The sequence below is a fragment of the Pedobacter sp. UYP1 genome (genome assembly GCF_040547305.1).
Taxonomy (GTDB): Bacteria; Bacteroidota; Bacteroidia; order Sphingobacteriales; family Sphingobacteriaceae; genus Pedobacter.
Map to the genome: position 1 here is coordinate 57672 of NZ_JBEPPL010000004.1, position 115343 is coordinate 173014.

Below are 115343 nucleotides of genomic sequence, written 5' to 3' on the forward strand. Positions count from 1 at the left end.
TTAATTGCTAATCTGGCGATCAGAGGTACTGAAATTCAGAAAGCAAAAGCTACTGGAACCGGTTTTGATTATCCTGGGAGGGACATTAAATTACTATGGGATAAGCAAAATCTCAGAGTGACGAATTTTGATGAGGTCAATCAATACATCAAAAGAGAATATCGTCAAGGATGGAGTTTAGGCGCTTAATGGAATAAAATATAATGACTTTAAATAAAAAGAACCTGCGGGTACTTGTAGTAGGTTGCGGTAACATGGGGGCTTCCCATGCTACCGCTTACCATACTTTAGAAGGATTTGAAATCTGCGGACTGGTTTCGACAGGAAATAGCAAAATAGTTTTAAATGAACAGTTAGGGGGTAGCTATCCGCTTTTCAGTGATTATGAAGAGGCTTTGAAGGCTACCAGTCCAGATGCAGTCTGTATTTCTACTTATCCGGATACCCATGAGACATTTGCAGTTCAGGCAATGGAAAACGGATGCCATGTTTTTATAGAAAAGCCTCTGGCTGATTCTCTGGAAGGGGCACAGCGTGTAGTTGATGCGGCTCAAAAATTTGGTAAGAAATTATTGGTAGGGTATATTTTACGCTATCATCCTTCGTGGCAGAAGTTTATCGAGCTATCTTCAGAATTAGGAAAACCACTAGTTATGCGGATGAATTTAAATCAGCAGAGCCAGGGAGCAAAATGGCTGGTACACCGTAACCTGATGAAGAGTTTAAGCCCTATAGTAGATTGCGGAGTGCATTATATTGATGTAATGTGCCAGATGACACGATCTAAACCTGTTCAGGTGAATGCTATTGGGGCCAGGCTTACCACTGATATCAGTGAGGATACTTATAACTATGGACAGTTGCAGATTCGTTTCGAGGATGGTTCAGTAGGCTGGTATGAGTCTGGATGGGGGCCTATGATGAGTGAAACTGCGTTTTTCATTAAGGATGTGATCGGGCCGAATGGAGCAGTGTCAATTGTAGCGAAGGATGCAGCAGGAACAGGTAAATCAGCATCTATAGCCGCGCATACAAAAACGGAATCCATAAAAGTACATTATGCAGCGCTGGACGACCAGGATCGTTTTATAAAGCAGGATACCTGGATTGATCTAGCTGATGAACCAGATCACCAGGAGCTTTGTAACCGGGAACAACAATATTTTCTAAAATCAATTTTGGAAGATATAGATTTGACTAGTTCTTCAAACGATGCGATAAATAGTTTAAGAATTGCGTTTGCTTGCGATGAATCAGTTAAAACAGGGCAAACAATCATACTTTCTTAGCTTATGCGGTTAATAAATTACTCTTTTCAGGAATAAAACCTGTAAGTCTGAGGAAATAATGCAATTATTCAGGTGTTTTGGATTTCAGATAGACAATTATTAGTTTAGCTTAAATAAAAACGCTTTATTTGTATGGTTAATTTTGTTTTAGCTATAAATTTTGTCGTGATAACTAATCACATTAATCTATTCGTCCTATGCTAGTCTTCGGTACAGAAATGGAGCTGATAACCTTCATTTTTGTGTTATTCGAATGTCTTATATTCTTTTTCCAGTTTATCTATTACTTGTTCAGACCGCAGGATAAAAAAAGGTTGTTCTATCTGATCTTACTTTTTTTATTGCTGATTTATAATTTCGGTGCAAATCTCTTTCCTGATGAACGCATTCCATTGCCTGTTATTCTTCAGAATATTATAGCCTATAGCAGCGGATTTTTGATGGCTGCTTATATACCTTATTATTTTTATAAGGTATATGAGTTGAAAAAACTTCGTTTTCTGGCCTATTATGGAACATTGCTGTTTATCGTTGCTCCCTTTGTCTTATTTTTTATTATTGGTTATTCTCTGGATGGAGATCTGGACAATGCCAGTCAGCGGGGGCTTTTTATACCCATGTTATATGGTGGATATTTTGTCTATGCGATTTTTAAAGAGGTTTATAAAAAATTAAAAGAGAATGTAAACAGTGAAAATATTATCAATGCTGTAATTGTCTGCTGTGCTGTTTTACCGTGGTCAATTTTACCAGTTATTGTTTATATGGATTGTAGTCAGACAGTAGAGGTATTGGTTTGTAATAGTGGTTTTTGCATTATGACCATTATTTTCATCAGACAATCCATTAAAGAGTCGAAGGCTGAGTATAAATTATTACAGGAGATGAATAAGGGGCAGGTCAAGCAGGAAGAAAGATATGAGCTGAACTGTAAACTTTACAATTTAACGGCCAGGGAAACGGGAATTGTAAAACTGATTGATAAGGGATTAAAGTATAAATCTATTGCTGAAGAATTGTTCATTTCTGAGAGAACGGTATCAAAACATGTACAGAATATTTTCATAAAAGTGGGTGTCTCCAATAAAGTGGAGCTGATCAAAAAACTTAATGAATGATCCTGTAATTCTATTTAAATGAGGCTTTGTTCACAAAATACGCTGTTTTACGTACTCGATTTACTTGTTTTTACGTATTTGGTTTTCCATAGGATGTGACGAGTTTTGTGAGTAGGTATTAACCTCTTGGGGGTGTTTTGAAAATACAGGATTGAAGTGTAGTACCTACAGGGACTACATTTCAAACACCTGTATTTATAATTAATCAATTGACTATTTATACGATGACAAAGAGTTTAATTTTGGATTTGACGGATACCTATCCGGATTTTGAGTACGCCGCACATTTATTGCACAAGTTCATATGTGCCGTAGACATTTTTACAATTTTGCTTAAGGATGGCAAAATCGTTCATTATAGAGCTACGGATACTGAACTGTTCAAAGGCTGGCTACTTGCAAATCGTATAGAAAATATTAAGCCCGATCAAATTCAATTCTGATTACTTTACAGGTTGCCGCAATATGGTTTTTAGTTTTTCAGGAACCGTGTTTCTAAAATCACTCAGATAAACTTCATGATGCAACCCGGTTTTCTGCAGACCTTTTTTTGCGATAAAAGCATGGAGTTGCTGTATAGCATCAGGTTCTGTACTAAAAGGCCCTGTATGAAGTACTTGTACCACGTTGCTCTCCCGCATCGTATAAAGTTCTATTTCTTTAGCTAAAAGTAGCTGTTTTCTTGAAGTGACTTGTTCAATAGCAGTACACAACGATTCTTGCTGAATATAAGCAGGCATCCGGATCAGTAATTTGTATTTCCATTTTGCACGGGGAGTTTGTGCATCAAGGTCCCATAAGCCTTCCAGTTTTGATATCATAAAATCCTGATTAATTGCTCTATGCATAAACTTTATGGCATAAGCGGTTGCGTATAAAGCTTGAACCTTAGCTGCGAAAGGGTGGTCGTTTGGGTCTCCAATACCTGAAATGGCTATATAGTTAGCTTGATCCAGGTCTAATAAAGCGGGAGCTTTACCTGCGGAGTAATAAGTTTTAAAAAGTTTTGTCAAGTCTAATTTTCTCATTTTTTGTTTTATTGAACTGCTAAGGAACGGCCGGGTGGTGACAGCCCTATGTCAGCAGTTCTGAGAATTATTTAATAGCCTAAAGGATTAAATTTTTGTTGTCTTTAGTTATTGAATGAGGAGGGAAATTCCAGTACATGTACTACTCATTAATCAATTGTTAACCGGAGTTATATATGCCTGTGCAGGTCTTTTTATGAACAGCTGGTTTTGTATTATTTTCAGGAGGAATAAAAATTTCAGGGGAATTATTCAATAAAAAAAACAGATAAATCATATGTTTATGAACCAAATAACAAACAATTATGATAGGACGGTTCCTTTTAAGATTAAGCTGCTTTTTTTTGATGACCACGATGCTTGTTACCGCTGTAACAGCACAATCAAAGATTAATCCTGACGCTATCAGGACTAAAATGCAATGGTTTGCCGATGCAAAACTAGGGATATTCATTCACTGGGGTATTTACTCGGTGAACGGAATCGATGAAAGCTGGAGTTTTTATAATAAAAAGATTAGCCACGCCGATTATATGAAACAGCTAAACGGCTTTACCGCTGCTCAATATGATCCTGAAGCTTGGGCCGCATTAATTAAGGAGAGTGGCGCTAAATATGCAGTAATGACCACTAAACATCATGATGGTGTTGCGCTTTGGAACACCAAACAAAAACATTATAGCGTTGTCAAAAATACACCTGCAAAAAGAGATCTGCTGACGCCATTTTATGCAGCTCTTGATAAACAGGGGATCAAACGCGGTGCTTATTATTCTTTGATAGACTGGAGTTCGCCAGATTATCCAGCATTTACAAAAGATAGTACGCGTTATAAAATAAGTGATGATCCGGCGCGCTGGCAGCGTTTTCTGACTTTCAACCAGGCTCAGATTGATGAGGTAAATAAAACATTTAAACCTGATTTGTGGTGGTTTGATGGAGATTGGGAACATTCTGCTGCCGAATGGAAAGCACCGTTGATCCGTCAGAATATTTTAAAAATCAAGCCGGATGCTATCCTTAACGGACGTTTGCAAGGTTATGGCGATTACGATACGCCTGAACAGAATTTCCCGGTTAGCAGGCCTCATTTTAACTGGTGGGAGCTTTGTATGACGATTAATAATAACTGGGGTTATCAGCCGCAGGATACCGCATGGAAAACACCCGCTGAAGTGATTTCCATTTTTGCAGATGCCATCAGCAATGGTGGAAATATGCTGCTGGATATTGGCCCGAAAGAAGACGGTACGCTACCAGAACAGGAGGTTCATATTCTGAAAGAACTGGGCAAATGGAATAAGAAAAATGGAGAAGCCATTTTTAATACATTAGGTGGTTTACCACAAGGCCATTTCTATGGACCTACTACTTTATCAAAAGATTCTACTACGTTGTACCTATTTCTTCCGGGAAAGGTTTCCGGAAATGTAGTGGTAAAAGGATTGAAGAATACCATCAAAAAGATTCGTGTAGTTGGTACTTCCAGAACAATTGAACCCAAAATAGTTGGTAAAATCTCCTGGAGTCCGGTTCCGGGATTAGTATTTATTGATGTTCCTGAAGATACACAGGATGAATACATGTCGGTGCTGGCGCTGGAGCTGGATAAACCTGTGAGCTTATATCAAGGCCAGGGAGGATTAAAATAACATTGCTTATCAAAGAATACTTATATAAAGATATATAGACCTCTATATATCTTTATATAAGTATTCTTTGATATGAAACGCTTGATACTTAATTATTGATGTTAATGTATAAAGATATCCTGCACCTCTTCCAAAGACTTTCCTTTAGTTTCGGGTACCATTTTATAAACTACTATAAAGGAAACCAGGCAGCAGGAAGCGAAAAACCAGAACGTGATTGCTGCGCCAGCAGAGCCGAGCAATAAAGGAGTTAACTGACCCACTATTGTATCTGCAATCCACATGACCATGATACTTAACCCCATGGCTCTTCCACGAATTCTCGTTGGAAAAATCTCTGAGGCAATTACAAATTTTAAAGGCCCTATAGAGAAGGCAAAACAAGCAAGAAATAAAATGATACTTATAACCAATGCAATATTGTTTGTCGCTCCGCTGTAAAAGCACCAGCCTGTAAAAAACAATGAAATAGTCGCACCAATTGAACCAATGATATAAAGTGGCCTGCGCCCCATCTGGTCGACTTTCCACACAGCGATCAGCGTGAAAAGGAAATTTGCCAAACCGAAAATAATCTGCCCTAACAAGGCATTACTAATATTTATTCCTGCATCGTTTAAAATACGGGGCCCATAATAGATGATCGCATTGATCCCGCTGAACTGGGAGAATAAAGGGAGTAACAAACCAATCAATAACGGCCTTCTCATCTCTTTTGCAAATAATTCTTTGTAAGAACCTGATTCCTTTTCTGGCGTTTTTTTGAGTAATATGACATCGGCAGCCGCATTTGCGGAACCATTGATCCTGGTCAATATACTTATACCTTCCTTTTCTCTTCCCTGATGAATCAACCATCTTGGACTCTCTGGTACAAAGCATAGTCCAACCAAGAATAACAGAGATGGAATGACCCCAAGACCCAGCATAGCTCTCCATACTTCCTTAATCAATATATAATCCAATAGTTCTCCCAGAGATTGCTGATGATAAGTTAATGATAGATTTAATAAACCCGCATTAGTTAAGTATGCAACAAGAATACCTGCTGTTATCGCCAGCTGATAAAAAGTAACCAGCCGGCCTCGGATAGCCGCCGGAGCTATTTCTGAAATATACAAGGGGGCGACGATGGACGCCACACCGACACCCATGCCGCCCATCATCCTTGCCAGAATTAATATGGTATAATCAGCAGAGCCAGCAGTACCGACTGCAGATAACAAGAATAGAATTGCTGATAACATCAGCATTTTCTTTCTGCCAAAACGATCACTTAGTGCCCCGGCAAAAGCGACACCAATAATACAGCCTACCAGTGCTGAAGAAACAAACCAGCCTTCTGCCGCTGGTGATAAACTAAATTGTTGTTTTACAAAAGGTAATACTCCCGAAATAACGGCCATATCAAAGCCGAATAGCAGGCCGCCCAATGTAGCTACTAAAGTAATTGCTATTAAAAAAACGGTTGATTTTGGAGAGGATACCTGTGGGTCATTCTTTTGGTTCATGGCTGTTCAAGATTGATTCAATTTTCAATATAAATTGTCATTATCCCTTTTGCTGAAAGGGTAAAGTGGTTCTTCAATGACTTTTTGCGTGTTTCTAAAAGATCGCTTTCCCAAATCGTGAGGGAGGAATTGTTTTTCGGACTGATATTAATCTGGCTATCCTGATCACCACAATTTACAAGTTGTAACAGAATCCCTTTTCCATCGTCAGATTTTTTGATAGCCTCAATATAAGTATGAGTTCCATTAACAGTAAAGGGCAGGCCTTTTTCTAAAGTTACAGCAGCGGGTGCAACAAGCAATGGCTGGTGGTTACTTAATCCTGTTTGGTTGGCCTGATAGCTATCATAACCACGCTCATGTGCTTGAATAAAATAGCGGAAAGTAACCATTCCCTGTTGATCGGCCCTGAAATTTGTATGCCATAAGTTATTCATTACCCACGAATAGATATGAGAAGACTGAGGCGTAAAAGACAACCATAGTGGTGCATGTGGCAGTCCTCCAAGTAAATTGGCTGTGGTAATTTTTCCAATTTCAAATAATGGTGCATCAGGGCTCGATAAAGTTACCCCATAAGCATTATTTGATAAGTCTATCCATCTTTGCATCGTATACCAGTTCCTGTTGGAATAAGGTAGTTGATCTGTTTCTGCTGTAATGCTTCCCCATGGAATGCTGTAACGCACTTTGGCATCTGGGATATGAAAAGGAAAGGCAAAATGAACACTTTCTTTTGTCCTGATTGCTTTCTTATCAATAGTATTGATTAATTCAATTTTATCAAGCCCGCTAATTAACCTTATTTCCCTGGTTATCCCATTGGTACCGGGAGCCGCAGAAGTAATTAATAAACTATTGACCAAAGGCCCCTTTTCTTTGATAGTTATCCTTGCATTTGAACTGGATTGAATTTTCTCAATAGAATCACCAGGCATATACAAGTATTGATTCAGGCCGGCAGAATCTGCAGATAGATAATTTCGGTTAGTACTTATTTTAACTAGTTTTTTGATATCACCCGTTTGCGGCGCCAGCTCAATTTTATAGACTCCATTACTGATTGTATTTGAAGAGATCTGATTCATTCCAGAACCTTTGCGGTAAGCTGCCCCAACGTTGATGCTAAAAGTGCTTTTCCCCATTTGAGGTACTTGTTCTGCTATAAAAGCCAGTTCACCAGTGTTCAAACGCTGAGAAAGTACAGGTTTTCCAGATGAGTTTTTAACGAGATCGCCACGCTTGCTTAATGATGCTGGTACGTAAACTATATCTGTACGCGGCCAGGAAACGGTATTGTAAACATCTAACTGATTAGCTTTACTCAGCTCGCTTTTTAAAGATAACATGCTTAAAGTATCAATGATATCACCAGCCTTCAAGACATAAGATTGTTTGACCGCCCATTCACTTTTTACTTTTTCATCATCTGGATGAGAGACGCTATTATAAGCGCCCCAGGTATGTTCATTAAATAATAATAAATTCTTCCAGCTTTCATCAAAGCTTTGAACAGGATAGGCTGATTTATTACGAATAGCCCAAACCGCATCAGCTTGCTTAAGTTGATCAGACAGCTGCCGGCTAAGCGCGGTTTCTCTAGCTGCAGAGGATACCCCATCTGTCCAGTACTCCGTATAATCTCCCGCAAAAGAAGGGATTTTATCTGCGTATTTTTGCTCGAAGTCAGTGAAAAACTGCTTAGTAGAAGTGATAATAAGCTGCGGCGATGCATATTTTTCATTCCATGCTTTAACGGCATCGGGTAATTCAGGATCAATTGGCGCATTATCACTCATTGCCCAGGTTAGGATTGACATGTCGTATGGAAAACCTTTTTGTGCTAATTCATCCAGATAGTCAAATAAATAAGGGTTCAGGAAGTTTTCTGAAGGATGGCCTGTGTAGAAGGGTTTTGGGTCTTTGATCGTAAAGAAGTTAGGTATTTTATCCCCTTTTAACTGATAACCCAATGAATAAGGTTGGCATTGCCAGAAAAGTAGTTTCTGCTTGCCAGAAGGAGAGAGCCAGTAAAAAGGTATATCCTGCCACTTGGCCAGGTTTCCTATCCGGTCTGAAGCATTTGGGCCGGACAGGAAATATTTAATCCCTGTTTGTTCCACCTGTGCCGCTAAACCCCAGGAAGCTCCTGGTACATCGCCCTGAAATAAAGTGTTAATTTCCAATCCTTGCGCTTTGGCCAGTTTCTGTGATTTAGCAAACATTTGCATTAATTGTCTGGAATCGGTAAGACTGGTATTGATATTTCCGTAAGCACCATCCAGGCTGATCCATCCTTTTTTTACTGCATTCCAGAACCTGCTCTTTTTTTCCTGATTAGCAAGCGCAAGGTAGTTATCTACCACCCACATAGCCTCGGTTGTCCATTTGAAGCGTGCTGCAACAGGGTAGTACTGTGTTTTCTCTGCAAGCGCTATTGATTCGTCTATATTATCCAGATGTAGTTTCAGCACTTTAGACTGTGTATTCGTATAACCGATATCTACATGTGAATGAGGTAGTACATAGATATTCCAGCTCCTTGACGGTTCAACAATGCAGCGCGCCGTATAAGTTTGATGGTTAACAGCAATTGAAACTGTTGCTTGTGTAGCCTTGGTAACTGGAATACCTGGCAGCGGAATTTCCAACGACTCAGCCCCTTGCTTATTTGCAGGAATATTTATCTTTTCTGTCAGGTTATTAAAAGATACATAGATTTCCGCCTGCTGATAGTTTTTACCATTTTTAAAAATCAACCTGACCATTCTTCTGCTTACTCCCTGATATTTTAGATAAGCTATAGTTGGCTGAATTTGTATGTCAGTAAAAATGGCTCCTGCTTTCTGAGCAAATATATTGAAGCTGTTTATCGTCAGAAAAACAATAAATAGTGTTTTAAATAGATGCCTTTTAGGTGTGGTTCCCATGATGGTGGTTTTTAAATTGATTAACAACATTCGTCTTTTACAAACGCAGTGAGGACTTTCGCTCTTCCCTTACTTTTATTTATGATTTGGTATTGTAATGCTTCTGCAGGAATAATGAAGGTTTCGGCATAATGAATTTCCAGTTCCATTTCGCCAGTTCTCACCAAAATAAGGTCTCCTTCTACTAAGCTCAGGATATGACACTGCCCTTCGGTACGACCTTCAATAACCGTGTCGAATTCATAACGGTTAATCGCATAAAAATGATCAGGATGAGTAATCAGGTTAACAAGTTGCCAGTCATCGCCCTGGTTAATGATACTTTGTTTCGCAATCAGCGTATCCTTAACTACCTCACCCTTTCTTTCAAAATTCAGGTTGGCGAAAGCGCGGTCAATATTCAGTGGCCGGGGTTTACCATTTAAATCAGGACGGAGCCAGTCGTACATTTTGAAAGTGAAAATATAAGGTGTTGCACTAATTTCTAAAACCAGGTTGTTTTTGCCTGAACTATGAACAGTACCATTTGGAATCAGAAATAACTCATGTTTTTTAGAATTAAATGTCTGTACATACTTTTCTACCGCTACGGGTGTGTGGTTGTTAAAGCTGTCTTCCAGCACCAGCTTAAATTCATCCTGATCAATGTTTTCCTGGAAACCTAGATACACTTTGGCCTGTTCCTGGTGGTCCAGTATGTAATAAGTCTCATCCTGGGTAAAATCCTCACCAAAGTGTTCTTTAGTATAAGCTACAGCAGGATGGCATTGTAAGGATAATTTATCGCCATCCATGGTATCGAGGAAGTCAAAACGTATAGGGAAATGATAACCGAAACGTTTGGCTGCTTTACCTAAAATTGCCTGATTATTATGAAAAAGAAGCAGATCAAAAGCTACTTCGAGTAACTGGCCTCCATTTTCCATTACAATTCCATTTTCAGGAGCAATCAGTTCAAATGACCAGGCATAGTTTATAACAGATTGATTCAGACCGGTTATATTATCCTTGATCCACTGTCCGCCCCATACTCCGGGCTCAAACCATGGTCTGGCTCTGAAAGCATGTCTGGACATTTTGGTTAATGCTTTGCGTAATGCTATACCTGTCATCCAGGATATCTCTGTGACCCGCTGTTCGTCAACTATGATATCAATATTGGCTAATAACTGCTGTTTATGCTTGTTTAAAACCGGCCAGTCTATAAAATAGAAACGTTTATACTGTGCTTTGGGATCCGTAACTGCTAATGAACCCAAGTTATGCAAATGATTTGCTCTGGAACGGAACTGTATCTCATTTTTGGGAACATCGATATAAATGATTTTTGCATCTACAGTAGCTAATGCTGCTCCGCAACCATAGATAATGGTGAATTCTTGGGGATCAGGTTGAATTAAACTGAGTTTTGCAGGATCAAAAAAGTCTTTCAGTTCTCCGTCATATCTTTTACCAAATACAGGATCAGCTGATTGAAGATGGTCTTCAATCAGCTGATCAATTACCAAGTTGGGTTTCAGTGCAGTATCTATTGTAATCCAATGAACGGTTTTGCCTTTTTGTGTTAAATGCTGATTAAGCTGTTTTACAAAAAGGTCCCAATAGACACCAGAGTAACCATCAATAATAATATTTTGAGACTGACTGATGATCCATTCAGACAAACTATTGAAATCAGTGTTTATCGTGTCTTCAATTTTAAAAGCAGGGTAGATATCGTATCCGTGCCTGGAAGTTTGAGCTTTTTTTGCTGGAATAATAAACTGCGTCGTATTTCGCAAGGAGCCGATATCGGTATTTATTCCGTCTTTGTAAGTATCAGTCATTGTTTGGTTTTATGTTGTAATGTCCAAACATATGACATTTCTCTTAAATATTCAAAGGCCTTTTTAAAATCAATTAAAATCTAGTGATTTCTCCGGCTTTCTACGGTATAAATAAAGCTCTCTGCATTGTAATAACCTAAATTATACTCTATTGCACGATCACCCTGATCATAGACAAATCTTTTTCTAAATAAAATAGGGCTTCCGGTCTCCACTTCTAATTTACCGGCAATGAATTTGTTTGCTGTTATAGCACTGATTTCTTCCTTAGATAAATTCGCGATTACTGAATGTTCTGTTTCAAGCATTTCATATAAAGGCTGCTTAAAATCTTCTTCTCCTGTAAGACCAATCCTGGGATGAAAATAAGAAATGAAATAAACGAAAGCACCATCAGATCCACCTCGTAGACGTTCTAATTTCAAGATTTTTTTATCTGTTTTAATATCAAATAAGTTGGCAATCTGTTCGTCTGGATAGACCCAGCTCAGGTGAAGTTCATAGTTTCTGACAGGTATTCCTCTGGCTTTCATTTCTTGAGAGAAACTAAGCCAATTCATTGATTTAGAGCTTATTTTTGATGGAGCTACTTTTGTTCCATACCCTTTTTTCCGGACTAATAATTCCTCATAAACCAATTTGTTCAAGGCTTGCCGAAGTGTAGTTCTGGAGATAGCCAGCTTCTTAGCAAGATCTACTTCGTTAGGTAATAGTTTACCTGCCTGGTAAGCTGGATCTTTGATCAGCTCTCTCAATAGGAGTTCGGCCTGGATGTGAAGTGGGATATGACTTTTATGGTCAATGGAAATATTCATGGTCAACTTAATAATGATTCGATTATCGGCTATAAAATTAAGCTTTTTAGTACATACATAGCAAATAGGAATGTAGGTATATGTATGCTGTGAATTCACACCTCGAAACTGATCATTTCAGCCTAAGTTTGATGAACAAAAATGTTACTCAGACGAGAAGTTAAATGTTATCAAAATTATTATCAATATTATCTGTAAATAATAAGTAAAATGGTAATCAAACCCGGATAAAGCTTAACCGTTTTATCAATATGAAAAAAGATCATCTAAAATTTGGAAATAGCTAGAATACTTCTATGTTTGTACATAACTATTGACAACCAAATATAGACTGCAAACATGTTTTTCTCTTAAAACCGGAATCATGTTCGCTTTTATTTATTGTATTTAAATAAAACTGAATGAAAAAATATTTACTCCTTTTTTCTGCTGTTTTTTGTTTACTACATCTGCAATCTACCGCACAGGTAGCAGATAGAGCAGCACTTGCCAGCTCCATACGCGCTGATACTCGTTTAGATACGATTCAGGCAAGAGCAATTCAACTACTTACCGGGTTTTCTGCAGGTACATCTTATGACGAGGTATGGATCAGGGATTTTAACACATTCATTAAAGGCTCTTTAAAAATACAGCCCAAAGAGAAAGTCAGAAATATGCTTCTGATGTTCTTTAAAATCCAGGGTGATGATGGAAATATTGTAGATGGTGTAGTGGATAGTGCTAAAGCAAATGGCGGATATCAATACCGTTATTCTGCTTTATTACCAGGATGGGCAGCGCATAAAAATACGGTAGAAACTGACCAGGAATCATCATTAGTACAAGCGGTCAGGAAATATGTTGACGTTACAGGAGATAGGAGTATTCTTTCTGAACGTATTGGAGCTAAAACCATTTTGCAGCGTATGGAAGAATCTTTCTCCTATATCTTAAAAGACAGGTGGTCAGATAAATACGGCCTGGTAAAAGGAGCTACTACCGTTGATTGGGGAGATGTACAACCAGAAAAGGGCTGGGGAGTAGCGATCAATGCGCATACCAAATGGGCAATTGATATTTATGATAATGCCATGTTTGTTATGGCCATCAATGATTTTCTGGCCATAAAACCAGAAAACTACAAGACACAACAGGACTGGGCAAAGCTGGCTGGTACAATCAAGGCAAATGTCCGCAAACACTTGTGGATGTCAGCAGCTCAAAAATACAGACCTCATTTATACTTGAATGGTAGTCCCTTCTCCAAAACATTTGACGAGGATAAGATCTTATATTCCGGCGGCTCAGTATGTGCAATTCTGGCTGGCTTTAATACCCTAAAAGAGATACAGCAAATCAACCTTCAAATCGTAGCTGCAGCATCAAAAGAGAAGTATGCAACTATAGGTTTTACAATTTACCCTCCTTATCCGGAAAATGAATTTCCAAACATGCTTCCTTATTCTTATCAAAATGGCGGTGACTGGACTTGGTTCGGTGGCCGGATGATTAATGGTTTAATCACACATAATCTGGTTAAGGAAGCTTATGAAGAATTAATGCCTATGGTAGATCGTGCAATTGCCCATAATGGATTTTATGAATGGTATAATGTACAAACCGGCGAAGCCAAAGGGTCGGGTGATTTCAGAGGCGAAGCAGGAGTTTTATTTGATGCTGTTGAATCTCTTAAACAATGGGCAGCCAAAAATTAACAGTCGAATAGCTTTAAACGATCATATAACCACACCAAAAACCAACCAACAACTAAAAACCAAATTATGAAAAAAGCATTTATTTACTCCATTTTGCTTTCGCTGCTTTCCCTGCAGGTGATGGCACAAATTAAAGTTACCGGGAAGGTCACCGGTTTAAAAGACAACCTGCCCATTCCCGGGGTTAGTATCAAAATAAAAGGGGCAGCGGGAGGTACAATAACTGATGCCACTGGTAATTATCAAATTCAGCTAGCAGATGATAAAGCTATCCTGGTTTTCTCTTCCACTGGCTTTACACCACAGGAGAGAAATGTGACCGGTAGAAGTGTCATCAATATCCAGTTAGATGAAAAGGCAGATAATCTGAGTGAAGTAGTTGTCATAGGCTACGGTACAGTAAAGAAATCAGATTTGACCGGGGCAGTTACTACGATCAAAGGGGAACAGCTGATGGATAAACCAGTGGCAAATATCTCTCAGGCGCTGCAGGGTAAAATAGCAGGTGTTGAGGTGAGTTTGAACAGTGCAGCTCCAGGAACTGCTGCTAAAGTAAGGGTAAGGGGTATCGGATCTATTAACTCCAATATTGACCCTTTATATGTAATTGACGGTGTCGCTGGTGTTGATCCCAATTCGATTAACCCAAATGACGTGGCTTCATTAGAAGTACTGAAAGATGCTTCTTCTACGGCTATTTATGGCTCCAGAGGTGCAAATGGTGTCATTATGATCACCACGAAAAGAGGGCGCAGAGAGGGAACACAAATTAGTTACGAGGCCAATGCAAACGTAAGTGAGTTATACAGACATGTGAAAACTTTAAATTCAGAAGAATTTCTGAAAGTGTATAATGAGGCTTATGCCAATGGTACGAAATTTGACCCGGCAGGTGGTGTATGGACTCCTCCAAAAGCATTGAATTATGCAAATTATCCACTGTTATTTGATACAAATAATAAACCTCTTTACGATACAAACTGGGAAAAGGAAACTTATAAACCTGCTTTCTCACAAAATCATCAGTTAAATGTACAAGGTGGTAATGAAAAATCACTGTATAGTTTATCATTAGGTTATCTGAATCAAAAAGGACTGGCTCCTACTTCAGGTTTTAAACGCTACTCTGTGAAGATGACCTTGGACAATGACGTGAAAAGCTGGCTGAAAATAGGGGGTAATGTGAACTTGATCAGAAGTATACAACGTTTAGTTACCGATGGTAATGGAAGTTTGAACGTGGCAAGAGCGGTAGCTGAAGAAGTACCGATTTTACCGATAAGATATCCTAATGGCATTTCTGCCGGAAATTTTGATATTGCCGGATTAGAAGGTGCGCCAAATCCAATTGATATTGCAAACAACAGATATACGATCAACAATACTTTGCAGATGCTCGGTAATGTGTACGCTTTATTCCATATCACCAGTGAACTTGACTTTAAAACCGATTTCGGATATAACCTGAGCTCAAACAAAAATAATTTCTTTTCTTCTCAAAATTTACCTCACTTATCACAAGATGAAGGCGGTGTAGCCAATATCAATGCTTACGATAATTATTACTGGCAGACTGAGAATTATTTAACATGGAACAAAAAGATCAATGACCGTCAAAAATTTACTGCCTTAATAGGAGCTTCTTTACAGCAAACTGGTTATGAAAGAGTTCGTGCAGAAACGCAGAACTTTGTCGATGATATTTTTCAATATCATTATCTTCAGGCTGGTTCAGTAAGATCGGCATCTGAATCTTATGATACTAAATCTGCTTTAAGTTCATTCTATGCAAGAGTAAACTATAGTCTGGATGATAAATATTTATTTACAGCTACAGGTCGTTATGATGGATCTTCGAGATTTGGAAAAAACAACAAATATGCGTTTTTCCCTTCTGTAGGTGCTGCATGGCGCGTTTCACAAGAAGATTTTCTTAAAAACAGTAAGACTGTTTCTAATTTAAAGATTCGTGCAAGTTATGGTACTTCAGGTAACCAGGAAATTGGACAAGCACGTTCTTTATCACAAATTCAGCCAAGCACAACTGTGTTAGGTGGTGCGGCTCAATCCACCCTATTGCCTAGTTATATTGGTAATCAGGATTTGAAATGGGAGAGATCGATTCAAGCAGATGCAGGAGTTGAATTAGGATTATTCAATGATAGAATTAACCTGACTTTTGATTATTATAACCGTGTCACTAAAGATTTACTGCTCCAAACTCCAATTCCATGGTCGGCAGGTTTTACCAATGCAAATGTTTACAAAAACGTAGGTTCAGTTAGAAATTCCGGAATAGAAATTAGTTTGAATACAGTCAATGTTAAAACTGACGACTTCACCTGGTCTACCAGCTTCCTGTTCTCAGCGAATAAGAATAAGGTAATTAAGTTAAATGATGGAAATGCAGATATTTTCCCTGGCCCCAACTTCCTTGGTCAGAACTATGTAGTTCGCGTAGGAGAACCTATCGGGTCATTTTATGGAATGACACGTCTGGGTACTTATGGCGAAAACGAAGCAGCTGATGCCGCTTCTCATGGATTAAAACCTGGAGATAGAAAATATCTTTACAATCCAGATGGTTCGGTGAACTATAGTATTATAGGTCGTGCTTATCCAAAATGGACAGGAACATTCAGCAGTAGCTTTAAATACAAAAACTGGGATTTATCATTTGATATCCGTTTTGTTCAAGGCGTAAATACGGCAGCTAACTTTAAACATTCGGCTGAAGACAGACAAACAATCTCGAACAGTTTGGCAACAGTTTTAAATGCATGGACACCACAAAATCAAAACACCTCTGTTTCTCAGGTACGTAACTATAAATTCGCTCAGGATTCACACTTTGACAGCTGGTGGGTAGAAGATGGTTCGTTTATCCGTGGTCAGAATTTTATTGTTGGTTATAGTTTACCAGCAGCGGTCAATCAGAAGTTGCACATCAATCGTTTAAGAATTTACGCAAACGTTCAAAACCTGTTTATCATTACCAAATATACAGGGTATGATCCGGAGGTAGACACATTTAACCAGACTTATGGTTCAAATGCATCCTTCTCTCAAAATATCGACTTTTTCGCTACGCCAAGACCTCGTATCTGGAATTTAGGCGTTCAACTTACCTTTTAAACTGAATCACATGAAAACTACAAAAAATATAATATTTGCGGTACTGGTCTTACTCACCTGTGCCTCTTGTAAAAAATTCCTGGAAGAAAAGCCAACTGATTTTATAACTCCGGATTCAGAGCTTTCCAGTGCTAAAGTAGCCAGAGCGCTTGCGAATTCAAGTTATCAATACCTGCAGGGGGTATTAAAAGGGCAACCCTCATCTTACGGAGGAAATACCTGGAATCTGATGGAATTTATGACTGGAAAAGCGAATAGTGACCTTGGGCAAACCGGTGCTGTTAACTTTCAGAACCTTTCTTACAATACAACTTCATTTTATATTGACACCTGGTGGCAGCAAATGTATCAAGGCGTTGGGGCTTGTAATCTGGCGATTGAAAAAATACCTGCTATTAATGCTCCGGGGCTTAGTGAGGCCGATAAAACAAACTTATTAGCTGAAGCACGTACACTGAGAGCCTTATATTATTTTTATTTAGTGAGGATGTATGGAGCCGTTCCAAAGGTTACTGAAGTGCCTAAAAATCTGAACCTGTCCATTCCAAGAACTGCAGCAAAAGATATTTATGATACAGTGATTATTCCAGATTTACTGGAAGCAGAGAAATCAACTTTACCATGGAAAGATATTACTGGAAAGGTATCTATGGGCGCTGTAAAATCGATTCTGGCAGATGTATATTTAACTTATGCAGGGGCAGCGATCAATGGCGGAAAGCAATATTATGCTGAATCAGCTAAGCGTTCACTAGCAGTAACACAAACTGGAGGTTTCTCTCTGTTCCCGGAATATACAGATATGTTGAAACCTGCTAATAAGAATAATGGAGAATTTATTTTTCAAGTTCAATATGCGGCTTCTGTTCCTTCAAATAATCCATTAACCGCACTGACTATTCCAAATTATTCTGGTATTTCTGGTTATTCGGATGAGTATGGATCTGTTTATCCAACACCGCAATTTATCAGTTCCTATGCAGCAGGTGATAAAAGGGTAGCTGAAAAACAATTTTTCTATACCAATTATAAAAATCTGAAAACAGGGCAATTGGTTACGTTTAAAGGAAATTACATTTATAAATGGTTTGACTCTACGGCAGTAGTCAGCACATTGAAGTCTGACCTTAACTTTACGCTATACCGTTTAGCAGATGTAGAACTGATGTACGCAGAAGCTTCAAATCAAGCAGAGGGTGCACCAAATGGTACAGCTATTCAGTTTGTAAACGATATTAGAAGAAGAGCTAAATTAGCTCCTGTAAGCGCTTTATCATCAGCTGCTTTTGAGCAGGAAGTATGGGCACAGCGTTACTATGAATTGTGCTTCGAGAATAAGATGTGGTTTGATATGATTCGTACCAGGAAGGTTCACAATGATGTGACCGGCAACTGGGACAATTTTGTAGGACATAAAACCGTATTCGGCGCAACATTCTCAGAGAAGCAATTGTTATTCCCTTTACCTAAACAGGAAACGGATGTGAATTCAAGCTTATTGCCAAATAATCCAGGATTCTAAGCAAATTTAATTACATAAAACGCCCTGTTAATTCCAATTGACAGGGCGTTTTTTTTGCGTTTTAACTCCGCTTAACCTTTTTTGTGAGTAACCTTTAAAATCGCAAATGTTCTCATGCCATCAGGCATTTCCCATTGCACTTTTGCACCTACCCGGTAGCCTAATAAAGCCGTTCCGATAGGGGCAAAGACTGACATCTTATTTTCTTTCATATTCGCTTCCGCAGGAAAGACAATTTGAAAAGTATACTTTCTTTCACTTAAAACTTCCTGGATCTCGACTTCTGATCCGATACATACTGCGTCATCAGGTAGTTCATCTTCTTTGACAACTTTTGCAGAGCCTAGTTCTGCAAGTAGTTGATTTTTATTGTATTCGGAAAGATTAGAATCTTTAAGATGTTTTTTTAACAGATCCAGTTCTTTTTTAACGATCATTAATTGTTCCGTTTGCATATGATTATTTATTAAATCTTATTAGATATTTGTGTTATTTATTAGTTCGCAGAATGCGATTTCTGGAGATTGAGCAGTCGGCTATGGATTTTGAATTTTCGCTGGTGTGGCTTTAGTTTACGGTGCAGTATTAATTGCAGCATAGATACCAGGACTGCCAGGACGTTTAGCCACAGGTGATCCAGTAATAACGCAGCAAGAACGAGTACCACATTTAAGCCGAAAAGACCTATCAAGCCTAAGCCAGTCCATGATATGGATTTAAATTTATTGATCATAAAACTTATTAATTCAGTAAAAAGAGAGAGAGGAGCTGTCTGACAAACAACTTCATGATTTTCCTGAAGGCCCCAGACCAAATTATGGTCGGGGCTTACTTAATAAAGTCCTTGCTGGTAGTTTGGGAGTGGAATCCAAAATGATAATGAATTGATACCATGCGGCAATACATAGCAAACGAAGCACACATTTCCCTGGTAAAAGAAATTTCGAGCATTGCATAAATATAGCGGGGTGTATGGATTGTTTTCATTAACAAAATAAATTAAGATATAAAAAAATGAAGCTTTATCGTTGGCCCGAATCCTGATGGCGGGCCGGGACTTACTGAATAAAGTCTTTACTGTTTTTACGGAAGAAGTATCCTAAGTTAGCATGATAAGAAACAGGTTGGCGTTGCAGCACACGGGCTGGTTGCATTTTTAGTGCAATCGCCATTCGAAGCGTGTAAAGTAAGTGCCTGATTAAACCCATTAAAACAAAGCTCTACTTTTAAATCACAAAAACAAATATTTCCTGAAATAATATATTATTATCTTAGGAATGTTACATAACTATGATTTAGGATATGAATTTTTCAATGCTCTTAATCCTTAAATTTGAAGCAATGAAGGCAGACATTAAAAATCTGAAAGATATTACCCTGTTCGTAGATGGATTTTACAGAAAAGTTCAGCATGATGAGCTGATCGGGCCGGTTTTTGCTGGTGCAATACAAGACTGGGCTCCTCATCTGGAACAAATGTACAGGTTCTGGAACGCTGCATTATTTGGTGTTCCTGGCTTTCGGGGCAATCCTTTTGCCAAACATGCTCCACTGCCTATTCAGGAAAAGCATTTTGAACGCTGGTTGAGCTTGTTCAGTGTGACTATAGATGAAAACTTCGAAGGAACAATTGCAACAGAGGCCAAAAACAGGGCTCAAGTGATGGCAGAAATGTTTATTCACCGTTTGCGTGGAATGAATGGTGATACTAGCAAAGTAATTGTCTGAAACCGTATTGATAATTCAAAACAAACGTTTGTGCTGAGATTTAACAGCCAATCCTTCGCATCGTATTTAAATCGTTAAATCGACCTTGATTAACTTGATTATACATTTATTTTGTATCACATCGGGCAAAAAACACCTCAATCTTCTTTTTAAATAAAAGGCATTATGCAAGCGTTTGCGTAGTTCTCATCCTTTTTAATGGAGCTGCTTGCCAGTATATTAGTTCCAGACCTTTAATCAGCTTAAACTAAAACCTTTAATCCTGAACAGACCCTTTTTTTCTATAGCTTTTTAGGATAGATGACAGGTGAACCTCTTGTGGCAGATGCGCTATGAAAATGAATAAAAGAGTTTTTTACCTAACCAAGACTAAACCTAAGAAAATGCTGCATTCATTGTTTACCACCAGGAATACAAAATCTTATGCTGCACTTTCAGATCATGAACTGGCAGGTCTGCTAACCATTGATGACCAGGCCGCATTCAATGAACTCTATAAAAGGTATTGGGAAAAATTATATGTGATAGCCCGTCAAAGAATAACAGATGCTTATGAAGCAGAAGAAATTGTGCAGGATATTTTCTGTAACCTATGGAGAAAGCGCAACACATTTGAATTGACAAAAGGATTTCAATACTATTTTTCGGTCGCAGTGAAGTTTGAGGTGATCAACCGGATGGCGAAAAAAAGCAGAGAGAACAGAGTTAAAAAAGAAGTATTGGTCTGGAGTTCTCCAATTGATGAATCTACCTCAGATCAGCTGGATTTTAATGAACTGCAAAGTCAGCTGGCTTTAACAATCAAAGTATTACCTGAAAAATGTCTGTTGGTTTTTAAGCTTAAACACGAACAAGGATATTCTCAGAAGCAAATTGCACATGAACTGGATATTGCGGAGAAAACTGTTGAGGCACACCTTGCAAAAGCCAGGAAGACGATCCGTATCAGATTCGGGCATCTTGCAGCAATGGCTAAGTCCGTTCTTTTTTTATAATAATTTCAAAATAGACTAAGGGATTTTCTGAGTTGGTTTGGCTATCTAATAAATGGCCATTATAATGAGTTCCAATCCGGATCAGGACAAACTATTAAAGCTCGCAGAAAAGTGGCGTAAAGGTACGATCACAGCAGAAGAGAAAATTCAGTTTAATAACTGGTATAATTCTTTTGATGATACGGTGTTCTCCGCAGAAGAGCAGGGCAGTCGTATTGATCTTGAAAAAAGTATAAATGAGAAGATAAAAGATAAACTTCAGCTACCAAAACGAAGAAACAGTATAAAGATTTATTCAATTTTAGCAGTAGCAGCAACCCTGGTCCTGACTTCAGGAATATTAGTCTATCTTTCTTTTAACCCATCCTTATCTCCCGAAAAAAAGCCCATCACACAGATCGCTTCTGTCATTAAGCCTGGAGGTAATAAAGCAACGTTAACACTTGCTAATGGTCAGAAAATCAGTTTAACAGATACTTCGAATGGCGAAATTGCGGAGCAATCTGGTATAGCGATTACCAAAACTGCTGACGGACAATTAGTTTATACGGTCAAAAAATCATTAGCTGTTTCCCCGGCAAACCAGACCACTCAATTTAATACCATAGAAACCCCTGTAGGCGGACAATATCAAATTAATCTGCCCGATGGAACAAAAGTTTGGCTTAATGCCGCTTCTTCCCTCAAATATCCGACACAATTTGCAGCTCATCAACGCCAGGTTGAATTAACGGGTGAAGGTTATTTTGAAGTATCAAAAGATAAGAAAAGACCATTTACGGTAATAACTGACAAGCAGCAGGTTCAGGTACTGGGCACTCATTTTAATGTCAATGCCTATAAAGAAGAACAGGCAACAAAAACGACGCTTTTAGAAGGCAGCGTTAAAGTCTCGAATGCGTCCCGGCAAAAGCAAGGCAATTCAAAACTGCTAAGTCCCGGAGAGCAATCCACCTTAACCCAGGCTTCATTTCAGGTAGAAAAAGTAGACATCGAAAGTGTAATAGCCTGGAAAAATGGCTATTTCACCTTTGCGGATGAAGACCTTGAAGTCTCTATGCGCAAACTCAGCAGGTGGTATAATGTAGACATTTCTTATCAGGGGAAATTTGACAATATATCTTTTGGCGGCGCAATCTCAAGATCAAAAAGCTTAGCAGAAGTTATCCAGATTCTGGAATTAACCAGGAAAGTGAAATTCAAAATAGAAGGAAGGAGGATTATACTGATGTCATAACTTTTACTTCCAATACTAAACACACCAACAACACACCAACAACACACCAACAACACTACCAAACACACTAAACACACCGAAAAAAAATCAACTTAACCAGATTACCTGGCCTCAACAAAGGTAATCGTCTAAACACAACCAAATCAATGTATGAAAATCTAGACCCTGATTCATACAGGAAGTCCTGTAAGAATAAGAAAATTCTTCGTGTTACGAAGTTTACGATTATTTTAGTGTTAACAGCCGTACTACAGCTTAATGCAATGGCCTTTGCGCAAGGCCGCATTACACTATCGCGGAAAAATGCACCGCTGGAAAAAATTCTCAATGAAATAAAAAATCAGAGCGGATATGATATCTTTTTTATCAGAAAAGATCTGAAGCTGGCTAAACCAGTGAATATAGAAGTTAAAGAAGCAAGTCTGGAAGATGCATTGCTGCAAGTTTTTGCCAACCAGTCTCTTGAATATACTATTGCAGCCAAAACAATAGTGGTACAGGAAAAAAAAGTAAATGCTCCTTCAGCCATTAAAGCAAACATCAATGTAACCGGTAAAGTGATAGATGAAAAAGGAATGGGTATTCCTGGAGCAACGGTTAAAGTTAAAGGCACTGTACAAGGAGGGATTACTGATAGTGAAGGCCAGTTCAAACTAGCTGACGTAGATGAAAAAGCCATTCTTGTAATATCTTATTTGGGTTATATCACTCAGGAAGTTAGCGCTGGATCAGGCAGCCCTTTAACCATTAAACTAGCAGTACAAGCAAGTAACCTCGACGAAGTGGTGGTGGTTGCCTATGGTACCCAGAAAAAAAGCAGTTTAACGGGTGCTATTGCTACAGTTAGTGCAAAAGAATTAAAAGATAGACCGGTGAGTTCATTACAAAATGCTTTACAGGGTGTTTCTCCAGGTCTAACTATTCTACAACGCCCTGGCGATGTTGGCCGTAATGCGAACGGTACTTCAAATGGTACAGGTACTATCTCTATCCGGGGAAGAGCCAGTTTGAGTTCAGCCAGTGAACCTATGTATGTAATCGATGGAATTCCGGCAACAGCCGCAGAACTAAGTGCCATCAATCCAAATGATATCTCTGGTATTTCCGTTTTAAAAGATGCATCATCGGCTTCATTATATGGTTCAAGAGCTGCAAACGGCGTAATTATGGTGACTACCAAACGAGGTGGTGGAGATAGAACCTTAGTAGAGCTAAATGCAGATTATGGCTGGCAAACTGCCACACGTTTACCAAAATACGTGGGATCGTTTGATTATGCTAATCTATATAATGAAGCTCTGACCAATGCCGGTGGAAAAGCAATTTTTACTCCTGCACAACTTCAAGCCTATCAGGATGGTTCTCAACCAGACCTCTATCCAAATACAAACTGGTATAAAGAGGTATTGCGTCAAAGTGCACCTCAAAGCAATATCAGTCTGAATGTCAACTCACCGGGTAAAGTGACCAGTAGTTATCTGGGATTAAACTATCTGACACAAGCATCCTTGATTCCTGGAAAAAAACAAAGCCGTGTTGGTGGTAAATTAAATACAGAAAGTACTATCGTTCCGGGTCTTTTAAAGATCGGAACAAATCTATCCTTTACTAGTCAGAATTTTGATCGTAAAGGGGACTTGAACTGGACAGAGTTAAACCGCTCTTTGCCAACTTCTGTCTTGCAACAAAGCAACGGAGATTGGGGATCTATGGACAATGGAGTTGTTAACTCACAAACTGCAAAACGTAACCAAATGCGTATGATCCAAGACGGTGGCAGTGCTTGGGATAAAGATAATTATCTGCAAACAGCAGGGAATATTGTTTTAACTCCCTTGCCCGGTCTGACCATCAGTGGACTGGCCTCATTTAAATTTACAGACGGAAATTCCTGGGCATTTATCAGCACACTCGATCCGATTAATAACTTTCTGACCGGAGCACCTATTTCTTCCACTGCATCGACAGTAAATAGTATGAAGGAATATTACCGTAAAAGAAGAGAAACCCTGGTACAAGGAACAGCAGATTACGAACGTACTTTTGGCAAACACTTTGGTAAATTAACATTAGGGGCAAGTCAGGAAAGTAACACTTATAGAACAGCCTTTTTAGGTAGGAAAAACTTTCCTAATAATGATTTAACTACAATAGGCAGCGGTTCATCGAATGCTGAAGACATCAACACAGACGACGACGGACAAGCAAACACCTCAGCTGAGCAGCAATGGGCCATCCGTTCTCTGTTCGGCCGCTTTAACTATACCTTTAATGATAGGTATTTATTAGAAGCCAATGCCCGTATAGATTACTCTTCCCGTTTCGAAAGTAGTGTCCGCAGAGCAGTATTCCCATCTTTTTCTGCAGGCTGGATTATCTCTAAGGAAGATTTTATGCAAAACGTGAGCTGGATAACTAACCTTAAATTACGTGGCTCTTATGGTTCATTAGGAAATGAAAATCCAGTAACCATTGGTAATTATTCTAACCTGTTAAACAATGGTTACGCCTATAGTTTTGAAGGAACACCACAGGGCGGCGTATGGCAAAATAGAATACCTAATTTACTAACTTCATGGGAAAGTGTATATATGACCAATTTCGGTTTAGACATGACCTTGTTTAAGGGTAAACTGGATATTACAGCTGATTACTATATCAAAAACACCAAAAACTTGTTGTTAAGAGTTTCGACACTTGAAACAATAGGAGTAAACACCAATACCACTAACGCTACCACCAGTGGGTTGCCTTTAGTCAATGCAGCTTCAACCCAGAATAAGGGATTTGAACTGGGACTAACACATCATGACAAAATAGGCAACGATTTCAGCTATAGCATCGGTGCAAACTTCTCTATCATCAAGAATAAAATTACAGGATTATCAGACAGCAGAGATAACTTTGATGGCAGATATATCCAAAGAGTAGGAGAGTCTATCGGGTCATTTTATGGCTATGAAGCAGATGGCCTTTTTACAGATGCCGCAGACGTAAAAAATCATGCATTCCAATCGGCAGCAACCGGTCCTGGTGATATCAAATATAAAGACCTGAATGGAGATGGTAAAATTGATGCCCTGGACCGTAAGGTATTGGGCACAGATGTTCCATGGTTCAATTATGGTTTTAATATCAGCGCAAGTTATAAAGGCTTTGATTTTAGCGTGCTCACTTATGGTGTTGCCAATGTGAAAACTTATTTATCAGAAGAAGCAGCTTATCCATTCTTTAACGGCGCAAGTGTAAAAGAGCAATGGAAGAACCGCTGGACAACGGATAACCCTGATCCAAACGCAGACTTCCCGCGTATTCTCACTACCGCAGCAGGCGGACAAAACTATACACCAACCTCTTCTTTCTGGCTATTCAGTGGTGCCTACTTCAGAGTTAGAGGAATTACTTTAGGCTACACCATCCCGCAACAGGTAAGTAAGAAATTCGGAATGTCCAGACTGAGATTCTACGGTACAAGCAGTAATCCATTTACGATTATGGCAGATAAACGTCTGGCTGATTATGATCCTGAATCAGGCTCCGGCCGTGGTGGCTATCCAGGAATTAAAACATGGTCACTAGGTTTAAATGCAAGTTTCTAATCCTCAAAAATAAAGCAATGAAAAGAGCATACAAATATATACTTACAGGTTTATTCGCAACTATTGCGCTTGCTTCCTGTAAAAAAGATTTTTTAGAAAGACCTCCGCAACAATTATCTGAACTTACGTTCTGGAAGAATGAAAATGATGTATACCAGGTAGTGATGGGTGTTTACGCTAAACTTCCCGGTGCTGATGGCGCTTTTGGGATGTTGTACGCAGACGGCGCCTCCGACAATGTGCATGCACAATATCCATGGGAAAGTATTGCAACTGATGTTTCATCAGGAGCGATTACTTCAACAATTGCACTGGATTTATCAGGCTGGGACTATACAGGTATCCGCAGAGCTAATTACTTTCTGGACAATGCAGATAAAGTGACTGCTATTGATAAAGCCTTATTGGAACGTTATAAAGCAGAGGTGCGCTTTATGCGGGCTTTCTCTTATTTCAATCTGCTCAGCAGATTTGGAGCTGTGCCTTTAATCAAGAACGTGGTAGCGATAGGAGATGAAAATATTGCACAAACTCCAAAAGCAGAAGTGCTGAAATTTGTATTAGATGAGCTGGATGCCGTTTCAAAAATCTTGCCCCAGTCGTATGCAGGTGGTAAACCCAATGAAAAAGGAAGAATTACAAAAGGTGCCGCATTAGCTTTAAAAGCAAGAGCTTATTTATATGATGGACAATGGCAGCAAGCCGCTGATGCAGCCAGCCAGGTTATGGGCTTGGGCTATAGTCTGTTTAAAATAACAGCTGCCGATCCCCTTCAGGCCAATGATAAATACGCAGACTGGGTAAGTTTTACGGATGCAGCAGATGAAAGTAAATTCCGTTTAGGGTTAAGCAGTTATGAAGCACTTTTCTATCAGAAAAATAATGGTAATGCAGAAGTTATTCTGGATCAGCAGCATATCAAGCAAATTGATGTGAACCCTTTGAACACTTTATTGCCTCCGGGCACCATAGGCGGCTGGAGTTCGGTAACGCCTACCCAATCTTTGGTAGACAGTTACGCTAGCTACAAAACAGGGGATGCGGTAACTCCAACAGATCCGGCAAAGCGTGCAGCTTTGTACCTGGCTAAAGATCCTGCTTTTGCGAATGAGTATAAAAATCGTGATCCACGCTTTTATGCCAGTATTTTATTCGAAAATGCACCTTGGTATGCGGTAGAAAATGATTATAAATTTAAATGGGTTGAAGGTGCTTCTAATATGTCCCAGACAGGTTATAACTTCCGTAAAATGGTAGACCCCTCAATTGTAAGAGAACAGGTTGACAATTACGCGAACGTAATTCTTATTCGCTACGCTGAAGTTTTATTAACTTATGCCGAAGCCAGGAATGAGCTGAGCGGACCCGATGGTTCAGTTTATAATGCGTTAGATGCAATTCGTACCCGTTCAGGAATGCCAGTTGTAGACCGTGCAAAATATGCAGATCAGAGCACTTTAAGAACCTTGATCCGTAACGAACGCAGAGTAGAACTCGCTTTAGAAGGGCAACGTTATATGGATATCCGCCGCTGGAAAATTGCCCCACAGGTGATGACTACGATTAATAATATAAAAAATAGCCAGGCGCAACAACGGGTCTGGAATGATAAATTATACCTGATGCCCATTCCTCAATCACAAATTGACCTTGCAAAAGGGGTGTTGAAACAAAATACCGGATACTAAAAGGTTGTTAACAACCCTGTAAATAGATTTTATCTGCTGACAAATCCTGCCTTTAGGGAGCGGGATTTGTCTGTAAAACGGATTTGAAATATGAAGAAATTAGCTACGCTTGTATGCCTGAGCCTCACGGTCCTTACTACCTTAAAGGCTCAGCAAAAACCTAATGTTGTTTTCATCCTGGCCGATGATATGGGTTATGGTGATTTGGGAGTTTACGGACAAAAGCTCATCCAGACACCTAACATTGATAAACTCGCAGAAAACGGTATGTTATTTACCCAGTTTTATGCCGGTACCTCAGTCTGTGCCCCTTCGCGTTCTTCCTTAATGACCGGGCAGCATACCGGGCACACTCCAATCAGGGGGAATTATGAAATTGAACCTGAAGGACAGCGGCCATTGCCAGATTCAACCTTTACACTGGCTAAAATCTTTAAGAGAGCCGGCTATGCTACAGGTGATTTCGGCAAATGGGGGTTGGGATTTGTGGGTTCATCCGGCGATCCGTTAAACCAGGGTTTCGATCAGTTCTTTGGTTACAATTGTCAGCGTCAGTCTCATAACTATTATCCAGAACATTTATGGAACAATGCAGTAAAAGTCAGTTTAGACAACGACTTTACCAGGCTTAAAGAATATGCCCCTGAACTCATTCAAAAACAAGCTTTAAACTTTATAGAAGCAAATAAATCCCAACCATTTTTCTTATACCTGTCCTACACCTTACCCCATGCCGGATTGCAGCTGCCTGCAGGAAATGAAGCATTTGAAAAATATAAGAAACTATTTAATGAACAGCCACGTGCGATAAAAAAAGAATGGGATGGAAATGGTTATCAGCCACAAGCCTATCCACATGCCACTTATGCAGCCATGGTAACTATACTCGATACTTATGTAGGACAAGTCGTAGCAAAATTAAAAATCCTTGGATTAGACAAAAATACCCTGATTGTTTTTACCAGTGACAATGGTCCGCATCGGGAAGGAGGAAATGACCCGGAATTTTTTAATAGCAGTGGTGGTTTCAAAGGAATCAAAAGATCACTTTACGAAGGTGGAATCCGCGAACCGATGATCGCTTACTGGCCGGAGAAAATCCAAAAAGGTAGACGCACCCAGCAAACGGGTGCATTCTGGGACTTCCTGCCTACTTTCGCTGAACTAATTAAACAACCCGTTCCTGCTTTTATAGACGGAGTTTCTATTTTACCAACGTTGCTTTCCAAAGGCAAACAAAAGCAACATCAATTCTTGTATTGGGAGTTTCATGAAGACGGTGGAAGGCAGGCCGTCAGAAAAGGAAAATGGAAAGGGGTAAGAAATAAAGCGGATACTGAGTCTTCAAAATGGGAACTCTACAACCTGGAAACAGACCCCCAGGAAAGCAAGGATCTTGCTACTATGCAACCTCTGATTATTCAACAACTGCAAGAAATAACCCGCCAATCACATCGCCCATCAGATGTGTCCACATGGAACTTTAAAAATAACTAAACACACAAATGAAATCTTCACTCCAATCAACGCTTTTAGGAATGATTGTTTTGCTTTCAGGTACGCTCACTGTTAAAGCGCAATTGATTCCAACCGAGCTCCAAACGCCCGATATCGTATCCGTTAACCGGATGTCAATGCGTGCTGAAGCCTATGCCTATGAAAATAGTGCACTGGCCGCTAAACGACAAAAAGAAAACTCTGCCTATTTCATATCCCTGAACGGAACATGGAAATTTAACTGGGTGCAAGACCCCGCAAAACGACCTTTAGACTTTTATAAAACAGATTACAACGATACAAACTGGAAGGACTTTAAAGTTCCTGCCAACTGGGAAACTAATGGATATGGTTTACCAATTTATGTCAATCAACCCTATGAATTTGCAGGTCAGACTAAAAGAGGCGCGCGCTTAAATCCTCCTTTTGACATTCCAGCTGATAACAACCCGGTAGGCTCGTACCGTAAAACAATTGAAGTGCCTGCCAACTGGGACGGACGTCAGATATTTATTCATTTAGGCGCAGTAAAATCCGCGTTTTATATCTGGGTAAACGGTAAAAAAGTAGGGTACAGTGAAGACAGTAAGCTGGCAGCCGAATTTGACCTGACCAAATATGTAAAGCCAGGCAAGAACCTGATCGCTTTAGAAGTATACAGATGGAGTGACGGAAGTTACCTGGAGTGCCAGGATATGTGGCGCATTTCTGGTATCGAACGTGAGGTCTACTTATATTCCACCCCAAAAATAGATATCCGTGATTTCAGGGTAAATGGTAATCTGACAAAGGATTATAAAGACGGTATATTGGACGTACAGTTGAATGTAGACAATTACAGGATGGATCAGCATACAAATCACAGCAGACCAGATACTTTCTCTGTCGCATTGGAATTAAGAGATGCAACTGGAAAATCAATCTGGAAAGCCAATTCCGATCCCCAAACCGTATTAGGAAATTACCATCAGCAGCTGGATTTCAAAAAAGAGATTCCGTCAGTTAAACAGTGGTCTGCCGAAATTCCTTATCTGTACACTTTGAATATCATCCTTAAAGATAGCAAAGGAGCAGTTTTGGAAGTAATTCCGCAACGTGTAGGATTCCGCAGCGTAGAAATTAAAGGAAGTGATTTTCTGGTGAATGGGAAGCGTGTCTTTATTAAAGGCGTGAACAGGCACGAACACAATGCCAGGCAAGGCCATACCTTAACTCATGCGGATATGCGTAAAGATATGGAGATGATGAAAAAACTCAATATAAATGCAGTCCGTCATTCCCATTACCCTCCTGATCCTTACTGGATGGAGCTTTGTGATGAATATGGTTTATACGTGGTCGATGAAGCGAATATTGAATCTCACGGCCGGGGATATGACCTGGCAATTACTTTTGCGAATGATAAAACCTGGCGTAATGCTCATTTTGAACGGATCCGCAGGATGTATGAAAGAGATAAAAACTATCCTTCGGTAGTTACCTGGTCACTGGGCAATGAAGCAGGGAACGGAACAAATATGTATGAAGGTTATTCCTGGCTTAAAAAAACTGATCCTACACGCCCGGTACAATATGAGCGTGCAGAAGAAGATTTTAATACAGATATGATTGTACCGCAATACCCAGATCCTGACTGGTTAATTGAGTACTCAAAAAGTAAAGAAACACGTCCATTAATCATGAGTGAGTTTGCTCATATTATGGGAAACAGCTTAGGCAATTATGATGAATACTGGGATGCAATTGAACATTATCCAAAGCTACAGGGAGGTTTTATCTGGGAGTGGATTGACCAGGGATTAGATACCATTAAAAATGGAAAACGTATTTTAGCTTACGGCGGTGACTTTCCTCTGGAAGGACCGGTGAATGAAAATTTCAGTGATAATAATTTTTGTGTTAAAGGGGTAGTTACCGCCCACAGACAATTAACGCCAATGGCTGTACAGGTGAAAAAGACGCATCAGTTTATCAAAACAACTTATTTGGGCAATAACCAGGTTAAAATTAATAATAGTTATTTTTTTAGGGATATAAACCACACTCAGTTAAACTGGGAGGTGATAGAAAATGGGAGAATTATTGATAAAGGAACGGTTGCAAACCTTGCAATTGGTCCGCGTGCAGAAATCACGATGACCTTGCCTGTTAAATTTAAACAGCAAGCTGGCAAAGAATACTTTCTGAATGTACATTACGTATTGAAAGAAGCAGAGCCCTTTTTAGAAAAAGGTTATGAAGTAGCCTATGCGCAGTTTGCCTTAAATAAATTGGAAGCTGCTGTACAACCTGCTATTGCTAAAGGTGACTTGAAAATCAATAAAACTGAAACCATTTATACGGTTTCAGGTAAAGATTTCAGCGTAGAATTTGATGTGAAAGCAGGCGTTTTGAAAAGCTATTTTCAGCACAATGAACAGGTCTTGGAAAATGGGCCCGTACCAGCCTACTGGAGAGCACCTACAGATAATGATATCGGTGCCGGATTCAATAAAAACCTGCGCAAATGGCGGAACGCTTATCAAATGGCAAAACTAATCGCTTTAGATTTAAAACAAAATGCGGATGGCAGTTATACGATGAACTTTACGAAAGACCTGTTAGCTGGAGAGGCCGTGCAAGAATCAGCTATAACTGTTTTCGCTGACGGTACTTTAAAGGTTGACAACCATTTAAAAGCAGTTAAAGGAAAGTATCCTTTATTACTTAGAGTAGGTACTGACCTGGAATTGAAGAAAGCCTATGACAACATTGAATTTTATGGAAGAGGCCCGTGGGAAAACTACTGGGATAGAAAAACGGCTTCCCTGGTTGGTCTGTATAAACAAAAAACGAAAGATCAGTATTTTGCTTATGCGCGTCCGCAGGAAAGCGGCAATAAAACAGATGTACGTTGGGTAAACTTCACGAATCAGAAGGGGAAGGGTTTACAGTTTGTTTATGAAAATAACCTGTTAAGCTTCTCTGCTTTGCCTTACAGCCTGGATGATCTGGATCCTGAACAGGATAAAAAACAATATCATTCCGGTAAATTAACAGTACGAAACAGCATTTATGTACATATGGATGCACAGCAATCTGGTGTACAGGGAATTGACAGCTGGGGTTCGAACCCGTTAAAGAAATACCGTGTTCCTTTTGCTGATCAGGCTAATAGTTATTGGATTAAGCCAATCAAGTAAGGGGGGATAGCTAATCGAGTAAGGACTTTTAACCAATTAATTGAGGGAGGGATTTCAGCGACATTGTCTGCTTAAATCTCTCCCTTTTTCACTTAAATAGATTTTTCGACATATTTTGTTTAAATGTCAAATTTTTTATATTTGTCGTGTAATTAAACACATTCCTATGTCTGCTAGTGAGCCTATAAAAGATGATGCCATCCAAAAACAGATATTGCAAGCTGCTCAACAGCTATTTCAGACGCATGGACTTCAAAAAGTAACTATGGATGACGTGGCTAAGGCCATCGGCAAAGGAAGAAGCTCTCTGTACTATTACTATAAGAATAAGGAGGAAATCCTGGATGCTGTAATGGACAATGAAATCAGAGAAAATCTGGAAGAAGTTGCCCGTGCAATCGCTCAGCAATCTTCTGCTGAACTAAAGATAAATGCCTTTTATTTAACCAGATTACAACTTTTAGAAAAGAGAAGAGCACTTTACAGTGCCTTGGATGTTGGTATGGATGCCAATGAAATGTCTAATTTCAATAAAGCCAAACATGCCATTCATAAACGCGTAGTAGAAAGAGAAAATAAAATGCTGGGCCAGATTCTTGACTACGGCGTGGAAACTGGAGAACTACGCAGTATACACGCTAAAGATCGTGACGATCTGATTTTTGTATTGTTAAGCGGGCTGCATGGATTAAAGAGAGAAATGGTACTTGATAATGATTTTAGCAGGATAGAAGCTGCGGTAAATGCGCTGTCCCGCTTGGTTATTCATGGATTAAAAAAGTAAAAAAATTTGCACTTGTTTCGACAAATAAACAAATAATGTCGAAATGCTTAAAGTAAGAAAAATGAAAACTGTTCAGTTGACGAATACATTCCGTGCGTTTAATAACCGTAATTACAGGTTGTTTTTTAGTGGCCAGTCCGTTTCCCAGATTGGTACCTGGATGCAGCGTACAGGAGTAAGCTGGGTAGTTTATACGATGACACATTCTGCTTTTATGCTTGGACTTACCGTGTTTGTCTCTCAGTTTCCGTCCTTCCTTTTCTCTCTGCTGGGCGGGATTGCATCAGACCGGTACAACCGGTATAAAGTATTACTGATTACTCAGATTGCATCGATGGTACAGGCTGTGTTACTGAGCATATTGATTTTTACAGCTCATTATACGGCCTGGGAAATACTCACCTTAAGTGGAGTGCTTGGTGTAATTAATGCTTTTGACGTACCCGCCAGACAGCCGTTAATTCATGAAATGGTAACTGATAAAGCAGATTTACCAAATGCGCTTGCACTTAATTCTTCGATGGTGAATCTGGCAAGGCTCATTGGTCCCGCTTTATCAGGTATTATACTAGTGAAGTTTGGTGCAGGAATGTGCTTCCTTTTAAATGCAGTAAGCTTTATTGCGGTCATCGCCTCCTTATTATTGATGAAGTTGCCGGCTTATGTTCCTGCGCTGGTCAAAAAGAAAATCAAGTCTGAGCTTAGTGAAGGTTTTACGTACTTGAAAAACACAGCTTCAATCCGTATTATGCTGTTGATTTTGGGTTTGACAAGCCTTTTAGTATTGCCTTATAATACACTGCTGCCAGTATTTGCCAAGGTAATATTTAAAGGAGACGCGGCTACTTATGGTTATATCAATAGTTTTATAGGAATAGGGGCAGTAGCTAACTCTATATTTCTCGCCTCGTTGAAGCCAGGCGCTAATCTGAAGATTATTTTGCTAATTAACACTGTGATTCTTGGGATTAGCCTGATGATTTTTTCTCAGCTCAGCTATTTTCCTCTGGCCATGCTGTTTGCTACTTTATCGGGATTTGCCATGATGTCTTTGACCACGGTCTGTCTGACGGTGATACAAGTTGATTCAGATCCTCAAATGAGAGGCAGGGTGATGAGTTATATCGCAATGGCTTATTTTGGGATGCTGCCTTTAGGAAGTTTAATCATTGGTGCTGTATCTCAGCGCATAGGCTCACCCGCCGCTCTGTTTTTTCAGGGGATAACAGCACTTATTATAGCTGCTTTATTCTATAAATATTTGAGGAGCGACTATCAGAAAAATTAATTTCGTAACTAAAATTTAACTATTTAATACAATGGAACAGAATCAACAAAACACCGCATTGCTGGTCATGGATATGCAATGTGGAATATCCGGTATGATGGCGCCTCCTGTAATCGCATTGCTGACTACAACCATAGCCAGTACAATCAAACATGCACGCAGTCATGGAATCCCTGTAATCTATGTAACTATAAGTTTCAGGGCAGGGTTGCCAGAAATAAGCAATAACAATAAAAGTTTTAGTGCAGGCAAAGAAAGATTCAAGACTTTAAATATGGAAGAATTTGCCAGGATTCTTCCGGAGCTTGCGCCACAAGGGGAGGAAGTGGTTGTGGTTAAACGCCGTTTCAGTGCCTTTACCGGAAGTGACCTGGAGGTGAATTTAAGAGCAGCCGGAATTCAGCATATCGTACTTACTGGTGTTTCTACCAGCGGCGTAGTACTTTCTACTTTACGTGAAGCAGCGGATAAAGATTACCAGATCACTGTGTTAGCAGACTGCTGTGCAGATGGTGATGAAGAAGTACACCGCGTACTGGTAGAAAAAGTTTTCCCTCGTCAGGCAGAGATCTTGACAGCAGAAGAATGGTGCGGGAAAAATGCTGACAGCTAATACCTGAATTATAATAGCAGCGGATTTTTAACTAAAATCCGCTGCTATTATTTTTTCTATATTTCTTTCAGCCAGCGCTGTAATTGTCACAAAAGGATTTACTCCGGTACTTCCCGGTAACAATGAGCCATCACAAGTATATAATTTATTATATCCCTTGAACCTGCCATATAAATCGGTCGCTTTGCCAATTACGCAGCCCCCTAAAGGATGATAACAGATTTCACCGTTTACACCGTTCTTGAATAATAAACGGGCGGGTGTGCCTCCATTTTCCTTGTTCAATTTATCCATCAGGTTTTTGACAGTTGCCAAAGCATCTGTACTAAAATCTTCAGGAACTTTTAACAGTACTTTATTCGTCAGACTGTTGTAAGTGAATTTTCCGCGGTTAGGATTTTTGGTAATTGCGAGGTATAAAGAAGTCCAGGTTTCCATTTTCATGGGCATAGGCGAAATCTCTGCGAAAACAGGATGCTCTTTATTATCCCAATCGTCAATGGCCATAGTTGGAATACAAGATTGTTTACTGCCTGTACCTTGTTTAATGAAATTTCTTCCTGCCATTACATTTCCATTATTTCCCCATCCTTTGCCTATTTCTTCATTCAGCTTAGGCAGCGTACCTGTTGCTTTTGCTTTTACCATCAGCCCGGAAGTTCCCATACTGCCTGCGCAAACGAAAAGATAATCACAGTTGAAATCCTGCGTAAATTCTGTGTGGCCTTCTGTAGTAATCTTATCGACCTCCAGTTTATATCCTGCCTCGGTTTGATGAATAGACCTTACACTATGCATTGGCCTGATTTCGACCTTATTTGTCTTTAAAGCTGCCGCAAGATAAGTTTTGTCCAAACTCTGTTTTCCTGCATTATTGCCATAAACCACCTCACCATTTAAAGCAGACTGGTAGACTTCTTTCCGGCTCTCTTTTTCCATATACCCAAAATCATATACATTGGGTACAAAAACAGTTTTATATCCAGCCTTGTGCGCCTGGTCTCTTGCTGTACGTGCAAATTTATAATAGGGAGTAGACTCGAAAAATTCCGGTGAAATAGAATTCACTTTCAGCATTTGATTAGCCAGAGGAAAATACTTAGCATACATCTCAGCCGCGTTTACCTCCGGAAGAATACTTTCAAAATATGCTCTTTTGGGAACGACCGCCATTCCTCCGTTAACCAATGAACCACCGCCAACCCCTCTGCCCACATAAACCTTCAGGTGATCGAAATCCATTCTATCCAGCACACCTGTATACTTTTTGAACGTAAAGACATTGGCAAAAGGAAGAATACTATGAGACTTTAACCAGGTAGAACGTTTATCCGGGAAAATCAATTTAGAGAAAGTCGTATGATCTTTAGTGGCAGGCCAGTCCATACCCATTTCCAGCATCAATACTTTTATACCTTTCTCTGCCAAACGTAAAGCCGCAACAGCGGCACCATACCCAGTACCGATAATAATGACACGATGATGTTCAGCTTCTTTCTTTGCAGGCAGGGGAAAGGCTGATCCTAATTTTGAGGCGGTCAGTCCAATACCTAAGACAATATTATTTTTGATAAACTGTTTACGATCCATCTTCTCTGTTAAATTGTTTGAGATAAACTATTAAACAAAATTGATGCCTCAAATGAAGAAGTATCCAGGATGTCCGTTCAGGAACGGACATCCCCGGCAGTTGGTGGACTATTGGTTAAGATGTCGTTAACTTTCCTGTAATTTCTTCCAGTTCAGGTTCCAGTTCAAGGTATCTTTCCAGTAAAGTGACCTGGTTTTTTGTCCGGTCCAGATTATGGCCTTCGTATTTTTCCCCATAATAAATATCATTTTGAAGATAATCGGCCAGGAACCGGATAGCCTGCATATAAATCAGGAATTTTCCTGCATAAGTGAAATAGCTTTTTTCCTTTGGAGTTAATACATCTCCCATCTCTTCCATGTAGCCATCATATATGGCCTTAAAGAAATCTTTTCTCACATTTATTTTAGTCAGATCCGTTTCTTCCTCATTCGCAGAAGACAAGTAAGTTCTCATCATATCCCCAACATCACTAATAAAATAACCAGGCATTACCGTATCCAGATCAATCACACAGATCCCTTTATTTTCCTGGTCAAAAAGAACATTGTTGATTTTGGTATCGTGGTGAATTACCCGCTGCGGAATCTCCTGATGTTCTACTATATTTTTATAAGTAGTTACAATATCTGCATGCTTCATGATGAAAGCAATTAAGTCCTTAGACTTTTCTTTGCGCTGGGCAGATGCCTGTGCTACTGCGACATTGAACTGATCGAAACGTAAAGTCAGGTTATGGAAACCGGGCAGGGTAATGTGCAATTTTTCAACCTCAAAATCATTCAGTAATCTTGAGAATCGTCCGAATTGCTTTGCTCCCTCATAAGCCTCTTCTTTTTTATTTAAAACATTCAGCGAATGTGAATTCTCTACAAAAGGAAATAATCTGAAATATCCCTCTGGTGTTTCCAATAACGAATCACCGGATAATCCTGGAAGCGCAGACACAAAAAGATAATCAGGATGTGTTTTACTTAAATAAGACTTTAGCGCAGCTATATTCTGATCGATATCGTGCGGCTTTTTAAAGACAGCTTGATTGACTTGCTGTAAAATATATCCGTTAGCTGGTGTGGTTATTTTCCAGGTACGATTGATCAGACCATCTCCAAATAATTGTACGTCATTTCCAGTAGTCTCCATTCCGTACAACGGTAAAATTTGATCAAGCATAAATTAAGCGGGTTTATTTTTTTATAAACTCAAACTTAATCAATTTCGCTATCAGATCGTTGTGCAAACGTTTGTGTAAACTTATTTCTCCTTGTTAATGATCAGCTCTGACTCCACAACTACGTTATAATAAGCCGGTTCCGCGTCAGAATCACTCTTGGGTTTGTTGATCAGGTCCAGTAAAATATCTGCAGCTTTTTTTCCTTGTTTATAAGGGAACTGCTCAACGGAAGCAATCGGGGTAAAGTCCATATAATTGATCAATGGCAGATTCGCATAACTCACAAAGTCGATATCTTTATTGATCTGTATATTTAAAGAGCGGGCATAACGAATGGCAAATAAAGCTACATAATCATTGAAAGTCACGATAGCTGTTGGCTTGCGTTTATGGTTCAGGAAGTTATCCATAGATTCAATGGTTCCTGATTCTGTCAGATCACAATTAACCATCAAAGAAGGATCAAATTTTAACCGGTGAGAGGTCATGGCCTTGATGTAACCATTTTTTCTTTCCGTACTGGCTACCAGGTTAGTCGGGCCGTTAATCATACCAATAGTACGGTGACCTTTCTTCAACAAGAAATTAACGGCTTCAAAAGTACCAGATTCCAGGTTTGAAGCTACAAAATGTATATTCTTTACCGGAGGAATACGATCGAAAAATACGATGGGGATATTTGATTTTTTAAAGGCCTCAAAATGCTCGTAAGTATTAGTAGTTTTCGAAACCGAAATCAGCAGACCATCCACACGCTGCATCTTCATCTTTTCGATGAGTAATTTCTCTCTGTCTGCATCATCATGTGACTGGGCGAGCAGCACAGTATAATTTCTTTTATAAGCAATATCTTCAATCCCACTGATTGCTGCAGAAAAAAAGGATTCAGCCAATTCTGGCAAAATAACGCCTATTGTATGTGATTTACCCTGTAAAAATTGAATAGCTCTCTGATTAGGCTCATAATTGAGCTCTTTGGCCATCTTTTTTACACGCATTTTAGTGATTAAACCTATGCTGGAATGGTCATTCAAAGCTCTCGAAACGGTCGAAACCGAGATGTCAAGAAGCTTTGCTATCTCTTTTATGGTAGTTGGTTTATCTGACATTTGTTCCAAATGTTGCAATTATCTTTTAATATAAGTAATTAAAATGATTAAATAAAAAGCCCCGGCCATTATTGCCAGGGCTAATTGCTGAGTATCAAATGATAAATTGTTCAGGATCTTCCTATGGCAGATTATTGAAATCAATCACTGGATGTGCAGCACCAGTGGAAGGTCTGTTGAAGGTTTGTTTCAGTGCATTTGCATCACTAAAAAATCCACCGTTTCTTAAAAAGAATTGGTTGCCGTTTACGCCCCCGCCAACATCTTTTCTGTACCCTCTGTTTGCAATATCATCACCCGTAAATTTCATCCCTGTAATTTCTGTCCAGTTGCCATTGGTATCTATTACCCACTGGTTTCCATAATTAGCTTTACGTTCAATATTTCCCATTTCTGCATTGAAATTCTCCAGGAACGAATACAGTCCTTTCAATCTTGTATTCGTTGCAGGGCGTTCAAAACTTGCAATTAATGTCCAGTTGCCATCCGAAGGTTTAAAGTAAGAAGTATAAACAGTCTTGTTGGTTGCTGCATCAGGCTGTGCCCGGGTTAAAAAAGCATAGGTTTTTCCCGCTACCCAAGGATAAATCAGGTAACTCTGGCCACCAGAACCCTCATTGCCGAATTCACCACTATGTACATCTGTACCTTTTTTGATCAGTTTAATCTTTTTATCATCTGGTATCGTTGCAGGATCATCGGTTGGAAAAGGGCTCCATAGCGAAAACAATACTCTGCGCTCTGTAGCTGAATTTACCTGAATACCGAAATAACCTTCCCCAAAACCATTAGACATGAAATAAGAACCAATTGGGTCTGAACCAGCAGGAACATTGATTTCATTATAAAACCATTCTACATTGTTCTTAACCGCATCAGGAACAGTATAGTTCACATGTACTGAAGGCCCTCTGCGTCCCCAGTAAAAACGGGAATCAATATTGTCTTTTACATAAGATAGGGAATCAGTTACAGGTTTTCCACTGATGATCAGGTCTGAGATATCACCAAAATAACTACCCGTTTTACTGATGCCCTGGATATCAAATTTGATATACCCCTTTGCAGTAATATTGAAATTTCCAACAGCTACAGTATCAAAAGATGAATTTGAAGCTGTTTTAGTAATGGACTGTGTACCCGTTGATACTTTAAACGTACTGTTTCCTGAAGGGACTTTCATTCTTAAAGCGACCGTTACAATACCCGGTGTTTCAGTTCTGAAGTAAACACTGGTCACTGCACCCGCATTAGTCCAGTTAGCGAGGCCGTTGTTATTAATCTGTTCACTCGCAGTAGTTTTTACCCAGGCATTTCCACCTAAGGCAATCGCAATCTTTGGCCCGGTTGCTACAAAATCATTAATCTCTTTGGGCGTTTTGGTGTTGTCTGCTGTATTGGCATCACTCTTTTTACAAGAGGTTCCTATCAAAAGAGATAGGAACGATAAGGATAAAATAATTGTTTTCATAGGTATATGGTTTTGGTTAAGGATTTTGAACCAGGTTAGGGTTGAGTACAATATCATTCTCTGGAATAAAGAAGATCACACGGGGATCCGTATATGGAATTTGCTGTGTGGTTTGTCCGGATGCAAGATGAGTACCCGGATAATCTCTGTTTAATGTTCTTTTATTTCTGAACACATCGAACTTACGTTGAGACTCAAATGCGAATTCCAATCTTCTTTCATCCAATATCACATCCAATACGTTCGTATAACCCATCATGTTACCTGAAGAAAATAAAGCATTCCCACTTAATCCCGCGCGGCTTCTGATTACATTAATATCAACCAATGCATCGTTTGGCCTGCCCAGCTGGAAAGCACACTCTGCTCTTGTCAGATACATCTCCGCTAATCTCAAAACTACAGGAGAACTTAAAGTTTCATAGCCCTCTTGAAATGAGTACTTATTAATGAAGTATTTAGGATAACCATTTCTTTTCTGAAGAACCGGATTTCCCTGTGCGTCTTTCTTAACTGTTCCGTCAGCATTTTTTTCATATTGCGGAACGACAAATGAGTTCCGTAAATCTTCAGGAAATTTATTAACTAAATCTCTGTAAGATTGTGAGGCATACATTTCACCATAACCAATTGCTCCACCCCAGTACATCGAACCGATCGCATCATCAAGGCGGTCATCTTTAAGTACATGTCTTATCGCAAAAATGGTTTCTGGATTTCCCTCAGGAACACTCGTGAAATATTTTGAATATCCAGCAGATGGCAATAGCGAATAACGTCCGCTTTTAATTACCTGGTCCGAATAATCAAAGGCATTTTTATAATCTCCCATATAAAGATAAACTCTGCTCAATAGCGCTATGGCCACTTCTTTAGAAGCGAAATTATTGTTTTTTGTACTGTTCATTAGCTTGATTGATTTTAATAAATCGCTAATTACCAGTGCATAAACATCCTTTACTTTTGACCTGGCAGGTAATTCTTTTACATCCGTATTTGTTTTAAGCATCACCCCTAAAGACTCCCCATTGTTATCCGTATAAGGCCGGCCAAAGAACTTCACCAGATCAAAGTGGATCATTGCTCTTAAAAAGTAGTTTTCTCCAAGCAGTTGATTTCTTACTGGATCTTCACTTTCTGCTACCTTTTCAATCACGACATTAGTACCGAAAATAGCCTGGTAGCCTTTGCGCCAAAAGTTTTCTGCATTTCCCTGGTTTTTTTGATGCTGATAATTATAAGCATAAAATAACGGGTCAGTGGTTGTACCACTTAAGGAGACATTATCACTTGCATACTCAGAAAATATGTGATAATTACGTACATAATAGGGATCCTTGATGTAATTATAAGTTCCAATAGTAGCAGATTGAAGTCCTTCAAGCGTGCTTACTACGGTTTCATTAACGATACCACTATAAGGAGGAAGCGTCAGGTCTTTTTTACAGGCTGTAGCAGACACGATAAGCGCCATAGCTACTATTATTTTATAACTGTTAGTCATTTTTTTAATCTTTAAATTATACTTAAAAACCTATGTTAACACCGAATAATATCTTTTTACTAATCGGGTATTTAGTACCGCTTACTCCACTCGTATTTGGCGTAGAGAATATAGTAGACGGATCTAAATCGGCAACTTCCGGATCCATGCCCGAAAACTTGGTGAAAGTAACCAGGTTGTCTGCACTTACATAAACTCTCAGATTTGAAATTTTAAGTCTTTTAGTAACGGCATCAGAGAAACTATAACCCAGGGTAATATTCCTTAATCTCAAGTATGAACCATCTTCTAAATATCTTGAAGAAGGTTTATTGGATAATTTATTCCCATTCACTACAGCTTTTGGATGCGTGGCCATATCTCCGGGATTTTCCCATCTGTTCCAGCCGTCTTTTAAGATCATACTGTTGTATTGAGGATAGGCGCCGTCCGCATCAAATACTTCCCGGTCGGCATTATAAATCTTACTGCCATATACAAAATTGAAGAATGTATTTAAGCTGAAATTCTTGTAAGTAAACTCATTCCCCATACCACCAGTAAATTTTGGTGACGAAGTCCCCACGTATCTTCTCTCTGCAGCGTTATAATTGTTAGTGGTCGTTGTGGTACCATCTGCTTTGGTCATATACCATAATGGATCTCCATTAGCGGGGTCTACACCAGCCCATTCTCTGGTATACCAGGAATTCATATCACGGCCAACTGTAATATTCTGGTTAGCGAACCTGGCTACAGGCTGATCCAGGTATAGGTTAGTAACCCTGTTTTTGTTGAAACCAATATTGAAACTTGTATTCCATTTAAAGGCACCAGTAAAGTTTTTAGTACTTAATTCAATATCAATTCCTTTATTTTTTACAGAACCTATATTTTGCAAATAACTATAAAAACCGGAGGCAGCAGAAAGTGGGACAGCAATGATCAGATCCTTATTGGTGCGCTGATATATATCAACGTTTAATTCAATTCTATTCCAGAAACCTATATTAATCCCCGCATTTATGGTAGTAGGGGTTTCCCAGGTTAAATCAGGGTTAGCGATTGCCGAGGGATAACCACCTGGAATATTTGCATACTGAACATCAAAACTATATAAAGGCAATGAGCTATAATCTCCCGTTGGCGTATTACCAGTAACTCCGTAACTACCACGTAATTTCAGGTTAGTAATCACGCTGGATTTGAAGAATTTCTCGTTGGAGATCAACCACCCACCCGCAAGAGAATAGAATAAACCAAACTTATGATTTGCACCGAATTTAGAAGAACCATCATTTCGCATAGAAACAGTTCCAAAATAGCGGTTGTCATAATTATAGTCGCCCATGAAAAGCTCCGAAATAAAACGGCTTTTTGATTTTCCACCTTTTAATAAATAAGCTGTGGCAGTTGAATTCAATATTTCCAGACCTGGTTGGATACCATAACCAGTTCCGTCAATATTATCCACATAGTTTTGCTGATACTCAAAGCCGGCTATTCCAGATAAGTTATGTTTTCCAAAACTATGCGCTGCATTAAATAAGTTGGAAGTAAGAACGCTGTTTGAATAGTTGTATAAATTTCTAAGCTCTCCTGAATTGGCTTTTCCGGTAGGAGTACGGGCATCATTCAGAATTTCTCTCCTGGTATTCGTCGTGGTATATCTATTTGACGTAGCGAAATTTAACCAGTCCGTGATCTTATATTCTAATTTCAAATCTCCCGCTAAAGTCTGACCTCTCTCATTGTCAACATTATAGTCGTTCAGGTACACGAAATTGGTTTTATCCCTTCCGTACCATTGACTTTCATTGTCTATATATCTTGGACTTCCATCAGCATTGTAAGGACTATCCCATGGCAGATTGGTATAGGCCTGATAAAGCGCCCCGGTACGGTCATCTGTTTTTTTGCTGAAACCTGCGTTAACTCTGGTTGTAATTTTAAAGCGGTCATTTATCTTATGATCCAGGTTAACCCTGAAATTGATATTGTTATAACCTGTATTGACGAGTGTACCTTTTTCATCGTAATAGTCAGCACCTATATAAAAGTGGGTCTTTTCATCACCGCCAGAAATATTGATATTCTGACTGTTGGTGTAAGCCTGTTTAAAAGCTTCTTTTCTCCAGTCCGTATTTCCAGGGGTTGAAGGCAGGAACCCGGCTAAATATTCAGTATTCGTTAACGGAAGTGATTTAGAAGTCAGGTAAGCATCAATCTGTTGTGGCGTAGGGTTAGGCGTAGTTGCCTGAAGTTGTTTGATGAAACTGGCCCTTTTTGCGTTATAATCATTCGTATACAAATAGGTACTGTAATCCAGTAATTGCTGGCCATTCATCAATTGAAAATTACCCTGGGAAGCATTATTGATACCGTAAGATCCACTATAATTTATACTGGTTTTACCACTTTTTCCTTGTTTGGTTGTGATTACAATTACACCATTAGCAGCGCGTGAACCGTAAAGACCAGTTGCACCAGCATCCTTTAATACTGTAATAGATTCTATATCCCTTGGATTAGCAGTACCACCAATTACACCATCGACAACAGTAAGCGGCTCCATATTCGCACTAAAAGTACCTGTACCCCTGATGCGTATACTAGGTGTTGTTCCTGGTTGTCCTGAAGAAGAAGAAACCGCTACACCTGCCGCCTTTCCCTGCAATAAAGAAGAGGCGCTATTACTGGTTACATCCAAAAGCTGTTTAGCGGACACGGTAGAAACAGAACTCACAATTTGTGACTTGCTTTTTGTGGTATAACCAACCACTACCACCTCATCCATCTGCTTTGCATCAGGCTTAAGACTTACATTGATGACACTTTTTCCAGCTGCGGCAACTGTTTGTTGTACGTAGCCGATATAGGTAAATTCTAAAGTGACATCGGTTGTTGCTTTGAGTGCAAACTGGCCATTACCGTCCGTAATAGTACCATTTGCTGTGTTTTTAACTTTTACGGAAACGCCAGGCATTGGAAGACCTTGTTCATCCGTAACTTTTCCGGTAACCGGAGTTTGGGCGAAGGCAATAGTCGAACATAAAATAAGTGCTAAAATGGCAATTGCTTTAGTTAACTGATTTAGCGTAAACTGCTTAAGTTTCGCTGACGGTGGGAAAACCCGGTTTAAACCCGGATTAATCGGTTTGTAGAGTTTTGTCATGCAAGATGAAGGTTAAGACTTGGTTAGTAGTCCTTTTGAAAAGATAATTCCGATAGCGCTCTCAAAAGGAATGATTGAAGATATAAAGCAATGAGGCTGTGTATCGAATTTGAAAGGGCCTAAATCCACGCAAACGTTTGATACGTTTTATGGATGCGTCTGATAGGCAAAAACAAAAAAAACAGGAAAACCAGACGTATTTTTACTGGATTTGCACTATTGAGTTGTATTTCTGGGGTAAAAACTGATTTTTCAAACTTAAGTCTGATTTTTGGCTCTGTTTTTTGAATAAAACGATTTTTGTGGGTTGCAATGTGCTTACACAAACCTCCTGTTTCTGTCCAGGCAAACGTTTGCGTGATAATTATGCGCTGTCGCTTCATAGCTTGGAAGGAAAATTTATACCTTGTAATCCTTAACAAAAGGGTTTAACTGCGCAAAAAACCAACTAACCAAAAATGGACAGGAGAGAAATCTTTAATCTTCTTTTTAAAGGGAGTTCAATAAATGAACCTATTGTCCCAGAACCAGATCCGGTGCTGGAAACCCCTGCGTATTTAAAAACTGAGCAGGGAATACCAGTCCTTAAAGAATGGATAGATTTGCCTGCAGCCGGGCATTTTAAGCTGGAGCTTTCTACAGCCTATGCGTTTACAATTAATTGGGATTTAAACTATCCTGTGAAAGCAGTAAACCCGGAACAGATTTTAAGTTTAGGTATTCAGCAAGCTCAAACACCTGCCATTAAAATAGGAATTAACAAAGAAGGTTATCTTTTTATAGCAAACCTGATTGATTCCAGAATGCTCACCATGGATAAACTACTTAACGGAATTCAATTGGTTTTGACCGTGAACCCAATGGTACATGGAATGAGCTTTGCCAAATTAAAAGTCATGGATAGTGCCGGACTAACGCTTTCTACTTTAAAAACAATGCAATATACAACCGCAGACTGGGCAGGAGAGATGACCTTATCAACGCCTTCATTTAATATGCTGCGTATCGAAGGGCTTTGCGAAGCAGCACCGGATCAATAACGCATACACAATTGAAATAATAATATAGCTAACCAATTATCTGAACTAAAAAAATTATGAACAGACGAGAATTTGTAACCTCAACAACGCTTACTGCAGCTGCATTAACGATCCTGCCAGAGAAATCACTTTTTGCCAATTACGCAGGCGAGAAAGTTAAAATTGCAATGATGGGCGTTGGTCTGCGCGGGCAAAATCACCTCGCTTTACTTTTAAAAAGGGAAGACGTTGAAGTTGTTGCGATCTGTGATGTAGATTCAAGAATGCTGGACATGGCTAAAGCAATGATTACCAAAAGCGGAAAGCCAATGCCGAAGATCTTTACAGGTGATAACAATGCCTGGAAAAAAATGCTTCAGTTAAAAGACTTAAAATCTGTGTTAATCGCTACTCCATGGGAATGGCATAAAGCAATGATTATCGGATCTATAGAAGCAGGAATAAAATATGTAGCTACCGAAGTTATGCTGGGTATTACCCTGCAAGACCATTGGGATGTAGTTCATGCTGCCGAAAAACATGATGCGCAGGTAATGATGCTGGAAAATGTTTGTTACAGAAGAGATGTACTTGCTGTTTTAAACATGGTAAGACAAGGCATCTTTGGAGAAATCCTTCACTTACAAGGCGGTTATCAGCATGATTTGAGAGAAGTGAAATTTAATGACGGAATTAAACCCTATGGTGGTGGCGTAGAATTTAATGAAAAAGGATTCTCAGAAGCCAGATGGAGAACAAACCACTCGGTTCATCGTAATGGCGAATTATACCCAACACATGGTATCGGACCAGTTGCGCAGTGCATCAATATCAATAGAGGAAACAAGTTCCTTAAACTAAATTCATTTGCTACGAAATCCAGAGGTCTGCATAAATATGTGGTAGATAAAGGAGGAGAGAGCCATCCAAATGCAAAAGTCAATTTCAGACTGGGTGATATTGTCACGACCACTATTGACTGTGCAAATGGAGAAACTATTATCCTTCAGCATGATACAAATTCTCCAAGACCGTATTCATTGGGATTCCGTGTACAGGGAACGAATGGTTTATGGATGGATATCAACAACAGTGTTTATGTAGAAGGTGTCAGCAAACCACATCAATGGGACAGTGCAAAAGAATGGTTAGAGAAATATGATCACCCGCTTTGGAAAAAATACGGTGACGATGCAAAAGGCGCTGGTCATGGTGGAATGGATTTCTTTGTCTTACACGCTTTTATTGAATCTGTGAAACGTGGAACACCTACACCATTAGATGTTTACGATGCTGCAGCATGGAGTGCAATTACTCCTTTAAGTGAGCAGTCTATAGAATTAGGGAATGAAACTATTGATTTTCCTGATTTTACCAGTGGTCAATGGATGATCAGAAAGCCAGTTTTCGCTTTAAATGACGATTATTAATAACATTATACACCAATTCTAACAATAACAGACCGGTCACGCCTGGCGTGACCAGTCTTGTTTAGTGCTGATTAATTTGTAATTGTTCAGGACATGCTTATATTTGTTTCACGGAAATGGTGTCTTCCGACTTAACCGCCCTAAAAAGCTGATGGCGCCTGCAAAATTAAACTAATGAACAATCCCGTTCATTGGAATAAATGATTTGTAGGTATATATGAAAACTTTTAACCATCTGATCCGCTGGACACTTTTAATTCTTCCTGTTGCCATTACTATTGGTACTGTCGTTGCCTTTTTTCTCTGGTTGCTCTCTGCCGCAATACATTTACGCTTTGACCATCAATGGTTGCTTTTTTTATTGCCATTTGCTGGAGTACTAATCCATTTAATTTACCAGTCTGCTGGTAAATCTTCTGAAAGAGGGAACAACCTGATTATGGATGAAATCCATGAGACAGGTGGCGGGGTACCCTGGCGCATGGCTCCGGTCATCTTAACCACCACTATTATCACCCATCTTTTTGGAGGCTCGGCTGGCAGAGAAGGTACAGCTGTACAAATTGGAGGTAGTATTGCTGCAGTTTTCGGGAAATGGTTTAAACTGAATGAGCAGGACACAAAAATGGTACTCACTGCCGGTATTGCTGCGGGATTCGGAGCTGTATTTGGAACTCCGGTTACGGGGGCAATTTTTGCTTTGGAAGTATTGACTTTGGGAAGGATTAAATACGATGCACTATTCCCGGCTTTAATTGCCAGCGTGATTGCTGACCTTACCGTTTCTGCCTGGCAAATTCGCCACACGGCCTATCACATTGCTGTTTTACCTAAAACGTCCTATTTTTTATCAGCCTATCTGCCAATTGATATTTTCTTGTTGAGTAAGGTTATTGCGGCATCAGTTGCATTTGGATTAGCCAGTTATTTATTCTCTTTTGCTGTTCACGGAATTAAGCAGATTTTTTCCAGACTTTTTACAATCAGCTGGTTCATTCCTCTGGCTGGCGGATTAATTATTATTGGCTTGACTTATCTGATTGGTAAACCTGACTATTTAAGTTTAGGTGTTGATGCTGAATATCCGGGGGCAATCACTATTCCATCCGCATTTATTCAAGGTGGCGCTGATACCTGGAGCTGGCTTTGGAAAACAGTTTATACCACTTTGACCTTGGGAACTGGGTTTAAAGGAGGAGAGGTTACGCCTTTATTTTACATCGGTGCAACCTTGGGGAACACAATGTCAGGATTGCTGAATGCTCCGGTAAGTTTATTTGCAGCTCTTGGTTTTATTGCTGTTTTTGCAGGAGCCACGAATACGCCGTTAGCCTGTACAATGATGGGTATTGAATTATTTGGCAGCGAGTATACCTTGTTTTTTGCAGTGGCTTGTTTTACCGCTTATTTTTTTAGCGGTCATGCCGGCATTTATAGCGCGCAAAGAGCTGCCGTCCCTAAAATACTGGATAATCTTCCGGCTGGTAGTGCTGCAAATGGCTTGAAAAACAGCTATTTGACTCAGAAAATGTCCAGGTATAAAATCCGCCTCAAACAAAAGTAACAAAGTCAATATAAATGTTAATTTTTTCGATTTAGCAAGGTATAATAGCGATATTACTTCAAGTTATCCGTGATAACTTTTTGTGCTTATGAACCCTGATCTGTTAACCTCACCTTTGATATAGAAAGAAAATCTCTATAAAGCTATGTCAAAGAATAACCTGAATGAAACCGAAAAAATATTGGTTCATAATGCGCGTTCCATCGTATTAATTGCTTTACTTTTTATAGTTTGCAGTGCGATTCTGCTCAGCATTTTTTTAAGGGATAATCAAGGGCAGGAGAATTTATCAGCAGCTCAGCAATTGGTATCAGGACAGCAGACCACAGAAAAAATAGTAGTGGTTACGGCTGCTAATCCTGTTTCAACTGCAAATTCTGTTTTAATCCAAAACTGGAAAGCGCCTGATGAAAACGCAATCCCGGCAGGTACAACAGGAGAAATGATCAGATATGGAAAAGACCTGATCGTTAATACAGCTAAATACTTTGGCCCAGGTGGTTCTGTTGCAGCCATTTCAAATGGAATGAATTGTCAGAACTGTCATTTGCAGGGTGGGACAAAAATATTTGCGAATAACTATGCGGTGTTTTTTAGCAGTTATCCTAAAAAAAGTAACCGTTCAGGCCGGTTCGTACCTGCCTCAAACCGGATTGCAGAATGTTTTGAACGCAGTCTGGCCGGAAAGGTTCCTGATGCTTCCGGCAAAGAAGTGCAGGCTATGCTGGCTTATTTAAAATGGATAGGAGAAGGGAAAAAAGGACCCGTGTTCGGGGCTGGTTATGAGCGGATCAAATACCTGGACAGGGCTGCTGATCCGCTGAAAGGAAAAGTTTTATATGCGTCAAAATGTGTGTCTTGTCATGGTCAGCATGGCGAAGGAGTACTTGCTGCAGGTCAGCAAACTTATATTTATCCGCCATTATGGGGAGAGCATAGTTATAATGATGCTGCCGGAATGCACAGACTCAGCAACTTTGCTGGTTTTGTGAAGAATAATATGCCCTTTGGAGCCACTTATCAAAACCCGCAGTTAACTGATGAGGAATCCTGGGATCTGGCTGCTTTTGTGAACTCTCAGCCCCGCAAACATAAAGATCAACATCAGGATTACCCTGATTTATCTACCAAACCTATCGATTCCCCATTTGGACCATATGGAGATCATTTTGTAATGGAACAACATAAATATGGGCCTTTTAAACCAATAGCTGATTATTATAAAACCAATAAATAGATGAATATGAAGATTCTTATTTGCAGCCTGCTTTTGATGGTGGCTGGTGTAACAACAAGTTTTGGCCAGGCAAAACCACAAGATTTTACTGGGGCGAAAGCAGCATTGAAAAATTATAAAGCGCTATATGTTTTAAATAGCGGCGATGAAAAGAAAATGGCTGGTACCCTTCGAAATATGAAAAATGCGCTCGAAGATCCTCGTCTTAAAGGTAAACTGGAATTGGAACTCATTGCTTTTGGAGATGGAGTAGCCGTTTACGCTCAAAATGGAATATTTGAGAAAACATTAAGAGAGTTGCAGGCCAGAGGTGTCATACTCGCTCAATGTGAAAATACGCTTAGAGAAAGACATATTGAGAAAAGTACCCTATTTGATTTTATCAGTTATGTGCCTAGTGGTAATGGAGAAATCATTATCCGTGCCTATCAGGGCTGGGCAGTTGTACATCCATAAATTAGCGCATGATGAAGATTTTAACTCCGAAATTTTTAACCCTGTCTGCTGTCTTAATGGCTTCATGCCTTCTGTTTTTCTCAGGTACAGCTATTGCACAGGAATACCGTTTTGACCCGCCGTGGAATACACCCCCAGAAAGTGAAGTGCAGTTTACAGTTCCCGGTGTCGATAATGTACCAGATTTATTTGGTGATATTAATGATCCACAGCTTGTTGTGTTTTTTGCAGGGAACCAGTTTATGGTGATTGACGAATTGATTGCTGCATTCAAAAAAGCGCATCCTCAATACCAGCGTGTATTTGCAGAAACACTTCCCCCGGGAATTCTGGCTAAACAGATTGCTACAGGAAGTATTGTGATCGGGAATTTACGGATTACACTAAAGCCTGATGTATATACTGCGGGAAAAAACAGGATTGATCAGACGCCGGAATGGTTTAGTAAAACGGCTTTATATGCCAGAAATAAACTGGCTATTATGGTACAAAAAGGTAATCCGAAAAAGGTAAAAGGGCTTAAGGATTTAGGAAATAAGGATTTACGAATAAGTATGCCTAACCCAGACTTTGAAGGTATTGGAAAACGAATCGAGGAAGCGTATGTTAAAGCCGGGGGAACGAAACTGAAAACCTCAGTGATGGAAACCAAATTGAAAGCTCAGACCACTTTCCTGACTCAGATTCATCACCGCCAGTCTCCGATGCGTATTTTATATGATCAGAGTGATGCTGCACCGGTTTGGTACAGTGAAGCACATTATCAGAAAATGATAGGTCATCCGGTAGAGATGATTGAAATTCCTGAACAGGAAAATATCCATGCACAATATATTGCAGGTCAATTGAAAAATACGCCTCATCCGGCTGCGGCCAAAGATTTTATGGACTTCCTGGTCAGTGCAGAAGCGAATGCCATCTACAAGAAATTTGGGTTTGATTTGCCTTAGTGAGTAACAGAACGGATCATTAACAGAACGAATCCATAACAGAATGAGTTTATACGAAGCAAATTAATAACAAAATGCGAATGTACAAAGCTGCCTTTAATCTGATTGAAGGCAGCTTTGTAGGGAAATATGGAGGAGCTGGACTTAATTTTTATCCAGCTTCTCTTCAATACGCTCCTGAAGCTTCTTTTTGTAATCGTCATCCAGTCTGATCTCCCGGTTTTCTGCCGAGTGGAAAAGCTCGTAGACCATTTTATTGATTCCAATACTTTGTTTTTGAAACAGCCTGCAAAAAGAACAGCCGGTTAAATGAATACGCAGTTCTAATTTCTCTCTTAAAGTTAATGCAGTCAGTTGCTTCTTCTCGATGAGAAAAGTAGCCTTTCTGCAATTGTATATCATATTCTTTAGCTCATTCATATTTTAAATCCAGTTTTTTTGGAGACAAGCTCTCAGGTTAAGTTTTGCACGGTGAATAATCACCCAGAAATTAGAAGGCGTAACCCTCAGCTCTTCACAAATCAGATCAGTAGACTCTTCATCCATATGTTTCATCGTAAATACCGATAACCATAATGCCGGAAGTTTTTGCATGCACTTCTGCAAGATGGCCTTCAGCTCCTTATTCATTAAAGGATCATTCGTGTCTATGCCAAATGGTTCGGGCCGGTGTGTCTTTTTCCAATGACCATCATAAGGATCAAAAAAATCCTGATCCTGTTGTTCTGTATCTAAACTAGTTGTGTTTTTTCCTAACCCTGATGACTTTTTACGGTAAACATCTATCACCTTATTTTTTAATATTGCAGTAAGCCATGTTCGTTCAGAACTTCTTCCTTCAAACTTGTCTATACGTTGAAGCGCAGCCAAAAATGTTTCCTGGACAAGGTCCCGTGCCTGTTCTTCCTCATTAATCCGGGTAATCGCATAATTAAACAAATAATCTGCATGATTCGCTACCCAATGGTGAGGATCAAGTTTTACAAGGTCTGCGGTTAATACTTCTTCGCTTTTAGGTATAGACATTGAACAAGGATAAAATACAATAGTCGCGTTTTCCGGGGAATCCTTACAAAGTATTTACGCATGATTCAATAAAGGTAAGTCATTCCGTCTAAAAATGATTTGTTTAAACTAAGTTTCATTTGTCTTTAAAAGAATTTATTTAAACTTATATTTAATTGTTGCAGGGTTAAAACTGCTGGATATGCTATTAGGTCTTCTTTAGAATGCTAAAACAATTTTAAATTGCTGTAAGATTAACTTTTATAACAGTTTCATGCGTAAAGAAAGCTAAGCTTTTTATCAGCTCACCGCTAAAGAATTATAAAAATTATACATAATATTGGTTTGACATTGAACTAAAAATTATTCTGATCAAAGCGGATGTACATAGAAAGACCATACAAGAATGTATTGGAAAGTGACCTGATGGTTCAGGTTGCCGCCGGAGATCAAAATGCTTTCGCAGAATTATTTGAACGTTATCAGACATTGGTCTATGATTTTTCGATCAGGCTTACCCGTTCGAAAATACAAGCAGAAGAGATTGTACAGAATGTATTTATCAGGATCTGGCTCAAGAGAGCTCACCTGGTAAATATTGAAAATTTCGGTGCTTACCTAAACCGAGCCACCAGAAATCATAGTTATACTGCCTTAAAGAAACTAGCAGCGCAGTCACTTCGCGAAGTAGAACTTACGGAACAAGTTATTACCGGCGGAACTGATGCTGAACACTTACTTTTATACAATGATTCCACTAAAATATTAAAGGCAGCCGTTGATGCGCTCCCCCCGCAACGTAAATTAGTCTATGAATTATGCCATGAACAGGGACTTAAATATGAAGAAGCAGCAGCGAAATTAAATATATCGCCGGGCACTGTTCATACGCACATGAAGTTGGCACTAAGGGCTATAAGAGCGCATTTTAAATACATGGATGCCCTTTTGCTCGTCCTGATGCTGATGAAAAAATAAGTTTCATTCCAGTTAAAAATAATTTATTCTCAAATTGATTACCCCGCCCGTGATTCCGGTGAGTCAATAGAACAAAAGACAGCTTAATTTATGGCAATTGCGGAAGCAAGATTAAAAATTTTATTCAATCAGTACATGAACGGTTCAGCTTCTGCAAAGCAAGAACAGGAGTTTATGCGCATGGTGAACAGTGAAGCGCAAAAAGAAACGCTACTTGATTTAATGGATAGTTACCTGGAAGATGAAACCTTTTCACAGGGCCTGTCGACAGTGCAGAAAACAAATATTCTCCAAACTATTTTTCAACCTGCGGCAACAAAAGAAATATTTCCTTTATGGACAAAAATATTGGCGGCCGCGCTGCTGCTTGTGATGTTATCAGTTGCCACTTATTTTATTAAAAACCAGGATAAATCCATTGTCTACAGTCAATATAATGGGGAATTGGTTCCAGGGGGCAATAAGGCCACGCTGACCCTGGCCGATGGTACAAAGTTATCCTTAACAGATGCTGCAAATGGAAAGGTTGCCGAACAAGCAGGAGTCAGTATCCGAAAAACTGCAGACGGACAATTGCTTTATGAACTCAAAGAAATAACAGCTAATCAGCAAACAAAACCAAACTTACTTTACAATACCATTTCAACTCCTGCAGGCGGCCAGTATCAGTTGATTTTACCAGACGGAACCCATGTCTGGCTGAATGCTGCATCTTCCTTAAGATATCCGGCATCTTTTGCCGCGTTCAAGCAGCGTAGGGTCGAGTTGAAAGGAGAGGCTTATTTTGAAGTGGCTAAATTAAATATTCAAGCTGCACATATTCCATTCATCGTTGCCAGCAGAAGTCAGGAGGTAGAAGTATTGGGAACACATTTTAACATCAACAGTTATGAAGATGAGGGTGTTTGTGCGACCACTTTATTAGAAGGGAGTGTAAAAGTAAGCCGTCCGGCTGTATTTGAACAAATTCTTTCTCCTGGTGAGCAGGCTTTAGCAGGGCAGGATCTTCAAGTACTGAAGGTTGATCCGCTGACTGCCATAGCCTGGAAAAACGGACTTTTTAAATTTGAGAATGCAAATATCTATACCATCATGAAACAGTTTTCAAGATGGTATAATGTGGATGTCGGTTATGAAGGGAAAATACCTGATAATAAATTTACGGGAGAAGTGTACCGGAATATGGATGCTTCCAAAGCACTCCGGATTTTGAGTTATGCAAAAATAAAGTTCCGTGTAGAAACCCCCGATCAGCCTTACGCCAGAAAAAAAATAGTAATCACTTCTAATTAGCCTGAACCACCTGCTGGCCTGAACCGCCAGCAGCAATAGAACAATCTTTTTACCTAACCAAATTAAACTTATGAGCATGATGAAACACCTACCTTGACGTAGCTACGCTACCAGGGTGGCCGACTAATGAAGCCGGACAATGATTGGACCCATTGCCCGGCAGAAGATTTGAGCCTACCCATCCGATTTTATCGGAAAAATTAATCTGAACCAATTTCTGTATTACTCAAACCCAATCAAAAGTATGAAAATAAATGCTTTTAACCCCGGTATGTCCTTTCGCAGGATATGCCCTAAACTGCTATTGATAATGAAATTAACCACTTTCATCCTCATGATAGCCCTTGTACAGGCAAGTGCCAGCGTTTCGGCGCAGAAAATTAATCTCCATCAAAAAAATAAACCGCTCTCTACTGTCTTAAAGGCAATAAAAGAGCAAACTGGCTATGTATTCCTGAGTAATAACTTTGACCCTGCCAAAGAAATGGTAACAGTTAACTTGCAGGATGCAACAATTGAAGAAGCATTAAAATCTTCTTTAAACAAGCTTTCTATTTTTTATAATATAGTTGATAAAACGATTTTATTGTCTAAAAAGGAGGTTTCGTCAGCAAAGGCAGACCCAATTGTGATCCGTGGAATTGTGACTGATGAGAAGGGATTGGGAATCCCCGGAGCGGGTGTTAAAGTTAAAGGAAGCCTGGTTTCCACTTCTACAGATGTCAACGGAAGTTTTAGTATTAATGTACCTTCTGCTGAAGCCGTTCTGATTATAAGTTACGTAGGCTATCAACCACAGGAAGTTACGGTAAAAAGTCAGAGAAACCTAAAAATAAGTCTTCTACCAAGTGATAATGCGCTGGAAGAAGTTGCAGTTGTAGGCTTTGGTACACAACGTAAAGTTTCTTTGATTGGTGCACAATCTACCCTCAGTTCCAAAGAGCTCAAACAGCCTGTTAATAGTATCACGCAGTCACTTTCGGGCAGAATCGCTGGTGTAGTAGGTGTTCAGCGCAGCGGAGAACCCGGCAGAAGTACAGCCGATATCTGGATCAGGGGTATTTCTACTTTTGGCGGAAACTCCAGTGCTCCACTGGTTTTAGTAGATGGTGTAGAGCGTTCTATAGATAACCTGGACGCTGAAGACGTCGAATCTTTCACTGTACTTAAAGATGCCTCTGGTACTGCTGTATATGGTGTAAGGGGTGCAAACGGGGTAATCCTGGTAAAGACCAAAACCGGTAAAGCTGGTAAAACCTCGATTTTCCTGGATTACAATGAAGGGGTAAGCACCTTTACCAGGAGACCTGAAATGGCAGATGGAATTACTTTCATGAATATGGCCAACGAAGCAAGTATCGGAAGAGGCTTAGGAGAAAAATACAGTAAGGATTATATTGATAAAACAGCCTCTGGAGTTGATCCGCTGCTGTATCCAAATGTAAACTGGATGAACGAAATATTCAATAAGTACAGCCGTAACCGCAGGGCAAACCTGAATGCAAGCGGAGGTACAGACAATGCACAATATTACGTGTCTCTGGCTTATTACAATGAAACTGGTTTTCTAAAAACTGATCAGCTCTCTCAATATAATTCCTCCCTTGATTTTAAACGGTATAATTTCACTTCTAACCTGAACATGAAATTGACAGGAACTACAAAAATGGATCTGGGGATACAAGGATATGTGTCTACAGGTAATTATCCGGGTGAAAATACAGAAAGTATTTTTGGATCAGCCATGGATATTTCTCCCGTTGAATATCCGGTGATGTATCCAGGGAACTTTATACCTGGTAAAGCTTCTAATGGTGGTTTCAGAAATCCTTATGCTGATTTAACAAGACGCGGTTACCGGACTGAATTCGAAAATCAATTGTATACGAATTTAAGGGTGACACAAGATCTGAAAGGCTTAACTGATGGATTAACAGCCACAGTGATGATTGCTTTTGATACCAAAAATACCAGCAGTGCAAAACGTTCTAAAAGAGAGAGCACCTATTTTCCCGATTCCAGCAAACCTTATAACGAAGACGGAACGTTAAACCTGATTAAAACTTTCAACAGTTCAGGTAACTACCTGAGTTATGAACCAAACAGAGGTGGAAACAGAAAATTGTATAACGAAGCGGCCATCAACTATGATCGTGCATTTGGAAAACACCGGTTAGGTGGTCTGATCTTAGGTTATACCCAGGATTATACCAATCCTTTTGCTGGTGACTTTACTTCTTCTATTCCGGAAAGATTTGTAGGAATCGCAGCAAGGGCTACTTATTCTTATGACGACCGTTATTTTGGAGAGTTTAACTATGGATACAATGGATCAGAATTATTTGCTCCTGCAAACAGATATGGATCATTTCCGGCAATTGGCTTTGGCTGGATTCCTTCGAACGAGAAATTCTTTGCGCCTTTAAAAAATGCAATTTCGTTTCTGAAATTCAGATATTCTGTAGGGACAACAGGGATCGGAAAGATTTCAAATGAAAACCTGGTAGGACGACGTTTTGCTTATTTAACGCTCGTAACAGATGGAGCGGCTGGTTATCAGCTAGGTAAAAACTTCACCAATACAGGAGGAATTAACGTAACCGATTACGGCGTAGATATCCGGTGGGCTGAATCTAAGAAACAGGATTTGGGAATGGAAATAAGGACCTTGAATGACAAGCTGAGTTTAATGGTAGATCTGTTCCGGGAAAAACGTACCGGAATCTTTCTACAAAGGCAATCTGTACCCGGATTTATTGGTTTAGTCAATTCACCTTACGGTAACCTGGGTATTGTGGACAATAAAGGGATTGATGCGACACTGGAATATAATATGAAAATAGGGCAGGTGGATGTCGGTTTAAGAGGTAACCTGACTTATAATAAAGACGTATTGGTTAATGACGATCGTCCTGCTCAAAAATACCCATGGATGAGCCATATTGGCGATAATATCTTGTCGAGATATGGCTATATAGCCGAAAAACTATTTGATAACCAAGCAGAGATTGATGCAAGTGCGGCTCCCGGATCAAAGAAATTACTGAAGCCTGGCGATATTAAATACAAAGATCTGAATGGTGATGGACTGATCAATGACTATGATAAAACCAGGATTGGCAGGGGAGATGTACCTAACCTGGTGATGGGTTTTGGCTTTAGTGTAGCCTATAAAGGTTTTGCACTCAGTACACTTTTTCAAGCCTTACAAAACTCAGATGTAATGCTGGGCGGATCTGCTATTTATCCGTTTAACGGAGGCGGTGGATTGAGTAATGCCTTTAGCAATGTCACAGACCGCTGGACACCTGAAAATCCAAGACAGGATGCTTTCTATCCGCGTTTAGCCTATGGAGAAGATCAGAATTTTAACAATACACAGCCTAGCTCCTGGTGGGTTAAAGACAACAGTTTTGTCCGCTTGAAAAGTGCACAGTTGAGTTATAACTTTTCTAAAGAAGCTGCTGCCAAATTACATCTTAAAAATATGTCAGTTTATCTGATAGGAACCAACCTTTTGACCTTCAGTAAATTCAAACTATGGGATCCGGAATTGCTTACCGGGAACGGAACTAAGTATCCGCTGACCGCTAATTTGTCAGTGGGATTAAATGTTAAATTTTAAAAACCGGATATCATGAAAAAATATATATGTATATTAAGTCTTGTCGCTCTGTTTACCTTTTCTTGTAAAAAAGGATTTTTGGATCAGGTACCCAATGACAGGTTAACCCTGGATGAAACCTTTTCCAACAGACTGACAGCCGAGAAATTCTTAAATAATATTTACAGTAGTGTACCCGATGAATTCGGACAGCGAAATCCCGGAAGTTCCAATGCGGGCTTATGGACCGGGGGATCTGATGAAGCAGAATTTACCTGGGGTGGTGTGACGAGCAATGCTATAAATATTGGAAACTGGGATGCCAATTCCGGTTTTGTTTATGCCTATTGGAACAACTATTACAGAGGGATACGTTCTGCTACTTTCTTTATGGCAAATATTGAAAAAGTAAAAAATGACCTTTCTCCTCAGCTGATGACGCAGTACCGGGCAGAAGCCAGAGCTTTAAGAGCAATGTATTATTTCTACCTCCTGCGTTTATACGGACCTGTGATCCTTTTGGGCGACAATGTTGTGGCACCGGATGTACCGAGTTCAGAAGTTCAGTTGCCAAGAAGTTCAATGGATGAATGTGTCGCTTATATTACTACAGAACTGGATGCTGCAGCTAAAGATTTGCCCGTTACTCCTGCAAATGATGATAGTTATGGCAGGATAACCAAAGGAATTGCGCTCGCATTCAAAGCACAAACTTTGTTTTTAGCCGCAAGTCCGTTGTATAATGGAAACAATGATTTATCTTCTTTGAAGAACAAAGATGGTAAAGCCCTGGTGAGCCAGAGTTTTGATGTGAATAAATGGAGAACCGCAGCCGATGCCTATAAATCTTTTATTACTCAATTTGTACCTGGAACTTATGATTTATTTAAGAAAACGGATGCCAGCGGTAATTTTGATCCTTACCTGTCTTGCAGGGATGTCTTCTTAACCGATTGGAACAAAGAGGTTATTTTAGCAAGACCAGAATCTTCTTTATCTGCCAGACAATATGAAATGACCCCCTATCACCGCGGTGCAAATTCTGCATCCAGAGGTGGCGGAGCGCTCGGTGCAACCCAAAACCAGGTAGATGCATTTTTTATGCAAAATGGTAAAAGTATCAATGATCCAGGTTCAGGGTATGTGAACTCCGGATTTGCTGCTACAGCTACAAAGTATACCAAAGCGGGGATTTATAACCCCTGGGTGAACCGTGAACCACGTTTTTATGTCAATATTACCTATAATGGAAGTACCTGGTTAAACACAAATGATGGATTAATCACTACAGAATTGTACAATACCGGTAATTCGGGTAAAGAAACGGGGGGTAATGACTACAGTACCACGGGTTATGTAGTCCGGAAAGCGATGGGATTAGGGAACTGGAATATTGACAGAAGACCGGTGATCTTATACCGGCTGGCCAATGTTTTTATGGATTATGCAGAGGCTTTAAATGAAGCCAGTCCGGGTGATCCTGATATTCTGAAATACCTGAACTTAATTCGAGAAAGGGCAGGAGTTCCACTTTATGGATCTGCTGAATTACTAGTTCCTGCCGGACCAACCGAAATGTCTGCAGCCCTGCGGAAAGAAAGAAGGGTAGAACTTGCTTTTGAAAACGTCAGGTTTTTTGATACCAGAAGATGGAAAATCGCAGAGACCACAGATAATGGCCCGATGTATGGCTTGAATATCAGTAAGAACTTACCTGATTTCTTACAGGTTGTTACTTTTGAAAGCAGGGTATTTAACAAAAGACATTATCTGTTCCCTATTCCTTCGAATGATGTAAATGTTGATGCAAACCTGGTACAGAACCCTGGATGGTAAAATCAAAAAAGATGAAACTTAAATTATTTACAAGCTTACTTTGCTTCCTGTGCAGCTCAACTTATGCACAGGAGGTAAATCTGGTCCGGTATGTCAATACCTTACAAGGTACAAATTCAAGCCATGAACTGACCAGAGGAAATACTTATCCAACCACAGCATTGCCATTTGGCATGCATACCTGGACCCCGCAAACAGGTAAAAACGGAGATGGATGGAAATACCAGTACCAGAAAGATAAGATCAGGGGATTTCAGCAGGCCCATCAATGCAGCTCCTGGTCAAAAGACTATGCAGTTTTCTCTTTGATGCCTGTAACTGATGAATTGATTGTAGATGAAAATAAAAGAGAGGCTCAATTTAGTCATGCCAACGAAATAGCGAAACCGAATTACTACAAAGTGAGCTTTGAGAATAAGATCACCACCGAAATCTCTCCTACTGAACGTGGTGCACATTTGAGGTTCAGCTATCCTAAAAACAAGAAAAGCTATTTGGTTTTGGACGGCTATACCCATATCAGCAGTATCCAGATCTTCCCTAAGGAAAGGAAAATAACAGGCTATGTGAACAATGGAGAAGGCTTTAAAGAAGGATTCAAAAGCTTTTTTGTCCTGCAATTTGATCAGCCTTTTAAAGCGCATGGAACCTGGGAAAATAAGCACAATAGCTTACAAGCTGGTGCAGAAACCGCAACTGGCGAAGGCAAAGGTGCTTATCTTGAATTTAATGCAGGGGTAAAAGTGCAGTTGAAAACAGCCTCTTCCTATATCAGCCAGGAACAAGCAGAACTTAATTTGTACACAGAGCTCGGAGCAGATCAAACACTGGAACAAACTAAAGCTAAAGCTGCTAAGATTTGGAATGAAACGTTAGGGAAAGTGATTGTAGAAGGTGGATCAGAAGAAGATAAAGCTACTTTTTATTCCTGTTTGTTCAGAGCGAGCTTGTTCTCCAGAAAGTTTTATGAACTGGACAAAGCAGGTCAGCCTTATTACTTTAGTCCTTACGATGGGAAGGTGCACTCAGGTTATCTCTTTACAGATACCGGTTTCTGGGATACCTTCAGAGCACAATTTCCCTTAAATACTTTGCTTCATCCACAAATGCATGGACGGTATATGCAATCATTGCTTTCTTCGTGGGAACAATGCGGCTGGTTGCCTTCCTGGTCTTTTCCAAGTGAAGCAGGTTCTATGATTGGTAATCATGCTATTTCCCTGTTGACAGATGCATGGGCCAAAGGAATCCGGACTTTTGACCCTGCAACAGCCTTGAAGGCTTACTTACATGAAGCGACTCAAAAGGGGCCTTGGGGGCCTGCCAATGGAAGAGATGGCTGGAAAGAATACTATCAACTGGGTTATGTACCTTATCCGCAATACAGGGAAGCCACTGCAAAAACACTGGAATATGCTTATGATGATTTCTGTGGTTATAACCTGGCAAAAATGACGGGCAATGACTTTTATGCGGGGATATTTGAAAGACAGATGTTCAACTATAAAAACGTATATGACCAAGAATCAGGCTTTATGCGTGGAAAAGATCAGTATGGAAAATGGAATGCTAACTTTGATCCCGCAGAATGGGGTGGTCCTTTTACCGAAGGAAATGCCTGGCATTGGGAATGGTCTGTTTTTCAGGATATCAACGGCCTGATTAAGTTGACTGGAGGCCAGGAGAACTTTACCAAAAAGCTGGATTCTGTATTTTCCGTACCTAACCGGGTAAATACAGGAACTTATGGTGGGATGATCCATGAAATGACAGAAATGGTGATGGCGAATATGGGGCAGTATGCACATGGTAACCAACCTATACAACATATGCCTTACCTATATAATTACGCAGGGCAGCCCTGGAAATCACAGTTTCATACACGTAATATTATGTATAAACTGTACAATTCTACAGAAAATGGTTATCCCGGAGATGAAGATCAGGGACAAACTTCTTCGTGGTTTGTACTCAGTGCTATGGGTATTTACAGCGTAACTCCGGGTACAGATCAGTATGTACTGGGCAGCCCGATGTTCAAAAAGATCACCTTGAATTTAGAGAACGGTAAAAAGTTTACCATAGATGCGGCGGCGAATAGTCACGAAAATTTATATATTAAATCTGCTACCTTAAACGGTAAAACTTATACAGCCAATTTTATCAGGCACAGCGACCTCATTAATGGAGGTACATTGAAATTGGAAATGACTAATCAGCCTGCGTTAAGCCGTGGACTTGCTGCTGCGGATCTGCCATTTTCGTTAACGCCTTAAATAGCCATCTTCTTTGACGCCTTAAAATAATAGCGGGGTTTCTGACTCCGCTATTATTTTATAATCAAAACATTTCGTGTCAAAAGGTTTATTTTTGCCGCAGATCATATGAGACATAAAATAAGAAGGCACGTCAGGAAAGCGAAATATATCTTTTATAAGGAAACACTAGTCGATTTCAGAGAACACTTATGGACTTTTATCGGTGCATTTTTGGGCATAGGAATCATTGGATTTATCAACAGTAAATATTTCACAGCCTACGAAAACCTTTTCATGATCGGTTCTTTTGGTGCTTCTTCCGTCCTGATTTATGGGATCATTAATAGTCCTTTGGCACAACCCCGCAATTTAATAGGTGGACATGTGCTCAGCGCAATTGTAGGCGTTACCATGCACAAGCTAATTCCCGGAGAAGTCTGGTTGAGCTCCGCGCTTGCAGTTTCACTCTCTATAGTAGTTATGCAGATCACTAAAACACTTCATCCTCCTGGTGGAGCGACAGCATTGATCGCGACTACAGGAACCGCTAAAATCAACGCATTAGGCTATTTCTACGTGTTAAGCCCAATATTTACAGGTGTAATGATTCTGTTCATTGTTGCCGTAATCTGTAACAATGCCACGCCGCACCGCAGGTATCCTGCCAATAGAAACTGGTATAAATTCTGGAGAGGGAAACATAGAAATCCAAAAGCATTGTAATCAATTAAGAATAGTTTTCAGCTCTTCATTGATCTTTTTAACACGGTCAAGGGCAGTTCTGCTATTTTTGGATTTATCAAAAGTTAAACTGAGATCTCCAGGTGTGGATTTGATAGCAAACGTAGTTTTATCAGCCATAGTTACCTGGATTTCCGAAGGATGCGCAGCTTTGAAAATATTATCCTGTCCAATAAAGCGGGTAAGATAGTGCTCTACAGAATCCGTTTTAATTTTATTGTAATCAATTGCTAAGTAATACTGATCATTTGTTTCTTTAACAACTACTGACCGGCTGTTGCCAGAGTTTTTGCAGCTCGTGAAAGTGAAACCAATGCTTACTGCAAGCACTAAGATTTTTGTGGTTAAAAGATTTGTTCTCATTTGATTTAGGTTTTTATGGAGAAAATATAGGTCTTTTATACCGTTAGACTCCAGCAGATCTGATATGTTGCACAAAAATCATTGTTTAATTATTATCATTGCATTACCATGTATCAGGAGCTTTTAGACCATATCAAAAAGTACGTACAGCTAGATCCCAGGCAGCAGCAGCAATTCTGTGAAAAACTGGAGTGCGTCAAACTGAAAAAGAAAGCGTTTTTGCTGGAACCAGGCAAACTATGCAAGGGGAATTATTTTATTACTAAAGGCTGTGTACGTCAATTTCTGATCAATCAGAAACTCAACGAACAAATTATCCATTTTGGTATTGAACATTGGTGGATTGCAGATCAGGACAGCCTGCTGAATAACCAACCTTCTGCCTGTTATATCCAGGCTATAGAAGAAACTGATTTACTTTTAATCCGCGAGAAAGACCGGATTAGTCTGGCTAAAGAAATCCCGCTTTTAGAAACCTATTTCAGGATGATGATGCAGAAATCATTTGTCGCTTCTCAGCGCAGAATAGGATTCATCTTTAACCAGACCGAAGAAGAGCGTTACCGGCATTTCTCTAAACTCTTTCCAGGTTTCGTTCAGCGTGTTCCACAATATATGCTGGCTTCTTATCTTGGTTTTACACCCCAGTTTTTAAGCCGGTTACGCGCTAAAAAGGATTTGTAATTTCTTAACTACAGTTCATTTTTTTGAGCTTGTGTATTTCTGATATTTGTTTTAACCTTTTTAACTATCAATCAGTTATCAAAAAGGATCAGCTAAAAAATAAAGACATGAGCAACAGAATTAAAATCAACGAAGTACAACCAGCAGGATATCGGGCTATACTAGCCCTTGAAAAATACATTGAAAGTACCAGCCTGACTACTATACACAAAGACCTGATCAAAATCCGGGCTTCTCAAATTAACGGATGTGCTTTCTGCATCGACATGCACACACTGGATGCACGTAAGGCGGGGGAGACTGAACAAAGGATTTATGCACTTTCTGCATGGCGTGATACACCTTTCTTTGATGAACAGGAACGCGCATTATTAGCTTTGACAGAAGAAGTTACTTTAATCAGTAACCATGTATCTGATGAAACTTATCAGAATGCGGCAGGTGTTTTTGATCAAGGTTACCTGGCTGAAATCATCCTCGCGATCATTACCATTAATGCATGGAACAGAATTGGGATCACTACAGAGTTAGAACCAGCGTTGAGGTCTTAATGGTGATAAATGGCAAAGGTGCTGTAATACCTTTGCCGTTGCACTATTGCTTACCAAATCCATACTATAGACGATTAAAACAAATCCATACTATAGCGGACTAAAATAATTGACTATTAGAAGGCTGCTGCAAATTCTTTTGCAAAGTCTTCCAGTTTAGTGGCTGAAAATTCTGGTTGATTGTCCTTAAAATCTTCCCATAAAACACCACTTCTGATCGCAGTGCCCATTTCTACAAAATTCTTAGCTAATTCTACAGGTAAACCGGCCTGGATCATTCCATCATAAGCTTGTTCATCTGTAAATTCAACCCATTTCAAATCAGGTTTTCCTATCGCTGTACCTAATGCAGTGGCTACATCTGCAGGGGTACGTACATCACTAGTCACATAACGAATACTTTTTCCTGTGAACGGCTGTTGTATTTCTTCCGCTATGGCTAAGGCAATATCTTTTGGATGAACCAACACTAATTCAGCAGTTTCTCCATAATTACCCCCAATAATACCGCCATGTCTGATCATATCGGCACTGCCATATAAGTTGACATAAAAATATGCAGGACGCATGTGCATGATCGAAACACCTTCCAGTTCATTAAATATCTGCTCTACATCATGCAAGCCTTTAATCGGGCCTGTACCGTTAGTTAAATGTGCACCAATACTGCTTAGATTAACTACTTGCTTCACACCAGATGCACGAATTGCTGCGGCATAATTCTGACCAACTGTATTCATGAAACTCCTGAAATCAGCAGCGGCATAATTTGGAGGACACATTGTATAAACTGCATCTGCACCTGTAAAGACTTTTGTTAAAAAGTCAAGGTCGTTAACTGAGCCAATTGCCGCTATAGCACCTGAATCTTCAATTGCTTTTACTTTATCGGCACTGCTGCTGATAACTGTTACCTGGTGACCAGCATCCACTAAAGTTTGTGCTAATGGCTTACTTATATTTCCTAAAGAACCTGTGATTGTAATTTTCATATTAATTATTAATTATTGACAGGACAAAGGTATATTTGTACTTACTTTTATACAAGTACTTACCCCAAAGTGTGTACCATGACGACGATTAAAGAGAATTCAAGTATCAACTTAAATAAAGGATTAGCGGAACTGACTTGCCCGGTTACTTATGTGATGAATAAGATTGGCGGTCACTGGAAATCGATTATTATTTATCAGCTCAGAGAAGAATCCAAACGTTACAGTGAGTTAAGAAGGGCTATTCCTATCATTACTGAAAAGATGCTGATTCAGAGTTTAAAACAATTGGAAGCCGATAACCTGGTGATCCGGAAAGCCGAACCAGTAGTTCCTCCTTTTGTTACTTATACTTTGAGCCCTTCGGGTAAAGAATTGGTGCCTTTAATGAATATGATGGCCGAATGGGCTATTCAGGATAGTGGCAGAACAATGGTTTAATTTGTATCGGCCAGAATCAATATGGCATCCGCCAGTAACTAAACCACTCCGGAAGGTGTAATCCCAAAAGTCTTTTTAAAGGCAAAATAAAAATGAGACAGGTTTTCAAAACCAATGTCAAGATAAATCTCTGCAGGTTTTTTGCCTTTTTTCTGAATCAGGTAATAAGCTTCAGAAAGGCGTTTCTGTTGTAACCAGTTTCCCGGTGAAGTATTAAAAATCCGGGAAAAGTCTCTTTTAAAACCAGCAAGGCTTCTGCCTGTCAGTTTCGCGAACTGATCAATAGGCACATTGAACTTATAATTGTTGTTCATATAGGCCTCCAGATCTATTTTATAAGGCTCACTAAAATCGAACAAGAATTCATTAAGTGCTGGATTCTGATGTAATAATAGCTCAACTGCTTCTCTGGTCTTTAGCTCTGCCATTGCTTCTTTAAATGGTAGAACCCGGTTGAAATAGGGCAATAAGGAATCAAAATATCCTTTCATAAATGGATCAGGAGGCAGTACGCTGATCGGATCACCCTGGTATTTAGCAGGTGTTTCTATTTTATTTTCAGCACTATACTTACGTAGAAAAGACTGATTAAGGAATATATTGATAGCTTTAAATTCACCATCCGGCGGAGGTACTTTCAACGATTTAATCAACTGATTTCTGCGAACCAATGCTACGGTTCCTGCCTTAAAAACCCGGATACCCTGATGAGTTAGCAAGTGGCTCTCACCAGCAATAATATAACCTAAAGCATGTTCATGAACAAATTGTTCATGACCTCTTTGCGTACTGTCTACACAAGCATAAACCAGGTTGTTCAGCAGTATGTGATCTTGATTTTCCATCTGGTTATTTGATCTGACTCATTGTAAGCTGATCAAATATACGATCTGGCAATAACTTTCTCAGCAGCACAGTTGGCGTGGCGAGATATCCGCCAACATATCTGAATTTAGGTTTTTTAGCCTCAATTGCTTTCAGCATCAATTCGGCAATCACTATAGGCCCGGCAGATTTAGGTTCCAGCTTTACACTGAGATTAACGAATTTCTGAGCCATGGGCCGATAAAGATCCTGACCTGATATTTTCATTAAATTAGCCATTGCTACCCCGGCCCATTCCGATTTTACACCGCCTGGTTCAATTACAATCACATCAATTCCAAAAGGTTTCAATTCATTGCGCATACTGTCACTTAAACCTTCTAAGGCAAATTTACTGGCATGGTACCAACCCCCAAGCGGTAAAGCGAACTTTCCACCAATAGAAGAGATATTCAGTATTTTTCCATATTGGTTTTCCCGCATAAAAGGGATCACCAACTGGCTTAATCTGGCTACGCCAAATACGTTGACCTCCATCTGGTATCTCGCATCCTGAATCGGAACATCTTCTACAGCACCATAAGAGCCAAAACCAGCATTGTTAATCAGGATATCAATTCTGCCCTCAGTGTTGATGATCTCATTCACACCCTTCACCATAGACTCCTCATCGGTTACATCCATTTGGAGAATCCTGGCGCCCAGGCTGGCTATATCCTGCATATTTTCTATTCTGCGCGCTGCACCGTAAACAGTATATCCCTTTTGCAAGAGTAGTTTTACAGTCTCTTTGCCCATCCCGGCTGATGCTCCGGTAATTAATACCACTTTATTCATGATCTTTTTTATATATAACAAATCTGAACATAAAAAGGCTCACTAAATTTGTTGAAAAGCTCAAACTTTAATTGTTGAAAAGCTCAGGCAAAAGGATTTAATTAACCGGATATTCCAAGGTAATAATTCAGATCCATATCATCAATATGGTTTTTAGGGTGAAAACTGTTCCCCATTAACATCACGTTCATTGCGGCAGATATTCCCTTTAGTTGCACAGCTCTGATTTCCGCATCTTTAGGATTAGTCAGTAAATCGTATGTGCTTTCAGAAATGATCAGGTTGTTGTTCAGTCCTTTCGTTTCGCCTTGCAAGCGTGAAGCAATATTTACAGGCAGGCCCATCACAGTCATCTGTTCTTTATTGGCCAGATCATACTGACCCACTACAACTTTGCCATGATGTACCCCAATACCCACCTCATAACTCAGGTTAAAATAAGGTTGCGCATAGGAAGCATTAAAAACATCAACATCACGTAGTAAAGCATAAGCGGCATCAACCGAAGACTGCGCTGCTTTTCTTAAATTTGTATCTAATCCAAAAACTGCATATATACTATCTCCGTTGGTCTCAATAATCCGGCCGCCAGCTGCAGTAATAGAACGGTTAAATAAAACAAACAGTTTTCTGATCATATAAATGACTTCATACGAAGATCTGATCTCCATAGCAGCCGTGAAATTACGGATATCAAGAAATAAAAGAGCCAGCTCACGTTCTTCACCAAGCGCAGTATAAATCTCCTTCATTTTATCGGGAGATTTGCACACAATAGTCTGATCAGTAAGGCGTGTACAAGAAATTTGATGTGTTGGCAGGGTAGATGAAATGTAGTTGTTTTGAGTTTTCATAAGGTAATCTTTAAATGGTGGGTTTACATTTATTTCTGAATGTAAATTTAAGGAGATCTTGTGCACCAGGACTGCGAGAATCAAACCGATAATTGCGAAATTCAAACGTTTTATTATTCATTGTTTCTAGAGATAATAAATAAGCTGGTTATTCCTGATTTCTTTAAATTTGTTAAGACAAACTTAGCCAGGCCAACGTTCTTAAGATTGTAAGAAAACGAAAAAACTATGGAAGCCTAAACAACAAAACTATGGAAGACTCAATAATGGACGGAGAATTTTATGAGGTTCAGGCACCTTTAATTGATGTGGTGAGTCATTTTTATCATTTGCATACCCCGGCAACGGCAGATGTGGTTTTAAAACATCTTTCTCCCAATTTTGACATGTTAATGCTTTTCAATTTTGGTTCACCTGTGCGTTATTCATTTAATGATGCGGCATTAAATGCGACTCCAATTGAAAGGGTAGCTGTGATAGGGCCGCTCAAGAAGATGCTGAATTATGAATTACAGCCTTCGACAGATGTGATTATTGTAAATTTCACATTGAATGGTTTTTACCGGTTGTTTAAAATTCCTGTGAATGAGTTGTCACCCGATGAGATGATTGACCCGGATATATTAATTGATAAGACTTGTTTTGCAGAGCTCTGGGAACAACTAGCAGCATTGAAGTCTACTTCTCAGAGAATTCGGCGGATTGAAGCTTATGCGGCTTCTTTTACGTTCGAGAATGAACCTTTTGCTATCCCTTTATTGAATGGGTTGTCTTATTTCAAGAATCCGGCTATACAACCTGTTAAAGCTATAGCTGCAAATGCTGATTTATCAGTGAGAACTATACAGCAGCGCTTTCAGAAGTTTACAGGTTATTCCCCGAAAGAAATTCTCCGATTTATGCGTTTCAAAGAAGTAATCACTCAGCTTATCAATCAAAAAGAGAATGAAATTGATCTCTTTGAACTGATTGAAACACATGGTTATCATGATCAGAGTCATTTGATTAAAGATTTTAATCATTTTTTAGGAACAACACCCCGGAAATTTCTCAAAGAAATAGCCGGTAAAGGTTTTTGTGTCACCAGGCCAGGTAAGCACTATTAGTGCAAACAATTGTATTTGTCAAATTGTTCTTTGGTTGAGCCTGATCAGATCAGGACCCGCAGCAATAATTATGGAGAATATAACCAAACAATTGATCAGCACCGCAAAAGCTATGGTAGCCAGTTTCAAAGGCCTCGTTGCTATAGATGAAAGTGTCGCCACACTCAACAAACGTTTTGAACTTGCAGGTATTCCGCAGACTGAAGAATATAGAAGAGCCTACCGCGAAGTTTTAATTACTACGCCAGGAATAGGAGATTATATTAACGGAGCGATATTATTTGATGAAACTGTTCATCAGCAAACCTTATCAGGTGTTCCATTTCTGGAAGCACTGAAAGAGGCCGGAGTTATTCCAGGTATCAAGTTGGACGAAGGAACTGAAGACCTGGCAGGTTTCCCTAAAGAAAAAGTAACCAAAGGACTGGATGATTTACAAGAAAGACTGACTGCTTATGCTACACAGGGATTAAAGTTTGCAAAATGGAGAGGGGTAATCCTGATCGATGGGGAATTACCTTCTCAGGCTTGTATTGTCAGCAATACGCATGCGCTTGCTCGTTATGCTGCTGCCTGTCAGCGTGCAGGGATCGTACCTATTGTAGAACCAGAGGTGATTATGGATGGTAACCATACTATTGAACGCTGTGCGGAGGTTACTGAGAAAGTATTGCGCTCTTTATTTGAAGAATTGTATTTGCTTAAAGTTGAGCTGGGCGGACTAATTTTGAAACCTAATATGATTCTTGCAGGTAAAGATGCCCCTGAAAAAGCAGATGCAGCTTTAGTGGCGAAATTAACTGTGAATTGCTTGCGCAATTCCGTTCCAGCTACAGTTGCCGGAATTGCCTTTCTTTCTGGTGGTCAGGATCCTGTGACTGCTTCACAAAATCTTAATGCAATTAACGCTGCTTACAAAGAAATTTTACCCTGGCCGGTTACTTATTCTTTCTCCAGAGCTTTGCATCAGCCTGCTTTGGAAATCTGGAAAGGTAAAACTGAAAATGTAAAGGCAGCTCAGGATTCTTTTCTTGAACTGGCTAAGGCTAATCACGAGGCAAGAAAAGGAGATTTTAAATCGTAAGTGGTTGTTTTTGAGTAAACAAGGAGTTGTGGATGATATTCCTCAATGTGAATTCTTTATTCCACAATTTTTACAAATAAAAAAATCCCGGACCATAAAGACTCCGGGATTTTCTGTTATATTATATGTTATATTATGATTGCAGCTGGATTATTGAATTTTAATTTTAAAACTGTCAGTTTTAGGTGCTCCCGGATCAATCGCAGTCAGTTCATTCGAAACTGTTCTTCCGTAAGAGTCCATTACGATCAATCTGATCAACTGTTTTTTTGGAGATTGTATGGTTGTTTTTAGTTCAAAATCAGATACATAGCTAAATTTAACATCTTCACTGTTCTTAATGCCAACAGCATAGTTATCATTAATAACCGTGTAATTCAGCATACAATCTGCACACTCTACTCTGATTACACCGTCTTTAGCAAACAGTACATTAGACAATGGATCAAGACCCGAATCTTTTTTACAGCTTGTAAAAGCAAGAGAAAGACAGAAAAATGTAACGATGATTTTTAACCTGTTCATAACCATAACAGGCATTAATAATGCCATAAACAGAATTTATTTTACGACAGGAAAATTCGCCTTGTATAGCTCTTCCAGGTGTGCAGGATAAAGCGGTTTTTTAAGGAGTTTAATTACATAAGGATTTGCTTCTGCTTTACGGATATCACCAAAATCAAGTGTAGAAGAAAGCATGGCGACCACACAATTATCTTTAAGCTCAGGAGGGAAGCGCTTGTAGTTTTCCAGGAATTCGAAACCATCCATTTCAGGCATCTGGATATCCAAAAGGATAAGGTTTGGTAGTTTATCCAGTTGATTGGAATGGGTATTGAAATAGCTGAGCGCCTCTTCTCCAGATTGGCACTGAATGATTTCATCGAATAATTTAGAGATAAAAATGATCTTTGAATTAATCTTCAGGTCAATGATGTTATCATCGATCAGCATCACTTTTATGGAGCTCTGGAGTTTATTTGGCATTGGGAATAGTAATTTTAAACGTAGTACCCTGGTTCAGAGAAGAGCTGACAGATATTTTTCCATCAATCTTGTTTAAAGCTTCTTTCACTATAAACAACCCCAAACCACTTCCTTTGTTGTTTTTTGCTTTAAAGAACTGCGTAAATATCTTTTCAAGATGCTCGTTGAGAATTCCCAGTCCATTATCAGTAATCGATATTTCAGCAGATAACAGATTAGCTTCTATGGAAATATCTACCACCTTATGGTGCCCGCTTTCCTTCTGGTATTTGATAGCATTGGAAATCAGATTACCCAATATGACTTCAATTCTGAACGAATCCCCCATAAATGGATGCGTCTGATTGATATTCAGATTGAACTGTGTATCGCGGTCACTATAGGCATATAAATCGATCATTTCATCTACCAGTGTCTTAAAGTTGATATCTGAATTTTCAGAAATGTTCTTATTGTTTTTGTAGTATTGAAGTGTCTTCTGGATATAATAGTCCAGCTTATTAGAGCAGGATTCTATCAGTTCCCAGTATTCACCACTTGAATTGTAAAGCCCCTCCATTTTGACCAGGTTTACAATACCAATCACTGAAACCAGCGGGGCCCTTAATTCATGAGAAATGCTATAAATAAACCGGTTCAGTTCATCATTTGTCTTTTCCAGTTCTTTAACCTTATTTCTCAGATCAATTTTAGACTTGTAAGCATCATGGGCATTTTTGATAGAATTATGTAATTCCAGATCATTCCATGGTTTAGTGATATATCTGTAAATATCACCATGATTAATTGCGTCAGCCAGTGCCGCAATATCTGTATAACCAGTCAAAAGTATGCGGATAGGATCCGGATAGGTATGTGCAATACTCTTAAAGAATTCTACACCTGTAGTTTCAGGCATCTTTTGATCAGCAATAATCACCTCTACCGGAAGGTTCTCTAATACCTTTAAACCTTCGGCTGCGGAAATCGCTGTGTAAATCTCATATTGTCTCCTAAAACTTGCTTTGAATGCGAGGAGGTTGTTCTCTTCATCGTCAATATATAAAACTTTAACAGGCGAGCGAGTCATATTATTGTATGTTTAGAGGCAAGGTAATAATAAATTCTGTACCTAGATTCACTTTTGTAACAACATCAATATGGCCTTTATGTTTTTCTATGATACTAAAAACAATTGAAAGGCCTAAACCTGTTCCTTCGCCAACTTGTTTTGTGGTGAAGAAAGGTTCAAATATCTTCTGTTTAATCTCATCAGTCATTCCCGATCCCGTATCTTTAATACTGATGATTACATGTTCATTTACCGAAGAGGTGGAGATATAAATATATTCTTCCTCCTGCGGATTTTCTTTAACCTTCAACGCATGCAGGGCATTAGTAATCAGGTTCATAAAAACCTGGTTAATTTTACCAGGCAAACATTCTACCAATGGAATAGGCTGCAGATCCTTAATGATTTTTATATAAGGGGGAACCGTGCTCCGGAGTAAAACCAAGGTAGATTCCAACCCTTCATTTAAGTCTACTGGTTTGGTATCGCTCTCATCGAGCCTGCTGAAATTTTTAAGACTTCTGATAATTTCCGCTGTCCTTTTAGCACCTTCTCCAATTCCTGAAAGTAAAGAATTAATCTCTGTTTTGATAAAATCAATGTCAATTTGTTTTTTGAACCTGTCTATTTCTAAAATCTGCGCCCTGACATCCTGATCAGGGTCCAGTTCTTCATATTTCTGGATCACATCGTACAGATCGTTAATATCCAATCCGAGCGGTTTGATATTGGAAGTTACGAAATTAATAGGATTATTAATCTCATGTGCAATGCCGGCAGTCAGCTGACCCAGGCCAGCCATCTTTTCGGCATCAACCAATTGCGATTGCGCCTCTTTTAACTCTTTCAATGTCAGGTTTAAAGTAAGATTCGAATTCTGTAATTCCTCTGTACGTTTATTCACCTGGATTTCCAGTTCAATATTTTGTTCCCGGATCAGTCTTTCGTTCTCTTTGGAGATTTTCAGTGCTTGTTCCTGAGATTGTTCTTTGTCTTTCCGGTAGACGTTGATTTTATCTGCCAGTGCGAAAGAAAGTAAGGTGATTTGTATAACAGAGCCAATTTCTAAAATATAAGAAGTAAAAAGATTATACTCAATTAAGTTGAAATTCCTTAAAACAAAGATGACAACACATAGCAAAAATATAGTATAAGCAACCAAAAAGAACAGGGCAGGGCGGGAACCTTTTCTGCGGATCACGTTGGCCACATACAAGAAATAAAGTGAACCAAATAAAGCCAGTGTTTGCAGGCATTTTATACTTGTGGTATGCGCGCCTGAAATCCATGCACCAAGCGCTATAAAATAGAATAGAACAAATAAGTCTATTCCGATATGCAGTTTTGGGGTATGTACTTTTGTTTGTAAAAATCTTTTTAAGAACAATGCGGTCGTGATACCTGAGAAAAAAGGAACCAGAAAAGAACTGTTTATGGCTAACCAGGGGCTATCCGGCCATAAAAATTTGAAGGCGTAACCCTGAAAAGTGGCCTGCGTTAAGCCAACAAAAAAGATGTAAACGATGTAATAAATATAACTTGGATCTTTTACCGTGAATGATATAAACAGGTTATACAAAATCATGATAATGATAATTCCGGCATAAATTCCGAAGAGTATATTCTTACTGTTATCATTGACCAGAACTACTTTAGGCGTTCCTAAAGAGATAGGTAACTGAATCTGATCTGTAGAACTGATACTAATGTAAAAGGTTTCCTTTTTGTTCCTGCCGATATTTACCGGGAATATATAATTGGGATTATTGACTAATCTGGCATGAAAGGCTTTAAACTTTCCTAATTTTGAGGAGGCATAAAGTTTGTGATTATCCAGTCTGTACAAGGTAATACTGTCAATTGCGGGCTGTGCCACAACAAGCATTAAATTCTCCGCAGCGCTTTGGTTATCTACTGTAAATTTTATCCATATCTTATCTGAAGTGATGCCCAGATTAGGGACTTTCTGATTGAGATACTCGAATTTACGACTGATTACCTCATGGATATTTAATGATTTTGCAGGATCTCTGAAAATGGATATACCATTTTCAATCTTTAAAATATTGTTTTCGTTTTTAAAGACAAGCGTACTGTCCTGTGTCGCTGAATAGGTGAGCGCACTGTTGAACATGAGCGCTATTAATAAAAAAAGTATTTTTTTAAACAGGGTCATGCAGATTTGGGATGTCTAAATTATATTCTAACTGGTACATACCTTTTGGACCTCTTTCTTCAAATAGCTGATGTGGATTGTCACGCAGAGAAAGGATTTTTTCACGCTCTGAATCATCAGCATTACTCAAATCAAAAGGATTTCTTAACCGCATTGCAGTGGCTACAAGGTCATCTTTAGGGTAGTAAAATAAACCATTGTTACCCAGTGAGGTTTCGATCACGCAGCCCACTCTTTTTCCCATTCTAACCGTAACAGGGGCACACAATACAAATAAACTTACAATGGGTAATTTCGCTGCAAGCACAGAGCCAACCCTGGCCAGTACGTGACTCCCAATACCCATACCCGCAACCTCTCTTGAGTTCCATAGCCCACATAATTCGCAGGTTCCACCACGCTCTTCATCAGCGTTGATCATGTCATATATTTTCGAATCGTATTTACCAATTGCAGAAGCAATAGGCAATTCATACTGATCAGTTTTAATCTGGATCCTTGCACCACCGTAGACAAATTTAGTTTCTTTGTCTTCCACCAAAATCACCATGGTCTTCGGGTCTTCTACCCAATCCTGTTTGTTTGAAGTAATCTGGGTGATGCCATAAAGTTCAAGTAATCGTTTGTGGCCGACAATAAATTTTGAGCAGGCTTCCGGATCATCCGGAGCTCTGAATGTTCTAATGTGTATCATTGTCTCCGTTTATATTAGTAATTGTGTTAAACTCATCTTTAAACAGCTCGTCGAAATCAACGAAATATCTTCCTGATTTGCTAAATTGTTTAAGTAGTATACGGCGGCTGATATCTGTAATCATAGCCCCGCCTAAAGTGACTGCCGAAGCGAGCTGAGGCCAGCCGACAATAGTTTTATTCATTTCACTCACAGATTTCATCATGGCGGGAGACAAATTCTCAAAGCCTATGATTTTTCCGAGGTAGCCTATTTTTTCAGGAATAGTCAGTTTGTTTAAAGTTTCTGTAAGCTGGTCTGCACTTAATGCCTCCAGTTCTGCTACCTTTCCGTGGAAAATAGCTCTTTCAGGCTCCAGGTCGAAACGTTCTACATCCAGCATTCCTTTGTCATTGGTATCCATCACTACAGGGATACCTAATGCTTTGGCCTTGATACGGGCAAGAATTTTTATATCAATCCCATCACATTCTTCTACCAGGATATCCAACTTGCCATTTCCAGTAAAAAACTCGTCAATTGTACCCAGGGTAATACCTTCAGTAAAGCAGATCACATTGATAAAAGGATCGAGTTCAGCAATCTGCCTTGCCGCTACAATGGATTTATTTAAACCAAGGTCTTGTACGTTTACCTTGATCCTGTTCATATTGCTCAGCTCAATTTCATCGAAATCGGCCAGGCGAAGCTCTCCGCAGGTGCGTTCCATAGCCAGCGTTAAAGCAATGCTCTGCCCTACGGATAAACCAATAATCCCTATCTTTTTCTGCTTCAGGATATTGATCTCTTCAGGGGTAACTTTATAGACATTTCTGCTTGTTCTTACCTGCGCAAATTCCTGCTCATCAAGCGTGTGTACTAACTTATTTGACCAGGGATAATATATCCAGACACCATAAGCATCTGCATCAGTTTTAAGGTGTGCTGCAACTAATGCAGCCGATTCTTCCGGAGTTAACTTTTGCTGTGGATTATTCAGTTTAATGAGTTCCCCAAGCTGGCTTAAAATGGTATTATAAATGAGCAGATTAGGGTTACTGCTGATTAAAGCTTTTAGCTTTTCTCCTTCCTCCGGATTGATTAATCTGAAATAAACGGGACGGTATATCATTGAATGGTCGGGAGCATTAACACTAGAATTAATCTTATCCATTTTTGCTGTATTGTGTGAGCTTTTGTGTAAAATTGATCAATTATTATTTAGAAATAATTTTTATCCGAAATTAGTTTTTTAGAATTTATAAAAGCAATATATTTAACAAAAAAATCCAATAAATAACAATGAATTCCGACGCCCCAATTAATGTGCTTTATGTGGATGATGAAGTTCATAATCTTAACTCTTTTAAAGCTGGCTTTAGAAGGAAATTCAACATTTTTACGGCAGAATCTGCGGTAGAGGGACGGAAAGTATTAGAAACTGAACTTATTCATGTAATCATCACCGATCAACGCATGCCGGTTACTACTGGTATCGAATTTCTGGAATCCATAATTCCTGATTTTCCTGATCCGATCCGAATATTGCTGACCGGTTATGCGGATATCAACGCCGTTATCGATGCCATCAACAAAGGTCAGGTTTATAAATATATTCAAAAACCATGGATGGATGAAGATCTGAGGATCAACATCGAAAAAGCATATGAGATTTATGCGCTGAGAAAAGAAAATAAAGAGCTGACTGAAGCTTTACTGGTTGCCAATAAACAACTGGAATTCCTGCTCAGACAGAACTTGCTTTCTTAAGTATCTGATAAAAGAAAAAGGGGTGTGCAGCTGCACACCCCTTTTTCTTTTATTGAATTTACCAGCGCGTAGCTTAAAGCTCTTTTCTCAGCCTGGCTACCGGAATATTCATTTGTTCTCTGTATTTCGCAACCGTTCTGCGGGCAATATTATAACCTTGTTCTTTTAAGATTTCTGTCAGTTTCTCATCTGCCAGTGGCTTGCGTTTATCTTCGTTACCAATACAGTCTTCCAGGATCTTCTTTACCTCTTTATTGGATACTTCTTCGCCACTTTCAGTTTGAATAGCTTCTGAGAAAAAAGATTTCAATAAGAAAGTCCCGAATTCTGTCTGTACGTATTTAGAGTTGGCTACCCTTGATACGGTAGAAATATCCATATCAATTTTATCAGCAATGTCTTTCAGGATCATTGGGCGCATTTTACGTTCATCGCCTGTCAGCAAATACTCGTACTGATATTGCATAATTGCATTCATGGTCTTTAACAAGGTTTGCTGACGTTGTTTAATCGCATCAATAAACCATTTGGCTGAATCCAGTTTCTGCTTCACAAATTGTACAGCTTCTTTTAGCTTTTTGTCTTTCTGTGCAGCTTTATCATAATGCTGGAACATGTCTATATAAGAACGGCTCACTCTTAACTCTGGTGCATTCTTCGAGTTTAAAGTCAAAATCAGAACAGAATCATTATTAGAGATGTGAAAATCAGGGATAACCTGTAATTGCTTGGTTGTTACCTGGTTTGAATCTCCTGGCTTTGGATTTAACCGGAGGATTTCTGCAATGATTTCCTTTAAGTCTTCACTGTTTAAGCCAAGTGACTTTTCAAGTTTGTCGTAATGTTTTCTTGTAAACTCATCCAGGTAATTTTCTACGATCATGATCGCTTTCTGGATGATCAGATTGTGCGGGTCTTTTCTGCGCAACTGTAAAGTCAGGCATTCCTGAAGATCTCTGGCTGCAATTCCCGGAGGATCGAAACTTTGAATCACTTTCAGCATTTCCAGTACATCTTCTTCTTCGACCATAGCATTTTGTGAAAAAGCAAGATCATCAATCATCGAAGTGATTGGTCTGCGCAGGTAACCGTCATCGTCTAAACTGCCGATAATCTGTTTACCAATAATAAAGTCCTGATCTGATAAAGGAACCAAATCAAGTTGTTCCTGGAGGCTTTCGAAGAAAGTGCTCTCAATAGCTATCGGAGTTTCTTTCTTTTCCTCGTCGTCATCATTGTTGTTATAGGAGGTGCTGTAATCATTTCCACCATCATCCTGCAGGTAATCATCAACATTAAATTCATCAGTACTTTCTTCCTTTGAACCTCCATCAAAATCATCAGGAGAGTCATTCAGATCATCATATTCACTTTTAGGTTCTTCCGCGATCATTAAACTTGGGTCTTCGAGCGCCGGATTTTCTTCTAACTCTTCTTTTATTCTGGTATCAAGGGAAACAGTAGGTACCTGCAGCAGTTTAATGAACTGAATTTGCTGAGGCGATAACTTTTGAAGTAACTTTTGTTGTAAATGTTGTTTAAGCATGTTTTGTAGAAAAGGTATTATGACCCGTTTCAAAAATAAGCATTTGGTTTATATATCAACCATATTGTGGAACGAATATTGCGTTTAGATGTGTTTTTCCAATAAAAAAGCTTTGTTTTCGTAATAAAGTTTATATTTTTATTGATACTTGAACACCATGAAAAATTAAATACTATGAGTTTTGTAAAAGAATTTAAGGAATTTGCCATCAAAGGAAATGTAGTCGATCTGGCAGTCGGTGTGATTATTGGAGGAGCATTCGGTAAGATTGTGACCTCAATGGTTAATGATTTAATTATGCCTCCTATCAGCTTATTGATTGGCGATAAGGGTTTTGTAAATTATTATATCCCTTTAAGCGATAAAGTGAGAGCTTTCGTTGCCGCTAACCCTACTGCTTCTCTGGAAGATGCAAGAAAAGCGGGACCTGTGTTTGCATGGGGTAATTTCGCTACAGAGGTGATTAACTTTGTTATCCTGGCTTTCATTATTTTCTTAATGGTAAAAGCGATCAATCAATTGAAACGTAAGCAAGAAGAAGTTGTTGTTGCTGAGCCAGTTCCAACAAAAGAAGAAGTGCTGTTGGGCGAAATCAGAGACTTACTGAAAGCTAAGAATATTTAATATTTTTATAAGGAAAAGGCCATCCTGTAAAGATTACGGGCTGGCCTTTTTTTGCTTCAGCTGCAAACGTATTTATTTCGTTACTTACCAGTAAGAATGATATAATCTCCCAGTTCAGCCTGTTTTGTCCAGTCTGGTTCCATACTGTCTTTTGCTGCAAAACACGAAATGTTGACCAGGTTCAGTTTCGGTGCATATTTTCGAAGCTGGGCAAAAGTCCCTAGCTTTTCATCGCTGTGGAACCTTCCGTTAACCTGTAATATTTTTTTCTTCGGGTTTAACTTGTTGTATTTTGCAATAGACCAGGCCATCGAAGCATCCCATAAATTTTGTGTCTGGAAGATTTTCATTCCACCCATATCATGTCCGCCTAGTGTTTCTACGAATTTATCATAATATCTGCCTGTCGCTGTATCAACAGGCAATGGTGGTAAAAACTCTTTAGAAGCAAGAGGGAAATCGTTCAGCTTGTTTAATCCGGAGAAGGTAACTGCATTGCTGTATCTGGTCGCTGCATTGGCTCCGATCACGTCTGCTTTATTTTCTTTGGCCAGCTCAATTAAGGGCTTGTAATCCTTGTAATTGTTCCAGGCACGGGCTTCTTTGATAAAATTCTTCTCAGAAATTACTTGAGCAAGATATTCATTCAATATAGGCTGTACATCGGTTGGAAACATTTCTAAAGAGAGTGCTGTACCCGGATAACTCTGGATCATTTTACCGAATATTTGTGCTTCCAATACATGTCCGATTGAATCATTATGTTCTTCACCAAAGAAAAGCACATCAACTTTCTTCATATTTTTAACCAGTTCTTCTAAACTGACAGTTTTCCTGGTTTTTGTTTCGAATATTTTGTAAGACTGATCATTATTCTGGGCAAATAAGGCTGTAGGGATCAAGACCCACGCAAAGAGAAGGAATTTCTTTTTCATATCTTTTAGTATTTTCAAATAACGCATATAGTATTTCTCAAAGTAACGCATAATTAGATTCTGTTTAAAACAGTCTTCCTGTTCACCGGCTAAAAAATGATGTTCACCGGGGTTTTACACCCATATAGATGATCTCTGTTTAACAATGTATATTTACTCCTTAGTTTTGGTTTCAATAAATGACATCAAGGTTATGGAAAACTATAAATATAAAAATCGTTCTAACAGGATATGGAGTGGTTTGATCCTTTTGATCATCGGTAGCGTATTTTTACTTCGGAATTTTGGGATTTTTATTCCTGACTGGATATTCAGCTGGCCTACACTGCTCATTTTAATAGGCCTGGTCATTGGTTTTAAACGCAGATTTCATGGCGGGGGATGGCTAATGATGGTTTTAATAGGCGGTTACTTTAATGTGCAGAACCTATTTGATTTTAACCTGACGCAATACTACGTTGGAGCTGCCTTTATAATTTTAGGCTTATTTGTCATCTTTAAACCCAAAAAACCATGTAAAAATCAATGGGAGAGGAAGTTTGAAGAATTTAAATGGAAAGATTATAGAAATGCACCAGCAGGTTCGTGGAATAATCCATCGGCCGGGCAAACTAATGCTGATAATCCCTCAGAGAATTCAGCTGGTCCTGAGGCCGATCCGCTGAACAATCAGACTTCTGAACCTTATGCCAGAACCCAAACTACTGACAGTGACTATCTAGACTCTGTAAATGTATTTAGCGGTGGTAAACAACAAATCTATTCCAAGAATTTTAAAGGCGGAGATGTTGTTTCTGTTTTTGGAGGCTGCGAACTGGACCTGACACAAGCTGATTTTGCCGATCAGGTAACCATTGAAGTTGTAGCCATTTTTGGAGGAGTTAAATTAATCATTCCCCCAACATGGGTAGTGGAATCACAAGTGAGCCCGATATTCGGCGGACTGGACGATAGCCGCACAATTAATCCGGTAAATAGCGAACCACTTAAAATAATTACAATAAAAGGAGTAGTTTTATTTGGTGGAGTGAGTATCAGTAATTTTTAAACCAAATGTTTTGACGAGTAACCCACTGTTAACAAGAAAAGCACAAAAAACGGCAGCTATACTGTTTCTGGCCTGGACAACTGCGTTTGTCCTGCTGTTTTTTTATACGCTTAATTTCAGCTGGGTAGTGTCAATTGCAGACAGTTTAATTACCAACATACTTTTAGCGCTTTGTTGTGTCGTGATTAGTATGGTACTGAGATTTTATCAGCCCAAAGATGAAATCGTCCTGTTTGTCATTGTACTGGCTATTGCGCTTTCTGGATTGATTACCTGGAGTTGCCGTTGCTTATTAACTGGTGTTTTTTCGCAGGACCATACTTACGTGAATTTCCTGAACTTATCGCTGGTATTCAGGTTCATTGTCATCTTTGTTTTTCTGGCCTGGTGTGCATTTGTAAACGTATTGTGGTACCGGTTAGAGGAACAATCAGAAATGCAGGAACGCCTTTATACAGCTCAGAATTTAGCTAAAGAGGCAGAATTGAACAAACTGAGGCATCAATTGCAACCTCACTTTTTGTTTAATAGTTTAAATTCCGTTTATGCATTGACTATCGTTAATCCAAAAGAAGCGGGGACAATGATTACAAAACTAGCTTCTTTTTTAAGAGGTACTTTGAAAAGAGATGATGAAGTCTGGGTGAGTGTGGCCGAAGAAATGGAATATATCCAGTTATACCTGGATATTGAAAAGGTGAGGTTCAGCCATCGTTTAAATCTTGATATCCAGATTGATGAAAATACTTTAAAGTTATGTTTACCAGGGACATTATTGCAGCCTATCGTGGAAAATGCGATTAAATTCGGACTATACAATACCTCTGCGGCAATTCTGATTTCTGTTTTGGTGAGGGTAGAAGGGAATATGCTGATGGTGAGTGTTGAAAATCCTTATGATCCGGAAACGAAAGCTTCCGGAGGTACAGGTTTTGGACTCACTGCGATCCGGCGCAGACTTTACTTGCTTTTTGCAGATAATAATTTGCTGCAAACTTCCTCAACCGAGGATAATAAATATATTACTACGCTTAAAATACCACAAAAACTATGATCACAACAATACTGATTGATGATGAGCCGCTAGCCAGGGATATTGTAAAGCATTACTTGTCAGATTTTCCTGAGATAGAAATTGTTGCAGAATGCAATGACGGTTTTGAAGGGTTGAAGGCCATTGCAGCTTTCCGTCCCGACTTTATCTTTCTGGATATACAAATGCCTAAAATCAATGGTTTTGAGATGCTGGAGCTGGTAGAGAATCCACCAGCAGTAATCTTTACAACTGCATTTGACGAATTTGCTATTAAAGCTTTTGAGGTGAATGCTGTTGATTATTTGCTAAAACCAATTGAGCAGGAGCGGTTCGTGCAAGCCATGCAAAGGCTTCCTGCAAAACTAAAGCAACCGGAACTTACCCAGGATTTACTGGAGACGGCCTCATTAAGCCCTTTGCAGCACCATAGGGTAGTGGTTAAAAATAATGGGGTGATCAAAATTATTGCAGTAACAGATATCAATTACCTGGAAGCAGATGATGACCATGTGAAATTAAGTACTACGGAAGGGATTTTTTATAAGAATAAGACAATGAGTTTCTTTGAAAAAACACTGGATAGTGAACAATTTATACGGATTCACCGCTCTTACCTGATTAATCTGGCCCAGGTAACTAAAATTGAATTGAAAGAAAAAGATAGTTATATCGTACTTTTGAAATCTGATATCTGGCTGCCTGTCAGTAAAACGGGCTATGTTAAGCTAAAGGCTGCCCTGGGTTTATAGAAATTTAAACAGCTTTAACACAGCGATCACAAATAAAAATGAAAACATAGGCTGCATGTATTTGCATTTAAGAAAAAATCGCATTATATTTGCACCTCTCAATTAAAAAATAATAGTTAAGATATCATACAGTTATGAAAAGAACATTCCAACCTTCGCAAAGAAAGAGAAGAAACAAACACGGCTTCCGCGAAAGAATGGCTACAGCAAACGGTAGAAGAGTATTAGCTTCTCGTCGTGCAAAAGGAAGAAGAAAATTATCAGTTTCTGACGAACGTCGTCACAAAGCATAATTTTGATTGCAGCACCTCTGGTGCTGGCAGATCATTTAGTCTGCAAATCTGCGATCAAAAACATGAAAAATTTTACCAAAGAAGAACGGTTATGCAGCAGGAAATTATTAGACCTGCTATTTAAGAACGGTTCTTCTTTTTTAGTATATCCCTTTCGGGTTTCCTATCTGTTTATACCGGAGAAAAATGCTTTTCCTGTACAGGTAGTGGTTAATGTATCGAAAAAGCGATTCAAGCGTGCGCATGACAGAAACCTGATCAAACGCAGAACGAGGGAGGCTTACCGTTTACTAAAATCATCAGCTCTTTATCCCTTATTAAATCATCCTGATCAATTGTTACTGCTCTCCCTTCAATTTGTTGGAAAGGAACATTATGATTATGCTTTTTTTGAAAAGAAACTGGCAAATGCTTTAAAAAGACTGATTCTGACTGTTGACCCTCCTGTTAAAGTTATAGTTGCTGCGCCAACTGAAAAACCAGTACCTTTAACTCCAAAAGATGAAACTGATTAAGCAAATCATCGGCTGGTTCTTTTTGGCACTGATCAGGTTTTATCAGTTGTTCTTATCTCCTTTACTGGGTGCAAGCTGTCGTTTCACGCCAACCTGCTCTCAATATGGCGTAGAGGCAATTAAAAAGCACGGGCCTTTTAAAGGTGGCTGGTTAACACTTAAACGGATAGGACGCTGTCATCCCTGGGGGAAACATGGGCATGATCCTGTTCCTTAGTCAATCGGGCCTGTCTAAATTTTAAATCCACTATATAATTGTTATGGCTACAATACTTCAACTAGAAACAGCTACACAAGTATGCTCCGCGGCAATAGCTGTCAACGGAGAGACAATCGCATTAAAAGAACTTGCTGCACAGAATATTCATGCAGGAAGCCTGACCTTGTTTATCCAGGATGTCATGGCAACAGCAGGATTAACTTATGCGGAGCTGGATGCAATAGCAGTAAGTAAAGGGCCGGGATCCTATACCGGGTTAAGAATTGGCGTATCAACAGCTAAAGGCCTTTGTTTTGCTTTAGATAAACCACTGATCGGTGTGGAGACGCTCAGAATGATGGCACAGGGGTTTTTGAGAACTGCGGATTCCTATACAGGTTTGGTTTGTCCAATGATTGACGCCAGAAGAATGGAAGTCTTTACTGGATTATACGATCATAAACTGAATGAAGTACTACCTGTGGAGGCAAAAATAATTGAGGAGACTGCATACCAGCAGCAATTACATGAGCAGCAGATCACTTTTATTGGTGACGGCGCAATGAAATGCAGTGACGCTATCATCTCTTCAAATGCGGCTTTCTCTGACCTCAATTTTAATTCTGCGGCAAATATGAGCTTGTTGGCATATAATGCGTTCACAGCTGGTCATTTTGAGGATGTAGCTTATTTTGAGCCTTACTATTTGAAAGATTTTGTAGTTACCCAGGCTAAAAAGAAAGTTTAACTATTTTTTCTTTTTAAACATCCCGAATAATTTCGCAAAGAATCCTTTCTTATCCAGATCATCACCAACTCCCGGCATATAACTGCTGTTTTGAGGGTGCTCTACTGTATAACCGAATTTGATACCAACTCCCATATAAACTGAAGCGCCGGCATAACTGTTATTCGTCAGGTCTGGCTGCTGTTTATAGGCTGCTGATTTTAAGACGTTGTCACTGCCCAGAAAAAACTCGAAGTTCGGAGTTTGATATTTGGCTTGTGTACCTAACATCATGAAGCCGTTTAAGTTGTAAATAGGGGAAAGGCTGACCGAAAATTCATTGTAGGCGAAGTTATTGACTAAAGCGATATCTCCGCCCTTGTTCCAGATGTTTTTAGATACGATGAAATTTGGCGTATAGAAGTCAAATCTTTTAGAGACCAGTAAGTCAAGTTTAGCGTTAGTCGCAGTGTAGAAACCTTTTCGCTGGTCGTTACTGATAAAGAGGTCCTCCAGTCTTCTTTGTAAAGTGTTGCCATTTTCACCTTCATGTATGACTATATCCTGGCCTTCAGGAACAGCAATAGAGTGCGAATTTTTATTCCACCTGATAAAGCCCAGGTCCTTTACACTTCCCATTAAAAAGTAGCCTGTCTTAGAGGTATAAGTAGTACCAAAGCCCATCGAAAGCCCTGGATTTTTAAAATCAGGGATCAGTGTATTTGTATTTAACTCTTTTGCACGGAGAAAGTTGGATTGATAAGTTCCGCCAACATTAACTGTCAGTTGTTGTGCAGCTTGATTGAACTGAATATCAGAGCTCGTGATATCTATTTTATTATAAGTTATTCCGCTTAATAAACTCAATTTCACACCGAAAGCGAGTTGTTTAGATACGTTTTCTCTATAGTTCATACTGAACTGGTGGTAAGACTGACCATAGCCATTGCCATTGAAAGGGGATGATATATTGTCTTTAAATTTTTTAAAATCATCAAAAGCAACCAGCGTCGCATTTGTATAATCTGCAAAAGCATCTGACCTCATCTGCCACGAAAAACCTAACTCCTGGTGATCTTTATAAGATTTGAAAATCCTGAAAGTGAACAAATAAATATTAGAAGTCTGATAAGCCTGATTTCTTCCATTATCTACAGGGATACCTGTCGTGGTATACTTATCACCATTAATCAATGTCCGGAGTGCAAAATTGGAAGCTCCTTTATTGGCTGCATTTAATCCAAAATAAGGAAGCAGGAAGTTCGAAGCATATTGACGGGAAGAATCAAGTACAAAAGCTTTCTGAGCAGGGTTTTCAAAAGCATCAAATAATGTTTTTGTATTGAATAGCCCGTATTGTTGTGCCTTAATTTGTGTAGACAGAATTAAAAAAAGGCTCAGTATAAAGTATCTTTTTGCCATAAGTTGAAAGCGAAGTTTAAATATGGTAATTTAAAATATAGATTCTGATTATTAATTTGTTAAATTTTGAAGGGTATCGGTTACTACCTCTGGTATTGTATTTAATAATAAATTGGTTTGAAAAGCACCTTTATCTCCATTAAGCTGATAAATCATAGAACTGAACTTTTCTAACCCCTCTTTTTTGATCATATGGTTATAATAAGGCGTATAAATCGCTCTTCTCACCAGATCGGTGGAGTTCTTACGGTTTACATAAAAAGTAACATTTGATGTTTTTGACAACTGACTGTATACATTGATATAATCAGGGGTGTTAATCAGCAATTTGTTCTGGTGATAATCATTCAAAAAAGACTGCAAGGCACCAGGCTGGTTTGAAAATACCATGTAATTATCAATGATAGTATAATACGGTCTGCTGAACGGTCTGAAAGGCTCTCCAAAATAACAATATAGAAGCCCTGATTTTTTGAATCTTTTGATATCTGTATTGTAATCATCGCTCATATCCAATAACAGTTGTTTCACTTTATCGCCATTGGTCAGGTTAATCGCCGCTATATTTTCGGATGATTTAAGCTGAAAAGAAATCAGCTGATTTTGAAAGTATACCGGGAATATTTTTTCTGCGTCTAAATGATATTCATTGTTAAAGCTCTTGATCGTGTTCTTGATCTTCTGAGCCTCCTTATTTACTAAAAACCAGTTGTCGAGCCCTTTTTTCCAGCTTTTATAATCGGTCAGGGCATACAATTTAAAGTTAGCTGTATTTTCTGGTAACAAGTTATCAATATCGTTTTTTTGCGGAGCCAGCGCTGCAAAAAGGGCCAGGTAGTTTCTCTGGTCATTGAGAGCTGAACTTCCATTAAAAAATAACCGCTCTTTACTAAAGTTATAATTCAGAGCAGCAAATGAATTTTGCCTGTTAAGCACAGACATACCCCCATTTAACTGACCAGGGAGCATTGACTTTAATAAAGCAGGAATTTTATTGAAATCGATATATAAATTACCTAAACTGTTTCTTTTGAACTTATTACTAGCTTTTATATAAGCAACAAACTGATTATTTTCTTCATTTGAAGCGGCTTTAGCTGCTGCCTTTACGGGTGCAGGACTATTGGAAAGCAGGATGAGATTTTTCTCGATATTCAGATAAAAAGTAGTACTATCATTTAAGACGAGTTTCATCATCCCACTATCAGTTGTCACCTTGATGCCATTGGATTGCATGGCGCTGTAAAGTTTTGGCTTATCCAGTTCGTCATTTAACTGGGTACTGATCAGGTAGTCTATCTCTTTATTTTTTCCAGCAGAGAAACTGATGAAAATATTCTTGTTACCTACCAGGCTATTGATTGCCGGATTGGTGACCAGCGTACTCTTCAGTAGACTAAGCTGATTGAATTTCTCCTGTCCAAGCAGCTTCTCAAAAAAATCCTGTCCTTTCAGAATGTCAAATATGCTTTTATCGTTTTGAATGCAGAAAACAAGACCAGAGTTTGCTGTTGCCGCGTACAAACTAGTTTCCTTATAGGAGGTTTCCTTGTTCAGTTTAGAAAAATATAAGTAGGCCATACCCACAATGGCTGCGAATAGCGTAAAGAGGGTGAAGTATATCTTTTTCATTTGCGTCTAACAAATTTAAGGTAATTGTTGGGCATTAGGTGATATTTTATTGTTAAAACGGGCTTTCTTCCGATGTTTTACAGGATTGGAGAGAAGAACTTGCTGATTCTGATGTATTGTTGTCAGAAGTGTAAGCGAAACTGGTCGGATACTGGTTGTGTTCTAGTTGAATAGTACCCCTGTAGTGTATTAGAACGACTTTTAAACGACCTTGGGATGAGGTTGGAATGACTGTGGTCATTGCAAGGTCATTCCAACCTCATTCCAACCTCATCCCAAGGTCATTCCAAGGCACTATTTAACCCCTTTTCAACACCTGTTCTGTACGCCAAGGCCACGTTTTATATTCAATTGAAAAGTCATTTTTTCCAAACGGCAAAAAGCCTTTGTTTTTTAAGGTAAATTGCTGTTAATCTTTGGGGATGGAGGTGGTTGAACGTTGTCAGCAATCCCTTCATTTAAGCACCTATAGGTGGCTTAAATAAATAATTTGCAAATAGGGTTAACGAAAATGCATTTAGGTTGCGTAATTTTACCGGGCTGGAATTAAGACGAATTGAATGAATAGAAAAATAATTTTGACTGCCTCTTTCTTTGGAGCAGTGGCGGTAGTACTAGGTGCCTTTGGTGCGCATGGCCTGAAAAATGTAATTGCTGCTGATCAGCTGGCTATCTGGAGCAAGGGAGTTGAATATCAGTTTTATCATACTTTTGCCTTGCTTTTTCTATCCACCTTCGCCAGGTTCAGGAATAAACTGGTTGATTTTGCTTATTACTGTTTCACCATAGGGATCATTTTCTTTTCAGGATCACTTTACCTGCTGGCTACACGTGAAGTATTACAGTTAAGCTGGGTAAATATTGTAGGCCCGATTACTCCTTTAGGAGGATTATTATTAATTACCGGCTGGATTTTTCTTTTCTTCGCCGCTTTAAAAAACAGATAGATGCAGGAATTAAATGATATTGATTTTTCAGAGAGGGATACCTTGTTTATAGAAGTAATTTTACCGCTTTCTCTTTCAAAAAACTATATCTATCGTGTTCCATTTGACTTAAATGAGCATACCGCTGTTGGTAAAAGGGTAATCGTTCAGTTTGGGAAAAATAAAATCTATACAGCGCTGATTAAAAGTATCAGCCAGACCGCACCGGCTTTATACCAGGCTAAATATATTATTGATGTTATCGATGAACATCCGGTTGTAAATACCCTGCAATTGCAGTTCTGGGATTGGATGATTGCCTACTATCTCTGCAATGAAGGCGATGTGATGTCTGCAGCGCTTCCGGCAGGATTAAAACTAGCGAGCGAGACCATTATCATACTTCGGGAAGAAGTGTCTTTAGAAGAGCTTGAATTGACTGATAAGGAGAATATACTGATTACTGCACTGGAAAAACAGAAACGCCTGACGGTAGATCAGATTTCTAAGCTATTAGGACAGAAAACAGTATTTCCACTGATCCGTTCTCTTTTGGATAAAGGGGTAGTTCATCTTGCAGAAGAGGTCGTTGAAAAATATAAACCTTTATTAAAATCATACATTACCCTGAACCCTTTCTACAGCGAGGAAGGGAATTTCAAGCATCTTTTTGAAGTGCTGGAAAGGGCGCCGAAACAACTGGATGCCCTGCTGATGTATATTAAACTTTCCAAATCGGGGATTGAAATCTCCAGACAGCAATTGCTGGAAGACAGCAGTTGTGGCCAGGCGGCTTTGAAAGCCTTACTGGATAAGGAAGTCTTCTTCCTTAAAAAGAAAGTAGTGAGCCGGTTAAACGACGAGTCGGATGATATGATCCTTAATTTTAAACTCAGCCCGGCACAAAATACAGCTTTAGAAAAAATAGAAACAGAATTCCAGACCAAAGATGTTGTTTTATTACATGGAATAACTGCTTCTGGTAAAACTCAGGTCTATATCAAACTAATTGAGCAGGCAATTGAAAAAGGTGGGCAGGTTTTGTTCCTTTTGCCAGAAATTGCGTTGACTACACAGATCGTTGAACGGATTAAGCGCTATTTTGGCGATGCGATCGGGGTATATCATTCCAAATTCAATGACAACGAAAGGGTAGAGATCTGGAACAGCGTCATGAATGGTAAATATAAAATTGTTCTTGGCGCACGTTCAGCAGTGTTTTTACCTTTCAAAGATTTAAAATTGATCGTGGTCGATGAGGAACATGAATCATCGTACAAGCAAAATGAACCTGCTCCAAGATATCAGGCCAGGGATGCTGCTGTTTACCTGGCGCATCTGCATCAGTCAAAAATCATATTGGGTTCGGCAACGCCTTCTATAGAAAGTTATTACAATGCATTGCATCAAAAATATGGCCTTGTTACCCTAAACGAACGTTTTGGAGGGGTTGAGCTCCCTATACAGGAAGTGGTGGGGATTGCTGAGGAAACCAAGAAGAAGAAAATGGTTTCTTATTTCTCCAGTGTATTAATTGATGACATCACTGCAACGCTGGAAAGAAAAGAACAAGTGATCCTTTTCCAGAACCGCAGGGGTTATGCAACTATCCTGATTTGTAAAACATGTGGTTTCGCGCCTAAGTGTGTGAACTGTGACGTGAGCCTTACTTTCCACAAAAGCAGTGGTAAGCTGCATTGTCATTATTGCGGATACCATGAAAGCAGTATGAATATTTGTCCTGCCTGTGGTTCTGTACATATTGAACAAAAAGGGTTTGGAACTGAAAGAATAGAAGAGGAATTAAGCCTGATCTTTCCGGAAGTGAAAATTGCAAGGCTTGATGTAGACAGTACAAGAACAAAAAATAGTCTTCAGAAGATTATAAGTGATTTTCAGGAAAAGAAAACAGATATCCTGATTGGTACACAAATGGTGGCTAAAGGCCTTGATTTTGATAATGTAACACTGATTGGTGTAATCAATGCAGATACTTTATTGAATTACCCGGATTTCAGAGCTTTTGAGCGCAGTTTTCAGTTGTTAGCACAGGTTGCAGGCCGTGCGGGCAGAAGAGATAAGCAGGGGAAAGTATGTATTCAGGCCTATGATGCCGACCATAGAATTATCAAACAGGTAGTGGATAATAATTACCTGGAGATGTATAACGATGAAATTGCTGAGCGCAGACAATTTCATTATCCGCCTTTTACCAGGCTGATTTTTATCAATGTAAAACATAAAGATTCAAATCTGCTCAATGCCGCGTCTGCACGTTTTGCTACGCTGTTAAGGGCGCAACTCGGAACGAGGGTACTGGGGCCTGAACAGCCTTTGGTTTCCAGGATCAGGAATTATTACATTAAACAGCTGATTATTAAATCAGATAAATCAACGGCTATTCATAAAGTCAAGGCCGCACTTAAACAAACTATAGCAGACTTTAACGGGGAGAATACCTTTAAAGGTGTAATTATACAGGTAGATGTAGATCCTTACTAGGGAAACCGAAAACTAATTCCTGCTTCCCAAATGAATTTGTAAACCCACGGTTACGGGAGTAAAAAGGAATTCTTTTTTATTTTCGGCAGTTTCTATGCTTTGGGCGGCAGTGTTTTGTGCAACAGTTTGTGTCCTTAAATGAGAAAGGTACAATTCAAGACTGCCCTCTGCAAAAATGGAAATTTGCTCGATAGGGGTTATCCGGAGCCCCAGAGTGGGGCCTAAAGTAAGGCCGTTTTTTATAGCTTCCACCTGGTCTGTTAATGCTGTTGTTCTCTGGAGATCTACGAAGTTCCTTAATCCTTTAAAACGGTTATAGCGATACCCGATATCAAAAGCAAAATAAGGCTGTACTTTGGAATAGCTCAGGTTTTTCTCAAACCCAAGTTTAATCGCGTAGTCGGTTACTTTTCCATTGACCAGGTTACAGTTTGTACAATCACTTTTAAAATCCAATGCCTGATTGATAAATCTTCCGCTTAAGCGGTAATTGATCTGGCGATCATCAATTTTAAATATCCCGCCACTAAATTTGGACGTTAGATATTTTAGCGGATCCTGATCTGCTATCCTTGGCAGCTGCAGGTAACTGAATGCATTAAATCCAACACTGTAAGTACTGTTAGACTGTGAGCGGGCATTCAAGGTAAAAAGAGAAACGAGTAAAAGTAAGAGCAATCCCTGTTTCATAAAGTGTTATGTTTCATTTAGATATATAAAAATATATAATATTTTACTGGACGGGTTAAAATCTGCTTCAGATTTTTTTTATTTGTATTCATAAGTAATATTCCGGTTTTTACTGAAAAAAAATTACCCTTTTATCTTGAATAAGTGAAAGATTTATTCTTTTCATTAACAGGCAGGTTTGCGCTTTATGATTTGATCTGTTGGTCTTTACAGCTTTGAGGTTAAATTCATCCAATTAAAACCTTAAAAATCGATTTCAAAGAAGTATTTTTGAAATCAATGGCGTATAAGTTTGTAGATAATTACCGGGAAAGAGGAGCAAGGAAGAAATTGGTGGAGCATCTTAAATCAAGAGGCATCACAGATGAACGGGTACTGAGTGCAATTGGAAAAGTACCAAGACATTTTTTCTTTGATGAAACCTTCTGGAACCAGGCTTATAAAGATATTGCTTTTCCGATTGGTGATGGACAAACGATTTCTCAGCCTTATACGGTAGCTTACCAAAGTGAGTTACTGCATATCAATAAAGGCGATAAAGTACTGGAAATAGGTACCGGTTCTGGTTATCAGACTTGTATTTTAATGGAACTGGGAGCAGAAGTTTTTACGATCGAAAGACAAGAAAGTATTTACAAACATACATTGAAAGTATTACCGGGAATGGGGTATAGTGCGAACTTCTTTTTTGGTGATGGTTCAATGGGGATCGCAGCACATGCACCTTACCACAAAATTATTGTGACTGCCGGTGCGCCGTTTGTGCCTGAAATCTTATTGAAACAATTAAAAATTGGTGGTATGCTGGTGATCCCGGTAGGTGATGAGCATTCCCAGACGATGGTTACAGTGATCCGTGTCAGTGAAACTGACTATGAGAAGTTTGAACTGGATACTTTTAGATTTGTACCACTGGTAGGGGACCAGGCCTGGTAATTTAGCCTTTCATTGCCCGGTCCATTTCACGTTTAGATTCGCGGTCTTTGATACTGTCTCTTTTGTCAAAGTCTTTCTTTCCTTGTGCTAACGCGATTTCTATTTTTGCAAAACCTCTTTCATTGGTAAAAATGCGAAGCGGAACAATAGTATATCCTTTTTCTTCACTTCTGAATTTTAGTTTTTTCAATTCCTTTTTTTGCAGCAGTAAGATCCGGTCACGTTTAATATCATGGTGATGGAATGAACTGTGGCTATATTCTGAGATATGAAGATTTCTTACATAAAGTACATTACCAATGAACATGCAGAAAGCATCGGTCATATTGGCTTTACCTTGTCTGATCGCCTTAATCTCAGTTCCAAGCAAAGCCAGACCGGCGTTGTATTTATCAACAACATGGTAATCGAAGTATGCTCTTTTATTTTTTATTTGAATGTCAGTCGCCATAGAATCAGCTAATATCAGAAAGAATTGCCGATTTACGGCAATTCTTTCTGAATTTTACAATGGATATAGGATTGTGCCAGGTTACCTGACTACCAATACTGGTATTGTTATTTTGTGTCTTACTGCATCTACAGTAGTTCCGAAAATCAAGTCCTTCAGGCCTTTATGTCCATGTGCACCCATCACGAGTAACTGTAAATCATTGGTTTTAGTGATTTCTGCAATCGCACGTGCTGCTCCTCCAAAACCGATGTGGGGAATGCCATGATAACCCAGATCGGCCAGATTCTGACCATATTTCTTCAGGTTTTCTGAATCACTCAATGTTTCATGATCGAGTGCAGCTTTCCCATGATACTGGGCGCCGGCGGTTTCAACGATATGGATTAAATGATAATCTGCTTTCTTTCCACCTTGAATAAGTGCGTGGCGGATCGTGTTCAGGTCATTTTTAGAGAAGTCGACGGTGATACCAATCCTGGTATAATGGATCTGGTCTACCGGATCAATTGCCATTGCATTTCCGTGGGGAATGTTTTTCTGCTGTGTAGTGTTGGAATTAAGCATCGGATAGACGAAAACATACATTAAAAGCAATCCAATCAGGACAGCAACCGGAATAATTAATCCATAAATATACCATCCATGCGTGGTTGTTGCCCACCCTGAGATCTCTTCTATAACGAGTTTAATATTCAGGGCAACAATAACAGCAGCACTGATCCATGCCAGTATTTTGACCCAGAGTTTGATAGCAAAACCTTTCATTTCTTTTTTATCGGAAGTGAAGTGAATCAATGGGATCACTGCAAAACCGAGTTGTAAACTCAATACAACCTGGCTCAAAATCAATAGACCGCTCAGTGCGTCATTTCCGAAATAAAGGATAGTGAAAAAGGCAGGAATAATGGCTAGCAAGCGCGTGATCAGGCGGCGTAACCAAGGTTGTATTCTAAGGTTCAGGTGACCTTCCATCACAATCTGTCCTGCCAGTGTACCGGTAATGGTAGAACTTTGTCCTGCTGCAATCAGCGCGATTGCGAAAAGACTTGGTGCAACTCCGCCAAAAATATGTCCAAGCAGCTTATAGGCATCTTGTATTTCTGCAACTTCGTGCATGCCATTTTTATAAAAGGCAGCTGCAGCCAGGATCAGAATCGCTGCGTTTACAAAAAAGGCCAGGTTAAGTGCAACAGCGGTATCTATAAAGTTGAATTTGATGGCTTCTTTAATTCCTTTATCATCGCGCTCAAATTTCCTGGTCTGAACCAGGGAGGAATGGAGGTACAAGTTATGCGGCATCACGGTTGCACCGATAATACCGATAGCAATATAAAGCGCTTGTCCGGAAAGTACAGAAGGTTCCAATCCTTTGACGATTTCTTTTAAGGATGGCTCCACGATGAACATCTCTACTAAAAATGAGATCCCTACAATGAAAACCATGGAAACAATAAAAACTTCCATTTTCCGCATTCCCTTATTCATCAGGAATAAAAGTAAAACAGTGTCAAAAATAGTAATACTGATACCCCAGATCAGCGGAAGGCCGAAAAGGAGATTTAGACCAATGGCCATACCAATGATTTCGGCAAGGTCACAGGCCACAATTGCGGTTTGTGCTAAACCAAATAAGGGGATATTTACCCATTTAGGATATGCATTTCTGGAAGCCTGTGCTAAATCAAGACCTCTTACAATACCTAATCTTGCACTCAATGATTGTAATAATAAGGCGATTAAGTTTGACATCAGCAATACCCAGATGAGTTGATAACCGAATTTACTACCTCCCGCAAGATCGGTCGCCCAGTTTCCAGGATCCATATAACCTACACTAACCAGGTAAGCCGGGCCAATAAAAGATAATATCCTTCTCCATCCGGTACGTTTGCCGGTGTCTACACTTTGATGTACTTCACTTAATGATTCTGTTTGTTTCATCAGCTAAAAATTCTTTTAATTAGTAACAGCTTCTTCTAATATTATTCAGTTTCTTCTAATTTAACCAGGATGTGCTGCGCTACTTTGCGACTGACATTTATCTTTTGGGCATTGACCATGAGTTCTACGGAACCATCATAGGCGGTAATTCCATGGATAGCTATCGCTACACCTATGGTTAAACCCAACTTTTCCAGATGGATTAAAAATGGAGAAGAATGTTCACTGACCCCGATGATGATGCCAGTTTTTCCTTTGGCAATTTCATGGAGGTGTATATGTGCAGAGGGTTCAAAGTTTCCATGCTGATCGGGAATCGGATCACCGTGGGGGTCTCTTTTCGGAAAACCAAGAAAATCGTCTAACCGCTCTACTAATATCGAAGAGTTGATGTGTTCGAGTTCTTCTGCAATATCATGGACTTCATCCCACCGGAATTTCAGTTTGTCTACTAAAAAGACTTCCCATAGCCGGTGTTTTCTGATGACTTTGATTGCGGCGGCTTTCCCTTTTTCAGTTAATGTGACTCCCTGATACTTAATATAATCAATTAATTGCTTATCTGACAGCTTTTTAAGCATGTCTGTTACAGAGGCGGCTTTGGTGTTCAATCCATTGGCAATTGCGTTGGTTTGTACCGTACCCGGCTCTGTTTGGGAGATGTGATAAATGACTTTGAGGTAATTCTCTTCAGTAAATGAATGCATTGTATTAGCCTAATAATAGTTTTAGGTAAATCTAAAAATTATTGGATAAAATAAAGCATAATTTTTATGTTTATTTTTAGAATTAAATTTGGTAAATAAGGTGTTCTTATTCTACCTTTGGGTTCAAGATCGGAAAAATGGCAGCAGAACTAGATAAGATAGATTTTAAAATACTTAAACTTTTACAAGAAAACGGAAGAATAACCAATTTGCTTTTATCGCAGGAAATTGGGTTATCACCAGCACCTACTTTAGAAAGAGTAAGAAAACTGGAGATGTCCGGTTTCATTAAGAGTTACCATGCATTAGTGGATGAAGAGAAACTGGGTTTAGGCATTAAAACGTTTATTCAGGTGCAACTGGATTTCCACAAGAACAACACGATCCAGATATTTTTGGATGAGGTCAACCAGATTAAAGAAATAACTGAGTGTCACCATGTGACAGGACAGGCAGATTTCCTGTTGAAAGTCTATGTAAGTGACATTAAAGCTTATGAGCGTTTAATTATGGACAAAATCAGTAAAATCAGCGTAGTGAAGACCTTTCAGACGATGATGATTATGTCTACTACTAAGAAAGAGCCGATTGTTCCCCTGGAATACTAGTTTACAGCTTCTTTTTAGCTGCAACTTCTTCAAATTAGTTTCTGGTAGAAAGGCTACCAGAAACTAATTTTCATCGTTTCGCTTAAAAATAAGCTGTAAACTGTTTCTTCACAAATGTATGGTGTCTATGTATGGTGCCAATGTAGCGCCAATGTTATGTCGCCAGTATATTGCCAATTTATCACTGCATGATCTGCTTTTAAGATGAGCTGATCTGCCAGTTAATTGGCTTCTTTCCTTTAGCAACCAGAATTTCATTTGTTTTCGAGAAATGTTTACTGCCGAAAAATCCGGTGTAAGCAGAAAAGGGCGATGGGTGTGCAGATTTTAAAACTGTATGTTTCGTTTCATCAATCAGTGCAGCTTTCTGTTGTGCAAACTTACCCCATAATAAAAATACCAATCCTGTTTTTTTATCAGAAAGCTGGCTGATAGCCTGGTCTGTAAATGCTTCCCAGCCTTTACCCTGATGAGAACCTGGTTCATGTGCTCTAACCGTAAGCGATGCGTTCAGTAATAATACGCCTTCATCAGCCCATTGGGTCAGGTTACCATGATTTGGTGTTTTGAACCCTTCTATATCTGTTTCCAGTTCTTTATAAATGTTTTTTAAAGATGGCGGAGTAGTTACTCCTTTTTGTACGGAAAAAGAAAGACCATGTGCCTGTCCGTCTCCGTGATAGGGGTCCTGACCTAAGATCACTACTTCTACTTGATCAAAAGGGGTATGGTTAAAGGCGGCGAAAATATCTGCGCCTTTAGGATACACTGTTTTTCCTGTCTCTTTTTCTTGTAAAAGAAAAGCCTTCAGGTTTTTCATGTATTCTTTTTCAAATTCAGGTTCCAGTACTTTTAACCAGCCTGGTTCTAATGCTGCTGACATTTTTATTTTATTTAGTAAGTATTTCAATCATATCGCTTTCCAGCGTAACTAAAGGCGATTCTGTAATTCTGCCGATCTCTTGTTCATTTTCGGTAAAAATGAAAGTGGGAACCTTGTCTATATTCAGGTGATCGGTTAATCCATTAGTTGCCTTTTTTGATTCATCAACAAAGATCATTGTGATTTGTTCTGCTAAAAAACCGGCCTGATCCAGAACTTTATACAGGCGGGGTACTTGTCGTCTGCAGTCTCCGCACCAAGTACCCAGTACGATTATAACTTGTTGCTGCTGAAGCAATGATTTTAGCTTTTGTACAGCCTCAGGATCGGGCGTGTAATCAGGATATTCTATAGCGTATTGTGCTTTCATTTCCGGAGATTCAAATAGTTTCTCCCTGGCAGCTGTATTTAGCATATTTTATTTCGCCTTTAATTTTGGTGTTAAAACCTGACCAGAATCATTATTCATAGCTGAAGAATGATTCTGGTCAGGTTTTAGCAAAGATAAGGATCAAAATGAGATAAACATTTTTAGAATCTGTTTTAAATTTAAATCTGATTTTTGGTATATAAACACGATATTTGCACGAAATAATTAAAAATAGATATGCCAAACATAGTAAGACTTATCGCAGCTTTTGTGATACTGGGGGGTGCGGTAGCACTTATGATTTTCGGTTTTTGGGGTTGGGGAGTTTTAGCGGTATTGATTAGTATACTAATCGTGGCTACTTTTTTCTACAACGAAAACATGCTGCTTGCACAATGGTTTTTACGTAAAGATGATATGCCTAAAGCGGAACGCTTTTTAAATAGAATAACAAATTATGAAACACAATTGATCAGACCTCAGCATGGTTATTATCAATTGCTGATTGGTTTGATTGAATCAAGAAAAGCACCAATGCAGTCTGAGAAATATTTCAAGAAAGCTTTAGCATTAGGAATGCAGATGGATCATAACATTGCCCTTGCTAAATTGAGCTTAGCTGGTATTGCCATGGGTAAACGTAATAAAAGAGAGGCGCAGATTTACCTGACAGAAGCTAAGAAAGCAGATAAGAACAAATTACTGGCAGATCAGATCAAACAAATGAAAGATCAGTTAGCGATGCTGGATAAGCAACAACAAGTAAGATATAGATAGTTCATCAGGAATTAACATAGCAAAATAAAAAAAGCCACATCATGTGGCTTTTTTTATTTATCACTCAGATTGTCGAAAGTGTCAATAGTTTCCCTTGCGCCACGGCTGATGATATCATCTTCCATGCATTCTTTTTTTCTGCTAAAAAACAATTGTTCAGATTGAATTCTTTTGATAAGCTGACGGATCAGGGACAGATCAAAGGCATCTTTACTTAATTTTATGCAGTATTCGTTTTCAGTTATCTCCAGACTTGAATTATTCATAACATTCAATTTTATTGTTTGCTAAAAATAGAAAAGGCCTGCTATATATCAATATAGCAGGCCTTTAAGTTTTTGTTATGATTATGTTAAGAGAACCAGGCGGTTACGTCTTCTTTCGAAGGCATAGTTAATTCAAGTTTTAACTTTTTGCGCATACCGCCCAAATCATTAAACACTTTATTTGCATTGGCTCCTGCTAAATCTTCTACAGTGTTAAAGCCCATTTTACGGATCACCTGAACCCATTCTGCCGGGATACCAGCATTTACGAAATCTTCGTCAGTAGTGATTTTGGCTTTTTTCTCCGGTCTCATCTGCGGGAAGAAAAGTACTTCCTGAATGGTAGACTGGTTAGTCATCAGCATCACCAAACGGTCAATACCAATGCCTAAACCTGAAGTTGGAGGCATACCATATTCTAATGCACGGATAAAATCGTCATCCATCGCCATCGCTTCATCATCACCTCTTGCAGCCAGTTTTAACTGGTCTTCAAAACGTTCTTTCTGATCAATAGGATCATTCAGCTCCGTATAGGCATTACCGATTTCTTTACCCATTACAAAAAGCTCGAAACGCTCTACCAAACCTGCTGAACTACGGTGCTTTTTAGCCAGCGGAGTCATTTCTATCGGGTAATCAGTAATGTATGTAGGCTGGATTAAATTAGCTTCTACTTTCTCACTGAATAATTCATCAACCAGTTTTCCACGGCCCATTGAAGGATCAACCTCTATATTCAGACTTTTACAAGTCTCTTTAAGCTGTTCTTCGGTCATGGCCGAAACATCGATTCCTGTATATTTCTGAATAGACTCATACATCGTCAATTTCTCGTAAGGCCCAGCAAAATTAATTTCATGTTCGCCAACTTTAACGATAGGTGAACCATGTGTAGCTCGTGCTACTTTCTCCAGACAGGCTTCTACCATGCCCATCATCCAAATATAATCTTTGTAAGCTACATAGATTTCCATCGATGTGAACTCTGGGTTATGCGTACGGTCCATTCCTTCATTTCTGAACATTTTTCCGAACTCATATACACCGTCAAAACCAGCAACGATCAGTCTTTTTAAATATAACTCATTTGCAATTCTCAGATATAAAGGCATATCCAGTGTATTGTGATGCGTATTAAAAGGACGTGCTGCTGCTCCACCATGGATGGCTTGCAGGATAGGTGTTTCCACTTCCATCCAGCCCTGCTCATCGAAGTAAGCTCTCATGGTATTGATTACCTTAGAACGGGTGATAAAGATCTGTTTAAAGTCCGGATTTACGGTCAGATCTACATAACGTTGTCTGTATCTTAGTTCAGGATCAGTAAAACCATCAAAAATGTTTCCGTCTTCGTCACGTTTAACGATTGGAAGGGGTTTCAATGATTTAGCCAGTAATTTGAATTCAGTTACGTGTACAGAGATCTCACCAGTTTGCGTGGTAAAGACATAGCCTTTAATTCCAATGAAATCACCAAGATCCAGTAATTTCTTGAAAACTGTATTGTAAAGTGTTTTATCCTCCTCAGGACAAAGTTCGTCTCTCTTTAAATAAACCTGGATACGGCCGGTAGAATCTTGTATCTCTACAAAAGCTGCACTTCCCATAATACGACGGGTCATGATTCTGCCTGCAAAACTTACCTTTTGATAAGCCTCCTTATTATTTTCGTAATTAGCCAGTATATCGGCTGCGTTTGTATTGATTTCATATCCTTCAGGTGGATATGGATCAATGCCCAGTTCACGTAACTGAGTAAGCGCATTTCTGCGCAGTATTTCTAATTCTGATAATCCTGTACTCATAATATGTTATATATTCGGCTTTCACCGGATAAGCTCTAATTTATCGCTGCTTGAACGCTATGTTCAGGCAGCTGCAAAAATACTAAATTAGAGGCTGTTTTTTTTTAGAATTTTTAATCCGCATCAACGGCTTCAGTATAGAGCTCATTGATCGCTTCAGCGTAGATCTTTTCAACCACCTTACGCTTTATTTTCATGGTAGGTGTGATCTCACCTTCTTCAATGCTGAAAGGGTTTCTTTTGATTCTGAAGTTCTTGATCCGCTCAAACTTGGATAACTCATTGGATAATTTCCTGATATCCTGTCCAATCCAGTCTATAATTTCCGGCTCATTGATAAAGATGTCCGGTTGTAGGAAGTACGAGTCTGGTAAGTTAAATTTTTCCTGCAGGCTTTCTCTGTTCGGGATAATGATCGCGGTCAGGTATTCTCTTTTATCGCCAATTAAAAATAAGGAATCTATTTTAAGACTTTTCAGATAGATGTTTTCTACTGGTGTAGGATAAACATTCTTTCCGTAAGCATTGACGATCATGTTTTTTAAACGGTCAGTAATCTGAAGGTTACCTTTATAAAAACGGCCAATGTCACCTGTGTGGAACCAGTTGTTTTTATCAATGGCTTCAGCAGTTTCTGCTGGTTTATTGAAATAGCCTTGCATTACACAATGGCCACGCACTATAATTTCACCTTCAGCACATTCGAAATCTACCGCAAAAGATTCATGGGTTTGGATGCTGATCATTTCTTTAGTCTCAATGTTCTGGATAGCAACCTCTATGCCTGGAATAATCCGGCCTACGGTTCCATAAACCTGTCTGTCATATTCCGTAACTGACATTACCGGAGAGGTTTCAGTCAAGCCAAAGCCTTCCAGTATTTTAATACCCAGGTTACCGAAAAATTCACCAACATTTTTAGGAAGCGCCGCACCGCCCGAAATCATGAATTTTAATCTTCCACCGGTTTTCTCTTTTATTTTGCTGAATACCAGTTTCTCCGCAATTCTCTTTTCTACGGACAATACGATGCCCGGTGTTTTGCCAGCTTCGATTTTATGACGATAGTTTTGCCCTGTTTCCAATGCCCATAAGAATATTTTAGCTTTCAGGCCACCTTCTGCTGTGCCGCTTTTAATGGCTTTATCATGGATGCGCTCTAATAAACGGGGCACACAACTCATGACAGTTGGTTTGATCTCTGCCATGTTTTTGGCCAGTAATTCCAGGCTTTGTGCATACGCAATTTTACAGCCTTGTGCGCAGCATACATGGTAGGTTGCTGTCCTTTCAAAGACATGGGACAAAGGAAGAAATGATAAGAATACATCTGTCTGGTCAATGATCGGGATTTGCTGCAGACAAACCTTTACGTTCTCCACGAAATTGCTGTGAGAAAGCATCACACCTTTCGGGGTGCCAGTTGTACCTGAAGTATAGATTAAAGAAGAGGTGTCTGAAGGACGCAGAATAGCCCTTGTTTCTTTAATCTTAACCTGATAGGTAGAAACGAGTTCTTTACCTTGTTTGATCAGTTCTTCAAAACTGATGATGGTTTTATCCAGTCCTTCGGGGACAGTAGTTTTAGTATATTCTGCAAAAGCAGGAATGATATAATTTAAGTGTCTGCAGTTGTCTGCGATCTTTAATATTTTTTTGTAAAGAAATGGATTACCGATCAGGATGGATTTTATGCCGGAGTCGTTAATAATATATTCAACTTCCTGTTCGGAGAGGGTAGGATAAATGGATACATTGATGGCACCGATTTGCTGAATCCCCTGATCATAGTATACATAATCAGGGCCATTCTCAATCATCAGTCCCATCCTGTCACCTTTAGCTACTCCTTTTGATAAAAAAAATGCAGCTACCGCATCGGCTGTGTCTAAAGTCTGCTTAAATGAGATATTTTCCCATTCATTATTCTTTTTATGGATTAAGAATGTTTCTTCAGGCTTGTGAATGTTTTCTACTACGTTTCTTAATAAGCTTGGAACCGTAGAAAACTCGTTAAATGATACCATATTTGTTTTTTTGCGAGGGCAATAATAAAGTATTTTTATAAAAACACAATAGGTGTTTTTATAAAAATAACGGTAAAATTAGCTTAAATCAAAAAAGGGCACTATAAAGTGCCCTTTTAATATATTATATCAGGTTAAACTGAGAAACTTTCTCCGCAACCACAAGTGCGGCTTGCATTTGGGTTATTGAAGTTGAATCCTTTTCCGTTTATTCCGTCTGTGAAATCAAGTTCTGTACCGGCCAGATATAAAAATGATTTCATATCCAGTGCTATACGGATCCCTCTGTCTTCAAAAAACTGATCTCCTGTTTTTTCCTCGTTATCAAAATCTAAATTGTAGGATAAGCCTGAACAACCACCACCTTTTACTGAAACACGTAAAAAGTAAGTCGTATCCATCTGAGATTCCTGCATTAAGTTATCAATCTTGGTTTTAGCTTTATCTGTGATCGTGATCATATGCTTAATTGTTTAAATAAGGCCCGGTATTATTTAGTGGTGTGATTTAGGCAATGCAATTGGTTCCATGCCATTTTTAACACGGTAATCATTGATTGCTGACTTAATCGCATCCTCTGCTAATACTGAACAGTGAATTTTTACTGGTGGCAATGCTAATTCTTCTACGATATCCATATTGTCAATCGTCATCGCTTCGTCAACAGTTTTGCCTTTCAGCCATTCTGTTGCTAAAGATGAAGAAGCAATTGCAGAACCACAGCCGAATGTTTTAAATTTAGCATCAGTGATTACATTGTTTTCATCCACTTCAATTTGAAGACGCATCACGTCACCGCATTCTGGTGCGCCAACTAAACCTGTACCCACTGATTTACTGTTTTTATCTAATGTACCAACGTTACGGGGGTTGGTATAGTGTTCCATTACTTTTTCTGAGTATGCCATTTTGTTTTCCTCTAAACCTCTTGTTAAAGAGGATTGTTTTTTAAATATTTTATTTATAGATGAACCAGCCTGAAGACTAGTGCTCCGCCCATTCAATTTTGCTTAAATCAATTCCTTCCTTAAACATCTCCCAAAGTGGTGAAAGATCTCTTAAGTGGTTCACTGCTTTTTTAGTGTTTTCAATCGCGTAATCAATTTCTTCTTCGGTAGTGAAACGGCCTAAACCGAAACGGATAGAAGAGTGTGCAAGGTCATCAGAAAGACCTAAGCTTTTTAATACGTAAGAAGGCTCCAGTGAAGCTGAAGTACAGGCAGAACCTGAAGAAACAGCCAGGTCTTTCATCGCCATCATTAATCCTTCACCTTCTACATATTTGAAAGATATATTGGCTACATGTGGTAAACGGTGTTGTGTATTTCCGTTCACGTAACTTTCTTCCATTACTGTCAGTGCGCTTTCTAATTTATCTCTCAGTGCGGAAAGGCGTGCTGCTTCTGAATCCATTTCTAAACGGCATAATTCACAGGCTTTACCTAAACCAACAATCCCAGGTACGTTTAATGTTCCTGAACGCATGCCGCGTTCGTGACCACCACCGTCCATTTGTGCGGTTACTTTAACCCTTGGGTTTTTACGGCGTACATATAATACTCCAACTCCTTTAGGGCCGTACATTTTGTGTGCACTGAATGCAAGCAGGTCAATTCCGTCTGCATTTACATCTACAGGTATTTTACCTACAGCCTGAGTGGCGTCAGTCATGAACAATGCGCCGAATTTATGTGCGATTGCAGAAATTTCTTTGATAGGCTGAACAACACCGATCTCATTGTTACCATACATGATCGTAACCAGGATAGTTTGTTCAGTCATTGCTGCTTCTAATTCAGCAAGATCGATTAAGCCGTCTTCTTTTACTGACAGGTAAGTAACTTTTGCACCTAATTTCTCCAGGTGTTTGCAAGTATCCAATACTGCTTTGTGTTCAGTAGTTGCAGTAATGATATGATTACCTTTATCCTGATACATTTCGAACACACCTTTAATACCAAGGTTGTCTGCTTCTGTAGCACCTGAAGTGAAAATAATTTCCTTTTCAGTACAGCCAATCAGTTTGGCAGCTTGCTCACGTGCATAATCAACACCTTCTTCTGCAACCCAGCCAAAGGCGTGGTTACGGCTTGCAGCATTACCAAATTTAGTGGTGAAGTAAGGCAGCATTGCTTCAAGCACTCTTGGGTCAAGCGGGGTTGTCGCGTTATTATCTAGATAGATAGGAAGTTCCATTGTATGTAATTTATTCTTTTAATATACAAATGTACAAAAAAAGATTGCCAAAGAATGTAAGATGTAGCTATGAACATCGGTTGGAAACATGCATTTTTACATTCGCTTAACGTTTACATAGACAATGAATAAAATTGAACATATTGGCATCGCAGTAAAAGACCTTGATGCATCTTGCCGGCTATATGAAAAGTTACTGGGTATAGCTGCTTATAAACAGGAATCAGTATTTTCTGAAGGCGTTGATACCGCATTTTTCAGGACTGGTGAGAATAAAATTGAATTGCTGGCTGCGACTGCGGCAACTAGTCCGATCGCTTCGTTTATAGAGAAAAGAGGAGAGGGAATACATCACATTGCGTTTGATGTGGATGATATTTACGCGGAAATGAAAAGACTGAAAAACGAAGGCTTTGTACTGTTGAATGAAGAACCTAAATTTGGGGCCGACAGTAAGCTGATCTGTTTTGTACATCCTAAGGGGACAAATGGTGTACTGATCGAGTTGTGTCAGGAAATAAAAAAATAACGGAATGGATGATTTGAAAGTGCTCTGCAGGATTATAGGGAATGATTTTGAACTGGAAGATGAATTGTCCGCGGAGCAATTGAGAGCAAAAATGGTGTATGCTTTCTCTTGGTTGCTGGATAATGATATCTCTAAAATGATGAATATATTATATCGCACGGATGTGAATGAAGAAAGATTAAAATCTTTGCTGATCAGCAGCTCACAACTACCTTCGGCAGAAGTGATTGCAGATGAATATATTAGCAGACAGCTACAGAAAATTGAAACCAGAAAAAAGTATAGTACATAATTTTTTAATAATGCTTGTAAATAAAAAATATAATTAGGATATTTGCAACCTTCAAAATAAGCGACAAATAAGTACAAATAAGTATATATTCATTATGAAAAAAGATCTTCACCCATCAAACTATAGATTCGTAGTATTTAAAGATATGTCTAACGAATACTCTTTCTTAACTAAATCTTGCGTTGATACTAAAGAATCTGTGACTTGGGAAGATGGTAACGAGTACCCTCTTTATAAATTAGAGATCTCACACACCTCTCACCCTTTCTATACTGGTAAAATGAAACTGGTAGATACAGCTGGTCGTATCGATAAATTTAAAACTCGTTACGCTAAGAAATAATTCTACAGTTATAAGAAATTATTATAAAGTCCCGATGCTAAGCTTCGGGACTTTTTTTATTTTTGCTTATATTATATAATAGGAGTTTGCGCTCTGCAAATTCTGTGAACAACAATAACAACTCAAATGAACATTAATTTATTTGATGATCAGACTGCTTTAACTTTAAGGCCACTCACTTTTACCCGCCCTGTGGCCGATCTGAGGATCGGAATATTAACCATAGCTGAAAAATGGGAAAAGTATGCATCAACTGGTGCAGGGTTCTGTACCTCAGTCTATCTTAGTGCAAAATATAAAACCCGCAACGATGCAGATACCTATGTGAATGGTTCTGTTTGTCCGAATGAAAGTCTTTTTGCTGCGATTGCTGCTTTGCATAGTGGTGAAGTGCTCGTTCAGGGTGAGCTTATCTTAGCTTATAAGGTTAATCCGGGTGAAATCGTTAGTTTATCCGCAGGAGCTTTATTGCGCCCTGTGTCTTATAGTGGTATTTTTACGCGTATCGTATTTCCTGAAGATATTTTTAGAAATAATGACATTCAGCTCAGGGCTGACTTTGACCTTTTAACTAAAGGAAGGGTTTCAGCAAAGCTAAGTGCCACCAATACAGTTCTGGGCGACCGGATTTTTATCGAAGAGGGAGTAGAAGCAGAATGTGCTACATTTAATACCTTAACGGGGCCGGTTTATCTGGGTAAAAATACGCAGATCTGGGAAGGTACACATATCAGAGGGTCTTTTGCTTTGGGCGAAGGCTCCAGGGTAAAGATGGGAACCAAGATTTACGGACAAACAACAATAGGCCCTTTTAGTACGGTGGGCGGTGAGATCAACAATGCTGTGATCTGGGGATATTCTGCGAAAGGGCATGAAGGTTATCTGGGTAATTCGGTGCTGGGCCAATGGTGCAATATCGGAGCTGATACCAATAATTCCAATTTGAAAAATAACTATGCAGCTGTTAAATTATGGGATTATGAAAGAACAGCCTTCAGACAGACTGGACTTCAATTTTGCGGCTTAATTATGGCAGATCATGTTAAATGTGGTATCAATACGATGTTTAATACCGGTACTGTGGTTGGTGTAAGTGCAAATGTGTTCGGTTCGGGGTATCCAAAGAACTTTATTCCCGATTTTGCCTGGGGTGGTTCTGATAATCTGGCTGTTTATAGCCTTGAAAAAATGTTCGAAACAGCAGAAAAAGTATATGAACGCAAAAATGTTGAGTTTAATCAGATAGAAAAAGATATATTGTCATCGATTTTTGATTTAACTTCAATTTATAGATCTTTTTAAGAGAGTTTGTGTATTTTTATCAGCTATATGTGTAGTTGAGGTATAGTAACTTAATTTGAGCGTCAAAATTTGGGCTAAGCAGCAATGAAATAGGATTACAGTTAAAATAATATTAGATTTAATTATGAGAAAGAAAATAGTAGCAGGAAATTGGAAAATGAATACGGACTATGCAGAAGGTATTTCATTATTTTCAGAAATCGTTAACATCGTAAGAGATGAAAAAAAAGGCGATCAGATTGCTATCATATGTGCTCCGTTTATTCACTTAAACAGCTTATCAAAATTAGGAGGTGATGTCGTTAAAATTGGTGCTCAGAATTGCCACCAAAAAGAAAGCGGTGCTTTCACTGGAGAAATTTCAGCCAAAATGATCAAATCAATTGGTTGTGAATATGTAATTGTCGGGCATTCAGAACGTCGTCAGTATTTTGCTGAAAGCGATGCTTTACTTGCTGATAAAACTAATATTGCTTTAGCAAATGGATTAACACCTATTTTTTGTATCGGTGAAACTTTAGATGAAAGAAACAATGGTAATTTCTTTGAAATCCTTAAGGGACAATTAGAAAATGGCCTTTTTCACCTGAGTCCTGAAGATTTTGCAAAAGTGGTTATTGCTTATGAACCAGTTTGGGCAATTGGTACCGGATTAACTGCTACTGCAGCACAAGCACAGGAAGTACATGAATTTATCCGTGCAGAAGTTGCTGGTAAATATGGTGAAGCTGCTGCTGAAGAAACTTCAATTTTATATGGAGGTAGCTGTACACCTAAAAATGCACCTGAACTATTCGCTCAGAAAGATATTGATGGTGGATTAATCGGCGGCGCTTCTCTTAAATCCCGTGATTTTGCAGATATCGTTAAAACATTTAATTCTTAATGCAGTATATACAAGTCACCTTCAGCTTTAAGCTTATCCAGGAATATCAACAGGATTTATTAATCAGTGAGCTTGCTGAAATTGGATTCAATACGTTCGAAGATACCGAAAATGGTTTCTCTGCCTTTATTGATTTCGATAGCTATAGTAAAGAAAACTTAACCGGATCTCTTCTTCAGTTTGAAGGAGAGTTCGAGTATAATTATACAGTAACAGAAATTGCAGCAGAAAATTGGAATGAGGAATGGGAGAAGAATTTCGAACCACTTATTATCGATGAAACCTGCTATGTAAGAGCTACTTTTCACCCTGTTCAGCCTCAATATAAATACGAGATCGTTATTGACCCGAAAATGGCTTTCGGAACTGGGCATCATCAAACTACAACCATGATGATGCAGTACATCCTGGAGAGTGATGTTGCAGGAAAAAACATCCTTGATATGGGCTGCGGAACAGCCATATTAGCTATTCTTGCCGCTAAAAAGGGGGCTAAAGATTTAGTGGCTATTGATAACGATGAGGTTTGTTATCTGAGTGCTAAGGAGAATGCTGCACTGAATAACATTACTAATATTACTGCTTTATGCGGCGGAAAAGAAGTTATCCCTGCTGAGCAGTATGATATTATACTGGCAAACATAAATCGTAATATTTTACTGGATCAGATTCCTGTATACGCCAGCGTTTTAAAAAGCGGTGGTGAAATATTTTTTAGTGGATTTTATGAAGATCCGGATCTTCAGATGATTAAGGACGCTTGTGCTGAATTTGGCATGAATTATCTGAATCATAAGAAGATTGGGGAATGGGTAGCCTCCCGTTTTAAAAAGGTTTAATAAATAAAAGTATTTAATTGCTTTATTTTTTTTAATATTTGAGAATGCGAATACATTTTATAGCTATTGGGGGAAGTGCAATGCACAACCTGGCAATAGCTTTGCATCAGAAAGGTTTTATTGTAAGTGGTTCAGATGATTTAATTTTTGAGCCATCGGCAAGCAGACTTTCCAGACATGGGATTTTACCTGAAAAACTGGGTTGGCATGAGGAGTCAATCACGGCTGATCTTGATGCGGTTATTTTAGGAATGCATGCCCTTATTGATAATCCTGAATTACTCAGGGCACAAGCGCTTGGATTGAAGGTTTATTCTTATCCTGAATATATCTATGAGCAGACCAAAGATAAGCTGAGAGTAGTTATTGGTGGTAGTCACGGTAAAACGACAATTACTTCCATGATTCTGCATGTACTTAACTATTACAAAAAAGATTTCGATTATCTGGTTGGTGCTCAGCTGGAGGGATTCGATACGATGGTACGCCTTACTGAGGCGGCGCCTATAATTATTATCGAAGGAGATGAATATTTAGCTTCCCCGATTGACAGAAGACCAAAATTCCACATTTATAAAGCAAATATTGCAGTGATCAGCGGGGTGGCCTGGGATCATGTGAATGTATTTCCTACATTTGAAAATTACTTACACCAATTCGACCTTTTTATTAATACAATCATGCCTGGGGGCAAATTGTTTTATGCTGCGACTGACAAAGATTTACACACCCTTGTTGAAAGTAATCGTAAAGAAATTGTTAAAATAGGATACGAAATCCCTGCACACCGCGTTAGCAATGGTATAACTTATTTACTACCTGAAAATCTGCCACTGAAAGTTTTTGGTGATCATAACCTTATGAATTTAAGCGCAGCGAAATTGGTTTGTAAAGAAATTGGTATCAGTGAAAATGATTTTAATCTGGCAATTACCTCATTTAAAGGGGCGTCAAAAAGGTTGGAGTTGTTAAATGCAGAGAAAAATACAAATGTCTATAAGGATTTCGCACATTCCCCTTCAAAATTAAAAGCTACTATTGAGGCAGTAAAGTCGCAATTTGAGGAAAGAAAATTAGTAGCTTGTATAGAATTACACACATTTAGTAGTTTAAATAAAAATTTTTTACTACAATATGCAGATACGATGATCCGTGCAGAGAATCCTATCGTATATATAGATATAAAAACATTTCAACAAAAAAAAATTAAGCCTTTCACGGAAATAGATGTTCAAACAGCATTTAATAACGATAAGCTTACTTTTTTTGACAATGCCTCTACTCTTGAGCAATACTTAAGAGGGTTAGATTTTCGCCAGACAAACCTTTTGCTGATGAGCTCGGGTAACTTTGGCGGGATGGATCTAGCCAAACTGGCACGTGAGTTGAATACTTAAAGAACAAAACACACCTAAATTTATAACAATGAACATCATCGGTAAGAACATCAGACAGCTCCGTCAAAAAAATGGATGGAGTCAGGGCGAAGTAGCTAAAAGATTAAACATCTCTATTCCTGCATTTTCAAAAATTGAAACTGGGATTACAGATATCAACATCTCAAGGCTGGCTCAGATCGCTAATCTTTTTGAAGTCTCAACAATGGACATCATCTCTAAAGAAGGAGAAAATCCTCAATCTGTAAATTTTGAAGAGATCAATAATCTGAAGGCGAAACTATCACTGAGAGAAGAAGAGATCATTAAACTTCAAAAGAAGGTTATTGATCTTTACGAAGAAATCAGAGAAAAATAGTAAGATTTTAAAAGCCTGTTTAGTTATTCTAAACAGGCTTTTAAATTAAAGGGCAGAAAAGACTTTTCTCATAGTCAGGTGACGCTTGCCGAAAACAGCGCCGGTTGCTTCATGAATAGAAAGCATTTTATCATTGAAGTCGCCTACCCAGGATAATTCCAGTTCATCATACTGATCCAAAGGCAAAACATATTCTTTTAGTTTAATAAATAAGGCAGATTCAAGCCCGTGTTTTTGATAGGCAGTTTTTGTACCCATCACAATAGCTCTCATCCTGTTTACGCCCTTCCATCTGCGGTAAACAAATTTCAGTTTTTCTATCAAACCTAATTTTCCGTTAAAACCTTTAATCATTTGATTAGCATCAGGGATAATAACTACGAAAGAAGCAGGTTCTCCGTTGAGGTAAGCGAACCAAATAAGTTTTTCATCCATGATGGCCTCCATCTGTTTGAAACTCTCCTGAAGGGTTTCTTTCTTGATCGGAACAAAGTTTTCAAAGTCTTTCCAGCCGTCATTATAAATTTCCATTAGATCCTGCACATATTTCTCCGCATTCTTTTTGGAAAAGTGCTCAAAGGTATAGCCCGGTTTATTCGCTACCCAGGTCGCAATTTTTGTAAAGCGTTCGGGAAAAGGATTTCTGACCGCAAGATGGTTGGTGATTTGCTGGTAAGAAGTGACGAATCCGTAATTTTCAAAAAAGGCCTGGTAATAAGCAGGATTATAATTCATGCCGTAAGATGGGGGAGTGAAGCCTTCGACGAGTAAACCCCAGAAGGTGTCATTTTCACCGAAATTGATCGGTCCGTCCATCGCTGCCATTCCTCTTTCTTTTAGCCAGGCTTGTGCAACATCAAATAGCTTAAAGGCAGCATCCTGATTATCAATGCATTCAAAGAAGCCTGCACCGCCTGTTGGCTGCTCGTAGTTAAATGCTTTTTTGTTATTGATGAAAGCAGCAATCCTTCCAATTGTTTTTCCCTGTTCATCTTTTAAGATCCAGCGCGTACATTCTCCGTGTTGAAAGAATATATTCTTCTCCGGGTCAAATGTTTTCTCTACATCCTGATCGAGCGGACAAATCCAGTTCTGATCATTTTGATAAATGGTATGCGGAACCTGTAAAAATTCTTTTTTTGTCTGTGAACTGGAAACGGAAATTAACTGCATTTATTCATTTGGGGTTAAAGTACTGATAAAAAAAAAGCATCCTATAAAAAAGATGCTCTATATAATTTGACAGAATTACTTAATAAGTGTCATCATCATCGTCTGAATCAAAGTCGTCGAAGGTATCCAGATCATCTAATGGAAGATCAAAATCATCGTCGTCATCGTCGTAAGTTTTCTTTTTCTCAATAGAGTCATAAGAATTCTCATCATTCATCTCTTTGTCCTGTGCCTGATCATCTAATGAACTTTTCTTAACAGATTTTTTTGGAGTTGTCATTTGTCTTAAATAAAATTACCAGAGTTGTTGATACGTTAAATTTACAAAAAATCATCAAAAGCAGCTTCGATGCTATTTTAAAAGATTTTTTGCTCAATCAAATTTAACATAAAAAGCTTTTCAAAAAAAGAACTTTTTTCAAATTTCAGCGGAACTTTTTCAAGAGCTTGCTGATCAGATGAATAATTGATCGTAATTCAGGACAAAAAAAAAGTGGTAAAGCTTTAACTTTACCACTTTTAACACACAAATGAAACCTGAATTGAGATAAGTTTTAGGTTAGGTTAAAAATATCTTTTGCCAATTCTATAAGAACGCGTTTTACAAACTTTGTTTGTTTTAATATCTATAACAAGTTTAATGCTATTTTCATTTCAAACGAATAATACTTAGTAAGTGGTAGGTATCGTCGAGTAAACGGTAAAATCTACTTGTTTGGGACTAAAATCGAGATAGTTGTACCCGAATTACCGTTCTGTTTAATACTGATTTGTATCGGATTTGCTTCAATCTGGTTGATCAGGTTAATTCTTTCCTGGGTAAGGCTCATGCCTTTACTTTCATGTTTCTCTCTTTTGACCTGTAATGAGTTGTCTATTCCTACACCATCATCTATAATTTGAATCAATAAGTAATCCGCATTTTCCTGCTGAATTACAATGGAGATTTTCCCGCCCTCTTCTTTAGGCATCAGTCCATGCCAGATGGCATTTTCTATATAAGGCTGTAAAATCATGGAGGGAATCATCGTCTCGTCCTGATCGATATCTGAGGCAATGTGAATGGTATAATTAAACTTCTCTCCAAATCTTTTCTTTTCCAGAGTCAGGTAAAGGGTCAGGTATTCGATTTCTTCTTCGAGAGAAATAAAGCTTTTTGTACAGATGTCCAGGTTTTTTCTGATCAGCCTGGCAAAACCGGTTAGTATCTTGTTGGCTGAGGAGGTGTCTTTAGTATTGATGTAATGCTGAATAGAGTTCATAACATTAAACACGAAATGTGGGTTCATCATCGCTTGCAACGCCTGTTGTTCGAGCATCAGGATCTTGTTTTTTAACAGCAGTCTTTGTTGTTCTTTATCTTTTTGCTGCTGGGTAACACTCACTGCGATCTTATAAAAGCTAAAACTGGCTAAAAGAAGGATGAGGAATATAAACCACCAGGATTGCCAGAAATGTGCGTTTAAAATAAAAGTTACAGCTATGGGTTTGCTCCACTGGCTGTTATTTGTTTTTGCACTGAGTTCAAATTTATAACTGCCGGGTTCCAGAGAAGAGAATTCCAGTCTCCTGTTTTTTGTTTCTGTCCATGGACTTGTTGATTTTAACCGGTAACGGTATAAGATATAATTGTTTTGAAAGTCGAGGGCACTGTAATAAAATGTAATATTGTTTGCTGCTGGCGCCAGATTAAAGGAGTCAGTGTTCAAACTCAGTGGTTTTCTGTTATTGACAATTCCAGAGATTAATACTTTAGGCATTTCCTTATTCCTGTCAAATGGGGTGTTGGCAAAGAAAACAAGGCCATGATTGGTGGCGAAATAAGCAGTGTCACGGTCTACATATAAGCCGTTAACATCATTGTCTAGCAGGTTATTAGTGTATTCAAATGATTCTACAGGATTTTTGCCGTTTAAAAAGATCCGGTTTACACCATTGGTAGTCACGACCCAAACGTGGTCTTTTTGGATAAATAGCTTTTTACAGATGTTGTTTGCCAGTCCGTCTTCACGGGTGATTTGCCTGATCAGCAGGTTGTTTTTGAAGAAAAGCAAACCATATCCATCGGTAGCCAGCACAATAGTGCCGTCTGGTAACTGTGCAATGTCATTAATCCTTTTGGTTAACAGCGGGTGACGCTGATAGTGCCTGGTGAGTTTGCCTGCCGATAACTCGGCCAGCCCATTCACATTGGAAAACCACAAGTTATCATCCTTGTCATAGTAGACACGGTAGGCCCTGTTGCTAAAGAAGTTTTCTCCTTCTTTATAATTTGATGAAGTAAATGATAATTTATGAAAAGGATCGTTCACCATCACTACACCAGAGGATAGCGCTAACGAGAGATGGTTTTTACTGCTGACGCTAAAGCTTTTCAGTACAAAACCTGAACTGTGCGTTTCCTGCAGGTATTTAATGTCTTGATTCTTTTTGTCTTGAGCGGATAGCATGCCTAATCCGTAATCTGAGCTAAAAAAAACTGTTTTTCCGGCAGAATCCGTACTG

General features: G+C 39.1%; 101 protein-coding genes and 1 riboswitch (2 of these 102 cut by a window edge). Of the genes, 56 read left to right on the top strand and 45 right to left on the bottom strand.

What is annotated here, in order from left to right:
• From ABIB30_RS10375 to ABIB30_RS10385, 3 genes are all read left to right on the top strand, one after another.
• Positions 1–189, top strand: partial view of a Gfo/Idh/MocA family protein gene (locus ABIB30_RS10375; RefSeq protein ID WP_354301723.1) — the 3' end only. It extends 1272 nt beyond the left edge of the window; only the last 189 of its 1461 coding nucleotides appear in the window; the start codon falls outside the window, past its left edge; it ends in the stop codon at positions 187–189.
• A 14-nt stretch (positions 190–203) separates the two neighbouring features.
• Positions 204–1289, top strand: a complete 1086-nt coding sequence (locus ABIB30_RS10380) for a Gfo/Idh/MocA family protein (RefSeq protein WP_354301725.1) — start codon at positions 204–206, stop codon at positions 1287–1289.
• Between the two features lie 197 nt (positions 1290–1486).
• Positions 1487–2407: a response regulator transcription factor gene (locus ABIB30_RS10385; RefSeq protein ID WP_354301727.1), complete on the top strand. Its 921-nt coding sequence runs from the start codon at positions 1487–1489 to the stop codon at positions 2405–2407.
• Between the two features lie 443 nt (positions 2408–2850).
• On the opposite strand, the gene ABIB30_RS10390 is transcribed toward ABIB30_RS10385, so the two are convergent.
• Positions 2851–3435: a GyrI-like domain-containing protein gene (locus ABIB30_RS10390; RefSeq protein WP_354301729.1), complete on the bottom strand. Its 585-nt coding sequence runs from the start codon at positions 3433–3435 to the stop codon at positions 2851–2853.
• Positions 3436–3782: 347 nt separating this feature from the next.
• Here ABIB30_RS10390 and ABIB30_RS10395 point away from each other — a divergent pair, with 347 nt between their 5' ends.
• The gene (locus ABIB30_RS10395) at positions 3783–5087 is read left to right on the top strand and encodes an alpha-L-fucosidase (protein WP_354301731.1); all 1305 of its coding nucleotides are present in this window, start codon (positions 3783–3785) and stop codon (positions 5085–5087) included.
• A gap of 101 nt (positions 5088–5188) precedes the next feature.
• Here ABIB30_RS10395 and ABIB30_RS10400 read toward each other — a convergent pair whose 3' ends face one another.
• From ABIB30_RS10400 to ABIB30_RS10415, 4 genes are all read right to left on the bottom strand, one after another.
• Positions 5189–6598: a sugar porter family MFS transporter gene (locus tag ABIB30_RS10400; protein WP_354301733.1), complete on the bottom strand. Its 1410-nt coding sequence runs from the start codon at positions 6596–6598 to the stop codon at positions 5189–5191.
• 17 nt (positions 6599–6615) lie between these two features.
• Positions 6616–9528, bottom strand: a complete 2913-nt coding sequence (locus tag ABIB30_RS10405; RefSeq protein ID WP_354301735.1) for a glycoside hydrolase family 38 N-terminal domain-containing protein — start codon at positions 9526–9528, stop codon at positions 6616–6618.
• Between the two features lie 20 nt (positions 9529–9548).
• Entirely contained in the window at positions 9549–11354 is a 1806-nt protein-coding gene (locus tag ABIB30_RS10410) for a class I mannose-6-phosphate isomerase (protein WP_354301737.1), read from the bottom strand.
• An 80-nt stretch (positions 11355–11434) separates the two neighbouring features.
• Positions 11435–12169 (bottom strand): GntR family transcriptional regulator, encoded by a 735-nt coding sequence (locus ABIB30_RS10415; protein ID WP_354301739.1) that lies wholly within the window; start codon positions 12167–12169, stop codon positions 11435–11437.
• Between the two features lie 401 nt (positions 12170–12570).
• Here ABIB30_RS10415 and ABIB30_RS10420 point away from each other — a divergent pair, with 401 nt between their 5' ends.
• The 3 genes from ABIB30_RS10420 (at position 12571) to ABIB30_RS10430 (ending at position 18523) form a co-directional block, all read left to right on the top strand.
• Positions 12571–13866, top strand: a complete 1296-nt coding sequence (locus ABIB30_RS10420; protein WP_354301741.1) for a glucosidase family protein — start codon at positions 12571–12573, stop codon at positions 13864–13866.
• Positions 13867–13932: 66 nt separating this feature from the next.
• Positions 13933–17001 (top strand): SusC/RagA family TonB-linked outer membrane protein, encoded by a 3069-nt coding sequence (locus ABIB30_RS10425; RefSeq protein WP_354301743.1) that lies wholly within the window; start codon positions 13933–13935, stop codon positions 16999–17001.
• A gap of 10 nt (positions 17002–17011) precedes the next feature.
• Positions 17012–18523 (top strand): RagB/SusD family nutrient uptake outer membrane protein, encoded by a 1512-nt coding sequence (locus ABIB30_RS10430; protein ID WP_354301745.1) that lies wholly within the window; start codon positions 17012–17014, stop codon positions 18521–18523.
• A 71-nt stretch (positions 18524–18594) separates the two neighbouring features.
• Here ABIB30_RS10430 and ABIB30_RS10435 read toward each other — a convergent pair whose 3' ends face one another.
• Positions 18595–18978 (bottom strand): GreA/GreB family elongation factor, encoded by a 384-nt coding sequence (locus ABIB30_RS10435; protein ID WP_354301747.1) that lies wholly within the window; start codon positions 18976–18978, stop codon positions 18595–18597.
• A gap of 41 nt (positions 18979–19019) precedes the next feature.
• Positions 19020–19256, bottom strand: coding sequence for a hypothetical protein (locus tag ABIB30_RS10440; protein ID WP_354301749.1), 237 nt, complete (start codon positions 19254–19256; stop codon positions 19020–19022).
• A gap of 608 nt (positions 19257–19864) precedes the next feature.
• On the opposite strand from ABIB30_RS10440, the gene ABIB30_RS10445 reads away from it, so the two are divergent.
• The 10 genes from ABIB30_RS10445 to ABIB30_RS10490 all read left to right on the top strand — a co-directional run bounded on the left by ABIB30_RS10445 (position 19865) and on the right by ABIB30_RS10490 (position 35134).
• A complete protein-coding gene (locus ABIB30_RS10445) occupies positions 19865–20251 on the top strand; it encodes a group III truncated hemoglobin (RefSeq protein WP_354301751.1) in 387 nt (128 codons plus the stop codon).
• A gap of 383 nt (positions 20252–20634) precedes the next feature.
• The gene (locus tag ABIB30_RS10450) at positions 20635–21246 is read left to right on the top strand and encodes an RNA polymerase sigma-70 factor (protein ID WP_354301753.1); all 612 of its coding nucleotides are present in this window, start codon (positions 20635–20637) and stop codon (positions 21244–21246) included.
• Between the two features lie 64 nt (positions 21247–21310).
• Positions 21311–22483 carry a FecR family protein gene (locus tag ABIB30_RS10455; RefSeq protein WP_354301755.1) on the top strand — a complete coding sequence of 391 codons (1173 nt, stop codon included), beginning with the start codon at positions 21311–21313 and terminating at the stop codon, positions 22481–22483.
• A gap of 146 nt (positions 22484–22629) precedes the next feature.
• Positions 22630–26082, top strand: a complete 3453-nt coding sequence (locus ABIB30_RS10460; RefSeq protein WP_354301757.1) for a TonB-dependent receptor — start codon at positions 22630–22632, stop codon at positions 26080–26082.
• Between the two features lie 17 nt (positions 26083–26099).
• Positions 26100–27770: a RagB/SusD family nutrient uptake outer membrane protein gene (locus ABIB30_RS10465; RefSeq protein ID WP_354301759.1), complete on the top strand. Its 1671-nt coding sequence runs from the start codon at positions 26100–26102 to the stop codon at positions 27768–27770.
• A 90-nt stretch (positions 27771–27860) separates the two neighbouring features.
• Positions 27861–29267: an arylsulfatase gene (locus ABIB30_RS10470; RefSeq protein ID WP_354301761.1), complete on the top strand. Its 1407-nt coding sequence runs from the start codon at positions 27861–27863 to the stop codon at positions 29265–29267.
• A gap of 8 nt (positions 29268–29275) precedes the next feature.
• The gene (lacZ, locus tag ABIB30_RS10475) at positions 29276–32449 is read left to right on the top strand and encodes a beta-galactosidase, LacZ type (protein ID WP_354301762.1); all 3174 of its coding nucleotides are present in this window, start codon (positions 29276–29278) and stop codon (positions 32447–32449) included.
• Between the two features lie 166 nt (positions 32450–32615).
• Positions 32616–33233, top strand: a complete 618-nt coding sequence (locus tag ABIB30_RS10480) for a TetR/AcrR family transcriptional regulator (RefSeq protein WP_354301764.1) — start codon at positions 32616–32618, stop codon at positions 33231–33233.
• Positions 33234–33276: 43 nt separating this feature from the next.
• Positions 33277–34521: an MFS transporter gene (locus tag ABIB30_RS10485; protein WP_354301766.1), complete on the top strand. Its 1245-nt coding sequence runs from the start codon at positions 33277–33279 to the stop codon at positions 34519–34521.
• A gap of 31 nt (positions 34522–34552) precedes the next feature.
• On the top strand, positions 34553–35134 hold the full coding sequence (locus ABIB30_RS10490; protein WP_354301768.1) for a cysteine hydrolase family protein: 582 nt from the start codon (positions 34553–34555) through the stop codon (positions 35132–35134).
• A 27-nt stretch (positions 35135–35161) separates the two neighbouring features.
• On the opposite strand, the gene ABIB30_RS10495 is transcribed toward ABIB30_RS10490, so the two are convergent.
• From ABIB30_RS10495 to ABIB30_RS10520, 6 genes are all read right to left on the bottom strand, one after another.
• The gene (locus ABIB30_RS10495) at positions 35162–36724 is read right to left on the bottom strand and encodes a GMC oxidoreductase (RefSeq protein ID WP_354301769.1); all 1563 of its coding nucleotides are present in this window, start codon (positions 36722–36724) and stop codon (positions 35162–35164) included.
• A gap of 115 nt (positions 36725–36839) precedes the next feature.
• Positions 36840–37898 (bottom strand): phosphotransferase enzyme family protein, encoded by a 1059-nt coding sequence (locus tag ABIB30_RS10500; RefSeq protein WP_354301770.1) that lies wholly within the window; start codon positions 37896–37898, stop codon positions 36840–36842.
• Between the two features lie 81 nt (positions 37899–37979).
• Positions 37980–39008 (bottom strand): LacI family DNA-binding transcriptional regulator, encoded by a 1029-nt coding sequence (locus tag ABIB30_RS10505; RefSeq protein ID WP_354301771.1) that lies wholly within the window; start codon positions 39006–39008, stop codon positions 37980–37982.
• Positions 39009–39129: 121 nt separating this feature from the next.
• Positions 39130–40479: a DUF3472 domain-containing protein gene (locus tag ABIB30_RS10510; RefSeq protein ID WP_354301772.1), complete on the bottom strand. Its 1350-nt coding sequence runs from the start codon at positions 40477–40479 to the stop codon at positions 39130–39132.
• 16 nt (positions 40480–40495) lie between these two features.
• A complete protein-coding gene (locus ABIB30_RS10515) occupies positions 40496–41983 on the bottom strand; it encodes a RagB/SusD family nutrient uptake outer membrane protein (protein ID WP_354301773.1) in 1488 nt (495 codons plus the stop codon).
• Positions 41984–42005: 22 nt separating this feature from the next.
• Positions 42006–45137: a SusC/RagA family TonB-linked outer membrane protein gene (locus tag ABIB30_RS10520; RefSeq protein WP_354301774.1), complete on the bottom strand. Its 3132-nt coding sequence runs from the start codon at positions 45135–45137 to the stop codon at positions 42006–42008.
• A gap of 458 nt (positions 45138–45595) precedes the next feature.
• Between ABIB30_RS10520 and ABIB30_RS10525 the strand changes: the two genes are divergently transcribed.
• The 6 genes from ABIB30_RS10525 (at position 45596) to ABIB30_RS10550 (ending at position 51793) form a co-directional block, all read left to right on the top strand.
• On the top strand, positions 45596–46177 hold the full coding sequence (locus ABIB30_RS10525) for a hypothetical protein (protein WP_354301775.1): 582 nt from the start codon (positions 45596–45598) through the stop codon (positions 46175–46177).
• Positions 46178–46233: 56 nt separating this feature from the next.
• Positions 46234–47586: a Gfo/Idh/MocA family protein gene (locus ABIB30_RS10530; RefSeq protein ID WP_354301777.1), complete on the top strand. Its 1353-nt coding sequence runs from the start codon at positions 46234–46236 to the stop codon at positions 47584–47586.
• A 103-nt stretch (positions 47587–47689) separates the two neighbouring features.
• A riboswitch (Fluoride riboswitch) is annotated at positions 47690–47754 on the top strand.
• A gap of 49 nt (positions 47755–47803) precedes the next feature.
• Entirely contained in the window at positions 47804–49150 is a 1347-nt protein-coding gene (locus ABIB30_RS10535; protein WP_354301778.1) for a voltage-gated chloride channel family protein, read from the top strand.
• A gap of 145 nt (positions 49151–49295) precedes the next feature.
• Positions 49296–50387 carry a c-type cytochrome gene (locus ABIB30_RS10540; RefSeq protein ID WP_354301779.1) on the top strand — a complete coding sequence of 364 codons (1092 nt, stop codon included), beginning with the start codon at positions 49296–49298 and terminating at the stop codon, positions 50385–50387.
• Positions 50388–50393: 6 nt separating this feature from the next.
• On the top strand, positions 50394–50843 hold the full coding sequence (locus ABIB30_RS10545; protein WP_354301781.1) for a DsrE family protein: 450 nt from the start codon (positions 50394–50396) through the stop codon (positions 50841–50843).
• Positions 50844–50851: 8 nt separating this feature from the next.
• On the top strand, positions 50852–51793 hold the full coding sequence (locus tag ABIB30_RS10550; protein WP_354301783.1) for a molybdate ABC transporter substrate-binding protein: 942 nt from the start codon (positions 50852–50854) through the stop codon (positions 51791–51793).
• A 144-nt stretch (positions 51794–51937) separates the two neighbouring features.
• Here the strand turns inward: ABIB30_RS10550 and ABIB30_RS10555 are convergent, their stop codons facing one another.
• Entirely contained in the window at positions 51938–52213 is a 276-nt protein-coding gene (locus ABIB30_RS10555; protein WP_354301785.1) for a hypothetical protein, read from the bottom strand.
• 3 nt (positions 52214–52216) lie between these two features.
• The gene (locus ABIB30_RS10560; protein WP_354301787.1) at positions 52217–52819 is read right to left on the bottom strand and encodes a sigma-70 family RNA polymerase sigma factor; all 603 of its coding nucleotides are present in this window, start codon (positions 52817–52819) and stop codon (positions 52217–52219) included.
• A gap of 360 nt (positions 52820–53179) precedes the next feature.
• On the opposite strand from ABIB30_RS10560, the gene ABIB30_RS10565 reads away from it, so the two are divergent.
• The 6 genes from ABIB30_RS10565 to ABIB30_RS10590 all read left to right on the top strand — a co-directional run bounded on the left by ABIB30_RS10565 (position 53180) and on the right by ABIB30_RS10590 (position 63490).
• Positions 53180–53776 (top strand): RNA polymerase sigma factor, encoded by a 597-nt coding sequence (locus tag ABIB30_RS10565; RefSeq protein ID WP_354301789.1) that lies wholly within the window; start codon positions 53180–53182, stop codon positions 53774–53776.
• A gap of 90 nt (positions 53777–53866) precedes the next feature.
• Positions 53867–55069, top strand: coding sequence for a FecR family protein (locus ABIB30_RS10570; RefSeq protein WP_354301791.1), 1203 nt, complete (start codon positions 53867–53869; stop codon positions 55067–55069).
• 334 nt (positions 55070–55403) lie between these two features.
• On the top strand, positions 55404–58694 hold the full coding sequence (locus tag ABIB30_RS10575; protein WP_354301793.1) for a SusC/RagA family TonB-linked outer membrane protein: 3291 nt from the start codon (positions 55404–55406) through the stop codon (positions 58692–58694).
• Between the two features lie 12 nt (positions 58695–58706).
• Positions 58707–60509 carry a RagB/SusD family nutrient uptake outer membrane protein gene (locus tag ABIB30_RS10580; RefSeq protein WP_354301795.1) on the top strand — a complete coding sequence of 601 codons (1803 nt, stop codon included), beginning with the start codon at positions 58707–58709 and terminating at the stop codon, positions 60507–60509.
• Between the two features lie 11 nt (positions 60510–60520).
• Positions 60521–62785, top strand: coding sequence for a GH92 family glycosyl hydrolase (locus ABIB30_RS10585; RefSeq protein ID WP_354301797.1), 2265 nt, complete (start codon positions 60521–60523; stop codon positions 62783–62785).
• A 108-nt stretch (positions 62786–62893) separates the two neighbouring features.
• Positions 62894–63490, top strand: a complete 597-nt coding sequence (locus tag ABIB30_RS10590) for an HPP family protein (protein ID WP_354301799.1) — start codon at positions 62894–62896, stop codon at positions 63488–63490.
• On the opposite strand, the gene ABIB30_RS10595 is transcribed toward ABIB30_RS10590, so the two are convergent.
• The gene (locus ABIB30_RS10595) at positions 63491–63871 is read right to left on the bottom strand and encodes a hypothetical protein (protein WP_354301801.1); all 381 of its coding nucleotides are present in this window, start codon (positions 63869–63871) and stop codon (positions 63491–63493) included.
• Positions 63872–63979: 108 nt separating this feature from the next.
• On the opposite strand from ABIB30_RS10595, the gene ABIB30_RS10600 reads away from it, so the two are divergent.
• Both ABIB30_RS10600 and ABIB30_RS10605 read left to right on the top strand, forming a co-directional pair.
• Positions 63980–64555 (top strand): Crp/Fnr family transcriptional regulator, encoded by a 576-nt coding sequence (locus ABIB30_RS10600; RefSeq protein ID WP_354301803.1) that lies wholly within the window; start codon positions 63980–63982, stop codon positions 64553–64555.
• Between the two features lie 107 nt (positions 64556–64662).
• Positions 64663–65106 (top strand): carboxymuconolactone decarboxylase family protein, encoded by a 444-nt coding sequence (locus ABIB30_RS10605; protein ID WP_354301805.1) that lies wholly within the window; start codon positions 64663–64665, stop codon positions 65104–65106.
• A 116-nt stretch (positions 65107–65222) separates the two neighbouring features.
• Here the strand turns inward: ABIB30_RS10605 and ABIB30_RS10610 are convergent, their stop codons facing one another.
• On the bottom strand, positions 65223–66098 hold the full coding sequence (locus ABIB30_RS10610) for an NAD(P)H-binding protein (RefSeq protein WP_354301807.1): 876 nt from the start codon (positions 66096–66098) through the stop codon (positions 65223–65225).
• A 78-nt stretch (positions 66099–66176) separates the two neighbouring features.
• Between ABIB30_RS10610 and ABIB30_RS10615 the strand changes: the two genes are divergently transcribed.
• Positions 66177–66539 carry a winged helix-turn-helix transcriptional regulator gene (locus ABIB30_RS10615; protein WP_354301809.1) on the top strand — a complete coding sequence of 121 codons (363 nt, stop codon included), beginning with the start codon at positions 66177–66179 and terminating at the stop codon, positions 66537–66539.
• 38 nt (positions 66540–66577) lie between these two features.
• Here ABIB30_RS10615 and ABIB30_RS10620 read toward each other — a convergent pair whose 3' ends face one another.
• The 3 genes from ABIB30_RS10620 to ABIB30_RS10630 form a co-directional block, all read right to left on the bottom strand.
• Positions 66578–67384, bottom strand: a complete 807-nt coding sequence (locus tag ABIB30_RS10620) for a helix-turn-helix domain-containing protein (RefSeq protein ID WP_354301811.1) — start codon at positions 67382–67384, stop codon at positions 66578–66580.
• Between the two features lie 4 nt (positions 67385–67388).
• The gene (locus ABIB30_RS10625) at positions 67389–68201 is read right to left on the bottom strand and encodes an oxidoreductase (RefSeq protein ID WP_354301813.1); all 813 of its coding nucleotides are present in this window, start codon (positions 68199–68201) and stop codon (positions 67389–67391) included.
• Between the two features lie 101 nt (positions 68202–68302).
• A complete protein-coding gene (locus ABIB30_RS10630) occupies positions 68303–69055 on the bottom strand; it encodes an adenylate/guanylate cyclase domain-containing protein (protein WP_354301814.1) in 753 nt (250 codons plus the stop codon).
• 251 nt (positions 69056–69306) lie between these two features.
• Between ABIB30_RS10630 and ABIB30_RS10635 the strand changes: the two genes are divergently transcribed.
• A complete protein-coding gene (locus tag ABIB30_RS10635; protein ID WP_354301816.1) occupies positions 69307–70161 on the top strand; it encodes an AraC family transcriptional regulator in 855 nt (284 codons plus the stop codon).
• A 70-nt stretch (positions 70162–70231) separates the two neighbouring features.
• On the top strand, positions 70232–71245 hold the full coding sequence (locus ABIB30_RS10640; protein WP_354301818.1) for a class I fructose-bisphosphate aldolase: 1014 nt from the start codon (positions 70232–70234) through the stop codon (positions 71243–71245).
• A 150-nt stretch (positions 71246–71395) separates the two neighbouring features.
• Here the strand turns inward: ABIB30_RS10640 and ABIB30_RS10645 are convergent, their stop codons facing one another.
• Genes ABIB30_RS10645 through ABIB30_RS10670 form a run of 6 tightly spaced genes read right to left on the bottom strand, consistent with a single transcriptional unit; the run spans position 71396 to position 77306 of the window.
• Positions 71396–71797 (bottom strand): hypothetical protein, encoded by a 402-nt coding sequence (locus tag ABIB30_RS10645; protein ID WP_354301820.1) that lies wholly within the window; start codon positions 71795–71797, stop codon positions 71396–71398.
• A gap of 9 nt (positions 71798–71806) precedes the next feature.
• The gene (locus ABIB30_RS10650; RefSeq protein ID WP_354301822.1) at positions 71807–72232 is read right to left on the bottom strand and encodes a response regulator; all 426 of its coding nucleotides are present in this window, start codon (positions 72230–72232) and stop codon (positions 71807–71809) included.
• Entirely contained in the window at positions 72222–73301 is a 1080-nt protein-coding gene (locus ABIB30_RS10655; RefSeq protein ID WP_354301824.1) for a hybrid sensor histidine kinase/response regulator, read from the bottom strand. The genes ABIB30_RS10650 and ABIB30_RS10655 overlap by 11 nt, the downstream gene beginning before the upstream one ends.
• Position 73302: 1 nt before the next feature.
• A complete protein-coding gene (locus ABIB30_RS10660) occupies positions 73303–75417 on the bottom strand; it encodes a sensor histidine kinase (RefSeq protein WP_354301826.1) in 2115 nt (704 codons plus the stop codon).
• A 28-nt stretch (positions 75418–75445) separates the two neighbouring features.
• Positions 75446–76153 carry a hypothetical protein gene (locus ABIB30_RS10665; RefSeq protein ID WP_354301828.1) on the bottom strand — a complete coding sequence of 236 codons (708 nt, stop codon included), beginning with the start codon at positions 76151–76153 and terminating at the stop codon, positions 75446–75448.
• Positions 76140–77306, bottom strand: coding sequence for a ThiF family adenylyltransferase (locus ABIB30_RS10670; protein ID WP_354301830.1), 1167 nt, complete (start codon positions 77304–77306; stop codon positions 76140–76142). Before ABIB30_RS10670 ends, ABIB30_RS10665 begins: the two co-directional genes overlap by 14 nt.
• Before the next feature lie 128 nt (positions 77307–77434).
• On the opposite strand from ABIB30_RS10670, the gene ABIB30_RS10675 reads away from it, so the two are divergent.
• Positions 77435–77902 (top strand): response regulator, encoded by a 468-nt coding sequence (locus tag ABIB30_RS10675; RefSeq protein WP_111631876.1) that lies wholly within the window; start codon positions 77435–77437, stop codon positions 77900–77902.
• A gap of 73 nt (positions 77903–77975) precedes the next feature.
• Here ABIB30_RS10675 and rpoN read toward each other — a convergent pair whose 3' ends face one another.
• Positions 77976–79448 (bottom strand): RNA polymerase factor sigma-54, encoded by a 1473-nt coding sequence (gene rpoN / locus ABIB30_RS10680; RefSeq protein ID WP_068401600.1) that lies wholly within the window; start codon positions 79446–79448, stop codon positions 77976–77978.
• Positions 79449–79622: 174 nt separating this feature from the next.
• Here rpoN and mscL point away from each other — a divergent pair, with 174 nt between their 5' ends.
• Complete coding sequence (gene mscL, locus ABIB30_RS10685; protein ID WP_354301832.1) at positions 79623–80072, top strand: large conductance mechanosensitive channel protein MscL; 450 nt, start codon at positions 79623–79625, stop codon at positions 80070–80072.
• Between the two features lie 80 nt (positions 80073–80152).
• Here the strand turns inward: mscL and ABIB30_RS10690 are convergent, their stop codons facing one another.
• Complete coding sequence (locus ABIB30_RS10690; RefSeq protein ID WP_354301834.1) at positions 80153–81007, bottom strand: ChaN family lipoprotein; 855 nt, start codon at positions 81005–81007, stop codon at positions 80153–80155.
• 193 nt (positions 81008–81200) lie between these two features.
• Here ABIB30_RS10690 and ABIB30_RS10695 point away from each other — a divergent pair, with 193 nt between their 5' ends.
• The 7 genes from ABIB30_RS10695 to tsaB all read left to right on the top strand — a co-directional run bounded on the left by ABIB30_RS10695 (position 81201) and on the right by tsaB (position 85595).
• Positions 81201–82055, top strand: coding sequence for a LiaF transmembrane domain-containing protein (locus ABIB30_RS10695; RefSeq protein ID WP_354301836.1), 855 nt, complete (start codon positions 81201–81203; stop codon positions 82053–82055).
• Between the two features lie 10 nt (positions 82056–82065).
• Positions 82066–83109: a sensor histidine kinase gene (locus ABIB30_RS10700; protein WP_354301838.1), complete on the top strand. Its 1044-nt coding sequence runs from the start codon at positions 82066–82068 to the stop codon at positions 83107–83109.
• Entirely contained in the window at positions 83106–83840 is a 735-nt protein-coding gene (locus tag ABIB30_RS10705) for a LytR/AlgR family response regulator transcription factor (protein ID WP_354301840.1), read from the top strand. Before ABIB30_RS10700 ends, ABIB30_RS10705 begins: the two co-directional genes overlap by 4 nt.
• A gap of 134 nt (positions 83841–83974) precedes the next feature.
• Complete coding sequence (gene rpmH / locus ABIB30_RS10710) at positions 83975–84133, top strand: 50S ribosomal protein L34 (RefSeq protein WP_083251894.1); 159 nt, start codon at positions 83975–83977, stop codon at positions 84131–84133.
• Positions 84134–84195: 62 nt separating this feature from the next.
• Positions 84196–84648, top strand: a complete 453-nt coding sequence (locus ABIB30_RS10715) for a ribonuclease P protein component (RefSeq protein WP_354301843.1) — start codon at positions 84196–84198, stop codon at positions 84646–84648.
• The gene (gene yidD, locus ABIB30_RS10720; protein WP_041884785.1) at positions 84635–84865 is read left to right on the top strand and encodes a membrane protein insertion efficiency factor YidD; all 231 of its coding nucleotides are present in this window, start codon (positions 84635–84637) and stop codon (positions 84863–84865) included. The genes ABIB30_RS10715 and yidD overlap by 14 nt, the downstream gene beginning before the upstream one ends.
• A gap of 43 nt (positions 84866–84908) precedes the next feature.
• Entirely contained in the window at positions 84909–85595 is a 687-nt protein-coding gene (gene tsaB / locus ABIB30_RS10725) for a tRNA (adenosine(37)-N6)-threonylcarbamoyltransferase complex dimerization subunit type 1 TsaB (protein WP_354301845.1), read from the top strand.
• On the opposite strand, the gene ABIB30_RS10730 is transcribed toward tsaB, so the two are convergent.
• The gene (locus ABIB30_RS10730) at positions 85596–86996 is read right to left on the bottom strand and encodes a DUF5723 family protein (protein ID WP_354301847.1); all 1401 of its coding nucleotides are present in this window, start codon (positions 86994–86996) and stop codon (positions 85596–85598) included. It abuts the gene before it with no gap.
• A 51-nt stretch (positions 86997–87047) separates the two neighbouring features.
• Positions 87048–88628, bottom strand: a complete 1581-nt coding sequence (locus tag ABIB30_RS10735) for a hypothetical protein (RefSeq protein WP_354301849.1) — start codon at positions 88626–88628, stop codon at positions 87048–87050.
• Positions 88629–89188: 560 nt separating this feature from the next.
• Here ABIB30_RS10735 and ABIB30_RS10740 point away from each other — a divergent pair.
• Positions 89189–89575, top strand: coding sequence for a DUF423 domain-containing protein (locus tag ABIB30_RS10740; protein WP_068401574.1), 387 nt, complete (start codon positions 89189–89191; stop codon positions 89573–89575).
• A complete protein-coding gene (gene priA, locus ABIB30_RS10745) occupies positions 89576–92056 on the top strand; it encodes a replication restart helicase PriA (protein ID WP_354301852.1) in 2481 nt (826 codons plus the stop codon).
• A 12-nt stretch (positions 92057–92068) separates the two neighbouring features.
• Here the strand turns inward: priA and ABIB30_RS10750 are convergent, their stop codons facing one another.
• Positions 92069–92746 (bottom strand): hypothetical protein, encoded by a 678-nt coding sequence (locus tag ABIB30_RS10750; RefSeq protein WP_354301854.1) that lies wholly within the window; start codon positions 92744–92746, stop codon positions 92069–92071.
• A 279-nt stretch (positions 92747–93025) separates the two neighbouring features.
• Here ABIB30_RS10750 and ABIB30_RS10755 point away from each other — a divergent pair, with 279 nt between their 5' ends.
• On the top strand, positions 93026–93682 hold the full coding sequence (locus ABIB30_RS10755) for a protein-L-isoaspartate(D-aspartate) O-methyltransferase (RefSeq protein ID WP_354301856.1): 657 nt from the start codon (positions 93026–93028) through the stop codon (positions 93680–93682).
• A 1-nt stretch (position 93683) separates the two neighbouring features.
• On the opposite strand, the gene smpB is transcribed toward ABIB30_RS10755, so the two are convergent.
• The 3 genes from smpB to ABIB30_RS10770 form a co-directional block, all read right to left on the bottom strand.
• Positions 93684–94133 carry an SsrA-binding protein SmpB gene (gene smpB, locus ABIB30_RS10760; RefSeq protein ID WP_068401558.1) on the bottom strand — a complete coding sequence of 150 codons (450 nt, stop codon included), beginning with the start codon at positions 94131–94133 and terminating at the stop codon, positions 93684–93686.
• Positions 94134–94214: 81 nt separating this feature from the next.
• Complete coding sequence (locus tag ABIB30_RS10765) at positions 94215–96077, bottom strand: Nramp family divalent metal transporter (RefSeq protein WP_354301859.1); 1863 nt, start codon at positions 96075–96077, stop codon at positions 94215–94217.
• A 41-nt stretch (positions 96078–96118) separates the two neighbouring features.
• A complete protein-coding gene (locus ABIB30_RS10770; protein WP_354301861.1) occupies positions 96119–96784 on the bottom strand; it encodes a metal-dependent transcriptional regulator in 666 nt (221 codons plus the stop codon).
• 137 nt (positions 96785–96921) lie between these two features.
• On the opposite strand from ABIB30_RS10770, the gene ABIB30_RS10775 reads away from it, so the two are divergent.
• On the top strand, positions 96922–97392 hold the full coding sequence (locus ABIB30_RS10775; protein ID WP_041884810.1) for an Lrp/AsnC family transcriptional regulator: 471 nt from the start codon (positions 96922–96924) through the stop codon (positions 97390–97392).
• A 199-nt stretch (positions 97393–97591) separates the two neighbouring features.
• Here the strand turns inward: ABIB30_RS10775 and ung are convergent, their stop codons facing one another.
• Positions 97592–98275, bottom strand: coding sequence for a uracil-DNA glycosylase (gene ung / locus ABIB30_RS10780; RefSeq protein ID WP_354301864.1), 684 nt, complete (start codon positions 98273–98275; stop codon positions 97592–97594).
• A gap of 7 nt (positions 98276–98282) precedes the next feature.
• Positions 98283–98690, bottom strand: coding sequence for a thioredoxin family protein (locus tag ABIB30_RS10785; protein ID WP_354301866.1), 408 nt, complete (start codon positions 98688–98690; stop codon positions 98283–98285).
• Between the two features lie 192 nt (positions 98691–98882).
• Between ABIB30_RS10785 and ABIB30_RS10790 the strand changes: the two genes are divergently transcribed.
• On the top strand, positions 98883–99422 hold the full coding sequence (locus tag ABIB30_RS10790; RefSeq protein ID WP_354301868.1) for a DUF2892 domain-containing protein: 540 nt from the start codon (positions 98883–98885) through the stop codon (positions 99420–99422).
• A 53-nt stretch (positions 99423–99475) separates the two neighbouring features.
• Here ABIB30_RS10790 and ABIB30_RS10795 read toward each other — a convergent pair whose 3' ends face one another.
• The 6 genes from ABIB30_RS10795 to ABIB30_RS10820 form a co-directional block, all read right to left on the bottom strand.
• Complete coding sequence (locus ABIB30_RS10795; RefSeq protein WP_354301870.1) at positions 99476–99688, bottom strand: hypothetical protein; 213 nt, start codon at positions 99686–99688, stop codon at positions 99476–99478.
• A gap of 86 nt (positions 99689–99774) precedes the next feature.
• A complete protein-coding gene (gene lysS, locus ABIB30_RS10800) occupies positions 99775–101496 on the bottom strand; it encodes a lysine--tRNA ligase (RefSeq protein WP_354301872.1) in 1722 nt (573 codons plus the stop codon).
• Positions 101497–101609: 113 nt separating this feature from the next.
• On the bottom strand, positions 101610–103523 hold the full coding sequence (locus ABIB30_RS10805) for an AMP-dependent synthetase/ligase (RefSeq protein ID WP_354301874.1): 1914 nt from the start codon (positions 103521–103523) through the stop codon (positions 101610–101612).
• Between the two features lie 134 nt (positions 103524–103657).
• Positions 103658–103984: a HesB/IscA family protein gene (locus tag ABIB30_RS10810; RefSeq protein ID WP_068401527.1), complete on the bottom strand. Its 327-nt coding sequence runs from the start codon at positions 103982–103984 to the stop codon at positions 103658–103660.
• Between the two features lie 33 nt (positions 103985–104017).
• Positions 104018–104431, bottom strand: a complete 414-nt coding sequence (iscU, locus tag ABIB30_RS10815; protein ID WP_068401521.1) for a Fe-S cluster assembly scaffold IscU — start codon at positions 104429–104431, stop codon at positions 104018–104020.
• Between the two features lie 76 nt (positions 104432–104507).
• A complete protein-coding gene (locus ABIB30_RS10820) occupies positions 104508–105719 on the bottom strand; it encodes an IscS subfamily cysteine desulfurase (RefSeq protein ID WP_354301877.1) in 1212 nt (403 codons plus the stop codon).
• A 124-nt stretch (positions 105720–105843) separates the two neighbouring features.
• Between ABIB30_RS10820 and mce the strand changes: the two genes are divergently transcribed.
• The 8 genes from mce (at position 105844) to ABIB30_RS10860 (ending at position 111665) form a co-directional block, all read left to right on the top strand.
• Entirely contained in the window at positions 105844–106248 is a 405-nt protein-coding gene (gene mce, locus ABIB30_RS10825) for a methylmalonyl-CoA epimerase (RefSeq protein WP_354301879.1), read from the top strand.
• A 4-nt stretch (positions 106249–106252) separates the two neighbouring features.
• A complete protein-coding gene (locus ABIB30_RS10830) occupies positions 106253–106540 on the top strand; it encodes a hypothetical protein (RefSeq protein WP_354301881.1) in 288 nt (95 codons plus the stop codon).
• Between the two features lie 94 nt (positions 106541–106634).
• The gene (locus ABIB30_RS10835; RefSeq protein ID WP_265842116.1) at positions 106635–106883 is read left to right on the top strand and encodes a type B 50S ribosomal protein L31; all 249 of its coding nucleotides are present in this window, start codon (positions 106635–106637) and stop codon (positions 106881–106883) included.
• Between the two features lie 126 nt (positions 106884–107009).
• Positions 107010–108185, top strand: coding sequence for a putative sugar nucleotidyl transferase (locus ABIB30_RS10840; RefSeq protein ID WP_354301883.1), 1176 nt, complete (start codon positions 107010–107012; stop codon positions 108183–108185).
• 124 nt (positions 108186–108309) lie between these two features.
• Entirely contained in the window at positions 108310–109071 is a 762-nt protein-coding gene (gene tpiA / locus ABIB30_RS10845; RefSeq protein WP_354301885.1) for a triose-phosphate isomerase, read from the top strand.
• Positions 109071–109910 (top strand): 50S ribosomal protein L11 methyltransferase, encoded by an 840-nt coding sequence (gene prmA, locus ABIB30_RS10850; RefSeq protein ID WP_354301887.1) that lies wholly within the window; start codon positions 109071–109073, stop codon positions 109908–109910. The genes tpiA and prmA overlap by 1 nt, the downstream gene beginning before the upstream one ends.
• A 44-nt stretch (positions 109911–109954) precedes the next feature.
• Positions 109955–111307, top strand: coding sequence for a UDP-N-acetylmuramate--L-alanine ligase (locus ABIB30_RS10855; protein WP_354301889.1), 1353 nt, complete (start codon positions 109955–109957; stop codon positions 111305–111307).
• Positions 111308–111335: 28 nt separating this feature from the next.
• Positions 111336–111665: a helix-turn-helix domain-containing protein gene (locus tag ABIB30_RS10860; protein WP_041884843.1), complete on the top strand. Its 330-nt coding sequence runs from the start codon at positions 111336–111338 to the stop codon at positions 111663–111665.
• Positions 111666–111710: 45 nt separating this feature from the next.
• On the opposite strand, the gene ABIB30_RS10865 is transcribed toward ABIB30_RS10860, so the two are convergent.
• From ABIB30_RS10865 to ABIB30_RS10875, 3 genes are all read right to left on the bottom strand, one after another.
• Positions 111711–112838 (bottom strand): GNAT family N-acetyltransferase, encoded by a 1128-nt coding sequence (locus tag ABIB30_RS10865; RefSeq protein WP_354301891.1) that lies wholly within the window; start codon positions 112836–112838, stop codon positions 111711–111713.
• Between the two features lie 79 nt (positions 112839–112917).
• On the bottom strand, positions 112918–113118 hold the full coding sequence (locus ABIB30_RS10870) for a hypothetical protein (protein ID WP_111631849.1): 201 nt from the start codon (positions 113116–113118) through the stop codon (positions 112918–112920).
• A gap of 427 nt (positions 113119–113545) precedes the next feature.
• Positions 113546–115343: the 3' portion of a sensor histidine kinase gene (locus tag ABIB30_RS10875; RefSeq protein WP_354301894.1), read on the bottom strand. Its footprint extends 1151 nt past the window's final position; only the last 1798 of its 2949 coding nucleotides appear in the window; its start codon lies beyond the right edge, outside the window — the gene reads right to left on this strand; the stop codon is at positions 113546–113548.

Excerpts from the sequence above, each read along its gene's own strand:
- ABIB30_RS10485 (WP_354301766.1), top strand. The coding sequence starts at position 33,277 with ATGCTTAAAGTAAGAAAAATGAAAACTGTTCAGTTGACGAATACATTC.
- ABIB30_RS10430 (WP_354301745.1), top strand. The coding sequence starts at position 17,012 with ATGAAAACTACAAAAAATATAATATTTGCGGTACTGGTCTTACTCACC.
- ABIB30_RS10625 (WP_354301813.1), bottom strand. The coding sequence starts at position 68,201 with ATGAATAAAGTGGTATTAATTACCGGAGCATCAGCCGGGATGGGCAAA.
- tsaB (WP_354301845.1), top strand. The coding sequence starts at position 84,909 with ATGGCTACAATACTTCAACTAGAAACAGCTACACAAGTATGCTCCGCG.
- ABIB30_RS10560 (WP_354301787.1), bottom strand. The coding sequence starts at position 52,819 with ATGTCTATACCTAAAAGCGAAGAAGTATTAACCGCAGACCTTGTAAAA.
- ABIB30_RS10520 (WP_354301774.1), bottom strand. The coding sequence starts at position 45,137 with ATGACAAAACTCTACAAACCGATTAATCCGGGTTTAAACCGGGTTTTC.
- ABIB30_RS10570 (WP_354301791.1), top strand. The coding sequence starts at position 53,867 with ATGGCAATTGCGGAAGCAAGATTAAAAATTTTATTCAATCAGTACATG.
- ABIB30_RS10620 (WP_354301811.1), bottom strand. The coding sequence starts at position 67,384 with ATGGAAAATCAAGATCACATACTGCTGAACAACCTGGTTTATGCTTGT.
- ABIB30_RS10500 (WP_354301770.1), bottom strand. The coding sequence starts at position 37,898 with ATGCTTGATCAAATTTTACCGTTGTACGGAATGGAGACTACTGGAAAT.
- ABIB30_RS10400 (WP_354301733.1), bottom strand. The coding sequence starts at position 6,598 with ATGAACCAAAAGAATGACCCACAGGTATCCTCTCCAAAATCAACCGTT.
- ABIB30_RS10445 (WP_354301751.1), top strand. The coding sequence starts at position 19,865 with ATGAAGGCAGACATTAAAAATCTGAAAGATATTACCCTGTTCGTAGAT.
- ABIB30_RS10395 (WP_354301731.1), top strand. The coding sequence starts at position 3,783 with ATGACCACGATGCTTGTTACCGCTGTAACAGCACAATCAAAGATTAAT.
- ABIB30_RS10555 (WP_354301785.1), bottom strand. The coding sequence starts at position 52,213 with ATGAATGAGCTAAAGAATATGATATACAATTGCAGAAAGGCTACTTTT.
- ABIB30_RS10640 (WP_354301818.1), top strand. The coding sequence starts at position 70,232 with ATGGAGAATATAACCAAACAATTGATCAGCACCGCAAAAGCTATGGTA.
- ABIB30_RS10650 (WP_354301822.1), bottom strand. The coding sequence starts at position 72,232 with ATGCCAAATAAACTCCAGAGCTCCATAAAAGTGATGCTGATCGATGAT.
- ABIB30_RS10465 (WP_354301759.1), top strand. The coding sequence starts at position 26,100 with ATGAAAAGAGCATACAAATATATACTTACAGGTTTATTCGCAACTATT.
- ABIB30_RS10440 (WP_354301749.1), bottom strand. The coding sequence starts at position 19,256 with ATGATCAATAAATTTAAATCCATATCATGGACTGGCTTAGGCTTGATA.
- ABIB30_RS10790 (WP_354301868.1), top strand. The coding sequence starts at position 98,883 with ATGCCAAACATAGTAAGACTTATCGCAGCTTTTGTGATACTGGGGGGT.
- ABIB30_RS10730 (WP_354301847.1), bottom strand. The coding sequence starts at position 86,996 with ATGGCAAAAAGATACTTTATACTGAGCCTTTTTTTAATTCTGTCTACA.
- ABIB30_RS10455 (WP_354301755.1), top strand. The coding sequence starts at position 21,311 with ATGAGTTCCAATCCGGATCAGGACAAACTATTAAAGCTCGCAGAAAAG.
- ABIB30_RS10510 (WP_354301772.1), bottom strand. The coding sequence starts at position 40,479 with ATGAAAACAATTATTTTATCCTTATCGTTCCTATCTCTTTTGATAGGA.
- lysS (WP_354301872.1), bottom strand. The coding sequence starts at position 101,496 with ATGAGTACAGGATTATCAGAATTAGAAATACTGCGCAGAAATGCGCTT.
- ABIB30_RS10530 (WP_354301777.1), top strand. The coding sequence starts at position 46,234 with ATGAACAGACGAGAATTTGTAACCTCAACAACGCTTACTGCAGCTGCA.
- ABIB30_RS10450 (WP_354301753.1), top strand. The coding sequence starts at position 20,635 with ATGCTGCATTCATTGTTTACCACCAGGAATACAAAATCTTATGCTGCA.
- ABIB30_RS10480 (WP_354301764.1), top strand. The coding sequence starts at position 32,616 with ATGTCTGCTAGTGAGCCTATAAAAGATGATGCCATCCAAAAACAGATA.
- ABIB30_RS10580 (WP_354301795.1), top strand. The coding sequence starts at position 58,707 with ATGAAAAAATATATATGTATATTAAGTCTTGTCGCTCTGTTTACCTTT.
- ABIB30_RS10795 (WP_354301870.1), bottom strand. The coding sequence starts at position 99,688 with ATGAATAATTCAAGTCTGGAGATAACTGAAAACGAATACTGCATAAAA.
- ABIB30_RS10740 (WP_068401574.1), top strand. The coding sequence starts at position 89,189 with ATGAATAGAAAAATAATTTTGACTGCCTCTTTCTTTGGAGCAGTGGCG.
- ABIB30_RS10600 (WP_354301803.1), top strand. The coding sequence starts at position 63,980 with ATGTATCAGGAGCTTTTAGACCATATCAAAAAGTACGTACAGCTAGAT.
- yidD (WP_041884785.1), top strand. The coding sequence starts at position 84,635 with ATGAAACTGATTAAGCAAATCATCGGCTGGTTCTTTTTGGCACTGATC.
- ABIB30_RS10590 (WP_354301799.1), top strand. The coding sequence starts at position 62,894 with ATGAGACATAAAATAAGAAGGCACGTCAGGAAAGCGAAATATATCTTT.
- ABIB30_RS10435 (WP_354301747.1), bottom strand. The coding sequence starts at position 18,978 with ATGCAAACGGAACAATTAATGATCGTTAAAAAAGAACTGGATCTGTTA.
- iscU (WP_068401521.1), bottom strand. The coding sequence starts at position 104,431 with ATGGCATACTCAGAAAAAGTAATGGAACACTATACCAACCCCCGTAAC.
- ABIB30_RS10425 (WP_354301743.1), top strand. The coding sequence starts at position 13,933 with ATGAAAAAAGCATTTATTTACTCCATTTTGCTTTCGCTGCTTTCCCTG.
- ABIB30_RS10755 (WP_354301856.1), top strand. The coding sequence starts at position 93,026 with ATGGCGTATAAGTTTGTAGATAATTACCGGGAAAGAGGAGCAAGGAAG.
- ABIB30_RS10835 (WP_265842116.1), top strand. The coding sequence starts at position 106,635 with ATGAAAAAAGATCTTCACCCATCAAACTATAGATTCGTAGTATTTAAA.
- priA (WP_354301852.1), top strand. The coding sequence starts at position 89,576 with ATGCAGGAATTAAATGATATTGATTTTTCAGAGAGGGATACCTTGTTT.
- ABIB30_RS10615 (WP_354301809.1), top strand. The coding sequence starts at position 66,177 with ATGACGACGATTAAAGAGAATTCAAGTATCAACTTAAATAAAGGATTA.
- ABIB30_RS10585 (WP_354301797.1), top strand. The coding sequence starts at position 60,521 with ATGAAACTTAAATTATTTACAAGCTTACTTTGCTTCCTGTGCAGCTCA.
- ABIB30_RS10390 (WP_354301729.1), bottom strand. The coding sequence starts at position 3,435 with ATGAGAAAATTAGACTTGACAAAACTTTTTAAAACTTATTACTCCGCA.
- ABIB30_RS10495 (WP_354301769.1), bottom strand. The coding sequence starts at position 36,724 with ATGGATCGTAAACAGTTTATCAAAAATAATATTGTCTTAGGTATTGGA.
- ABIB30_RS10415 (WP_354301739.1), bottom strand. The coding sequence starts at position 12,169 with ATGAATATTTCCATTGACCATAAAAGTCATATCCCACTTCACATCCAG.
- ABIB30_RS10420 (WP_354301741.1), top strand. The coding sequence starts at position 12,571 with ATGAAAAAATATTTACTCCTTTTTTCTGCTGTTTTTTGTTTACTACAT.
- ABIB30_RS10535 (WP_354301778.1), top strand. The coding sequence starts at position 47,804 with ATGAAAACTTTTAACCATCTGATCCGCTGGACACTTTTAATTCTTCCT.
- ABIB30_RS10810 (WP_068401527.1), bottom strand. The coding sequence starts at position 103,984 with ATGATCACGATCACAGATAAAGCTAAAACCAAGATTGATAACTTAATG.
- ABIB30_RS10765 (WP_354301859.1), bottom strand. The coding sequence starts at position 96,077 with ATGAAACAAACAGAATCATTAAGTGAAGTACATCAAAGTGTAGACACC.
- ABIB30_RS10655 (WP_354301824.1), bottom strand. The coding sequence starts at position 73,301 with ATGACTCGCTCGCCTGTTAAAGTTTTATATATTGACGATGAAGAGAAC.
- ABIB30_RS10550 (WP_354301783.1), top strand. The coding sequence starts at position 50,852 with ATGATGAAGATTTTAACTCCGAAATTTTTAACCCTGTCTGCTGTCTTA.
- rpmH (WP_083251894.1), top strand. The coding sequence starts at position 83,975 with ATGAAAAGAACATTCCAACCTTCGCAAAGAAAGAGAAGAAACAAACAC.
- ABIB30_RS10860 (WP_041884843.1), top strand. The coding sequence starts at position 111,336 with ATGAACATCATCGGTAAGAACATCAGACAGCTCCGTCAAAAAAATGGA.
- ABIB30_RS10690 (WP_354301834.1), bottom strand. The coding sequence starts at position 81,007 with ATGAAAAAGAAATTCCTTCTCTTTGCGTGGGTCTTGATCCCTACAGCC.
- ABIB30_RS10525 (WP_354301775.1), top strand. The coding sequence starts at position 45,596 with ATGGACAGGAGAGAAATCTTTAATCTTCTTTTTAAAGGGAGTTCAATA.
- rpoN (WP_068401600.1), bottom strand. The coding sequence starts at position 79,448 with ATGCTTAAACAACATTTACAACAAAAGTTACTTCAAAAGTTATCGCCT.
- ABIB30_RS10660 (WP_354301826.1), bottom strand. The coding sequence starts at position 75,417 with ATGTTCAACAGTGCGCTCACCTATTCAGCGACACAGGACAGTACGCTT.
- ABIB30_RS10665 (WP_354301828.1), bottom strand. The coding sequence starts at position 76,153 with ATGATACACATTAGAACATTCAGAGCTCCGGATGATCCGGAAGCCTGC.
- ABIB30_RS10705 (WP_354301840.1), top strand. The coding sequence starts at position 83,106 with ATGATCACAACAATACTGATTGATGATGAGCCGCTAGCCAGGGATATT.
- ABIB30_RS10515 (WP_354301773.1), bottom strand. The coding sequence starts at position 41,983 with ATGACTAACAGTTATAAAATAATAGTAGCTATGGCGCTTATCGTGTCT.
- lacZ (WP_354301762.1), top strand. The coding sequence starts at position 29,276 with ATGAAATCTTCACTCCAATCAACGCTTTTAGGAATGATTGTTTTGCTT.
- ABIB30_RS10865 (WP_354301891.1), bottom strand. The coding sequence starts at position 112,838 with ATGCAGTTAATTTCCGTTTCCAGTTCACAGACAAAAAAAGAATTTTTA.
- ABIB30_RS10830 (WP_354301881.1), top strand. The coding sequence starts at position 106,253 with ATGGATGATTTGAAAGTGCTCTGCAGGATTATAGGGAATGATTTTGAA.
- ABIB30_RS10630 (WP_354301814.1), bottom strand. The coding sequence starts at position 69,055 with ATGAAAACTCAAAACAACTACATTTCATCTACCCTGCCAACACATCAA.
- ABIB30_RS10380 (WP_354301725.1), top strand. The coding sequence starts at position 204 with ATGACTTTAAATAAAAAGAACCTGCGGGTACTTGTAGTAGGTTGCGGT.
- ABIB30_RS10785 (WP_354301866.1), bottom strand. The coding sequence starts at position 98,690 with ATGCTAAATACAGCTGCCAGGGAGAAACTATTTGAATCTCCGGAAATG.
- ABIB30_RS10470 (WP_354301761.1), top strand. The coding sequence starts at position 27,861 with ATGAAGAAATTAGCTACGCTTGTATGCCTGAGCCTCACGGTCCTTACT.
- ABIB30_RS10610 (WP_354301807.1), bottom strand. The coding sequence starts at position 66,098 with ATGAAAATTACAATCACAGGTTCTTTAGGAAATATAAGTAAGCCATTA.
- ABIB30_RS10820 (WP_354301877.1), bottom strand. The coding sequence starts at position 105,719 with ATGGAACTTCCTATCTATCTAGATAATAACGCGACAACCCCGCTTGAC.
- ABIB30_RS10870 (WP_111631849.1), bottom strand. The coding sequence starts at position 113,118 with ATGACAACTCCAAAAAAATCTGTTAAGAAAAGTTCATTAGATGATCAG.
- ABIB30_RS10715 (WP_354301843.1), top strand. The coding sequence starts at position 84,196 with ATGAAAAATTTTACCAAAGAAGAACGGTTATGCAGCAGGAAATTATTA.
- ABIB30_RS10595 (WP_354301801.1), bottom strand. The coding sequence starts at position 63,871 with ATGAGAACAAATCTTTTAACCACAAAAATCTTAGTGCTTGCAGTAAGC.
- ABIB30_RS10855 (WP_354301889.1), top strand. The coding sequence starts at position 109,955 with ATGCGAATACATTTTATAGCTATTGGGGGAAGTGCAATGCACAACCTG.
- ABIB30_RS10605 (WP_354301805.1), top strand. The coding sequence starts at position 64,663 with ATGAGCAACAGAATTAAAATCAACGAAGTACAACCAGCAGGATATCGG.
- ung (WP_354301864.1), bottom strand. The coding sequence starts at position 98,275 with ATGTCAGCAGCATTAGAACCAGGCTGGTTAAAAGTACTGGAACCTGAA.
- ABIB30_RS10385 (WP_354301727.1), top strand. The coding sequence starts at position 1,487 with ATGCTAGTCTTCGGTACAGAAATGGAGCTGATAACCTTCATTTTTGTG.
- ABIB30_RS10410 (WP_354301737.1), bottom strand. The coding sequence starts at position 11,354 with ATGACTGATACTTACAAAGACGGAATAAATACCGATATCGGCTCCTTG.
- ABIB30_RS10545 (WP_354301781.1), top strand. The coding sequence starts at position 50,394 with ATGAAGATTCTTATTTGCAGCCTGCTTTTGATGGTGGCTGGTGTAACA.
- tpiA (WP_354301885.1), top strand. The coding sequence starts at position 108,310 with ATGAGAAAGAAAATAGTAGCAGGAAATTGGAAAATGAATACGGACTAT.
- ABIB30_RS10460 (WP_354301757.1), top strand. The coding sequence starts at position 22,630 with ATGTATGAAAATCTAGACCCTGATTCATACAGGAAGTCCTGTAAGAAT.
- ABIB30_RS10490 (WP_354301768.1), top strand. The coding sequence starts at position 34,553 with ATGGAACAGAATCAACAAAACACCGCATTGCTGGTCATGGATATGCAA.
- prmA (WP_354301887.1), top strand. The coding sequence starts at position 109,071 with ATGCAGTATATACAAGTCACCTTCAGCTTTAAGCTTATCCAGGAATAT.
- ABIB30_RS10635 (WP_354301816.1), top strand. The coding sequence starts at position 69,307 with ATGGAAGACTCAATAATGGACGGAGAATTTTATGAGGTTCAGGCACCT.
- mce (WP_354301879.1), top strand. The coding sequence starts at position 105,844 with ATGAATAAAATTGAACATATTGGCATCGCAGTAAAAGACCTTGATGCA.
- smpB (WP_068401558.1), bottom strand. The coding sequence starts at position 94,133 with ATGGCGACTGACATTCAAATAAAAAATAAAAGAGCATACTTCGATTAC.
- ABIB30_RS10670 (WP_354301830.1), bottom strand. The coding sequence starts at position 77,306 with ATGGATAAGATTAATTCTAGTGTTAATGCTCCCGACCATTCAATGATA.
- ABIB30_RS10695 (WP_354301836.1), top strand. The coding sequence starts at position 81,201 with ATGGAAAACTATAAATATAAAAATCGTTCTAACAGGATATGGAGTGGT.
- ABIB30_RS10405 (WP_354301735.1), bottom strand. The coding sequence starts at position 9,528 with ATGGGAACCACACCTAAAAGGCATCTATTTAAAACACTATTTATTGTT.
- mscL (WP_354301832.1), top strand. The coding sequence starts at position 79,623 with ATGAGTTTTGTAAAAGAATTTAAGGAATTTGCCATCAAAGGAAATGTA.
- ABIB30_RS10735 (WP_354301849.1), bottom strand. The coding sequence starts at position 88,628 with ATGAAAAAGATATACTTCACCCTCTTTACGCTATTCGCAGCCATTGTG.
- ABIB30_RS10565 (WP_354301789.1), top strand. The coding sequence starts at position 53,180 with ATGTACATAGAAAGACCATACAAGAATGTATTGGAAAGTGACCTGATG.
- ABIB30_RS10505 (WP_354301771.1), bottom strand. The coding sequence starts at position 39,008 with ATGTCAGATAAACCAACTACCATAAAAGAGATAGCAAAGCTTCTTGAC.
- ABIB30_RS10840 (WP_354301883.1), top strand. The coding sequence starts at position 107,010 with ATGAACATTAATTTATTTGATGATCAGACTGCTTTAACTTTAAGGCCA.
- ABIB30_RS10805 (WP_354301874.1), bottom strand. The coding sequence starts at position 103,523 with ATGGTATCATTTAACGAGTTTTCTACGGTTCCAAGCTTATTAAGAAAC.
- ABIB30_RS10750 (WP_354301854.1), bottom strand. The coding sequence starts at position 92,746 with ATGAAACAGGGATTGCTCTTACTTTTACTCGTTTCTCTTTTTACCTTG.
- ABIB30_RS10540 (WP_354301779.1), top strand. The coding sequence starts at position 49,296 with ATGTCAAAGAATAACCTGAATGAAACCGAAAAAATATTGGTTCATAAT.
- ABIB30_RS10775 (WP_041884810.1), top strand. The coding sequence starts at position 96,922 with ATGGCAGCAGAACTAGATAAGATAGATTTTAAAATACTTAAACTTTTA.
- ABIB30_RS10645 (WP_354301820.1), bottom strand. The coding sequence starts at position 71,797 with ATGGCATTATTAATGCCTGTTATGGTTATGAACAGGTTAAAAATCATC.
- ABIB30_RS10675 (WP_111631876.1), top strand. The coding sequence starts at position 77,435 with ATGAATTCCGACGCCCCAATTAATGTGCTTTATGTGGATGATGAAGTT.
- ABIB30_RS10770 (WP_354301861.1), bottom strand. The coding sequence starts at position 96,784 with ATGCATTCATTTACTGAAGAGAATTACCTCAAAGTCATTTATCACATC.
- ABIB30_RS10575 (WP_354301793.1), top strand. The coding sequence starts at position 55,404 with ATGATAGCCCTTGTACAGGCAAGTGCCAGCGTTTCGGCGCAGAAAATT.